At 47.0% G+C, this 115,343-nt stretch carries 74 protein-coding genes (1 of these 74 only partly in view); 53 read left to right on the top strand and 21 right to left on the bottom strand.

What is annotated here, in order from left to right:
• The 31 genes from ONB37_03065 to ONB37_02915 all read left to right on the top strand — a co-directional run.
• Positions 1-2,014, top strand: partial view of a penicillin-binding transpeptidase domain-containing protein gene (locus ONB37_03065; protein MDZ7399127.1) — the 3' portion only. The gene continues 137 nt to the left of window position 1, outside the view; the window shows 2,014 of its 2,151 coding nt (coding positions 138-2,151); its start codon lies beyond the left edge, outside the window; it ends in the stop codon at positions 2,012-2,014.
• 85 nt (positions 2,015-2,099) lie between these two features.
• Positions 2,100-3,521 (top strand): UDP-N-acetylmuramoyl-tripeptide--D-alanyl-D-alanine ligase, encoded by a 1,422-nt coding sequence (locus ONB37_03060; GenBank protein ID MDZ7399126.1) that lies wholly within the window; start codon positions 2,100-2,102, stop codon positions 3,519-3,521.
• Between the two features lie 122 nt (positions 3,522-3,643).
• On the top strand, positions 3,644-4,732 hold the full coding sequence (gene mraY, locus ONB37_03055) for a phospho-N-acetylmuramoyl-pentapeptide-transferase (protein ID MDZ7399125.1): 1,089 nt from the start codon (positions 3,644-3,646) through the stop codon (positions 4,730-4,732).
• A gap of 123 nt (positions 4,733-4,855) precedes the next feature.
• On the top strand, positions 4,856-6,052 hold the full coding sequence (gene ftsW, locus ONB37_03050; GenBank protein ID MDZ7399124.1) for a putative lipid II flippase FtsW: 1,197 nt from the start codon (positions 4,856-4,858) through the stop codon (positions 6,050-6,052).
• 129 nt (positions 6,053-6,181) lie between these two features.
• On the top strand, positions 6,182-6,919 hold the full coding sequence (locus ONB37_03045) for an FtsQ-type POTRA domain-containing protein (GenBank protein ID MDZ7399123.1): 738 nt from the start codon (positions 6,182-6,184) through the stop codon (positions 6,917-6,919).
• Between the two features lie 203 nt (positions 6,920-7,122).
• Positions 7,123-8,358 (top strand): cell division protein FtsA, encoded by a 1,236-nt coding sequence (ftsA, locus tag ONB37_03040; protein MDZ7399122.1) that lies wholly within the window; start codon positions 7,123-7,125, stop codon positions 8,356-8,358.
• A gap of 477 nt (positions 8,359-8,835) precedes the next feature.
• Positions 8,836-10,023, top strand: a complete 1,188-nt coding sequence (gene ftsZ, locus ONB37_03035) for a cell division protein FtsZ (protein MDZ7399121.1) — start codon at positions 8,836-8,838, stop codon at positions 10,021-10,023.
• Positions 10,024-10,423: 400 nt separating this feature from the next.
• Positions 10,424-11,605, top strand: coding sequence for a glycoside hydrolase family 88 protein (locus tag ONB37_03030; GenBank protein MDZ7399120.1), 1,182 nt, complete (start codon positions 10,424-10,426; stop codon positions 11,603-11,605).
• 40 nt (positions 11,606-11,645) lie between these two features.
• Entirely contained in the window at positions 11,646-14,117 is a 2,472-nt protein-coding gene (locus ONB37_03025) for a PA14 domain-containing protein (GenBank protein MDZ7399119.1), read from the top strand.
• Between the two features lie 151 nt (positions 14,118-14,268).
• Positions 14,269-15,321, top strand: a complete 1,053-nt coding sequence (locus ONB37_03020; GenBank protein MDZ7399118.1) for a methyltransferase — start codon at positions 14,269-14,271, stop codon at positions 15,319-15,321.
• A gap of 430 nt (positions 15,322-15,751) precedes the next feature.
• Positions 15,752-18,601 (top strand): PA14 domain-containing protein, encoded by a 2,850-nt coding sequence (locus tag ONB37_03015; GenBank protein ID MDZ7399117.1) that lies wholly within the window; start codon positions 15,752-15,754, stop codon positions 18,599-18,601.
• 91 nt (positions 18,602-18,692) lie between these two features.
• Positions 18,693-19,685, top strand: a complete 993-nt coding sequence (gene mgrA / locus ONB37_03010; GenBank protein MDZ7399116.1) for an L-glyceraldehyde 3-phosphate reductase — start codon at positions 18,693-18,695, stop codon at positions 19,683-19,685.
• Between the two features lie 58 nt (positions 19,686-19,743).
• The gene (locus ONB37_03005; protein ID MDZ7399115.1) at positions 19,744-22,341 is read left to right on the top strand and encodes a glycoside hydrolase family 2 protein; all 2,598 of its coding nucleotides are present in this window, start codon (positions 19,744-19,746) and stop codon (positions 22,339-22,341) included.
• A gap of 224 nt (positions 22,342-22,565) precedes the next feature.
• Positions 22,566-24,746, top strand: coding sequence for a DUF5060 domain-containing protein (locus tag ONB37_03000; GenBank protein ID MDZ7399114.1), 2,181 nt, complete (start codon positions 22,566-22,568; stop codon positions 24,744-24,746).
• A complete protein-coding gene (locus tag ONB37_02995) occupies positions 24,743-25,747 on the top strand; it encodes a LacI family transcriptional regulator (protein ID MDZ7399113.1) in 1,005 nt (334 codons plus the stop codon). Before ONB37_03000 ends, ONB37_02995 begins: the two co-directional genes overlap by 4 nt.
• Before the next feature lie 72 nt (positions 25,748-25,819).
• A complete protein-coding gene (locus ONB37_02990; protein ID MDZ7399112.1) occupies positions 25,820-28,765 on the top strand; it encodes a TonB-dependent receptor in 2,946 nt (981 codons plus the stop codon).
• A 186-nt stretch (positions 28,766-28,951) separates the two neighbouring features.
• Entirely contained in the window at positions 28,952-31,486 is a 2,535-nt protein-coding gene (locus tag ONB37_02985; GenBank protein ID MDZ7399111.1) for a T9SS type A sorting domain-containing protein, read from the top strand.
• A 769-nt stretch (positions 31,487-32,255) separates the two neighbouring features.
• Positions 32,256-35,303 carry a DUF5060 domain-containing protein gene (locus ONB37_02980; protein MDZ7399110.1) on the top strand — a complete coding sequence of 1,016 codons (3,048 nt, stop codon included), beginning with the start codon at positions 32,256-32,258 and terminating at the stop codon, positions 35,301-35,303.
• Between the two features lie 39 nt (positions 35,304-35,342).
• The gene (locus ONB37_02975; GenBank protein ID MDZ7399109.1) at positions 35,343-36,176 is read left to right on the top strand and encodes an RraA family protein; all 834 of its coding nucleotides are present in this window, start codon (positions 35,343-35,345) and stop codon (positions 36,174-36,176) included.
• Positions 36,173-37,591: a sialate O-acetylesterase gene (locus ONB37_02970; GenBank protein ID MDZ7399108.1), complete on the top strand. Its 1,419-nt coding sequence runs from the start codon at positions 36,173-36,175 to the stop codon at positions 37,589-37,591. The genes ONB37_02975 and ONB37_02970 overlap by 4 nt, the downstream gene beginning before the upstream one ends.
• A 207-nt stretch (positions 37,592-37,798) precedes the next feature.
• Positions 37,799-38,452 carry a hypothetical protein gene (locus ONB37_02965; GenBank protein ID MDZ7399107.1) on the top strand — a complete coding sequence of 218 codons (654 nt, stop codon included), beginning with the start codon at positions 37,799-37,801 and terminating at the stop codon, positions 38,450-38,452.
• Between the two features lie 119 nt (positions 38,453-38,571).
• Positions 38,572-40,413 carry a Na+:solute symporter gene (locus ONB37_02960; GenBank protein MDZ7399106.1) on the top strand — a complete coding sequence of 614 codons (1,842 nt, stop codon included), beginning with the start codon at positions 38,572-38,574 and terminating at the stop codon, positions 40,411-40,413.
• Between the two features lie 355 nt (positions 40,414-40,768).
• A complete protein-coding gene (locus ONB37_02955; GenBank protein MDZ7399105.1) occupies positions 40,769-42,202 on the top strand; it encodes an MFS transporter in 1,434 nt (477 codons plus the stop codon).
• 78 nt (positions 42,203-42,280) lie between these two features.
• Positions 42,281-43,420, top strand: a complete 1,140-nt coding sequence (locus ONB37_02950; protein ID MDZ7399104.1) for a DUF5009 domain-containing protein — start codon at positions 42,281-42,283, stop codon at positions 43,418-43,420.
• Between the two features lie 186 nt (positions 43,421-43,606).
• Positions 43,607-44,608 carry a glycoside hydrolase family 130 protein gene (locus ONB37_02945; GenBank protein MDZ7399103.1) on the top strand — a complete coding sequence of 334 codons (1,002 nt, stop codon included), beginning with the start codon at positions 43,607-43,609 and terminating at the stop codon, positions 44,606-44,608.
• Between the two features lie 331 nt (positions 44,609-44,939).
• Entirely contained in the window at positions 44,940-47,795 is a 2,856-nt protein-coding gene (locus tag ONB37_02940) for a DUF5110 domain-containing protein (protein ID MDZ7399102.1), read from the top strand.
• Positions 47,796-48,372: 577 nt separating this feature from the next.
• Entirely contained in the window at positions 48,373-49,260 is an 888-nt protein-coding gene (locus tag ONB37_02935) for a dihydropteroate synthase (protein MDZ7399101.1), read from the top strand.
• Between the two features lie 205 nt (positions 49,261-49,465).
• A complete protein-coding gene (locus ONB37_02930) occupies positions 49,466-49,921 on the top strand; it encodes a methylenetetrahydrofolate reductase C-terminal domain-containing protein (protein ID MDZ7399100.1) in 456 nt (151 codons plus the stop codon).
• Complete coding sequence (locus ONB37_02925; GenBank protein MDZ7399099.1) at positions 49,899-50,780, top strand: methylenetetrahydrofolate reductase; 882 nt, start codon at positions 49,899-49,901, stop codon at positions 50,778-50,780. The genes ONB37_02930 and ONB37_02925 overlap by 23 nt, the downstream gene beginning before the upstream one ends.
• Positions 50,781-50,983: 203 nt before the next feature.
• The gene (locus ONB37_02920) at positions 50,984-51,649 is read left to right on the top strand and encodes a corrinoid protein (protein ID MDZ7399098.1); all 666 of its coding nucleotides are present in this window, start codon (positions 50,984-50,986) and stop codon (positions 51,647-51,649) included.
• Positions 51,650-51,768: 119 nt separating this feature from the next.
• Positions 51,769-52,884, top strand: coding sequence for a GDSL-type esterase/lipase family protein (locus tag ONB37_02915; GenBank protein ID MDZ7399097.1), 1,116 nt, complete (start codon positions 51,769-51,771; stop codon positions 52,882-52,884).
• A 539-nt stretch (positions 52,885-53,423) separates the two neighbouring features.
• Here ONB37_02915 and ONB37_02910 read toward each other — a convergent pair.
• Together ONB37_02910 and ONB37_02905 are read right to left on the bottom strand one after the other, a co-directional pair.
• Entirely contained in the window at positions 53,424-53,783 is a 360-nt protein-coding gene (locus ONB37_02910) for a thermonuclease family protein (protein MDZ7399096.1), read from the bottom strand.
• 144 nt (positions 53,784-53,927) lie between these two features.
• Positions 53,928-55,745, bottom strand: a complete 1,818-nt coding sequence (locus tag ONB37_02905; protein ID MDZ7399095.1) for a hypothetical protein — start codon at positions 55,743-55,745, stop codon at positions 53,928-53,930.
• 435 nt (positions 55,746-56,180) lie between these two features.
• Between ONB37_02905 and ONB37_02900 the strand changes: the two genes are divergently transcribed.
• From ONB37_02900 to ONB37_02890, 3 genes are all read left to right on the top strand, one after another.
• Positions 56,181-56,387 carry a DUF6132 family protein gene (locus ONB37_02900; GenBank protein ID MDZ7399094.1) on the top strand — a complete coding sequence of 69 codons (207 nt, stop codon included), beginning with the start codon at positions 56,181-56,183 and terminating at the stop codon, positions 56,385-56,387.
• A gap of 180 nt (positions 56,388-56,567) precedes the next feature.
• A complete protein-coding gene (locus ONB37_02895; GenBank protein MDZ7399093.1) occupies positions 56,568-56,774 on the top strand; it encodes a zinc ribbon domain-containing protein in 207 nt (68 codons plus the stop codon).
• 183 nt (positions 56,775-56,957) lie between these two features.
• On the top strand, positions 56,958-57,551 hold the full coding sequence (locus ONB37_02890) for a thioredoxin family protein (protein ID MDZ7399092.1): 594 nt from the start codon (positions 56,958-56,960) through the stop codon (positions 57,549-57,551).
• A 245-nt stretch (positions 57,552-57,796) separates the two neighbouring features.
• On the opposite strand, the gene mce is transcribed toward ONB37_02890, so the two are convergent.
• The 18 genes from mce to ONB37_02800 form a co-directional block, all read right to left on the bottom strand.
• On the bottom strand, positions 57,797-58,195 hold the full coding sequence (gene mce / locus ONB37_02885; protein ID MDZ7399091.1) for a methylmalonyl-CoA epimerase: 399 nt from the start codon (positions 58,193-58,195) through the stop codon (positions 57,797-57,799).
• Positions 58,196-58,440: 245 nt separating this feature from the next.
• Positions 58,441-60,018, bottom strand: a complete 1,578-nt coding sequence (locus ONB37_02880; GenBank protein MDZ7399090.1) for a capsule assembly Wzi family protein — start codon at positions 60,016-60,018, stop codon at positions 58,441-58,443.
• Between the two features lie 132 nt (positions 60,019-60,150).
• Entirely contained in the window at positions 60,151-61,830 is a 1,680-nt protein-coding gene (locus ONB37_02875; GenBank protein ID MDZ7399089.1) for a methylmalonyl-CoA mutase family protein, read from the bottom strand.
• Between the two features lie 253 nt (positions 61,831-62,083).
• A complete protein-coding gene (locus ONB37_02870; protein ID MDZ7399088.1) occupies positions 62,084-63,637 on the bottom strand; it encodes a DASS family sodium-coupled anion symporter in 1,554 nt (517 codons plus the stop codon).
• Positions 63,638-63,788: 151 nt separating this feature from the next.
• A complete protein-coding gene (locus ONB37_02865; protein MDZ7399087.1) occupies positions 63,789-64,505 on the bottom strand; it encodes a polyprenol monophosphomannose synthase in 717 nt (238 codons plus the stop codon).
• A 194-nt stretch (positions 64,506-64,699) separates the two neighbouring features.
• A complete protein-coding gene (rfbD, locus tag ONB37_02860; GenBank protein ID MDZ7399086.1) occupies positions 64,700-65,605 on the bottom strand; it encodes a dTDP-4-dehydrorhamnose reductase in 906 nt (301 codons plus the stop codon).
• Positions 65,606-65,642: 37 nt separating this feature from the next.
• Positions 65,643-66,581: a PfkB family carbohydrate kinase gene (locus tag ONB37_02855; protein ID MDZ7399085.1), complete on the bottom strand. Its 939-nt coding sequence runs from the start codon at positions 66,579-66,581 to the stop codon at positions 65,643-65,645.
• Between the two features lie 81 nt (positions 66,582-66,662).
• Entirely contained in the window at positions 66,663-67,964 is a 1,302-nt protein-coding gene (locus tag ONB37_02850; GenBank protein MDZ7399084.1) for an NCS2 family permease, read from the bottom strand.
• Between the two features lie 319 nt (positions 67,965-68,283).
• A complete protein-coding gene (locus ONB37_02845) occupies positions 68,284-69,102 on the bottom strand; it encodes an ATP-binding cassette domain-containing protein (protein MDZ7399083.1) in 819 nt (272 codons plus the stop codon).
• A 6-nt stretch (positions 69,103-69,108) separates the two neighbouring features.
• Positions 69,109-69,528, bottom strand: coding sequence for a secondary thiamine-phosphate synthase enzyme YjbQ (locus ONB37_02840; protein MDZ7399082.1), 420 nt, complete (start codon positions 69,526-69,528; stop codon positions 69,109-69,111).
• A 225-nt stretch (positions 69,529-69,753) separates the two neighbouring features.
• On the bottom strand, positions 69,754-70,656 hold the full coding sequence (locus ONB37_02835) for a PfkB family carbohydrate kinase (protein ID MDZ7399081.1): 903 nt from the start codon (positions 70,654-70,656) through the stop codon (positions 69,754-69,756).
• Between the two features lie 127 nt (positions 70,657-70,783).
• Positions 70,784-72,436, bottom strand: a complete 1,653-nt coding sequence (gene argS / locus ONB37_02830) for an arginine--tRNA ligase (protein ID MDZ7399080.1) — start codon at positions 72,434-72,436, stop codon at positions 70,784-70,786.
• Entirely contained in the window at positions 72,433-72,780 is a 348-nt protein-coding gene (gene rsfS / locus ONB37_02825; protein MDZ7399079.1) for a ribosome silencing factor, read from the bottom strand. Before rsfS ends, argS begins: the two co-directional genes overlap by 4 nt.
• 127 nt (positions 72,781-72,907) lie before the next feature.
• Positions 72,908-74,032, bottom strand: a complete 1,125-nt coding sequence (gene waaF / locus ONB37_02820) for a lipopolysaccharide heptosyltransferase II (GenBank protein MDZ7399078.1) — start codon at positions 74,030-74,032, stop codon at positions 72,908-72,910.
• On the bottom strand, positions 74,008-74,940 hold the full coding sequence (locus ONB37_02815; GenBank protein MDZ7399077.1) for an SDR family oxidoreductase: 933 nt from the start codon (positions 74,938-74,940) through the stop codon (positions 74,008-74,010). The genes waaF and ONB37_02815 overlap by 25 nt, the downstream gene beginning before the upstream one ends.
• Positions 74,941-75,104: 164 nt before the next feature.
• Positions 75,105-76,112, bottom strand: coding sequence for an FAD:protein FMN transferase (locus ONB37_02810; protein MDZ7399076.1), 1,008 nt, complete (start codon positions 76,110-76,112; stop codon positions 75,105-75,107).
• 6 nt (positions 76,113-76,118) lie between these two features.
• The gene (locus ONB37_02805) at positions 76,119-77,087 is read right to left on the bottom strand and encodes a polyprenyl synthetase family protein (protein MDZ7399075.1); all 969 of its coding nucleotides are present in this window, start codon (positions 77,085-77,087) and stop codon (positions 76,119-76,121) included.
• Positions 77,088-77,607: 520 nt separating this feature from the next.
• The gene (locus ONB37_02800) at positions 77,608-77,949 is read right to left on the bottom strand and encodes a hypothetical protein (protein MDZ7399074.1); all 342 of its coding nucleotides are present in this window, start codon (positions 77,947-77,949) and stop codon (positions 77,608-77,610) included.
• Between the two features lie 638 nt (positions 77,950-78,587).
• Between ONB37_02800 and ONB37_02795 the strand changes: the two genes are divergently transcribed.
• Positions 78,588-78,776, top strand: a complete 189-nt coding sequence (locus tag ONB37_02795; protein ID MDZ7399073.1) for a hypothetical protein — start codon at positions 78,588-78,590, stop codon at positions 78,774-78,776.
• Positions 78,777-78,959: 183 nt separating this feature from the next.
• Here ONB37_02795 and ONB37_02790 read toward each other — a convergent pair whose 3' ends face one another.
• Positions 78,960-81,317, bottom strand: coding sequence for a glucosamine-6-phosphate deaminase (locus ONB37_02790; GenBank protein ID MDZ7399072.1), 2,358 nt, complete (start codon positions 81,315-81,317; stop codon positions 78,960-78,962).
• 603 nt (positions 81,318-81,920) lie between these two features.
• On the opposite strand from ONB37_02790, the gene ONB37_02785 reads away from it, so the two are divergent.
• The 18 genes from ONB37_02785 to ONB37_02700 all read left to right on the top strand — a co-directional run bounded on the left by ONB37_02785 (position 81,921) and on the right by ONB37_02700 (position 115,174).
• Complete coding sequence (locus tag ONB37_02785; protein MDZ7399071.1) at positions 81,921-82,511, top strand: DUF4397 domain-containing protein; 591 nt, start codon at positions 81,921-81,923, stop codon at positions 82,509-82,511.
• 37 nt (positions 82,512-82,548) lie between these two features.
• Entirely contained in the window at positions 82,549-85,539 is a 2,991-nt protein-coding gene (locus tag ONB37_02780) for a TonB-dependent receptor (protein ID MDZ7399070.1), read from the top strand.
• A 73-nt stretch (positions 85,540-85,612) separates the two neighbouring features.
• A complete protein-coding gene (locus tag ONB37_02775; GenBank protein ID MDZ7399069.1) occupies positions 85,613-88,963 on the top strand; it encodes a hypothetical protein in 3,351 nt (1,116 codons plus the stop codon).
• A 98-nt stretch (positions 88,964-89,061) separates the two neighbouring features.
• Positions 89,062-90,111: a PorV/PorQ family protein gene (locus ONB37_02770; protein ID MDZ7399068.1), complete on the top strand. Its 1,050-nt coding sequence runs from the start codon at positions 89,062-89,064 to the stop codon at positions 90,109-90,111.
• 251 nt (positions 90,112-90,362) lie between these two features.
• Complete coding sequence (locus tag ONB37_02765) at positions 90,363-91,787, top strand: GWxTD domain-containing protein (GenBank protein ID MDZ7399067.1); 1,425 nt, start codon at positions 90,363-90,365, stop codon at positions 91,785-91,787.
• A 122-nt stretch (positions 91,788-91,909) separates the two neighbouring features.
• Positions 91,910-92,680 carry a hypothetical protein gene (locus tag ONB37_02760; protein ID MDZ7399066.1) on the top strand — a complete coding sequence of 257 codons (771 nt, stop codon included), beginning with the start codon at positions 91,910-91,912 and terminating at the stop codon, positions 92,678-92,680.
• 628 nt (positions 92,681-93,308) lie between these two features.
• Entirely contained in the window at positions 93,309-96,263 is a 2,955-nt protein-coding gene (locus ONB37_02755) for a carboxypeptidase-like regulatory domain-containing protein (protein MDZ7399065.1), read from the top strand.
• A gap of 57 nt (positions 96,264-96,320) precedes the next feature.
• Entirely contained in the window at positions 96,321-98,849 is a 2,529-nt protein-coding gene (locus tag ONB37_02750; protein MDZ7399064.1) for a hypothetical protein, read from the top strand.
• A 47-nt stretch (positions 98,850-98,896) separates the two neighbouring features.
• Entirely contained in the window at positions 98,897-99,949 is a 1,053-nt protein-coding gene (locus tag ONB37_02745) for a PorV/PorQ family protein (GenBank protein ID MDZ7399063.1), read from the top strand.
• Positions 99,950-100,178: 229 nt separating this feature from the next.
• Entirely contained in the window at positions 100,179-101,198 is a 1,020-nt protein-coding gene (locus ONB37_02740) for a hypothetical protein (GenBank protein ID MDZ7399062.1), read from the top strand.
• Between the two features lie 20 nt (positions 101,199-101,218).
• Positions 101,219-102,775, top strand: a complete 1,557-nt coding sequence (locus ONB37_02735; GenBank protein ID MDZ7399061.1) for an SGNH/GDSL hydrolase family protein — start codon at positions 101,219-101,221, stop codon at positions 102,773-102,775.
• Positions 102,776-102,777: 2 nt separating this feature from the next.
• Positions 102,778-105,882 carry a fused MFS/spermidine synthase gene (locus ONB37_02730; GenBank protein ID MDZ7399060.1) on the top strand — a complete coding sequence of 1,035 codons (3,105 nt, stop codon included), beginning with the start codon at positions 102,778-102,780 and terminating at the stop codon, positions 105,880-105,882.
• An 87-nt stretch (positions 105,883-105,969) separates the two neighbouring features.
• Entirely contained in the window at positions 105,970-106,158 is a 189-nt protein-coding gene (locus ONB37_02725) for a hypothetical protein (protein MDZ7399059.1), read from the top strand.
• Positions 106,103-107,473: a GWxTD domain-containing protein gene (locus tag ONB37_02720; GenBank protein MDZ7399058.1), complete on the top strand. Its 1,371-nt coding sequence runs from the start codon at positions 106,103-106,105 to the stop codon at positions 107,471-107,473. Before ONB37_02725 ends, ONB37_02720 begins: the two co-directional genes overlap by 56 nt.
• A 776-nt stretch (positions 107,474-108,249) precedes the next feature.
• Positions 108,250-110,340, top strand: a complete 2,091-nt coding sequence (locus ONB37_02715) for a hypothetical protein (protein MDZ7399057.1) — start codon at positions 108,250-108,252, stop codon at positions 110,338-110,340.
• 424 nt (positions 110,341-110,764) lie between these two features.
• Positions 110,765-113,044 carry a hypothetical protein gene (locus tag ONB37_02710; GenBank protein MDZ7399056.1) on the top strand — a complete coding sequence of 760 codons (2,280 nt, stop codon included), beginning with the start codon at positions 110,765-110,767 and terminating at the stop codon, positions 113,042-113,044.
• 834 nt (positions 113,045-113,878) lie between these two features.
• Complete coding sequence (locus ONB37_02705) at positions 113,879-114,850, top strand: SMP-30/gluconolactonase/LRE family protein (GenBank protein ID MDZ7399055.1); 972 nt, start codon at positions 113,879-113,881, stop codon at positions 114,848-114,850.
• A 3-nt stretch (positions 114,851-114,853) separates the two neighbouring features.
• Positions 114,854-115,174, top strand: coding sequence for a hypothetical protein (locus ONB37_02700; GenBank protein MDZ7399054.1), 321 nt, complete (start codon positions 114,854-114,856; stop codon positions 115,172-115,174).
• Positions 115,175-115,343 lie beyond the last annotated feature (169 nt).

Raw genomic sequence — 115,343 nt, 5'->3', positions numbered from 1 at the left:
AAGAGCGCGCAACCAATATTTGTATGCAGCCGAATTAAAACCAGCCCGGGGCATCATCTTTGATCGCAAAATGCGCTATCTTGCTATCAATCGCAATAGCTGGTCGATTGGAGTAGATGTAACCAAAGTTGTCGATCGAGGGTTGATGGCCGATCATTTCGCTCGGATTTTCAATCGAAGCCGGCAATTCTATTTATCGCAATTGGATGGCAAGCGCAGCTTTTTTTGGTTAGCCCGAGGGATCAATGAGGACATGATGCGACAGATCGAGGCGTTGAAATTGCCTGGTATCAGGATCATCAAGGAACCGCGGCGCTACTATCCCCAGAGCCACCTGGCTGCGCAATTGGTAGGTTTCACCGATATCGACCTAAAAGGCCTGAGCGGGGTGGAGCTTGCCATGAATCATGAATTGCAGGGCAGCCATGGCTTGGCCGTCTATCAACGGGATGCGCTGGGAAACACCATATCGGACCCCAACTATCCCACTAAAAAGCCGCGCAAGGGAAAAAACGTGTTCCTTACCATCGACAATACCTACCAGTGGATTGCAGAGGAGGAAGGGCAGCATGTGGTCGACACCTTCGAGGCCGATGCAGCAACGATTATCATCACCAACCCTGGTACCGGCGAGATATTGGCCATGGCGATGAAGCCAGATTTCGATCCCAATAATGCTGGCGGCGCCTCACCCGAGAGTTGGAGAAATCGCGCCATTACCGATAATTATGAACCAGGCTCCACGTTCAAACCGATCGTCATGAGCGCCATTCTGGAGGAAGGCTTAAAATCGCCCGAGGACATGGTTTATTGCGAGAACGGCAAATATAAGATCTATGACCGCGTGATCGAAGATGTGAAGCCCTACGGATGGCTGAGCGTTGCCAATATTATCAAGAAATCAAGCAATATTGGGATGGCAAAGTTAGCCAAAGACTTGGATAAGAGTTTGATCTATCGGTATGTTCGTGATTTCGGATTTGGAGTGACGACTGGCATTGAATTGCCCGGGGAGAGCAGCGGTGAATTGAAAAAGACGATCGAGTGGTCCAAATTTACCCCAATCGCCATGTCATATGGTTACGAGATATCGGTGACGCCGATTCAAATGGCAATGGCGTTTGGAGCGTTGGCCAATGGCGGCTTTTTGTTGAAGCCGAAAATCTATTTGGGAGTTTCTGAAGATACTCGGTTGAACTCGGAATATGTTCAGCCTGAAGTCATTCGTAGGGTGATTTCGGATTCAACCTCGCGGACCATCGTGCGGATGCTCGAAGATGTGGTCTTGGAAGGGACTGGTCGCCAGGCGTTTGTGGAGGGATTGCGAATTGCAGGCAAGACTGGAACAACTCGAAAATATGATCCGCAGCTTCGGCGCTATACAGAGAATCATTTCATCAGTTCATTTATCGGTTTTTTCCCAGCAGAATCACCCCAAGTATTGGTTTATGTCATGGTTGATAATCCGCGCAAGGCATATTTCGGAGGCGAGGTGGCTGCGCCAACGTTCAAACGGATTTTGCAACGCATTTTTCGAGTCATCGAATTAGAAAAGCAATTCGTGGCACGACCTCAATTGGTGCAACAGGATAGCAATGGCAAATCGATTTTTGTGCCGAATTTGCTCAATAAGCTTGTCCCAGTGGCCGATGAAATCGTTGATAAGTTGAAATTGAAACTCGTGCTGGAAAACCCAGGGGACATCATCATCGCTCAGGATCCGCCAGCAGGAACTAGGGTGGAACCCGGGGCGCAGATCATGGTCCGAACGCAGGATTTTAATGAAAACCCTTCAGAGCACAAAACTGAATACACTATTGTACCATCGGTGATCGGGCTGTCAATGCGGGAGGCACTTTCAAGATTATCGCAACGTGGGCTTCGGGTGGAGATTAAAGGCACCGGTAGAGTTTCTGCACAAATTCCAGAAGCTGGCAGAAGGATCCGGGTCGGGGCTCGGTGCATCATTCAATGTTCGCCTATTGTGGACCTTGCAGAATATAGTTCTTGGTGAAACTTAGTTGGGGCAAATTGTAAGCTTAGGTTCGTGCGATGTTGGATTTGCTCCGAGTTCAAGAAGCAGAATCGATCTGGCAACGATGAAAGGTTCAAAGATGGAATTAAAATTTCGGGAATTGCTCAACATTGAGAAAGTTCGATTCGATTTTATTGGGGAAGCTTCGTTGCTTGAGCAAGCAATTGATAGTTTTTGCATTGATTCCCGAGTTATTGAATCTGACCAAACTTTCATCGCTATTAAAGGGGATCGACATGATGGTCACGATTTCATCGCGGAAGTGGTAGCGAAGGGGGCTCGGGCGATCCTGGCGTCCCGATCTTGGTACCATCAGCGAGGTGATCAAATCCCTCAAGGCAATTATTTTTTGGTGAACGATACGCTGGAGGCGTTGCAGGCGATTGCCCATTATTATCGCCAAAAATTCCCTATACCCATTGTGGCAGTAACTGGCAGCAATGGAAAAACTACCACCAGGGAGATGATTGCGACGGTATTGGAACAGAAGTATCATGTGCTGAAAAACTTAGGAAATCTGAACAACCATATCGGCGTGCCGCTGACGCTATTGAATTTGGCGCCAGTTCACCAACTCGGTGTGATTGAAATGGGGACCAACCATCCCGGTGAGATTGCCCGATTGGCAGAGATCGCTTGTCCGACCGCGGGTTTGATCACCAATATCGGCCCAGCCCATTTAGAGTTCTTCGGATCGCTGGAAGGTGTGTTCGAGGCGAAAACTGAGCTGTGGAGATATTTAGAGCAAGCGGGCGAACTTGCCTTTGTTAACGTGGATGATCCATTATTAGCCAAAAGGCTGCCAGCAACCAAAAGGATGGTCACCTATGGTTTTGAGAACCCGGCGCAGATTTCAGGGCGATTTCTGGGACTCGATAACGAAGGACGAGCGGCATTCGCGGTGAATCGGGTGGCGATTCAGTTGAAAATCGCGGGGATGCATAATATCTATAACGGGCTGGCGGCTGTGGCAGTGGGCTTGGAATTTGGTCTGGCTTTGGAACCGATCAAGTCAGCGCTTGAAGCATTTTCCCCAGCATCGAAACGGATGGAGGTTATTCGCAAGGACGGCGTGGTTATTATCAACGATTGCTATAATTCCAATCCAGAATCCGCTCGCAAGGCGCTGTTGACGCTCTCTCAAATGAAGGCCTTGGGAAAACGGATCGCTGTGCTTGGAGATATGTTGGAACTGGGCCACTGGGCACGATCTGAACACGAGTCTGTTGGCCGATATGTCGCAACGCTGGGCAATATTCAATCCCTACTTACCTTTGGCGAGCTATCTCTGCTCACTGCCAAAGAGGCACAGCGCCAGGGAATGAAAAATGTCTTCTACTTCAATGATAAGTCGAAGCTGATTGAGCAACTAAAGAGGATGGTATCAGACGGAGATGTGATCCTGATTAAAGGATCGCGCGGGATGGCGATGGAGCAGGTGACCGCAGCACTGATAGCTGAAGCGGGACGATCTTTGTCCAAATAAAAATCAAAAAACGGAAGCTGATAGGTAACTGGAGGCTTAGCCTCCCGTGCAAAAAAGGTCATGGCCTGATTACCTGATTCAGCGGCCTTCCGAAAACTAAAATATTGAATAGGGCAGGAAATATGTTCTATCACTTACTTTATCCGCTCAAAACCTACATCTCTGGATTGAACCTGTTCGGTTACATCACTTTTCGTTCGGCATCGGCAGCTATTTTGGCGTTACTGATTAGTTTTTTCATCGGGCCAAGGATCATTCGTGAGCTGAGACGACGGCAAATCGGTGAGAAGATCCGAGCAGATGGCCCTGAGACACACCAGAAGAAAGCTGGAACTCCAACGATGGGCGGCATTATTGTGCTGTTCGCTGTACTGATCCCAACGCTCTGTTTCGCCCGATTGGATAATCTCTATGTCTGGTTGATTCTATTGGCTACTATTTGGATGGGGTTGGTCGGATTTCTGGATGATTATTTGAAAGTGGTCAAGAAGAAGCCGAAAGGATTGATCGGCCGGTATAAGTTGGTCGGACAAGTGACCCTGGGGTTGATTATTGGGTCGATGCTCTACTTTCATCCAGCGTTTGCCATCGAACGCGCTGCTTCAACCGTTCCGTTTTTCAAGAACGTCATGGTCTATTGGGGTATCTTTTATATCCCATTGGTCATTTTTATCTTGACGGGGACTTCAAATGCGGTGAATCTCACGGATGGTTTGGACGGTTTGGCCATTGGGCTGGTGGGGATCTCGGCCATGGCCTGGGCAGCGATCAGCTATATCACCGGGCGAGTGGATTTTAGCAATTATCTCAATATCGTCTATTTGCCAGGTGCTGGGGAGCTTACCGTGTATTGCTCAGCTTTGCTTGGTGCTTGTCTGGGATTCCTCTGGTACAATAGCCATCCTGCCGAGGTGTTCATGGGCGATACTGGTGCGCTAGCGTTAGGCAGCGCCTTGGGCACTTTGGCTGTGCTATTGAAAAAAGAATTGTTGCTGCCGATTATCGGCGGTGTTTTTGTCATTGAGGCGCTCTCGGTGATCTTGCAAGTCGGATACTTCAAACGCACTGGCGGAAAACGAATTTTCAAAATGGCGCCATTGCATCATCACTTCGAATTAAAGGGCTGGCATGAATCGAAGGTGGTGGTTCGATTTTGGATCATCGGCATCCTTCTGGTACTGGTGACCCTCAGCACGTTCAAGGTCAGATAGCGCCACTGAACCGCTACCCGATTATCCAATTGCCTGTTCGAATAGATCGGGTCGGCTAACTTGCATTTTCAGACATGATGTTTGCTCAAGATCGATCAAACTGCCTTGGGAGATGATTCAACATTGAAAAATGGATTAAAATATGATGTGCTGCTGGTGATTATCGTGTTGTTGCTCGCGGTCATTGGGACGGCTGCCGTCTACAGCGCCAGCTACTTCAAAGCCCGCGAGGAATATGGAAACAGTCATTATTTTTTGGGCAAGCAGCTCATGCGCTTAGCGCTGGGCATCGGTCTGATGATTCTTTTCATGCGCACCGATTATCATCGACTTCAGAAGCACGCACCGATCATTTTATTGATCACATTTGTCGCTTTAATTTACGTGTTGATCGATGGGAATTTCTATAAGGGAAGTCGTCGCTCGTTCAGTATTTTTGGATTCGTTTTCCAGCCTTCAGAGCTGGCAAAATATGCACTGGTGATTTTTTTATCAACTTTCTTGGTGAAAAAGGGCGAGCGCATCAGAAATTTTTCGGATGGGCTTCTCCCAGCTCTGATCATTGTGTTCGCGATCGTTTTCCCAATTCTGGTAGAGCCAGACTTAGGCAGTGGAGTGATCATATTTATCATTTGTGGGGTCGTTATCTTTACTGCTGGCGCAAGTCTTTACCATTTGGCAGCATTGTCATTCGCTGCATTGAGCGGGGTAGCATTCTTGATCACGCTTTTTCCATATCAAAAAATTCGATTATTCAAGTTCATCAACTCAGTTTTAGGTCGGATTGAACCGCCCTGGCAAGTGAGCCAGTCTTTAATCTCGTTTGCCAATGGGGGGATTTTGGGAGTGGGCTTGGGCAACAGTCGACAGAAGCTCCACTTCTTGCCGCAACCGTTTACCGATTTCATTTTCTCGATCATCGGTGAGGAGGTCGGTCTGATCGGATGCATGTTGCTATTAACGCTGTTCTTGATGCTCATGTGGCGGGGATTGTGGATTGCGATTCACGCTCCCGATAAAGAGGGGCAATTATTGGCGGTCGGTGTAACTGCTAGTATCGTCATTTTTGCTTTTTTTAATGCTGGGATTGCCCTAAATCTTTTACCGGTCACTGGGGTTACCATGCCATTTATCAGCTATGGCGGCAGCTCTTTAATCATGCATTTTATGGGTGTGGGAATTTTATTAAACGTCTCATGGCAAGCGCGCAGCGCCAAAGTGGCAGTGAAGGATTTTTCGCGTAAGAATCAAACTATTAGCTCCTTGTCGATGATCAAATTCAAAAGAAAGCCCATCCGACGGCGACGGTGGGCTAAATGAGACGGCTTTTTCGCTGGGACAAAGTCTCGTCATGGTTCGTCTGTCGTGCAGGGTCCCGATTAATAATCTGGCGCGCTTCATAAGGCTGGATCTGACGTTTGAATCGGCAAAGTAAATTGGGGTTCGGCTATGCTGAAAATCTTCAAAATATCATTCAGCATCATCTTTTTAGCCGTGGTGTTGATGGTCACTTTAATCTGGTTCTATCATAACCAAGTGTTCGTGCTTCAGGCAGTAAAGATCCAAGGTAATCGGTTTGTTAGCAAGGAGGAGATCTTCGAGCTGGCTGGGGTAGAGTTCCATCAGGACTTGGTGAAGATCAAGACTAAAGCGATCGAGGATAGGATTCGTACCCATGGATTGATCGAAGATGTATCGGTCAGCCGCTTTTATCCATCTACGCTTAGAATCAAAGTGAAAGAACGATCGCTGGTGGCCGTAATTGCTGGTTCAGCTATTTCCGCTGTTGATGCGAATGGAACAATCCTGTCGCAGTTTCCTCCAGAGGCTGTGTATGATTTGCCAGCGATCACTGGTTTTCGCTTTATTACCGATTCATTGGGGAGCCGCGTCCCAGAACATCCCGAGCGCGTCTATCTGGCTATTTCACTGTTAAAGCAATTACGGTCGCTAGACCTGGTTATCTACCATGAATTATCGGAATTGCACTATAGTGATGACAACGGGTTTGTGCTTTATTTGAGACATACCAATTCCCCTGTGATTTTAGGTACGGGAAATTTTAGCGAAAAGCTCTATTACTTATCAAAGATATATTATCACTTGATGGAAAAAAACGAACTTGCAACAGCTAAAGTGATTGATATCCGGTTCAAGGATCAAGTGGTGGTGAGAAATCAGATCTAAAGCCGAAGGAATGATAATTAATGATGAGCGCAATCGATGAGCAGCAGATGGAAATGAGCTAGGAATTGTGATGAAACTGATTCAGAAATGGTGATGGGAGTTTGCCGCATTAATCAGAAAAGAAACCCAAGGATGCTCTCTGAGGATTTTAAGATCATGAGAGCCATTGATGATCGAACATTCAATTTAGAAGGAGACACCTGATGTCAAGTCCTGAACTTATTACTGGTCTGGACATTGGGACGACGAAGATCGGGGTGATTATAGCCGAGGTGGAGGACGATAGTCAACCCAAGGTGATTGGTGTTGGCACTGCTCCCTCAGAAGGGCTTCGGAAGGGGGTAGTAGTCAATGTGGAGAAAACCGTTCGTTCCATTGAAAACGCTGTCATCCAGGCTGAGCAAATGGCTGGCGTGAAGATCGATCAGGTTTATGTGGGCATTGCGGGAGATCATATCCGCAGCTATAATGGTCGCGGTGTGGTGGCAGTCGCAGGTCCAGATAATGAAATTACTGAAGATGATGTGCGCCGAGTGATCGATGCCGCCAAGGCGGTGGTGATGCCAATCGATCGAGAGATCATTCACATTATTCCTCAGGAATTCATTGTGGATGATCAGCGGGGCATAAAAGATCCGCTGGGCATGTCGGGCATAAGGTTGGAGACCGAAGTGCATATCGTAACTGGGGCGATTACTTCGGCCCAAAATATCTGCCGCAGTGTTGAGCGCGCTGGGCTGAACGTCAGCGACCTAGTTCTGGAGCCACTGGCCTCAAGCTATTCGGTGCTCAGCGAGGATGAAAAGGAATTGGGCGTGGTGGTGATGGACATGGGGGGTGGTACGACCGATATCGCCATGTTTTTTGAGGGCTGCATTCGACATACTGCAGTTGTAGCGCTCGGTGGCGGCAATGTGACCAATGATATCGCATTGTGCCTCAGGACTCCCGTGGATCAAGCTGAGATGATCAAAATTAAATATGGGTGCGCTTTGCATTCGCTGCTTGAGGATCAGGAACGGACCATCGAGATCCCTGGCGTTGGGGGGCGGCCAGCTCGCAAAGTCGCTCAAGAACTGCTGGTGGACATTATTCATCCCCGCATGGAAGAGATCTTTCGGTTGGCGGCTGGCGAAATTCGAAAATCTGAATTCGCCAATCTGATGACCGCTGGGGTGGTGATCACTGGAGGGGCTGCGCTCATCAAAGGCGCGGTGGAATTGGCCGAAGAGGTGTTCGATATGCCAGTGAAGCTGGGGATCCCCAAAGGATTTAGTGGATTGATCGATCTTGCGAAGAGTCCGATTCATGCAACTGGTGTGGGGCTCATCTTATATGCATTGGCGAATCGATATGAACTGGAAACCTTGCTTACTGAAGGCGGGGAAATTGGGCTGTTTGAAAAAATCTGGGATCGAATGAAAAGCTGGTTCAATTGATCGATTTATTCCCTGGCTTATTATCATGCCTCTAATCAATGACCCGCACCAAGAAGGAAAGCCCAGGGCAGATGGCATGGATCGCACCTATTCAAGGATCTCGGGTGGTGCTTCCTGCCTTAGGCTTAATTTGTCTGATTCGGATGATTTCTACTCCGAAAATGGCATCGTGTGGGAGAGCCAGATTTATTCGCCTATTATATAAATTGACCTTTGCACAAAAAAGCATCAATGGGCGCGACAAAGAGGCCATTTGAGCTGCCATAGATGTATTTAGATTTTCGAATGAAAGGAAAATGATGAGTGCCATTGAGTGGAATCAATTCTGTCTCGGAAGGATGGAGAGCAAATTGGCCTTGGACAGAAATTAAAAATTGAAGATAAATGAATTGAACCAATGTAGTCACGGGCAAAGCCCAAAATGTGCAAATCATCTCGCATCACATACAATCCCATCCAAGTGAAGGAGGGCGAACTATGAGTTTGACATTTGACTTTGATGAAACGGTGAACCCTACGGCGACGATGAAAGTGGTCGGCGTTGGTGGCGCTGGCGGCAATGCGGTCAATCGGATGATTTCGGCTGGGTTGACCGGCGTGGAATTTATTGCGATCAATACGGATCTCCAAGCATTGAATACGTGCAAGGCGCCGATCCGGCTGCAGATTGGCAAGAATTTAACCAAAGGGTTGGGTGCTGGAGCGAATCCTGAGATCGGCCGTCGGGCGATTGAGGAGGACAAGGATGCCATCTTCAATGCGCTCAAAGATACTGACATGGTATTTATCACTGCAGGTATGGGCGGTGGCACTGGCACTGGTGCTGCACCAGTGGTGGCCGAAATCGCGAAGGACCTGGGAGCGCTGACCGTGGCGATCGTTACCAAGCCGTTCCACTTTGAAGGTCCGAAACGCATGAAACGGGCAGAGGAAGGTTTGGCGCAGCTCAAAGAACGCGTTGATACTTTAATCGTGATCCCCAATCAGCGGCTGCTCTCAATCGTATCTAAGGACACCCGATTGAACAAGGCGTTCCAGATCGCCGATGAGGTGCTATACAATGCTACCAAAGGCATATCGGACCTGATCTCGGTTCCTGGGTTGATCAACCTGGATTTCGCCGACGTAAAGACGGTGATGTCGGAAATGGGCGATGCGCTGATGGGTTCAGCCGTTGCCTCGGGAGAGGACCGTGCCATTCAGGCAGCGCAAAATGCTATCAAAAGCCCACTGTTAGAAGATGTATCCATTTCTGGAGCGCTGGGGTTGTTGGTGAATTTTACTGGGGGTGAGGACATGACACTCCCGGAAGTGGATGCCGCTGCCAGCATCATCCAACAGGCTGCGGGAGAAGATGCAAATATCATTGTCGGCGCAGTGATCGATGATCAATTTAAAGATCAAATTCGGGTGACCGTGATCGCTACTGGTTTTAATCGGAACGGTCGAAGCCAAAAGCCAGCCGTGCCGCGTCGCAAGATGGATTTCATCCATGCCTCGATCGATTATTTGGACATCCCAACCTATCAACGCCAGGCTGCAGAACAGGATAAAGGCAATGGCAACGGTCGGAATCGGGAATTGGAATTTCAAGAGGAAACAACGGATGCCAGGCCGGAAAATTATGAGCTTCCAACTTTTTTGCGACGCCGAATTGAGATGTAGGCTTGGTTGGCAGTGATTAGTAATCAGTGATCAGTAGTCAGTAATCAGTGATCAGTAGTCAGTAATCAGTGATCAGTAGTCAGTAATCAGTGATCAGTAATCAGGAATCAGGAAGCGGTGGGGTACTATGAAGGAGAATTGCTGAGCGGTATGCTGTGCCGTAGTAGTCATCCTGCTGATTGAAAATTAAGCCTAAGCGAGTTCAATCAATGCCAGGCCAAAAGTTCGCACTGTTTCATGGCGAAGCTGTTCCAGCTCAATTCGGACCGATCTGTTTTAAATGAAGGCATCTTGCGCCAGGGAATTGGGTTCGAGCTGAAGAATCGATAACGCCCAATTCAGATCTATGCCAGCTTTCAAGTTTCGCTGATTCCTGAGACGAAGAGGAGATTGTTATTTCATGAAAGCAACTGGTGCGATCATTATTATCTTGATCCTTTGTCTTTCGGGATGTCACCATAATGCTCCGATGCGTTTCGAGCTGCCACGAGATGCGGATCTGGTGCTTCAATTTGCGCTCTCTCAATATGTTCGTGCGGTCGAAAGCCTTACAGATACCACGCGAATGCCAGTGCAAGCAAGAGCCGATGGTTCCTGGGTTCAAAAACCGACCAGCGATTGGGTGAGCGGATTTTTCGCTGGTATTTTATGGTATCTTTACGATTATAGCAAAGACCCGTTCTGGGAGAAACAAGCGCGGCGCTGGAATGCAGCCCTGGAGCAAGAGAAATTCAATACCAGCACGCATGATCTTGGCTTTATGCTTTATAATAGCTTTGGTAATGGCTTTCGGCTCACCGAGGATCCAAATTATCGCGAGATTCTCATCCAGGGAGCGGAAAGCTTGATCAGTCGGTTCAATCCTATAGTGGGCACCATCAAATCCTGGGATGCCCCGCCAGAGGATCATCTGACCATAATCGACAACATGATGAATCTGGAATATTTGATGTGGACGTCGAAGGTGACGGGTGATCCCAAATACCGCAATATTGCGATTCGCCACGCAGATGTCACTTTGAATTACTTTTTTCGCTCCGATGGCAGTTCCTGGCACGTGGTGAATTTTGACCCTCACACTGGTGCAGTAAAGGAGAAAAAGACTGCTCAGGGATATGGCAATGAGTCTTCTTGGGCGCGCGGTCAGGCTTGGGGCGGCTACGGTTTTACCATGATGTATCGTGAAACCGGGGAACAGCGCTACCTCGATGCGGCTCAGAAAACGATGGATCGCTTTATCGAACGTTTGCCAGCTGATCGAATTCCATATTGGGACTTCGATGCGCCAAAGATACCGAACGAACCAAAAGAGTCCTCAGCAGCCGCCATTGCAGCTTCGGCGTTGCTGGAATTGAGCACTTTGGTGAAGGATACCAACCAAAAAGAGCACTACTATCGCGCCGCTGTGGAAATACTCAATCGTCTTGCAAATGAGCCCTATCTGGCTCATTCGGGACAATATCAGTGCCTGCTGCTTCATAGCAATGCCAGCGTTCCCGCTAAAGTCGATGTGGACGCAAACTTCACTTATGCCGATTATTATTTCATCGAAGCGCTGCTTCGATTATTGCGCTATCACTGATGGGAGATGATCGAGTTTGCCTGAAATAATGGAGGGAGTGATGCAAAGACAGACCTTACTTATGCTGCCGATCTTGATGTTGCTTGCAATGCGATGTTCTCAACCTGAGCAATGGCAGCCCGTTTCGGGCGATATCATGACGCGCTGGGCAAACAACGTAAATCCGAACAATCCTTTGCCAGAATACCCGCGACCCCAATTCGTTCGATCTGAATGGCTCAGTTTAAATGGCCTTTGGGAATTCGCCATACGACCACAGGAACAATCCGCACCCGATTCGTTCGATGGCAAAATTTTAGTTCCTTACCCAGTTGAATCTGCTTTGTCTGGGGTCAAAAAAATGGTGGGTGAGCAAAACCAATTATGGTATCGTCGCCGGTTTGAGGTGCCCGGTCGCTGGAAGAATCAAAAAATAATGCTCCATTTCGGTGCAGTGGATTGGCAAACCAGGGTTTGGGTCAATGATAAAGAGATCGGTTCTCATCGCGGCGGGTATGACGCGTTCAGTTTCGATATCACCTCAGCTTTAAACTCACAGGGGCCACAGGAAATCCTCATCTCGGTCTGGGACCCGATCGACAGCAGCTTTCAGCCTCGGGGTAAGCAGGTGAGACAGCCCGGCGGAATTTGGTACACATCAGTGACTGGTATCTGGCAGACAGTATGGTTAGAGCCAGTCCCTGACATCTTCATTCAATGGCTGAAGATTACCCCAGATATCGACTCCAATGAAGTGCATGTCCAGGTGTTCTGCTCCAGCACCCGTCCCAATTATCGCATCCAACTAAAAGTGAAAGACCGCGGCAAAACGATTGCCAAAGCTGAGGGCTTACCATTCGATGAGCTAATTTCAAAAATTGACCACCCGAAGCTTTGGTCTCCTGAATCGCCATCTCTTTACGATATTGAGATAGCGCTGCTGGACGATCAGGGCCGGGTGATTGACAAAGTGTTAAGCTATTTTGGAATGCGAAAGATAGGCTTGGGCAAGGATGAGCAAGGGATCACCCGAATTTTCCTGAATAATCAACCGATTTTTATGCATGGGCTGTTAGACCAGGGCTGGTGGCCTGATGGTCTTTATACCGCTCCAACAGATGATGCACTAAGATACGATATCGAAATTACCAAGCAACTGGGCTTTAATACTATCAGAAAACATGTTAAGGTCGAGCCAGAACGCTGGTACTATTGGTGCGATAAATTAGGGGTTCTGGTATGGCAAGATATGCCCTCTGGTGATGAATTTATCGACCCCGGCGATCTGGATTTGAAACGCAGCGAGACTTCGGCGTTGCAATTTAAGGCCGAGCTCAAGGCGATGATCAATGGCCGCTACAATCATCCCTGTATCGTGATGTGGGTGCCCTTTAATGAAGGATGGGGACAATTTGAGACCGATGGCATTACTCGCTGGATCAAAAATTTTGATCCCGGCCGATTGGTGAATAGTGCCAGCGGCTGGACCGATCGGGGATGCGGCGATATTATTGATATTCATCGCTATCCTGGCCCTAGTAAACCAGCCAACGAGCCATCTCGCGCAGCTGTCCTGGGCGAATTTGGAGGTTTAGGACTAACGGTGGCCAGTCACACCTGGCGTGGTGAGAATAATTGGGGATATCGGGGCTATCAGACCGCGCAAGAATTGACCATGGCTTATCAGGAGTTGACCCGCAATCTGCTTCCCCTAATTTCACAAGGTTTGTGCGCTGCTATTTATACTCAAACCACGGATGTAGAGGTCGAGGTCAATGGCATGATGACCTATGACCGAGAAGTGATCAAGATGAACCCAGAGCTGGTTCGGATGATCAACCAGGGCTATATCTCTCCACAAATCGTTTCGGATGACGAAATCTTTCTGGATCAGGCTCGCATCGAGATGATCACTGCCAAAGGAGGACAGACTCGCTATACGCTCGATGGCAACGAGCCCATGCGCAATTCACCGCTTTACGAGAAGCCGATCGTGCTTAACACGACTACTACCATCAAGGCCCGTACTTTCTGGAATGATGGCACCAAAAGCCTCATTTCCTCGTTTCGATGTGAAAAAGTTACGCTCACCGAGCCAGTAAGCGTGGAAAATCCAAGGCCAGGTCTATTAGGTCGCTATTATCAGGGTGAATGGGATCGACTGCCCGATTTTAGTGCTTTAACACCAATCTTTTCACGGACGGTCAATGCGATCGATCTAAAAACAGCCCAGCACCAGGAGAATTTTGCGCTCGTATTTGATGGGTTCATCATGATCAATCAGGATGGGGTTTACACTTTCTTTGTGACATCGGACGACGGCTCGAGGTTATGGATCGATGACAAACAAATTGTCGATAACGACGGTTTGCATGGGATGATCGAGGCCTCAGGGAAAATCGCTCTGAAAAACGGCATGCATCGCTTCATTCTTCATTTCTTCCAGAAAAGGGGCGGTTCAGGGCTGGAGGTCCAATTCAAAGGCCCTGGGATCGAAAAACAGCCGCTGCCCAGTTCAATTTTATTTCATTGAAATCGAAAATAAGGCAAAACTTTAGCGCATTACCGTCTTTGGAGGGTTTTCATCTTATTATCATCATGCAGCATTCGTGAACATATTCAATTGGCACTCTGAGAATGATTATGATCTTCTCTGCCACAATCATTTTGATTTTGGAATGACCATGACACAAACTTCCCGTGAGTTGGTGACTCGATGTTTGAAATTTGACTACCCAGAGCGCATGCCCCGCGATTTATGGCTGCTGCCCTGGGCCTCAGAACGCTATCCCGATACTGTCTTTCAAATCAACCAGCGATTTCCTTCGGACTTTGTGACCGTTGAATATTTTTATCCTCCCTCATCCCGGGTTATAGGTGATCCGTATCAGGTGGGAAGTTACACGGATGAATGGGGTTGCGTTTTTGTTAACTATCAAGACGGTATAATCGGCGAAGTGAAAGATCCAATTATCCCAGATATATCGGAATGGCGCCGGGTTCAGCCGCCTTATGAACTGCTTCCGAAATCGCTCGAACCGGCGCGAAGCCAGATTGCTGCGTTCTACGAGAAGACCGATAAATTTGTTTTTGCCAATTGTTGCCCCCGCCCTTGGGAGCGGTATCAGTTTCTACGCGGCTCTGAAAATGCATTCATCGATGTCATGATGCCAGAGCTGGGCGGTGCAGATCTGCTCCGCTCCATTCATGAGTTCTATTTGAAAGAGCTGGAATTCTGGGTGAAAACCGATGTCGATGCCATCCGATTCATGGATGATTGGGGCGCGCAGCATCAGTTGCTCATACCGCCGCGCATCTGGCGCGAGCTGTTCAAGCCGCTCTACCGAGATTATTGCGATCTCGCCCATGCTCATGGCAAATTCGCCTTCATGCATTCCGATGGGCACATCTTAGAGATCTACGCTGATCTGATCGAGATCGGTGTCGACGCTATCAACTCACAGCTTTTTTGCATGGATTTTGAGGCGCTGGTCAAAATTGCTAAGGGAAAAATCACATTTTGGGGGGAGATCGATCGGCAGCATGTATTGCCTTCAAAAGATCCTGATGTTGCCAGAGCAGCGGTAAGGCAGGTGGCCAAATATCTCTACGATCCAAGCGGTGGCATTATTGCTCAATTCGAATTCGGAGCCGGTGCAAATCCAGCTTGCGCGTTAGTCATCTTCGATGAATGGGATAAAATCGCTGCTCGTTCGTCAATCAACGTTCAACCTTGACTCGCGATTTGATTGAATACGAGTGAATAATTTCACCGAGATCTTTATCAAGTTTCTTCCAAATTTCTCGATCCCCCAACCTGTAATTAACTCAGAAGCTTTCACTGCTTTTAATTTATGATTGGATCTTAGAAATTGCCATCCTGCGGATGGTTCATTGAAAAAGAAAATTTCTAATATGAGTTCAGCAATACGATTTAAAAGGAGCGATTTGTCGCCGAATGATTCAAAGCAGGTGAATTTGTAGCAGGCGAATTTGCGGCAGGCCCGTTTTCGCAAGATGATTACGAGGGCGATGATGATTGGAGAATGGAATTTTGGGTTATGCTGCAATTGAGTTTTCTTTCGGATTGAGCCCAAAAATCGCTTGATTTTAACTTCCGCAATTGGGTATTCGCTCAACGAACAAATACCATTTGAAAGGAGTCCTATGTTTGAATTCGATCTTGTTTTTGGGATTATTCTCTTACTCGTTTTCGCACCTGTCGTCACAGCGGGGGTTTTATGGAATGCCCGTCAAGAACAAAACATCATGAATGGCGCTGTCTTGGAGCTGCCAACTGGCAAATTGCGCGTCCAATATTACAATGATCAAATCGTAAGAGTAACCTTTGCGCCAACGGACCAATTGCTAAATAAAAAAAGTTTGGTCGTACTTCGTTCCCCTCAGCCACTCGATCTTCAGATCCGTGAAGCTCCAGAGACCATATCGATATGGGGCAAAAAACTTCGGCTCACAGTAAGTCTTCAATCTGGGTCAATTCAATTCAGTGATGCCAATGGCCAATTGATTTTGCGCGAGAAGGCAGAGGAACCGCATCGCTTGGTCCAAGCCGAAGTGATGGGGGAACAAATTTACCATGCTACCCAACGATTTGAGCTTCATCCTGAGGAAGCCATTTATGGGCTTGGTCAGCATCAAACTGGGGATATGAATTATCGCGGAAAAAAGGTGATTCTGGTCCAAACCAATACCGCAGCGGTGAATCCGTTCCTGATCTCGACTAAGGGCTACGGGATCCTGTGGGATAATTACTCCAAGACCATTGTTCACGACGATGAGAACGGGCTTTCATTCTGGTCTGAAGTGGCAGATCAGATCGATTATTATTTCATTGCGGGTCAGATCATGGACGAGGTGATTTCGGGCTATCGCTGGTTGACTGGCGAGGCCCCGTTGTTCGGGAAATGGGCCTATGGCTACTGGCAGAGCAAGGAACGCTACGTTGATGCGAAGGAATTGGTGGCAACCGTTGCAGAATTTCGGCGTCAAGGCATTCCGCTCGATAATATTGTCCAAGATTGGCGCTATTGGGGTGAGAACGAATATTGGAGCTCAATGAAATTTGACGAAACCATTTTCCCAGAGCCTGAAAAAATGATTGAACGATTGCATAATGAATTTCACGTTCATTTAATGACTTCGATCTGGCCGTCGTTGGGCGAAAAGACTGAGATCTACCAGGAGCTCAAGCAAAAGGGATTCATCTATCCGCCGAAACACTGGATTGCTGGGTATGTTTATGATGCTTATAGTGAAGAGGCTCGAGAGATCTATTGGCGCTATATCAAAGAGGGATTGATCGCCAGAGGGGTGGACGCGCTATGGATGGATGCTACGGAGCCTGAGTTAGGCGATCAGCATTCTTACGACGTATCGGAGCAATATTTGAAGCGATTTGGAAGGACAGCGCTGGGCAGTTTCGCCCGCTATTTGAACCCGTATTCGCTCATGACTACCGAGGGAGTTTACCAGGGATTTCGTCGTGATTTTCCTAACAAGCGCGTTTTCATCCTGACCCGATCAGCCTTTGCTGGACAGCAACGGAACGCGGCGGCCACTTGGTCTGGAGACATCTCGGCAACTTGGGAGGTGTTTCGCAAACAAATCTCGGCGGGTATTAACTTCTGCATGTCTGGAATCCCATATTGGACGCATGACATCGGCGCCTTTTTCACCTCAAGCCGTGGCGGACTTTATCCAGCGGGTTGCAAAGACCCAGCCTATCAGGAGCTATATGTCCGATGGTTCCAGTTCGGGGCTTTCACGCCGATCTTTCGGAGCCATGGCACGGGAACTCCCCGCGAACCATGGCAGTTCGGCAAACCCAGATATTGGGCCTATGATGCGCTGCTAAAATTCCTGCATCTCCGCTATCGGTTACTTCCTTACATTTACTCCATCGCGTGGCGGGTAACGTCAGAGGGCTATACGATGATGCGCGGCTTAGCGATGGATTTCGCCAGCGATACATTTGCTCGCGGAATCGACAATCAGTATCTTTTCGGACCGAGCTTCTTGGTTGCGCCAGTGACCGAGGCCATGTATTATGAACCTGCCATTCCTTCTCCAATCCCAAATCAATGTCTTTTTGCACATCGTGAAGGGCCAAATGGACTGCAAGCCGAGTATTTTGCAGGCGCCGATTTCGATCATCGCGTAAATACTCGTATCGACTCCGTCGTGAATTTTAATTGGAGTGGCTCCAGACCCGAAAATTGTCCAATCGAAAATTACAGCATCCGTTGGACTGGCGAAATCCTCCCGACGGAGACCGGTAATTATGAGATCGGCGTCCTCACGGATGATGGCGCTCGATTGTGGCTGGATGATCAGCTCATCATCGATGCTTGGCAAAAGCAGGCCATGACCTATTATTCGAAGCAAGTGCAATTAACACAAAATCGACGATACAAAATAAAGCTAGAATATTTTCAAGCTGGGGGAGATGCGGTGATCAAATTGGTCTGGCGAACGCCAGTTCAGCAACAACAGCTTGACCAATTGAAAGTGAAATCGCTCAAAGTCTATCTCCCAAAGTGTGCTGGCTGGTACGATTTCTGGACCGGGGAGCTCATTCGCTCTGGAGGATATGTGGAACGCGCAGCGCCCGTAGATATCATGCCGCTATATGTCAAATCTGGCTCGATTATTCCGATGGGGCCGCTCAAGCAGTACGCAACCGAAAAACCAGAGGACCCTATCGAGCTGCGCATTTATCCTGGGGCGGACGCGCGATTTGTCTTATATGAAGACGAAAACGAAAATTATAATTATGAGCAAGGTGTCTATTCGATCATTCCATTTGAATGGGATGAGGCAAAGGAGACTCTCACTATTGGAGCAAGACAAGGGGAATTTCCAGGGATGCTGAAGCAGCGTGAGATTCGAATTGTCTGGGTCCAAGCTGGTCATGGTGTTGGCGTGGAGGTTACAGCCAAGCCGGATGTCGTGGTTCAGTATACTGGGCAAAAAAGATCTATAAAAAAGCCTCATTAACATCGGCTGAGAAATCGATATTATCACGAGAATGACGCTAAAAATGCAAAAGAGGTACTGAATTTTAACTGAGGAATTCGAGGCGAAGAGGATGAATTATATCGCTCCAAGCGATCGTTATGATCGCATGATCTATCGGCGCTGTGGCCGAAGCGGCCTGAAGCTTCCAGCTATATCCTTGGGACTATGGCATAATTTTGGGGGAGTAGATGTTTTCGAGCATGGTCGAACCATCATCAGACAGGCATTCGATGCCGGGATCACGCATTTTGATCTGGCCAATAATTATGGTCCGCCGCCAGGTTCGGCTGAGGAAAATTTTGGTCGCATCCTGAAAATGGACTTCCAGAGCTATCGCGATGAGATGATCATATCGACAAAGGCCGGGTATTACATGTGGCCAGGACCTTATGGGGAGTGGGGATCGAAAAAATATCTGATTGCCAGTTTAGAGCAAAGCTTGAGACGGCTGGGTTTGGAATATGTGGACATCTTTTATTCCCATCGCTTGGATCCAGAAACTCCTTTGGAAGAAACTATGGAAGCCCTATATCATGTGGTGCGGCAGGGCAAGGCGCTCTATGTAGGAATTTCCAATTATCCTCCAGCCGAGACGGAAGAAGCTGCGCAAATTTTAGAACAGAGCGGCGTCCACTGTTTAATTCATCAGCCCAAATACTCTATGTTTGAGCGATGGATCGAGCATGGACTGTTGGGTGTATTGGAGCGACGAGGCATTGGCTGCATTGCCTTTTCGCCGCTGGCTCAAGGGCTATTGACCGATCGGTATTTGGATGGGATCCCGAAAGACTCTCGTGCTGCAAAACCGACTGGTTTTTTACAGCTGGAGGAAATTACAGAGGCAAAATTATCCCAAATTAGGGCGCTGAATGAACTGGCCAGACGCCGCGGCCAAAGTTTAGCCCAAATGGCGATAGCGTGGGTGTTGCGTGATCCGCGCGTGACCTCCGCCTTGATTGGAGTCAGCCGGCTAGAACAATTGCAACAGAATCTCGCAGCTCTGAATAACCTGAGCTTCTCATCAGAGGAACTTGAACAGATCGAGAAAATCTTGCAAACTTAGCTGAATTTCGCTCATCTTCAAGATGAGCTCCATTTTTGGTCTCGTTATGGAGCCTCATATGAAAAAAACGATCGCTTTTATTTTGCTGATAACTGCTGTTAAGGTGGCGAGCTTCAGTGAATGCTTCTGCAGTAATCGCTCTCACATGAAAATTGAACTCAATGACAATTGGCACTTTCGTCAGGTTGGCTGGGAAGAGTGGCTTCCAGCCCAAGTCCCTGGGACGATTCATACCGATCTTTTGCTGAATGGAAGGATCGGCGATCCATTTTATCGAACCAATGAGCGCGACCAGCAATGGATCGATAAAGTTGATTGGGAATATCGAACTATTTTCGACCTCGAGAAGGAGATGCTGCAACAAGAAAACATCCAGCTAATCTTTGATGGGTTGGACACGTATGTCGACGTGTATTTGAATGGTTCAAAAATTCATATCGCGGATAACATGTTTCGGCAATGGCGTGTCGATTGCAAGTCGCTCCTCAAGCGAGCTGGAAACGAATTGAAACTCTATTTCCATTCACCGGTCAAAGTCGATCTGCCGAAGTTGGCAGCGCTGGGCTATCAACTTCCAGCGGTTAATGATCAATCAGAAAATGGTGGGTTAGGGGATAAAAAGATCAGCGTATTTGCCCGAAAGGCAGGTTATCACTATGGCTGGGATTGGGGGCCTCGATTTGTCACCTCCGGCATCTGGCGTCCGATTCATTTACTGGGATGGAACAAGGCTCAGATCGATAACATCCAGATCGTCCAGAAAGGTGTTACGAGCGAACTGGCTGAGATCTCTGCAGTATTTGAGATTGAATCTACCTCCGATCAAGAGATGTTGCTATCGATACAACTGAAAGATCATCCTCAGATTTGCGTCCAGCGTTTGGTCAAACTGAATCAAGGTATGAATCGCTTATCGTTAGATTTTCGGATTGATCACCCAAAGCTGTGGTGGTGCAATGGCCTGGGCGAACCGCATTTGTATTATTTGGAAGCGCAACTCCGCAGAGGTCACTCGGTACTCGATGCGCAAGTGGTGCGCTTTGGGGTGCGTACACTTAAGCTGATTCAGCAACCGGATCAGTGGGGAAAGAGCTTCTATTTTGAACTGAACGGAGTACCAGTATTCGCCAAAGGTGCCAATTATATCCCCAATGATAACTTTTTGCCGCGAGTCACGCGCGAACGTTACGAGCAGGTGGTCAAAGCTGCTGCCCAAGCCAATATGAATATGCTTCGCGTATGGGGCGGCGGTATCTATGAAAATGATATTTTTTATGATCTCTGTGATCAATATGGTATTATGGTATGGCAGGATTTCATGTTTGCGTGCGCCATATATCCTGGCGATGAGGAATTTTTGGAGAGCGTGAAAGCCGAGGCAATCGACAATGTCAAACGGCTGCGGAACCACCCCTGTTTGGCACTGTGGTGTGGCAACAATGAAATCGATGTGGCCTGGTCCCACGACACCCCAGGCGGCTGGGGCTGGAAGGAGCGCTTTTCTGAGCCGCTGAGAAGAAAGCTCTGGAATGACTATGAAACGATCTTTCATCGTCTCTTGCCGCAAGTAGTGGCAGAATATGATCCGAAGACGTTTTATTGGCCGTCTTCCCCGCTTGCTGATTGGAACCAGCGGGCATCCTATGAGAGCACCTCGGGCGATGTCCATTACTGGGGGGTCTGGCATGGTCGAGAACCATTCGAAAATTTCAAAATCAGAATCGGTCGGTTCATGAGCGAATATGGGTTTCAATCCTTCCCAGAATTCAAAACCATCCAAAGCTACGCTCAACCAGCAGATTGGGATCTCAGTTCCGAAGTGATGATGGCGCATCAGCGCAGCGGCATCGGCAATCAGCGGATCAAGGAGTATATGGATCTGTATTATCGCAATCCCAAAGATTTCCAATCGCTGCTTTATGTCAGTCAGGTACTGCAGGCCGAGGCCATCAAGTCAGCCATCGAAGCCCACCGCAGCAAGGCGCCATTTTGCATGGGCTCGCTCTATTGGCAACTGAATGATTGCTGGCCGGTGGCGTCGTGGTCCAGCATTGATTATTTCGGTCGCTGGAAGGCGTTGCACTATTTTGCCAGAAAGGCGTATCAGGAGATCCTTGTCGTCCCAACTACTGAGAATGGAAAACTCCAGGTTAAAGTTGTGAGCGATCGGCTTCAGCCCCTCCAAGCAAATTTGCGAATGGAAATCATTCGCTTCGATGGCGAAAAGCTCTGGGAAACGTCCCAGCCAATGATCGTGCAATATAACTCAGCCCAGATATGCTTTGAGGCGAACCTCGATGAGCTACTGAAAGGCATGGATCGCCGAAGGATCGTGCTGCGCGCTCATGTCCATACGGAGGATCGCCTAATAGCTGAAAACCTCCTTTACTTTCTTCCACCAAAGGAATTGGAATTGCCCAAGGCCAGTATCTCCATCGATGTTTCTGAGACATCCGATGGATATCGGATTGACCTTTCAACTGATGCACTCGCGAAAAGCATTTATCTTTCTATTGATGAGATCGATGGGCTTTTTTCAGATAATTATTTCGACCTTTTGCCGAAACAGAAAGCCACGGTCTTTTTTTATTGTGGGCAAAAAACAGCCGACTTTGGACGCAAATTAAAGATTATGACGCTTTGCGATAGCTATTGAGCTCCGCAAAAAAAATTCTTCAGCTTCCATAAAAGGATTTGATGTAACAGAATTGGCCCTTTCGCTGAGAACGGATTGGCTCTTTTGCCCATTGATTGCCCCATACTTTGATGACGATTGAAATTTTTTATAATTTTTAAAAAAAGTGCTTGACATTCTGGGTGAAAAACATTATATTGGGCCAAATAACGAAAACGTTTTCTGAAATTCAAGAGATCAGAAAAATGAAAAGCGTTATTCTTATCTTCTTTTGGCTATGTGGCATTAGCCTTTCCTGTTTACTTGCTCAACCCCAGTTTATTGATTTTATCCCGTTCCCACCAACAGTCCATCAATACCAACCGCAATTCAGCAGTGTGAAAATCAAAGCGCAGCTTGCTAATCCCTTTGACGTCAATGAGTTTCAAGTTAATTTAATTTTGAAGAGCCCCTCAGGAAAGAAGATCGTCCAGCCGGGATTCTTTGATGGGTACGATAATGGGCTGGCAATCTGGCGCATCCGGTTCACGCCAAGTGAGTTGGGGCGATATTCATACCAACTGAAATTGCAGGCGAATTATCACGCGAAATCCACTAAATCGTTTTCGTTTAAATCGATCGCTTCTGGCCGCAATGGCTTCATCAGAACAAATCCCAATTCCGATTACACTTTTCAATTCGATTCGGGTCGCTTATTCCGAGGTTTTGGGGAGAACCTCTGTTGGGCGGATGATTACGAATACTATTTCAAGAAGCTGAATGCCATCGGCTGCAATTTCGTCCGCATCTGGATGTGCCCATGGAACTTGTATCTGGAATGGTCAGATCCTGGATTGGGCCGATATCATCTGCCAAATGCAGTGCGATTGGATTCGGTTTTGACATTGGCGGAGCGATATCACATTTACATCATGCTCTGTTTCGATTATCATGGCGTAGTGCAGCGGGAGGAGGGATATTTCAAAGAGAAGAAATGGGACGAGAATCCCTATAATCAAAAAAATGGCGGACCATGTGCGAATGAAGCAGATTTTTTTAATCATCCGATTGCCAAGCGATATTACAAGAATCGATTGCGTTACATCGTTGCTCGATATGCGTTTAGTCCGCAAATCCTTGCTTGGGAGTTCTGGAACGAGGTGGATCTTACGGCTGGCCGACCTGAAGATGTCGTGGCCTGGCACAAGGAAATGGCTGCTTATTTACGTCAGATCGATCCGTATGACCATTTGATCACCACCAGTTTTGCGCATGGCGAATATGACGGCATCTGGGAAATTCCCGAAATCGATTTCACCCAGACGCATCTCTACAATCGCCCGAATTTCGCGGAGCTCATCCCTGCCATTATCGACCGGTATCGTCAAACCTACGGTAAGCCCCATGTGGTGGGTGAGTTCGGCAGCGATTATCGCGGTGCCCAGGCGACCCGTGAGAACGATCCCGATAATGTGGCTTTACATAACGGATTATGGGCCGGATTGTTTGCCCGGACTCCAATTTCACCTCTGAGCTGGTGGTGGGATGAATTGATTGATGCCGATGATCTATATTTCCATTTTCAGGCCATTACTCGTTTCGCTCTGAATGTGGCTACTGGGGCTGCGCCGATCGAGCGATTGGAGCTTGCCGACATCGTCATTCCCAAAGCAGCTCCTGCCAATGATAGTCTGCTGGTTTTTCCTGCAAAGGGCTGGCAGAAAATTCAATCCTCACATTTTGAAATTCGAGAAGATGGTGGCATTTCTGACCGCGATCAAATTCCAGCCTATCTATTTGGCAGTTCAAAACCAGACATGAAGCAGCCTATCGATTTCAAAATTACCTACAAAGCCAATGGGAAATTCACGGTCCATGTGGATGAGGTATCCGATTTTGGGCTGCTGAAAATCTATCTCGATGGCAAATTGGCCTTGGAACAGCCGCTACCATTGGGCCCAGGTGAAGGCCAATGGGAGCGCAGCGAGTGGAAGCCTGAAATCAATATGTTCCAGGGCGTGTACGATAAGCCGTATGGGATCGAGGTTCCAGCCGGGCTGCATACTATTCGGGTCGACAACGATGGTCGGGATTGGATCAAGATCAAGCATTTCCTATTTGAAAATACTGGATTGAAAGCAGGTGAAAGAATTAAAGTTGTTGGAGTTCAACAGGACTCAACTTTTTATCTCTGGCTGCGGCATGAACGGTATCAATGGCAATTTTCGAAAGAGAAGATATTGGATCGCGTGCCAGAAACGAGCATGATTTTGACCCATCCTATGCTCACTTCGAGCGGCTATCGGGTTGAATGGTGGGATCCTTATAGGGGCAAAATTTTGGCAGAGCAGCGAATTGACGCTGACCACTCAAATGTTCTGAAGCTAAATATTCCTTCATTCAAGAACGACATCGCAGGAAAAATTTACGTGGAACATTCAAAATGATGACCATCAAGGAATTTGCAAAACTTGCTCAAGTTTCGCAATCAACCGTCTCGAAAGCGCTGAACGATCGCCCCGATGTCAGCCCAGAAACGAAAAGCAAAATTATCGAACTGGCGAAAAAGTATAATTTCGTGCCTAATGCATTTGGCAAAGGTTTAAAGAAGCAGGTGACTGAGAATATCGGGGTGATATTTTGTCGTGAGCACCAGCCGCTGTCTGGCAACCCATTTTATTCAAGGGTATTGGAGGGGATTGAAGCGGAACTGGCGCTTAAAAAGTTCAACCTGATTTTGCAATTGATCCCAGAAGCTGAGCAAAATGGGCTGCCCAAAATGGTTCGGCAGCAACAGGTGGATGGGCTGATATTGGTTGGAATTTTCAAAGATCAATTCGTGAACAATATCTTGCGCAATGATATCCCTGTCGTTATGGTCGATCCGAAGTTCAGCGTGGATGATTGCTGTCAAATTTTAATTGATAATGAACAAGGGGCCTATATTGCCACCAAATATCTCATCGAGCGGGGTCATCGCCGGATCGGATTTATTTCGGGAGATCTGGAGCGCATGAGTTTTCGGCAACGGCTCGAAGGCTATAAGCGCGCGCTTCAGGATAGTGGATTGGAAATCGATCCTGCATTGATTCAAACCGGTGGTCTGGAACGAGGATATGAACATGTGAAGCGGCTGTTGATATTGAACGATCGACCGACTGCAATTTTTGCAGCAAATGACATTAATGCCATTCACGGATACAAAGCGATCCAGGAATTCAAATTGAAGATCCCCGAGGATATCAGCGTGATCGGATTTGATGATATTGATCTGGCAAAATATGCCATGCCGTCGTTGACTACGATCCGAGTATATAAAGAGGAGCTTGGTTCAATTGGCGTCAGGACGCTATTGGATCTAATCCGAGGGGAGATTAAAACGCCGATCAAGACGATATTGCCGACCAAATTGATCGAACGGGATTCGGTGAAAAAATTGGCTGTTTGATCGAGCGATCCGAAAAAGTCGGAGAGTATCATTGGCGAGCCCATGAGAAAATTTTCAGGGAGGAAAACTGAGATGAACAAGCCTATCATTTGCATGGTGATTTTGGCCATTTTGCTAACGGGCAAACTCTATGCTGCTCACGGGGTGATCAAAGGGAGGGTGGTGGACTCAGCGACTGGCGATCCGCTACCGGGAACCAATGTTTGGATCAAGGGGACGAACGTCGGCGCGGCAAGCGATCTGAAGGGCTATTATACGATCGCCAACGTCCCGCCTGGAGAATATACGTTGCGAGTGTCCTACATTGGTTATGAGACCCAGGAACTACCCGTGATGGTGAAAGCTGGCGAGACCGTCGTGAAAGATATCAGTTTGGTATACGGCCAAGTATTGCGCGGCGAGACGGTCGTTGTGACGGCTCAGGCTTCGGGGCAATACACTGCGATCAACCAACAATTGGCCTCCAATACTATCGCTAACATTGTGTCGAAGGCCCGAATTCAGGAACTTCCCGATGTCAACGCTGCCGAGTCGATCGGTCGTCTGCCGGGAGTTTCGATTCAACGCTCTGGAGGCGAGGCGACCAAAATTGAAATTCGGGGCTTATCGCCCAAATATAACACGGTCACGATCAACGGTGTCACGGTCCCAGCGACCGGCGGGGATGACCGCAGCGTTGACCTATCGCTGATCTCTTCCTCGATGCTCGATGGGATCGAGGTGAGAAAAGCCAACACGCCAGATATGGATGCGGATGTGATCGGTGGAACAGTGGATTTGAAACTGAAAGAGGCCGGGGAAGAATTGGCGATCAACGCGACGGCGCAAGGCGGCTACAATCGGCTCCAAAATTATTATGGCAATTACAACTTCATGGGAAGTGTCAGCAACCGATTTTTAGATGGCAAGCTCGGGATCATTGCCACGGTCAACGCGGATGATTACGATCGCAGCGCCGATAAGTTCTCTGGCAATTATCGAGAGATCCAGGTCGCCGGGGTAACCGGTATCGCCGTCCATGATATCTCGTTGCGAGAAGATAATGTCAAACGTGGCCGAACCGGGGCCAGTTTGTTATTGGATTATCGGATTCCGTTCGGCAAGGTAACGGCGAATTCGTTCTACAATCGGCTCAAATGGAACGGCCTGTTTCGGTTCAATCGGATGAATGTCAACGATAATCGGCATTATTACGATCTCGAGGATCGAGGGGGTACTACGTCGATTTTCACTGGAGCCGTGGGCGCCCGCCAGGATTTTAATTGGATCCGCTATGATTTCAGCGTCGCCAGAACCGCATCTCGAGCGGAAAGTCCAGAGGACCGCACCTGGACGTTCGTTCAAGAGAACGCTGCCTTCAAAGATGTGACCAATGAGACCCGAGCTAAAGATGTTCCTGCCCATGCCACTGTCGATTCCAATATGACCGGCCTGTCTGATATCTACATTTATGATACAAAGCGCGATGAGAATCAGACTATGGTGCAATTGAATATCGAAGTTCCATTTCGGCTGACCAAATGGTTAAGCGGCTATCTGAAAACCGGCGGCAAATTGCGCTGGCTGGATCGAACGAATGATGAAAATCAATATGGCCGCAATGGGCTTCAATATGGCAGCGCCACAGGTGTCAGCCAACCGCTTGCAACCATCATTCGAGAAATGGCCAAAAATTATCCAGAGGAATGGGATTGGATCAAAGACTCCACTTTGGTTCGAAAATATGGGCTGTTGCCCATTGCTCGAGTGCTCAGCAATTACACGAGATCTGATTTTTTGAATGGCGAATATCCCTTGGGATTCGTGGCCGATATTCACACCATGAATAAAATAACGGATGTATTCAGCCGTACCAATGAATGGAAGCGTTATGCCATCGGTTCTCGTGGCCGAGATTATGATGGGGTGGAGCGCTACCAGGCGGCATTTATTATGGCCGAATTCAATTTCGGCAAGCGCATCACCTTATTGCCTGGGGTACGTTGGGAGAAGGATTATTCGAAGTATCATGGTCAGCGCTATCGGGAGGTGGTAATCAACAACATCCAACAAGATCCAACAGATCTGGATTCTCTGGAAAACGTGCGAAAAAACCAATTTTGGCTGCCCATGGTTCATCTTCGGCTTCAGCCAGCGGAATGGTTGCGCATTCGCTTAGCCCGTACGGAGACGCTGACGCGGCCAGATTATATTCATTATGCGCCGATCACTTCGATCAACTCCTATCAAAGCTACATCCGTGCAGCCAATGCGCTCTTGAAACCTGCCAAATCTACCAATTATGATGCTTCCATTTCCGTTTATCAGAACTATGTGGGATTGTTTACCGTTTCTGGGTTCTACAAATCGATCGATGATCTGATCTTTCAGGTGAGATTAAAATTGGCAGAAGGCGTACCCGTTCCAGTCGGTTTGAATATTCCGACAAAATGGCTGGAGAAAGCCTCCCCTGAGGTAGATACGTACTTGAATAATCCCAATCCCGCTCATTACAAAGGTGTCGAGCTGGATTGGCAGACCCACTTTTGGTATTTGCCCTCGGTTTTCAAAGGCTTGGTGCTCAATGTGAACTACACGCGCATCTTTTCTGATATGAAGAAGCAGCTCTATTTTTTGCGCCGTGGGCCGATCATTCCGGGCACGCGACCGCCGCGCTATTCCAATATTTTAGTCGATAGCACCCGCACGGCGCGAATGCCCGACCAGCCCGCCCATATCGCCAATATCACCATTGGTTATGACTATAAAGGTTTCTCTACGCGGCTTTCATTTTTATATCAGACGGACAAGGTCACTTTCATCAGTACCGAGCCGATTCTTGATAACTTCTCTGGTGCTTATGCGCGCTGGGACCTCACAATTCAACAAAATCTGACTCGCAGTCTTCAGTTGTTCGCCAATTTCATCAATCTCAATAACCGGCGCGACCAGCATTTCCGTGGCTACACTTTGACCGATCCGACCTATATAGAATATTATGGTTTTACCATGGATATTGGAATTCGATATCGGCTATAAGAGTCGAGATGAATTATGGATCAGCATGACACCAGTTCATGAATTTCGCATGAGGTACCTGAATAGGCAACTCTGACATCATGGTTGGTTTCTATCGATCATTTTAACTGAGAAAGCTTTTCAATAAAAAAATAATTTAATTTGTCCTAATTCATCAACCTTTAACCATTATCGAGGAGGATGCATATGAAACTGATCTACCGAATGATGTTGGTGACCGCCATGCTATTGGTGGTGACTTTGCCGCCGCGGGTAGCCAAAGCGCAGGTAGGGGACACGTTGTTGGTCGAATGGGCTAACCCTGATGGAACGGTGAAAGTGAATGCCCTGTATGATGCAATTAAGGGCGATACGCTCCCTGGAGGTGCCAGGAAGAACGAGAACCGGGTCTACAAGCTGCAAAAAGGGGGGTTCTACTGGATCACTGAACGTATTGAGAACAAGGGATTTCATCTGCGCATCGTGGGCGAAACCCCAGGGCCGACCGAATTGGAGAACCCTGCCGTTATTCAGATGCATCCCAGACCCGATGGCTCGGTGGACGGTAGAATCATCACTGGGCAGAGCAGCGTGACGTTGAAGAACTTGTGGCTCACCGGTCGCGATTACAATGGCGTTCAGACCTACTATCAACCAATTCAAATGGACGCGAGCAATTCGCGGTTCATTTTTGACAACTGCGTGTTAGAGCAGACCAATTTCGCGTTGATCGCGTTTACTGGCAAGAACAACGATATTTTCTACACCAACTGCAAATTCCGTAACCTGATCGGCCAGCCGAGCACCCAGCAATGGGAAGGCCGGGGCATCTCGATCTGGGCGGACCAGGATACGGTGATAGTAGAGAACTGCACCTTTTTTAATGTTGGAATGACCGCGTTCCAGCTCGAAGGAGGGGCAGCTTCTTATATTCGTTTCAATCACAATACCATTGTGAACTTAGGACGCAACGTTCACTCAGGGAACTGGTTCCGCGAGGCCTATTTCACCAATTGCCTGATCGTGAACGGGTTCTGGCACGGTGAAGGACGGGTGGATCTCTCCAACCCCAATCGCGATCCGCGGGCAACTTGTGCTGGACTGTTTAGCGTTGGGGCGCTGCCCTCGCAATATGGTCCAGAGCAGGGCCGTCGCATCGTGATCGCAAAAATGGCCACTTGGCGAGATCCTAAATTCTACACGTTCTACGGTGATTCCATCGCAAAACAGTACTACATCAATCCTGCAACGGCTCAGGATTTCTTTGACAAATACACCGACCACATGAAGATCCTCGATACGCTGTGGTTGGCGAATGAGCCGGGATTACCCACCTATCCCTCCGACATTATCGATGACATGATCCAGAATATCAGCGATCTACGGGCGGGCAGGACGCCAGCTCACCCCTATTTTTGGAAGCCGACCCAATATCCAACCGATGTCTCCTGGCCGCTTCCCGAAAATTTCGCCTACACGGATGCTGCATTAAAAACGGCTGGCACGGATGGTCTGCCGTTGGGTGATCTGAACTGGTTCCCAGCCGCCAAGGCGAATTTTGAGGCGAATAAAGAGACATATATCAAACAGATCGAGGATTTGGCTGGCCCGCGGGTGAAACTCGAAGTGGTTGGCACTTATGAAGCGGAGGCTGGAGCATTGGCTGGTACTGCAGCGATCGAAAAATTCCAGGGTTTCTCCTATTTCCAGATGGACGGCGGCGGCTTCATCGAGTGGAAGTTCAACCTCCCGGCTGCCGGGCAATATGACCTCAATTGCTGGACTCACATGCGCGGCAACAGCATGAGAGGACAACGGATCATCGTCAACGGCGTGAGCATTCATGATCCCAAAGGCTGGGGCGAGTACATCTGGGATACCAGTGCCGGTGTTCATGCGGGGATGCCCATCAACGAATGGACCTGGACTTTGATAACCCAAGCCAATATTCTTGAGCCAGGAGCATTGACGCTTCCGGCAGGCGAGAACACAATCCGCATTGAATCATCCTGGGGTTGGCAGAATTTCGCTGGCTGGGATATTATCGACTTCAATACCCGGGCTGTGGTCGTGCAATTGCGCGCCCCAGATGTGACTTCATATGAGCTGGTTATCCCGCGGGGCGAAGGCGCCAAATTCACACCCCAAGGATTTAAATCCGTACAACTGGGTGCCAATGGCAGTATAAGCTGGACCATGAGCCCAGCAGTCGATGGCAATTATCGCATCCAAGTGTTCTATCAGAATCCCGGCAGTGCTCAGGCAGTTCAAATTAAGATCGATGGTGCCGCCGTGTTGTCCAATTTTGTGCTTGACGGCAAGCCCGACTCCTCCGGCGCCAATATTCTGTCCGATGCATTTTCAATGACCGCTGGTTCGCACATCGTCGAGCTGGTCGGCAGCAATGTGAATGTGGATTTTGTCCAGTTGATCAAGGAGACGATCGCATCGGTTCGGAACGATCAGAACAAACTGCCGCTTGGTTTCGCGCTCGAGCAGAATTATCCCAATCCGTTCAATCCCAGCACGACCATCAATTTCACTGTGGGAAAATTATCTCATGTGGAATTGACAATTTATAATGTGCTGGGCCAGAGAGTCGCGACGCTGGTCAACGAGCGGATGCAACCTGGCGTCTATCGCGTGACGTGGGACGCTGCCACTGTGCCTTCAGGACTGTATTTCTACACGATGAAGGCTGATGGTCATCAATTCACTCGAAAGATGATGGTGATCAAGTAGCCAGCAGAGCTGAATTGGTCTATATCGTTTCTTATCGCAGAATATCGATGCGAGCAATCGCACCATGCCTCTTCATGCAGGTATTTTCGGTCTATTCGAGCTGACGAGCCTTTGATCGCAATTCCGACTTTCGGAGCAATTGATGGATTTTGCAATTGATGATATGGCGATAATCACCTGCATCTGGCAAGGAGCAAACCTGCGCTGAAATCTGGGGAGGGTATGAAAGGTGAAATCCCTCCCCAGAAATCATTTGCCAAGTTTGAAATTTTGCATCAGCATAGCAGAGGGCTTTATTCGCCCTCTTTTTTTAAATTCCAATGGCCTTTCAGCAGATGACTCAGGTAATTAGTCTTTATGATCTTGGGAATTGGTAAGCTTGAATAGGAATGGATAACATCTTAGGCAAGCGGGGTTGGGATAAATTAGTTTTGCAATAGGATAATTCCTGCAATTAAAATTTTTGGCAGGAGGATCTGTATTTGGCGCTCTCTCTGATGAGTAAATACTGTGGTTGGATTATCTGCTGTTCAGAGGGCTGGCTGGCAGATGGATGGGGAGAGAGAAATTGATTTAATAAGCCCTGTTAAAGGGATTCCTGCCTTCGCAGGTAATACATGCTCTGAAAGGGGTCCCTGCATTCGCAGGGATGACATGCTCTGAAAGGGGTCCCTGCCTTCGCAGGGATGACATTTTCTATGAATTCTATTTTTTTGTGACAAGATTTCCAATCAACTGAACTATTTCATTTCTCGGGTGAGTTATTGAAATGAGCAATCGATTCTATCGGAACGGAATAATCATGATCAGCTTGCTCCTTGTTCAGGTGGCAATGAGCCAAGCGGGTATTTGGGATTGGGAGGATGGCACGTTGCAAGGGTGGCGAGCGAAGCGGGAATTCAATGAGATCGGCGACACCCTGATGCTCAGCAACACAATGGAGCGAGCATTTCACGGCAGCCATTCAATGAAATGGCATATACAAGGTACCAAAATCGATATGTATTGGTATGCTGCGGTCGAAAATCCGCGTGTGAATCCTGGCGAAACGGTTTATTATCGGGTCTGGGTTCCGGCTGGGATGCCCATTAATGGTCTCAAGACATTTTTAAAGGATAATAACCGAAATTGGGTGGACGGCATCTGGTATGGCTATACTGGCCTGCAAAAGAACGCCTGGAACGAACTGACTATCCGAGTGCCCCAAACTGGAGCGTTTCCCATATTAGAGGTGGGATTGCAGGTGGTGGCTTCTGTCCAAACTGTGGACATCACCGTCTATTTGGATTATGTTGTCTGCGGCTTGCCCAATCCTCCGAGCGGGCTCACCGCGGTCGCTCGCAACCTTTCGGAGATCGCTCTGGATTGGAACGACAATACCGAGCCCAACTTCGCCTATTATAAAATTTATCGTGATACCGTATCAGACTTTGAAATCGGCCCCAAGACCTTTATCGATCGCACGACCAGTAGCGAATACCTCGACACTGGTCTGAAAGTTTACACGAAATACTATTACAAGTTGACAGCGGTAGATCTGGACGAAGATGAATCTTTGCCTTCTGCTCAGGTGAGCGCTACGACTTTCGATCCCAACGCGCCTCCAATCGTCAGCGTCAAGCAAGTGAATGCGACGACCGTTGGTTTGTATGAAAAGTTCGAAGCCATCCTCGATTTGAAAAACGCCGATTACCTCAATCCGTACAATCCCGAAGAAATCGATGTTCAAGCCAGTTTTATTGCTCCCTCGGGCAGACAATGGAAAATTTTCGGCTTTTATGATAATTATCAAAATCGCGACCAATGGAAGGTTCGTTTTGCGCCCAATGAAATTGGACTTTGGAATTACAAGATTCGAGCCACAGATAGAGATGGCACTGGACAAAGCCACAGCTATCAATTTATCGCTACAACTTCCCCTCATCATGGGTGGCTCCATGTTTCCCGAGAAAATCCCCACTATCTGGAGCATGATGACGGCACTTCGTTCTATGGTGTCGGCATTTATGTGGCATGGAATCTCACAGTAGATCGACTGGATCTTTTGCAGGTGAATGGGGCGAATAGCTATGGAATGTGGAATATCAATTATGGGGGCTATATTTCAAGCTATGGATTGATCGAGAACGAACTGGGCAAATACAATCAACCTAAATGTGGCCGAATCGATGAAATGCTAGAGATGTCTGAGCAGCGAGGGCTGTATGTGATGTTCTGCTTCTGGCCTCATGATCTGTTTTCGAACACGGTTTGGGCTCATCTTTGGGATCAAAACCCCTATCGGTTGATCTGCGATGTTAAGGATGTTTATCGGGATTCGTTGTGCTGGGAGTATCAAAAAAAGCAGTACCGATATCTGATTGCGCGATGGGGACATAGTCGGGCGCTGGGCATCTGGGAAATTATCAATGAAATCAACGGCACTGATGGCTGGGTGCACAGCCGTCCCAGTGATGCGCTGGCTTGGGTCAAAAAGGTCCACGATTATTTTCAAGAGCACGACCCTTATGGTCATCCCACGACCGCTTCGAAGAGCGGAGGCTATACCGATTATGAGCCGCTTTTGGCTGCTTATACCGATTTGCCCAACTTGCATTTCTATGAATACCAGGGATGGCCAGTGAGATCACTAGACAATTTGCTCTGGAGCAGCATCCAGAATTTCGCTTTTGCTGCCCAGCGCTTTTGGAACAGCTTTCCCAAACCTGCCATCATCGGCGAGGCTGGAGTGCTCTATGAGCTCCAGAAGCTTCCCAAAGCGCCGATTGCTTACCACAATGCCCTCTGGACCTGCCTCACCAATGGCCTAGCCATGACACCATTCTGGTGGAAACTGGATCAGGTCGATGCTTCGTTGTTGGCTCGAATGCGACCGTTTTCAAAATTTGTTGCAATGATCGATTTCAAGCGCGAGAGCAAAAAGCATTTCGAGTCATCAACCGAACAATATGATCTGTTCGGCATGCATGGGGATTCCACGGCATTCGGTTGGATCCGGGATCGCAAAGGGGGAAGGATCAACCGAAGCATCTATTCGTTTCCAGATGTGCTGAACTTCCAAAAGCCTATTTATAGAATCGATTATTATGATCCCTGGCTGGGGCAATGGTTCGCATCGCGTATTGCCACGGTCGCAAATGCTCAGATAATCGATAAGGTTCCGAAGGCCAGTGCCGACGTCCCAGACGTCGCTTTTCGTATCAGCTCTGGGGCTGGCGGGATCAATCCAGTCAGATTGCAATTGATGAGTTATGTCGATCAACTCGATAATTCACCCTCTAACCAGACAGATGTGATCTGTTACATCATTGACTCCAATGGAAAATTGTGCGAGAATGTAAACAGTGCTGTGTCTTTCGCATTGCAAGGCCCAGGGCAAATTAGCCATTCCCAAATCATGGCCATAAATGGAATCGCCACAATCCAATATCAGGCTGGAATCGATATCGGTGAGGCGCTGATCATCGCCTCGGCTCCGAGACTCCATTCCGATACATTAAAAATTGAAATAAAAAATTTGAGCAACATTAAAACTGAAACTCATAGCTTCCCTAATAGCTATTGGTTTGAGCAGAACTATCCCAATCCGTTCAATTCGGCGACGACGATCCGATATTTCGTCCCGACCTCTGGACTGGTGACGATTACCGTGTTTAATACCAGCGGCCAGGTGATTGCGAATTTGGTCGATCGGTTCCATACCGCTGGTGATTATGCGATCCAGTGGGACGCTAATGGAATTGCCTCAGGAATTTACTTCATTCGATTCAAGGCAGGTGCGTTCGAGCAAACACGAAAATGTTTGCTGTTGAGGTAAGATTAGCCGCTACATTTAATTTTTCAGGAGCAAAAGAGAATGAAAAAAGTGTTGCAATTTTTACAAGTTATTATTATGTTATCGCCCATGGCAGCGATGTCCCAGCAGAAGGAAAAAGGGGACCTGATCCGCGGGGCAAATTTTATTGAGACAAAAGTCTACTCTACTGAAGAAGATGCTCGAATTTTGAAGTTGTTCGAAGGGCTGCGCGTGGCGGATATCTCGGACGGGATGGATATGGTCGGCCTTCCAGGCGTGGGGCTGGTCGATTTTGCCATCCATGCAGCTTGGCTGGATCATGAAAATCTGTCACATCAAATTCGGGGCATCGCTGTGACGGCGCGCTATGTGCCGACGCAACGCCCAGATCGGCCCGCTGCGGGGGAAGATTTCTCGAAGTGGGAGAGCAATTTTTACAATCGCTATTCCAGCGAGGCATTTACCCAGTTGATCAGGCCAGGTACGGTAGTGGTGATCGATGACGTGGAGGAGAAAGATATCGGCTCGATCGGGTCGTTCAATATTTTAGCTTGGCATAAGCTGGGTGCCGTTGGCGTGGTAACGGATGCCGGTGCCCGAGATACCGATGAGATCGCCATTGAAAAAGTGCCATTGTATTTGCGCAAAAAAGGTCGCGGCATCCGACCAGGGAGGAATGAACTGGAATCAGTTAACCGGCCGATAGTGATCGGTGGCGTGCTGGTCTGTCCTGGAGATGTGATTGTGGCTGATAGCGACGGCGTGATTGTGGTGCCCCGTGCAGTAGCCGAGCAAGTTGCAAAATACGCCAGAGAAATTTTGGATAAAGATAAGGCGGGACGAAAAAATCTATATGAGAGCATCGGAAAACCTTTGGACAGGACGGTGAAATGAGACAATTCATGAAGAATTGCGGTGTTTTTTTCTTGGGGCTGGCAATCCGTCTATTGCTGCCGGTAACGGCGAGCGGGAATGTTTTTCTGCCTGCTATTTTTGGGGATCACATGGTCTTGCAACAGCAATCGGAAATAACGATTTGGGGCTGGGCCAGAGCTTTGGAGCCCATCACGATTATCGCCAGTTGGGATCGACAACCGATTCAAACCAAGGCAGATAATCACGCCAATTGGCAAGTGAAACTGAAAACCCCGAAGGCAGGAGGACCTTATAACCTGATCGTTATCGGGAACAACACGATTGTATTGCAGGATATTATGATTGGTGAGGTTTGGCTGTGTTCTGGGCAATCCAATATGGAGTGGTCGGCGAATGCTGGGATTGACGATGGATCGAAGGAAATTCAGCAAGCCAATTATCCAAACATTCGGTTTTTTCAGGTTGGACATCGAACGGCGACGAGCCGACAATTGGATGTCTTTGGTCAGTGGGAGCTTTGCACGCCCCAGACCATGGCTAACTTCAGCGCCATAGCTTATTTCTTCGGTCGCGAATTGCATCAGCAGCTTGATGTACCGATTGGTTTGATCAATAGCAGTTGGGGCGGTACCCCGGCTGAAACATGGATGAATCCAGAGCTGATCAATAAAGATGCCCAATTTGCCCAAGCGGCATCCCGATTTAAGCCAGTAGCTTGGTGTCCGATGGAACCAGGTGCTGCATACCATGCCATGATCGCTCCGTTGATACCCATCGTGATCGCTGGAGTGATCTGGTATCAGGGCGAGACGAATACTTTGAATCCCATCGAATATCGCCGGCTGTTTCCAGCTCTAATCGATAGTTGGAGAAAGGAATGGCAGCGGGATTTTCCATTTTATTATGTTCAGATTGCCCCTTACAATTACGGTCCCCAGCCGAAAGGCGTGCTGCTGCGCGAGGCGCAATTGCTGAGTCTTTCCGTTCCCAATACTGGTATGGTGGTGGTCAGTGATATCGGGAACATTAATGACATCCATCCCAGAAATAAGCGAGATGTAGGACGCCGACTGGCGAATTGGGCGTTAGCGAAAAGCTATGGTTACAAGGACATTGCATATTCTGGGCCGATCTATCGGAGTATGGTTGTTGAGGGCGATAAAATTCGTATCTTTTTTGATCATGCGGAAAAGGGACTGGTGTGTAAGGGCGAAAAATTGACCCATTTTCAAATCGCAGGCAAGGATAGCGTTTTCGTCGAGGCTGAGGCAAAAATCGATGGCAGCACCGTTGTGGTTAGATCGCCCAAAGTGAAGAAGCCTGTTGCTGTTCGATTTGGATGGAGCAACACTGCTGAACCGAATTTATTCAATGCGGACGGACTCCCAGCCTCGTGCTTTCGGACCGATGATTGGCCGATTCAATTGGAATAGCTGGTTTGCTTTTGCATTCTAATTATCGTCCCGGTTGTTGCAGGCATCTCTTCAAACCAATTCAAAGGGATTCATCGAGCAAAATCACCTTTCAAATTTTTTTTTCCGTGTTATGCCTGGGAATTGGTATCTTTCCAAGTCCCTGCAAACACATCTCATTTATCGCAGGTTTGATAGAAGCGTTGAAGTATCTTAAGAGGCAAAATCATGAAGCACAGAAACAGCGAGATGAGTTCGAACGCGATACGTTCGATTGCCTGGGGCGCAATCGCAGCAATAATCGCTATGCTGATGACTTGCGCGCATCAAAAGCCGCAAGTTACCGTCTCTCAGTATCGTTTTATTCTGAACGATGAAAGTTATCGGATTCGCTCGATTCAATCCACCGAGAAGTCGAACTCGTACAATGAGGTCATTGGAGATCGATTTTTAGCGGTTGATTATGACCAGGATGGGGTACTCGAGTCGGTTGTGCTTGGCGACGTGAGTTTGAATGAAGCCCAGAAGGTGTATGATTATGGTTTAAACAGCCTATTTCAAGCTAATAAATTGAGGGTCCGAGAGCCGGATTACAGTCGCTATGTGCAGGAGAAGGATCATTTGCAATTTGAGATCAGAAGTTTTCGACCGAGCCATGAAGCCCCGTTCAATCAATTCAGGATCACCAATGTTCGAACCCTCGTACCAGCGGAGGTGCTGGTGTTTATCGATTACAATGCGGATGGGGTGCTGGATGAAGTGCTAAAAGGCGAAGCATCTTTAGAGCAATATCAATCCCGCTACCAAGAGATGATCCAAATTGGATTGGAGCATGGCGAGTTGGTTAAGCTCAATGGCCTGATTTTGGTGAAAGAGAAATAAAAACGCAATTGAAATAGAATGGGCCTTGCACAAAAAAACTGGATTTCTCACGCAAATTGAGATGGTCCCAAGCTACTGGTTTGACGGAAAAAAGCAAGCGGATTTGAAAGGAATCGATCATGAAGTTAAGCTGGCTGGATGTGGCAATCATCTTTGGTTATCTGGTCTTGACAGTATTTATTGGTGCGCTATTAACCCGCCGCGCTTCAAAAGGGCTAGCTTCTTATTTCTTAGCGGATAAAGGGCTGCCATTTTGGGTGCTCGGTGTTTCAAACGCCTCTGGCATGTTCGATATCACAGGTACCATGTGGCTGGTGTATGTGACGTTTGTTTATGGGCTGAAAGGCGCTTTTATCCCCTGGCTCTGGCCGGTGTTCAATCAGATCTTCTTGATGGTTTATATCTCTAAATGGATGCGACGTTCCAACGTCATGACTGGGGCGGAGTGGATTAGCACGCGCTTTGGTTACGGGAAAGGCGCCTCTTTAGCGCATATTATTGTGGTGATCTTTGCCCTGGTGAGTGTCATCGGTTTCATCGCTTATGATTTCGCCGGGGTGGGCAAATTTGCTACCACGTTCCTGCCGTGGAAATTTTCCGAGGATCCCGTCGCCAATGCCAACTGGTACGCGACCAGCTTAATGTTGATCACTGCCATTTATGTCGTGGCTGGTGGAATGTACAGTGTGGTAGTGACCGAGTTGCTGCAGTTTATGGTGATGACTATTTCGTGCATCGGTGTTGCCCTGATCGCAATATCGCAAACTACGCCAGCACAGATTTCTGCCGCTGTCCCAACGGGCTGGAAGGACCTGTTTTTTGGCTGGCATCTGAACCTCGATTGGTCTGGCCTTATTGAGGCGGTCAATACAAAAATTGCCGATGATGGCTACTCGCTTTTCACAATCTTCTTGATGATGGTGATCTTCAAAGGGATATTAGTGAGCATGGCGGGCCCAGCCCCCAATTATGATATGCAACGGGTATTGGCCACGCGAAGCCCTAAAGAAGCTTCCAAGATGAGCTGGTTTGTTTCAATCTGCTTATTTCCCACCCGATACCTTATGATCACAGGCATTGCAGTTTTGGCACTGGTGTTTTTCAGCGCCGAACTCAGGAAAATGGGACCTGGCATCGATTTCGAGCAAATTCTGCCTTATACGCTTTCGAATTTCATCCCGATGGGGCTTCTGGGATTGATCCTGGCTGGATTGTTAGCGGCGTTTATGTCCACCTTTGCTGCCACAGTGAACGCTGCGCCGGCGTACGTGGTAAATGATATTTACAAGCGCTACATCAATCCCAATGCCAGCCGACGGACGTTGATTACCATGAGTTATTTCGTCTCCTTTGCATTTGTTGTGGTCGGAATCTTTTTCGGGTTTCATGCCAAAGACATCAACCAGGTTACGCAATGGATTGTTTCTGCGCTGTGGGGTGGTTACACTGCTGCCAATGTGCTGAAGTGGTATTGGTGGCGCTTCAACGGCTATGGCTATTTCTGGGGTATGGCGACCGGCATCGCGGCGGCCCTCATCTTATCCAAGTTCCCTGGCCTATATCTTTGGATCTATCCAGAAATTGTGCCCAATCTCTATGCGCTGTACTCATTCCCAGTTATCCTGGTATTATCTCTTGTTGGATGCTTGCTCGGCACATTCTTCTCTAAGCCAGAGGACGAAGAGGTTCTGATCAATTTTTATCGCCAGGTACGGCCCTGGGGCTTCTGGAAACCGATTCATCAGAAGGTTCTGGCCCAAGATCCTAATTTCAAGTCCGATGCGAATTTCAAATTGGACCTATTTAATGTCATCATCGGCACGATCTGGCAGACCTCGTTGGTGGTCATCCCGATTTATATCGTGCTCAGGGAAAAACTTCCGTTCTTCGAGGCTGCGGTCGTATTGGTGATCACTTCGCTGATCCTCAAAAAGACTTGGTGGAATAAATTGACGGATTAGGGCAAATTGGCGATTTCAGCTGCCTTACAAGTTGTGAGACATCCCCTAATTCACGACGAAAAAGCGATCACTTAACCAATGGGGCGCGACCAGAGGAAGGTTCGGAGTTTATGGATAATAGCCAGCTTACTCTTTTAATCGAATTGCCACGCTACCAATTTCACGGATAAAGCTGGAAGGATCAAATTCAGCAACATCCGAATTGTTCTCTCCTTGCCTTCCATAGCAGGAAAGGTGTGAATAATAGCATTCGATTTAATTGAATGTCCGAAAGCAAAAAATAACTTGGAATCGTTTTGCGGATCAAACGGTTCGGTGGTTCAGTTTGGGACTGTTCGAAAATGAAGGAGTGGATATGCGCTTACCAACTCAAAAGCTTACATTCTGGGAAAAAATATGCTACGGCTTTGGCGATCTGGCTTCGGTGTTGTATTGGCAGACGTTTATGTTGTACTTTACTTTTTTTTACACGGATGTTTTTCTGATCCCGGCTAGCGTGGCAGCCACCATGTTTCTGATTAGCCGCATATGGGACGGTATCAATGATCCGATCATGGGTATGATTGCCGATCGGACCAAGACGCGCTGGGGTAAATTTCGTCCATATTTGCTCTGGCTCTGCGTTCCGTTCGCTGTCGTGGGCGTGCTCACCTTCACTGTGCCAAGCTTGGGTCCGACTGGAAAAATCATCTGGGCGTATGTGACATTTAATTTGATCATGATGTTATACACCGCCATTAATATCCCCTACACCGCGCTATTAGGCGTGATTTCAGCCGACTCGCTCGAACGTACCACTGTCTCATCAGTAAAATTTCTGTTTGCATTTTCGGCAGGGATTATCGTCTCAGCGACGCTGTTGCCCATGGTAAAAGCGCTTGGGCATAATCCTTCTTTGAATCAGATTTTCGGCCCCCCCAGCGACGCCAGAGGCTGGCAGGCCTCGTTCATCATATACGGCATGATGGCTGTTATTTTCTTTTTGATTACTTTTTTGGGAACGCGCGAGCGGGTCCAGCCGCCGAAAAATCAGCGCTCATCGGTCAAACAAGATTTGTATGAATTGATCACCAATCAGCCCTGGCTTATTTTGCTCGCTATTACGATTACATTCATCCTGTTCGTTGCCGTTCGCAGCAGCGTGACTGTGCACTATTTTAAATATGTCATTGGGACGCAAGAGCTTCGTCTACCGTTTTTGGAATCTCGCAATTACGGGTTTGAGGAAATCACCTCTGCCTTTAATACTGTGGGTCAGATTTCAGCTTTCATCGGCGTTTTAGGGGTCAGTTGGGTGGCGAAGTTGCTCGGCAAGAAGCGCGCGTTCCTGTTATTGTTCGCTATTGCCATTGTCAGCACGGCAGCGTTCTACTTTTTGACCGCGAAACAGTTGGGATTGATCTTCTTGTTTCAGATCTTGGGTTCCATGACCGGCGGGCCGCTCAGCGTCTTATTATGGGCCATGTATGCAGATACGGCGGATTATGGCGAATGGAAGCGCGGCCGCCGCACCACCGGCCTTGTGTTCTCCGCTTCCACCATGACCCAGAAGATCGGATGGGCGTTCGGCGCTTTCGTGGCGCTCAGTCTCATGTCCCGGGTGGGATTCGAGCCGAATCAAGCCCAATCGCCAGAGAGTATCAGAGGCTTGCGCCTCCTGTTCAGCTTGATCCCAGCAGGCCTCGGTCTGCTTGCATTTGGCCTGATGTGGTTGTATCAACTGGATGAGGACAAAATGAAAGCCATCGGTGCCGAGTTGATTGAGCGGCGACAGGCCAGAGGGGAATAGGCAACTGAAAAATTCAAACTGATGGGAGAGAGTATCATTTCATCCGATAATAAACCATGAGATTGGTGGGAGGAAAAAATGATCAAATCTGAACAGCCGATGCTTGTGGAAACTGATTCGAATCCGATTTCTCAACGCCACATCTCTGTGGATGTGTTACGTGGATTCACCATGTTTTGGATCGTTGGCGGGGATAGCTTTTTCCGTGCCTTGTTTCAATGGATCGGCGGCTGGCCTGAAAAACATTTGATCCCCCAGTTGGATCACGCTGTTTGGGAAGGTTTCCATTTTTTTGACCTCATCTTTCCGCTATTTGAATTCGTGGTGGGCATGTCCATCGTCTTTTCACTGCAAAAAATATTGGAGCAACAGGGCAAAAATGCGGCCTATCGGCGAGTGATAAAACGAGCCGTGCTGTTGTATCTATTGGGCATCATCTATTACGGCGGCATCAGCAATGGGGTGGAAGGGATCCGTCTGTTGGGCGTGTTGCAGCGACTGGCAATCACCTATCTATTCGCCTCTATTCTGTTCATCCATTTCCGCTGGCGGGGAATGGTCATCGCCTTTGCAGCGCTGCTCATCAGTTATTGGGCCTGGTTATCATTTATCCCCGTCCCTGAATTTGGAGAGGTCTCATTTGCTGAGGGAAAGAACTGGGCGAACTGGGTGGATATGAAATATCTGCCATTTTTCAAATGGGATGGCAAATGGGATCCCGAGGGATTGTTGAGCACGCTGCCTGCCATTGGGAGCTGTCTGTTGGGCGTCTTTGCCTCGTTGTTGTTGTTGAACAAAAATCTTACCCAATTGAAAAAAGCCTATTATTTCATCGGCGGCGGAATCGCCATGCTGGTGCTTGGTTATCTCTGGGGACTGCAATTTCCAATTATCAAGAAAATCTGGACCTCGAGCTATGTGCTGGTCGGCGGTGGCTACTGTTTTGTTCTACTCGGGTTGTTCTATTGGATTTTGGACATGCGGGGCTGGAAAAAATGGGCAACGCCGTTCGTCTGGTTGGGCATGAACCCGATCACCATCTACATGGTCTGGAACATCATGAATTTTTACCAGTTGGCAGAGCGGATCGTCAGTGTTCCTTCCCGCTGCTTCTGGGGCGAGAAAGTCGGCTTTTTCCTGGTAGCGTCCATGACGCTGATTTTGGTGTTGGCCTTCGTACGGTTTTTATATAATCGAAAAATTTTCTTGAGACTTTAGTCATAACAAATGCCTTTCTTGAAAGGGCTGAATATTGGGAGAAAGCTCTTAACCAAACAGATGTCAAGCTATGATTAAGCAGTTGACTGATGTGGATTGAGCGAGCCAAATGTTCAAAGTCAATGCATTATTCTTGGCAATCGTTCAAACGGTGGATGTAAGAATTTAATTCTAAAGGGAGACAACATGAAAACCAACACGATCATTGGTAAACCATTACCCAACATACCCTGGCAGGATCGGCCGAAGGGAAGCTCAGATATCATGTGGCGCTACGATAAAAATCCAGTGGTTGGGAGGCGACCAATCAAGGTGGCGGATCGGATTTTTAACAGTGCCATCATTCCCTACCAAGGCGAATTCATCGGTGTGTTTCGCGCGGATCACAAGAACGGCTATCCCAATCTACATCTGGGTTTCAGCAATGACGGAATTCACTGGCAAATTGAAGAGGACATCATCCATTTTCAGAACGAGGACGGCACGCCGGCCAAACCGATCCTATATGGCTATGACCCGCGATTGGTGGAAATTGAGGGCACTTACTACATCACCTGGTGCAATTATTTTCATGGACCAACGATCGGCATCGCCAGAACCAAAGATTTTAAGACATTTGTCCAGCTTGAGAATGCTTTTTTGCCCTATAATCGGAATGGGGTCCTTTTTCCGAGAAAGATCAATGGCAATTATGTGATGCTCAATCGGCCCAGCGACAATGGGCATACCCCGTTCGGCGATATTTATTTGAGCCAAAGCCCAGACATGACTTATTGGGGCAAACATCGTCTTGTCATGAAGGCTGGTCATTATTGGTGGCGCAGCCTCAAAATCGGCGCTGGTCCGATCCCGATTGAGACTACTGAAGGCTGGTTATTGATCTATCACGGTGTCTGCCTCACTTGTACTGGCTATATTTATAGCATCGGGGCTGCGTTGCTGGACATCGATGATCCCTCGCGCGTCATTGTCGATTGCGAAAATTATCTACTGACCCCTGAGGAACCCTACGAGACGGTAGGATTCGTGCCTAGCGTGACCTTCCCCTGCGCCACCTTGCAGGATGCTGATACAGGCCGAATTGCGATTTTCTACGGAGCGGCCGACACCTATTGCGCACTGGCGTTTGCCCAGGTAGATGAGTTGATCGATTATATTAAATCGCATCCAGCCAGACCATTGCCATAGTTGGGGTGCGAACAAAGTCCTGCAAAATGGAATCTATTCACCCTATGAATAGAAACCAATTCCCTTGCCGGAAGACAAGCAACTCAAGACGGGTTGTTGATTAAAACAAAAGAGACTATCGCATTTGTAAGGTTAGTACTGGTCTATGTGGGATGAGGGTAGGGAGGCGATGAATGGGTGAAATGGAGTCGCCTCCTAAACCATTATTTGCTGGACTTCTGCGAAAGACTTTCATCATCATTGCAAAACAATAGAGGATCAGATATCTGCCGAGATAATTAGAGTGTCTTTCTGGCATGATGTTAGGACGAATCCATTTGAACAAAAGCTTATGAGCTCTCCATTACAAAACCTAAAGAGATCTCTTTCGCTAATAACGATGATGGGGATCATTTTTCAAAATAGCCTCTCCGCTTACCAGAAACAAACTGACGGAGTGCTTTTTGAATTTCTTAAGAAGAAGCCAACCGATGCGCAATGGCTAAAAATTCAAGTTTGTGATGCGAATATCATTCGGGTATTGGCATCCCCAAATCGTTCATTTTCTGCCCGCCCCAGTCTAATGGTCACGAAGACAACTTGGGATCCTGTGATCTGGTCTATCAAAGATAAAGGGGTTTGGACGGAAATTTCAACCACGGACCTGATCGTTCAGGTGCATCGACGGACTGGGGCAGTTGCATTTTATGATAGGAACGGCCGCTTGTTGCTCAAAGAAACGTCTCAGGGTGGCAAAATTATTACCCCAGCAGAGGTGCTTGGCGAACAGACGTTTCACATTCAGCAACTCTTCGATTCGCATAATGATGAAGCATTCTACGGCCTTGGTCAGCACCAGAATGGCGTCATGAATTACAAGGGCCACGACGTTGATTTATGGCAATGCAACATCGTGGCTGTGGTTCCATTCCTAGTATCCAGTCGAGGGTATGGTGTTCTGTGGGATAATAACTCTCGGACCAAATTTGGAGATATTCGGGAGTTTCAATCGCTTGCGACGCTGAAATTATATGGCAGCGATGGCAGTTTTGGAGTTTTGACTGCCGAGTATTTTCACGATCGAAATTTCGAATCGCGATACACTTCGCGGCCAGAATCGAGGATTGAGCATGAATTTATCGATGTTAATGATCCCTTTCCAGATGGATTTCATGAGAACGTGAAAAGCGTACGTTGGAGCGGCTCGATTGAATGTCATGAAACAGGGGTTCATAAGTTTCGGCTTTATTGTTCTGGTTATACAAAAATGTGGCTCAATGGCGAGCTGGTGGTGGATTCGTGGCGTCAGAACTGGCTGCCGTGGACCCATCTGCTCAAATTGGATATGAAACCTGGGGAGCGCTATGCGATCAAGATCGAATGGATTCCCGATGGAGGGTTCATCGGTTTGAAATGCCTCGGCCCAGAAGAAAAAATATACCAGCAGCGCCTGTCGCTTTACTCTGAGGTGGCGGATCAAATTGACTATTATTTTATCCATGGCGATAATTTGGATGAGGTGATTGCTGGTTATAGAGAAATTACAGGTCAGGCGCCAATGATGCCCAAATGGGCGATGGGCCTCTGGCAATGCCGCGAGCGGTATCGGACCCAGGACGAGTTGCTCTCGGTTGTCCGCGAGTTTCGCCAGCGCGGGATCCCGCTGGACAATATCGTGCAGGATTGGTTTTATTGGCCTGAGGACCAATGGGGCAGCCACGAGTTTGATCCTTCCCGCTACCCAGATCCAGTGGGGATGATCGATGAATTGCATCATCGCCTGAACGCTCATATCATGATCTCGGTCTGGCCTAAATTCTACGTTGGGACGGAGCATTACAATCAATTCAAAAACGCTGGCTGGCTTTATATGAGAAACGTCGAGCAGGGTCAACGGGATTGGGTGGGTCCTGGGTATCTTTCGACATTTTATGATCCCTATTCAGAAGGGGCGCGGGAGTTATATTGGCGCCAGATCAATGACAAGTTGTTCTCCAAGGGGATCGATGCCTGGTGGCTGGATTGTACGGAACCAGATATCCAATCCAATTTGTCGCGGGAGGAGACCATTTTGCGCCAAGGCCCGACGGCTCTGGGCAGCGCGGCTCGCTATCTGAATACTTATTCGCTGATGAACGCGAAAGGCATCTACGAGCATCAGCGCCAGACGAAACCAGATCAGCGAGCGTTTATCCTTACCCGTTCAGCGTTCGCTGGTCAACAGCGCTATGCTGCCGCAACCTGGAGCGGCGATGTGGCAGCCCGTTGGTACGACCTGAAAGTCCAGATCCCGGCTGGATTAAATTTCTGCCTTTCTGGTATTCCTTATTGGACCACGGATATTGGCGGCTTTGCAGTGGAGCCGCGGTTTGAACGCCCCAACGAGGCGGATCTCGAAGAGTGGCGCGAACTGATGACTCGTTGGTTTCAGTTTGGCGCATTTTGCCCGATTTTTCGCGTGCACGGCCAATTTCCTTATCGCGAAATATTCCATGTCGCACCGGAGGATCACCTTGCCTATCAATCCATGCTGGCTTATGATAAGCTACGCTATCGGCTCATGCCTTATGTTTACTCGCTGGCAGGCATGGTTACCCATCAGCATTACACCATAATGCGCGCCTTGATCATGGATTTCCAAAATGATCCAAATGTGCTAAATATTGGCGATCAATTTATGTTCGGGCCTGCTTTGTTAGTTAATCCAATTACTGAATATCATGCCAGGTCGCGTCGCGTATATCTCCCTGCTGGAACAGGTTGGTACGAGCTGAAGTCTGGTCGCTATTTCAAAGGAGGTCAGACCATAACGGCGGACGCTCCGTATACAGATATCCCTATTTTTGTCAGGGCTGGCTCGATTTTGCCGTGCGGTCCAGAAATTCAATACGCCATGGAAAAGCCGGCAGAGCCAATTCGGCTGTTTGTTTATGCAGGAGCAGATGGTTCGTTTACGCTTTATGAGGACGAGGGCATTAACTACAAATATGAGCTCGGCCAATTCGCCATCATCCCATTTCGTTATCATGAACAAAAACGAGCTTTGTACGTCGGCCAGCGGCAAGGGGATTTCCCTGGGATGCTGCAAAAACGGACTTTCGAGATCGTTTTTATCCAGCCGCAAAAACCGGTTGGCTTGAATTTTCAGATCATACCGGATGTAACAGTTTTATATGACGGCAACGAAAAGGCGATTGTTCTTCAGTAATCTTTGAAAGCAAATATCGGATCAGAGAGCGGCTGTCCCTTATGGTCAGCAGCCATATTGAAGTCCCATTTGCATAGAACATAACATCATCCAAAATCCTATCCCAGGTCGATTTTGACCGACTTGTAAATTATCAGCTATCAAATGTGCGGCAATCTTGGTGATTGGATAACGAAGAAAATTTGCAGGTGATGTCAATTGTCCAATCAGGTAAAGGGCTAACACGCCAAAATTATGATATGATAAAATTCGATCTCTCTTAGCATTGGCTATGCAATGAAAATCGAATTTTCGCTTGCATTGGCGCGAAATTTATATTATATTACTCCCCCAAAAAAGTCAGCCGTCCTATTCATCACAGCACCCCTGTGAAATCGTTACTTCATACCAGCGTATTAATGAATGGCATGAGAAGGATCGCCATCCAGCCGATGATTTCTTCTGACACGGCGAAAACGAACATCAAAGGGCAATCCTGAAACAGACGCTCATGGGGTCGTGCCAAGAGTGGATGATTTTTTATATTATTGAGCTTGTTGGACTGGATGAACTGTAGGAGCAGGATGAATTGAAATAAATGGAGGTAAATTCAATGGGCATCTCGGGACTAACAATTATTGGTGAGTCTATTAATGACTCCGTGCCATCCACTCATGAGTTATTTGAGGCGAACAATATTGACGGGATTGTAGAGCTGGCGAAGTTTCAAGCGGAACGAGGCGCTGCCTACATCGATGTCAATGTTGGACCACGCACACCAGAGTTTATGGCAAATGTTGTTAAAAAAATCCAGGAGCAGGTCACAGTCCCTCTATCAATTGACACCCCAGATCCAGATATCGCCGCAGCAGGTTTAAAAGCTTATAATCCCGATCGCGCTGGCAATCGGATGCCCATCCTCAATTCGATCTCCGAAGCGCGACTGGAAATGTTCGATCTTTTCGCCATCCAACCGTTTATCCCGATTTTGTTATTGACGGAAGGAAGGGACGAGTCTGGCGAAGTGGTGATGAATCAAACTGCCGAACAAATCTATGCGACAGCAAAATCCATCGTGAAAATCGCTCGGGAACGGATCAAAAACGTAACCAATAATCAGCTTATTCTTGATCCTGGGATTATGCCCATTGGTAGCGATTCTAAAGGGTATTTCAAACGGCTGATGAAAGTGCTCGAATTGATCCATCAGGATCCAGATTTCGCTGAGATCAACATTTCAGTGGGATTGAGCAATTTCACGGCCATGTTACCATCGAAGAAACCGGATGGATCGCCAGTGAAAGGTCCTCTGGAGAGCGCATTTCTGACCATGGCGATGCCGTTAGGGTTGAATTTCATCGTTGGCTCAGTGAAACGCAAATATGCGCTGCTCCCGGATGATGATCCTGCCATGCAATGTCTAAAGGATGTGCTTCGTATGGATGGGGTGGAGGTGATCATGAGAGTCATGATGTATTTTTCATGATCCGATCAAAAAGGCATAATCGGAGAGCATCGAGATCACAAATGGAGTGCGTGTCTCATAGCCTGGGAAATATCGCGGAGGAGAATCTGATAGTTTTTTGAAATTCATTTGAGGTGATCAGAAAATTGGAATAGGTTTAACAGGCCTTGATTCAGATCCAAAATGATGCATGTGATCAAAATTTTAGTTAAAGGGAACGAAATTGTTGAGCGATTTGGTGACATTCAACAAGCCGGCGATTTCGGCACGGGAGCGGAGATTTTCCCGCCTGATGTTGTTGTTTGAAAGTACGATCAAAGTGCCACTCTTCCATTGCCAACACTGCGGCGAGTGCATTCTCTCCTCGACCGCGTTTATTTGTTGTCAAAATTGTCCCAAGCGGCTTCGGAATGGCCCTTGCGGTGGAACTGGGGAGGATGGCTCGTGCGAAGTTTATCCAGAGCGAAAGTGCGTCTGGTATCGTATCTATCATCGATCTCGGCGATTTCGGCGTCTCAGCTTATTGTACAAAGTCAACAAAATTCATAATTGGAATTTAGAGGGGACCTCGGCATGGCTGAACGTTTTCAGGAAGCGGATCGCGGGTCCCATTTGGTTGGTTCGAAACGATCGGCAGAAAGTGAGGGAGATTATTGGGCATGACGTTGAGGCAGAAGATTGAGTCGGGTCAATTTGTCTGGTGCGGTGAGATTGGTCCGCCACAGAGCTGCGATGGGGACGTGATTCGGAACAAGGCCCAATACTTCAAAGGCTATGTCGATGCCGTGAATATCACGGATAATCAGACGGCGATTGTCCGGTTATCGAGCATCGCCTCAGCCAAGATTCTTCTCGATGAGGGTGTGGAGCCGATCATTCAGATGACTTGCCGAGATCGCAACCGATTAGCCATCCAAAGCGATCTTTTGGGTGCGGCTGCCTTGGGCATCTCCAACGTGCTCTGCCTGACTGGCGATCATCAGACCTTTGGCGATCAACCAGAAGCCCGGGGCGTATTCGATCTCGATTCCATCCAACTGGTCGCCACGGTAGCCAAGCTGAATCGCGGTTTTCTCCTATCTGGCCTTGAGATGAAGAAGACGACCGATTTTCTCATCGGCGCTGCCGCTAATCCCTTTGCGCAGCCGTTCGAAATGAGGCTTATCCGTCTGTTCAAAAAAATCGAAGCTGGCGCTCGTTTCATCCAGACTCAACCAGTTTTTGATTTAGAACTGTTTTCTAAATGGATGGATCGGGTAGTAGAGATGGGGCTCCATAAACGAGCTGCAATTTTGGCTGGAGTCATGCCAGTGAAATCGGCCAAAGCTTTGCTTTATATGAAGCAGGAGGTCCCTGGAGTCAAGATCAGTGATGAATATGTCGAGCGAATGAATCAAGCGAGCGACCCCAAAGAAGAAGGGATACAGATCGCTGTGGAAATTATCCAGACGTTGAGAACGATCGAAGGAGTTCGGGGCATCCATTTGATGCCTGTGATGTGGGAGAGCATTACGCCGACTATCATTCAGCAGGTCAAATAGAAGGCCTTTGGATATTGAACATGACGGAAATTTCTGACTTTGAATTTCGCTGATTTATTAGCCGATAAATTCACCTATTGGACGAATAGAGCGAATCATTTTGAGGAGAATTATTGCGCTACTAACTTTGTCTTTGATTTAAAATTTTAATTATTGATTTGCTCCAAGCAGTCCAGTTGTGTTAAAAGGTAGGGAGAACGAATATGGAAGACATCGTCGAAAAGATTGCATTATGTGTAGCTAAGGGAAAAGTTTCTCGATCCGCCTGGTTCCCGCCGGATATGAAAGATCAGGATGGCGCGGACGAGTTAGCTGCCCAAGCCATTAAAGAAGGGATTGAGCCGTTCGTCCTATTAGAGGCCTGTATGAGGGGCATGGATCGCGTTGGCAAGGAGTTCAGCGAAGGAAAAGCGTTTGTCACCAATCTCATCATTTCTGGCGAGGCCATGAATGCGGTACTCAAACATATCCGTCCTTTTATCGAGTCCTCTCAGGTGAAACATAAGGGCACATTCGTCATAGGAACTGTCGCTGGAGATCTCCACGATATTGGCAAAAATCTCGTCTCAATGATGATCCGTGGCGGTGGATTTGAGGTGATCGATCTCGGAGTGGATGTGCCGACCCATAAATTTTTGGAAGCGATTTCACAGCACCCAGGGTGTTCTGTTGGCCTCTCGGCTTTGTTAACCACCACGATGCCCAATATGGCGAATAGCGTCAAGGCCATCAAAGAAAGATATCCTGAAATAAAAGTGCTGGTAGGCGGGGCTCCGATCACGCAGGAATTCTGCGATCGCATCGGCGCAGACTTTTATTCCCCCAATCCCCATGAGGCGGTTGAATTTTTGAATCGGTGGGTAAAATGATTATGTGAGGTAAATGGTCCGATATCAATTTAAAAAAGTTCCTTCCGCCTCTATAATTGAAAGAAATGGCGCAGTAGAGGTGTTCTGAATCAATGAGAGACCAATTTGGAGAAAAAGTCTTGAAAAGAAGACCGAGCTTGATAATCGTTGTCTCATCCATGGCTTTGCTTGTTGTTTGTTATCAAAATATTTTATCAGCATCTCAAAATTTTTATGCTGCTAATCATCCAAATATCCGTTATGTTGGCCGCATCGATTTTACCGAGCCCCAAAAGCCTAAACTCAGCGGTGCCGGAGCGTACTTTCAGGTGAAATTTAAGGGCCGATCTTGCGCGCTTCTGCTGGAGGATCAAGGCTTGTGGGGCAATCACGGATATCTTGCAGTCGAACTGGATGGCCAGTATCTGGGGAGAATTAAGGTTACGAACACTCAAACAGAATACACTGTGGTTCAGGATATTAGCGCTGGGGAGCACTCGCTCCTGGTTTGCAAGGCCACCGAGTCGCAGACCGGCTACATTGCTTTGGCAGGCATCCGTTGTGAGGCGCTGTTGCCCATAACGGATAAGCTGCAACATAAAATCGAGTTCATCGGCAATTCCATCACTTGCGGCATGGGGCTGGATACGGAAACAGTGTCTTGTGACTCTGGAACTTGGTATGATCAACACAACGCTTATTTGGCATATGGACCGCAGGTCGCGCGAGCTTTAAATGCCGATTGGTTGCTTAGCTCGGTTTCGGGCATTGGCATCTGCCGCAATTGGAATTCTCCAGGGCCAACCATGCCCGATGTTTATCAAAATTTGTATCTCAACAAGGATTCATCTTTTGCTTGGAACGATAGTACGTTCATTCCTGATTTGATCTCGATCTGCCTGGGTACCAATGATTTTTCCGATGGGGATGGTTCGTATCAACGAGCCGAGCTTGATTCAGCGACGTTTGTCAATAGCTACATTCAGTTCATTCAAATGATCCGAAAACGCTATCCCAAAGCACGGATTTGCTGCCTGAGCAGCCCGGCCATTGCACCAGAGAAAGGGCGCAAATTGTGCAGCTATTTGACTGCCATTGCTCAACATTTCCATGACAGCATGAACAATGATAAAATCCATCTATTCTTTTTCTCGCGTCCGTATGGCAAAGGCTGTACAGGGCATCCGGACCGAAAAGAACATCAGATGATGGCCGAGGAATTGCTGCCGTTCTATCGTCAAGTGGTGGGATGGTAATAGGCATTTATGCGTTCAGCTAAAATTTGCTTTGTCCTGGTTCGTTTTGTGTCGGAAACAGGTTCGCTAAAAACGGCAAGATAACTTTGCTTAGCGGGCAAATGTTGCCGCGCTGGAGAACTTGAAATGCATTTTTACCTCTGGCAACTCTTCAATATATTCCTGCAAATTCTCTAAACCAGTCATTCCGAGCGAAGCGAGGAATCTGTTCAGTTAATTGATCTCGTGAGAAATAAAGATTCCTCACTTCGCTGCGCCGCGCTCGGAGTGACTCAAAGATTTTGATCCTTCAGAAATCTAAGCACTTTACAGTTAAGAATTCAATCATAAGAAAGCAACAGATTCGATCAACCAGTCATTCCGAGCGAAGCGAGGAATCTGTTCAGTTAATTGATCTCGTGAGAAATAAAGATTCCACACTTCGCTGCGCTGCGTTCGGAATGACTCAAACATTTTGATCCTTCAGAAATCTAAGCGCTTCAGACCTAAGAATTCAGCATAAGAAAGCGATCAGCCAAAGGGCGCATTACGGGCAGGTATTAATTGTCCTCAGAATATACCGCATGCCCATCCTGAACCATCCGATCGTTGACATTGAAATATTGGCCGTTTTCATCCTGGATCCAAATTTCGCCAAGATAGCGACCGTATTTTTCTTTCACGTCTTTAATCGTTTCTAAAATGATTTGGCGATCAAGAATGAGCTGTCTCAAATGATCTCTTGAGGCCAGTCCTTGGGGCCGCTCTGGGCCGCGGATTTCGGGAGCATTGATGCGGGCCAAACGAATTTTCTCTCCATGAATCCACGTGTGCAATCCTAAATCGATATCAACAGTGCAGGTATCGCCATCGTAAACCTCTACGACCCGCGCTTTATAGACGTACAGTTTTAATTCCATTCGTCATCTCCTGAATAGGGTGATAGTTGTTGAAAACGTGATTTAAACGGGAATAGATTGCATATTGCTGATGATCCACTACCGCATATTGATAGTCTAACGCGCTCTACTGATCTGGATCCAAGCAAAAATCTCAAGCAACTGTTATCGAAGCAACAACATTTTTTTTGCCTGCCTTTGAGTGGGCAAAATTAGCTGATAAAAATAGATGCCGCTGGCCAACAGAGTTCCGTGGAGATCTCTCCCATCCCAGGTGACGTCATAGTTGCCGGGTGCGAGCATTTGGTCCAGCAGAATCGTCGCCAACTTGCCCAAACGGTCGTAAACAACCAGCCGCACCTTCATCGGTCCGTCAGACGAATCATTAGCTGGAACGGAGAAGCTGATAGTTGTCGTTTGATGAAAGGGATTGGGATAATTCTGAAGAAACATGGGTATGTTGGGATCGATCTGTGATTGTATTTTCGATGCCATGGTTGCCTGGTTGGAAGAGGCAACAATTTGTCCGACATCAAGCTTGAACCACCATTCCGTAGGCCAGGTCTCAAGAATCCATCGGTAATAGTCCTCATCCCGATCGAAGGTGGTATAAAGAATTCGATGATGTGGCGAATAGAATCGGGGTTCTCCCAGTGCTTCATAACGATTGTCCAAATAGTGCAAAAATTCATGGATGAGGATCGTTTCGTCCAGAGGGTGTCCAGGAACGATTGGCTGGGCGATAATAGCTGGTTTCTGTTTTAAGGAACGCGTATCGCGGAATATGTAGCCCGAATACCCTGACCACGTCGATTGCGAGTTCCACCAGCAATAGATAACGACCAGAATATCATAATCCTGTTGGCGAATAGAGCGATTGCTTAGATCGGTTTGGACTGGCCGGGGAGATAAATAGTAACCCCACGCATCATCTTTTTTAGTAAAGTCATGGATCGTGAGAGGACGGGCCATCCAGAGCGTATCCGATTTTATCTGAAGCGCGTAGGTGGAGTTCCAAATATATTGTTGGAAATTGTTGATGGCTTGGAGGATCTCTTGTTGTTCCCTGCTGCTGAGGATTTTTAGACCCTCATTGGGAGTTAGATACTGAGAATAGACAATGAAAAGTGATTTGAATACCAATCGCCTGGGATCAGTTTGGATGGCGATACCAGTGGTGAAATTATTTGGAATTATGACGTCCCGAAATCCTGGAGCAGGCTCGACCCGCACGAACAGCCGATTTAATCCAGCGGGCAAATTTGCGGAGAGCGTTAGCTCTCTTGAGGTACCTACTGGAAGAGGTGCGATAAATATCGTGTCCAGCAACACGGTCCTGCGAAACGCAGCATAGTGGAAATAGTTGCTGTTCGGATTGCCGCTATATAAAAGCACATAAGCTCCCTTGGCAGCCACTGGCCCAGAGTTATGGATGGTGGCGCGCACGACAATTTCATCTCCAGGACGATATTGTGATCTGGGAGAAATCAAATTCAAATGAGAAATATTCAAATCGGTTACTTTATTCTGATCGACCCAAAACGACCACACCGAGCTTTGAATTTGACGATCCTCAATGACGGCATAGATTAACCAATTATAAAGTTTCAGGTCTTCAATCAAGTTGGGTTCGGTAATTGTGAAACTAGTATCATTTCCAACCCAGCGGTCTAAAACGACCTTACCGTCGGTTTTGGCGATCAATAGGCGATAATTCACTTGACGATTTTTTGAAATCGCTCGCCAGCGGAAGGTGGGGAAGGAGCTGTTGACTTGGCTGGCAGAATCGGGCTCGATCAATTTTACGCGATCGATGGCATGGGTTCTACCTTCATCAATAGCGCCGCTGAATTGGACGTTGACTCCAGCCGTTATTGGATCTGATAATATGGCTTGCGATCTAATCAACAAGAGAAATAGCAGAAGCACGATCAAATAATAAGATCTATTTCGATGGTCAGGAATCAACACATTCACTTTCATACGAAATTTTTATTGGTGACCATATTTCTTGATTGCTAATTTGAATATGAACGGAAATAAAACTAAAAAGATTCTCGCTCATTTGCAAGAGAATTTTTTAAAATTAATAAATCATTGAATCCTTGGTTTGGAAATTACATCTAAAATAGCGAAACGCTTTCAAATAGGTTAGGGGCAACGACTTGAAATAGGTGAGGTTCTTTTACCGAGAATTTTATAATTCGATCGATTGATTGGTTAGGAAATAGCAATCGGAAGAGATTGGATAGCTAAAATAGAAACGAAAATCGATAGTGCGAATTCGGTCCATCCTGACAAATCAGTTGATTATTATGGGTTCCACGATCATGATCTTGCTAAGCTCTCTGGTCTTGTTTTATCAAGTCAAAAGAATTAAGCGTAATTGATCGGTGGTTAATCGAGAGGAAAACAATCATGAAATCTTACATTTTTAAAGCGCTCATTGTAGTGGTGGGAGGTGTTCTGGGATATGCGTATTATTACTATGTTGGTTGCCGAACTGGAACCTGCCCTATCACAAGCAATCCCTGGATCAGCACTGGTTATGGTGCCTTATTCGCATTAGTGTTGGTTTGGGGCACCGCTAAAAAGAAAAGGGATAACTCAGAAAAGGAGAGTTGAATGGATATTATTACTCCGCTTCTATTTATTGCTGCATACTTTTTGTTGATGCGATTTGTTCTGCCGCGGCTTGGCATTCCGACCTGAATGTCCAATGCCTGTGACTTTCAGTCTGATCGTCATGACAAGGAATTGAAGCATAATAAAGGAAATGAAATGGAAAATTAGAGGGAAGTTGAGATGCCAATTTATGAGTACAAGTGCAAAAAGTGCGAAAAGATTTTTGATGTTTTTCAATCCATTGGAGGGAGTTCAGAAGGGCTTATTTGTCCTGTCTGCGGGGAGCCAAATCCGCAGCGCATTTTCTCAGCCTTTGGTACCAGCGGAACAATAGGTGGTCATTCATCAGGCGCGACAGGATGTAGTTCATCTGGACCGTTTTCCTGAGCATCATAATTGCAATAGCCGGAGGCTTTGCGAGCACTTCTTTGTCATTTTATTTCAGAATGGTATTTTTAGTCAATGCAATAGCAAAAAAATGAAGCTGATTTATTTTTTTAGCGGATCGTTTAATAATAGCATTTTGAAATTTGCTCCCATTTAATCTTATTGAACATGTGGAGGATCACTATGAATAGAAAATTGAGCTTATTATTTGCAATCTTTGCGCTGCTCATTTTGAGTTGCTCCGATGCCACCAATGAATCCATAGCACAAAACAAGAAGTCGACGCCACCTTCGCAAGGTAAGCAAGTGGAACATCGGAATTTCACCATTAGCTTTAATCAGGGATTGGAGAAAGCAGCCAAAGAAAATAAGAATATGATCGTTGATTTTTACACTGACTGGTGTCATTGGTGCAAAGTGATGGACGAAAAGACGTTCAATCATCCTGACGTTGCTCGAAAATTGAGCGATCGATTTGTGACAGTGAGGATCAATGCGGAAGATCCAAATCAGAAAGTAACTTTCAAGGGACATACATTCAATCACATTGAGCTCACCCGCGCGTTTCAAGTAACGGGTTTCCCATCTCTGGCGTTCATTTCTCCGCAACATGAGGTGATCACGGTGTTGCCGGGATATATTCCCGCCGAGCAATTTGGCTATATTCTGGATTATATCGACCAGAAATGTTGGGAGAAAAAAATGACATTAGAGGAATTCATGAAACGAAAAGGGAACTGCAACGATAGCGATGCTTCGAAAGCTTCGCCAAAGTGAGCGACCAAACGTTAGCCTAATTGGTTATAGATTGCGCCAATTGATAATATGCCATTGCGAATTTGGTTGATGATCAATATCATTGGCCTAAAAAATCATCGGTGACAATTTTGAAATCGAGCGGTTGGCGTCTGCGAGTTATTGTGAATCACTGCTTGGTTAAGAAACTGCCCAACACAAGGAACCTGAGAGAAAATGCGGGAAATCCTCGATAATGAATTTTTCTCGATTTGCGCTTTTTGATTTCAGATCTGACATAGTTCGGTGAGAATGCCAAACGTCGAACGGGGATGGAGGAATGCGATTTGATGACCGACAGCTCCAATTTTAGGCGTTTGATCGATAAGCTGAATCCCACGTTCCGAGAGACGTTTCAAATCTTCAGCTAAGTTATCGACTTGATAAGCGATATGGTGGAATCCTTCGCCCCGTTGAGACAAAAATTTCGCAATGGGGCTATCTTCTGAAGTCGGCTCCAACAATTCAATCCGTAGCTCACCCAATCTGAAAATTCCCACCCGGACTTTTTGATCTGGGACTTCTTCGATGCCCAAAAATTTCATGCCAAATATATCCGAATAAAATTTAATTTGTCGATCCAAATCTTTCACAGCAATTCCGAGATGATCGATCTGTTTAATCATATTGGTAATCTCCTAATCTAAAATTGCTCAGTTCCGAAAAAAGCAAATTAGTAAATCGCTTTGGCTTTAAAAAGCGCAAAGGGACTCATGGTTTGTGATTTTTCCAAGAGGATAGGAGCTGCGGGCTGACCCTCGAAAAAAAGTTTGGTACGGTGATTATTCGATCAATCTGAAAGATTAGTTACCTCAGCTATATCGATTTTAACTACCCCTTTGTCCGCTCAAAGCAACGCTCGTGAACGGTATCAATAGTTTATTAACAAAGTGAAGTTAATTTGGCGATCGAGCGCATTTTTTCCTTTGATCTGCTGGAGATTTTGTGAATTGATCCAATAGGCATTAAGTGAGAGAAAGGCATCGCGAAAGATCTGGTCGGTCACCTTTAAACCAAAGATCTGTCGTTTCTCTACCACTCCAGATAAGAAACGTTTTCGCGTGCCATCTGGAATATCCCAGGGTCGCGTCAATTGACCAGCACCTTTGCGAATCAGGTCGATCGAGCCGCTGAATCGCAGATCGCGATTGGGGCTATAATTTGTCTCAAAAAACCAGTCGTCCGCATTCGGTCCGAGCCAATGGCCCATGCATTGGTTGTAATTTTGATAGATATTGATCGGACGCTCATGGGTGTAGACGAACGGCTCCACGCGCGCGTATTCGATGCGAAGGTCGCTATTGGTAAGCCCCAGAGGATCGAGCCATAGGCCACCAGCCAGAAAGGCGAACTTGTTCCCGTAATATAGGAAAACGCTTCGCGACAGGGTATAATCATCGATGAACAGCTCAAAATAAGTTTTCAGCGTGCGGACTGGAAACATCGTGACATCGAAGCCAATGGTGTTGTTATCGCGATCGCCGAGATGATGTTCGGCCACATGATAGGGCATGAGCGGATTCAAATATTGGAACTCGATGCCCCGATTGCCATAGACAACCGCCTCGCTGCCAGCCAGCAGGAGCCAGGGGGTGACTTGGATCTCGAGTCGATGGGCAGCCAGGTATTTTTTCCCCAGGCTGCTATTTAGATGGGCATGAAGACTGGTGAAATTGAATCTGCGATATTGGGCAGTCAACTTGATAATATCGAACAGCGGATTCTGAGCCGAGAGCATCAGGCTGCCATGATAACCCGGTCCCCATTTGGCGCGATCACGGCCGATCTGCAATTGGAACCAGGGAAGTTTCCAGACCAAATATGCGATGGCTTCATCGGTGTATGCATTCTTGCCCGCATAATTGATCGGTGTGCCTCGGGAGGGATCGAAGTTCCGTTCAACAGACTCCAATCCGCGATGGATCGTATTGCGCACGAAGACATGAAAGCCCAGGCTGTTCTTCAATTGTCCCCTGAGAACGCCTCCCAATGTGGTATGAGAGGTCCGCTCGGCTTTCGGATATTGATCCCCGCGGTTGACATCTAATCGAAAACCAAAATCAAAATCCGCATGGATGGTGTAATCATGCTCTGACCAGGATACCAGATGCCGCTCCTTTAGGCCAGGATTGAATTTGACATCCAGGGCTGTTAGTTCTTCATGGAATTCTCCTTTGAGTTGCTCCAGTTGATCTCGCTCTGTAGTCGTTAAGCTGTATCGTGAGTGTTGCGCTCTTCCTTCAATTTGGGCCAAAATTTTCGCCAATTCCATCCGTGATAGCGGCAGCGCCCGAATGCTTGTCGACTCGAACAATCCCTTGGCTTCCATTCGTTCTAAGAATTGATAACACCAGTGTTCCAGCGGCACATTAACCGATTGTCCCATTGCTAAGTGGCCGGCAATCAAGAGTAGAAAGATGATAACTCCAATTTGTTTTGGACGAATCACTTTTGTTTGTTCCTTCTCTTAATCTTCGACTTCTAAAAATTGTTAGCGGTCCAAGATACCCAGCATTCTCATCGCTTGTTCGAACCTGTACAAGCGATTTAAGACTGGTTACTCATGGCCGATAATTCATCTTTACATGACAACCGTTTCTTTATATTCTCCAAACACGCTTCGCAAGACATCACAGATCTCGCCGATGGTTGCGTAGACCCTCACTGCCTCGATAATTGCTGGCATAAGATTGCCATTACTATGAGCCACCGCTTTGAGATGCTGTAACGATTGTGCGACGGCTGCGGCATTGCGCTGGCGTTTCACCTGGATGAGGCGATCAACCTGTTGTTGTTGAATCGCCATATCAACTTTCAGCAGCTCAGGCCGGTATTGCTTTTCAGTTTTGAACTTGTTAACCCCTACAACGATCCGTTCGGATTGTTCCAGCTCTTTTAAATACCGATAGGCGGAACGCTGGATCTCTTGCTGGATGTATCCCTTTTCGATGGCTGGAATTACGCCGCCCATGGCATCGATCGCATCGATATATTTTTGGGCCGCTGATTCGAGCGCATTGGTTTTGGCTTCGATGTAATAGGAGCCAGCCAAGGGATCAATGGTCTCGGCGACGCCGGATTCGTAAGCGACGATCTGTTGCGTGCGGAGCGCTATTTCCACAGATTGTTCTGAGGGCAAAGCCAGTGCCTCATCATAGCTATTGGTATGGAGGCTTTGTGTTCCGCCAAGGACAGCGGCCAAGGTCTGAATAGTAACGCGAATGATGTTGTTCATCGGTTGCTGTGCCGTCAATGTTGAACCAGCAGTCTGGGTATGAAAGCGCAGCATCATGGATTTCTCTTCTTTGGCGCCAAATCGATGCTTCATGATTTTCGCCCAAAGACGTCGAGCCGCTCGAAATTTGGCGATCTCTTCCAATAGATCATTGTGGGCATTGAAAAAAAACGATAATCTCCCTGCAAAGTCATCCACTGATAATCCTGCATCAATCGCAGCCTGGACATAGGCGATGGCATTGGCTAATGTGAACCCGATCTCCTGGGCGGCGGTGGCTCCGGCTTCCCGAATATGATAGCCTGAGATGCTGATCATGTTCCACTTTGGAAGGTGTTTCGAACAATAAGAAAAGATATCGGTAATGAGTCGCATCGAAGGCCGAGGGGGAAAAATATAGGTTCCGCGGGCTACGTATTCTTTCAAAATATCGTTCTGGATCGTTCCTGATAGCTGGCTGGCGGCCACCCCCTGTCGCTCAGCCACAACGATATACATTGCCAATAGTACTGCGGCTGGGGCATTGATCGTCATCGAAGTGGAAACTTTGTCCAGCGGGATGCCTGCGAATAGCGTTTCCATGTCCTCCAAGGTGTCAATCGCCACACCGACCTTACCCACTTCGCCAGCGCAAATCGGATTGTCCGAGTCATAGCCGATTTGGGTCGGCAGATCAAATGCAACAGATAAGCCAGTTTGCCCCTGGGAAAGCAGATATTTGTATCGGCGGTTCGATTCCTCTGCTGTGCCGAAGCCAGCATATTGGCGCATCGTCCACAATTTGCCGCGATACATGGTGGGCTGAACCCCTCGTGTGAATGGATATTGGCCCGGAAAACCCAGATCGCGCAAATAATCGAAATTTCCGATATCGACTGGAGTGTACAATCGATCGATCGGATCCGATGATCCAGTAACAAACTGGGTTTTTCGTTCTGCAAATTTATTCAGCGTGGGTTGGACCACAGTATTTTCCCAGTTCAGTTTTTGATTTCGAATCTCTTCCAGAGGATTTTTATCACCCATAGCTTGCCCCTTCCCGATTTGCACAGCCTATTATCGCATCCCGCTGCCAAGCTGGATCGACCGCTTGCTGTGAGGATCAAAAATAGCGAATTGCATTTCGAAAATCAATCATATTTTTGTGGAGAATATTAGCGACAACAGGTTCAGATTGAAGAAAATCTATCACTCAATTGATCGAATTGGGGCTGTGAATGATAGTTTCACCAGATCTAAAAAAATTTTTCCCGCACATCGTCTGAAGATGAGAATTATTTCAAATCAGATCCAGTAAAGGGCACAAAATTCTCAGCCCTAAGAAGATCACGAGCGTGCTGAGGATATCAAGGATTACCCCAGCAGTGAGCATGGCCGTGATCGGAACTTTGCCTGAACCATAGACAATGGCGTTGGACGGGGTGGAAACCGGTAACATGAAAGCCATACTGGCTCCGAGGCATACCCCGAGCGTTGGAGGGATGGCGCTCACTCCTGCGCTTTGGGCTACGGCAATCATGATGGGCACTAACATATTTGCCGTGGCCGTGTTGGAGGTCATCTCGGTAATAATATGGGCTAAAATGATTGCAATGAGGGTGATAGACCACAGCGATGTGGCACCTCCAAAGGCGATGAGCTGTTTTCCTAATACATCAGCCAGATTGGTGGTGAACATCAGTCCGCCCAACGATAATCCGCCACCGAAGAGCAGGATCGTTCCCCAATCGATTTTCACGGCTTGGCTCCAGGTGAGGGTGAAGCGCCGCTCGCGCCAATTGACGGGGAGGATGAACAGCAAGATCGCTGCGGCCATGGAAGCGATTCCCTCTGGCAGATGTTGTTCGCAAAATTTGAACGCTGCGCAATCCGTGCCCCATCCCGAGGCGATGATGCCAGGAGCAATCCAGAGCACCACTGCGACCAGAAACGCGATGAGCGCGTTTCGCTGTCCTCGAGTCCATGGGCCTTGTTGCTTTTGTTGCTGTCGCAAAAAATCCTCTAGGCCGGGAAATCGCTTCATGGCTGGGGGGTGTCGCCACATCATAAACAGAACCATGATAAGCCACATGACGATCAGGATGGGGATGGCCAGCATCATCCATTGAAAGAAATAAATTCGAACGTGCAAAATTTTATCGAGCATGCCAATACCGATCAAATTTGGCGGCGTGCCTATGGGGGTACCGATCCCGCCGATCAATGCCCCATAGGCAATGGTCAAAAGCAGCCCCGTGTTGAAACGCTCCGAGGTCAAATTTTGCCCGCTGTGCTGCGAAAGCGCACCAAACGCACCGATAATACCCAGCAGGATGGGGTAGATCATGGCCGTCGTGGCACTGTCGCTGATCCACATGGAGATCAGCGAAGGAATCAGTGCGATGGCGATCACCAATCGATAAGGGCGATTGCCAATCCACCGCAACGATAGAATGCTCAGGGCGATGCGCTGATCCAACTGCTGCTCGATCATCCCCCGAGCCAAGAGAAAGCTCCCTAAAAACAGAAATATGATGGGGGAAGAGAATGGGGCAAATACCGTGGTTGGAGAGGCAATCCCCAAGATGATGCATAAGACAGGACCCAAAAGGGCGGTAATTGGAATTGGCAGGGCTTCGCCGACCCAATAAATGAGAACCAGCGCGATGATCGCTGCGAGGCGATGGGCCTGCACCGTTAAAGCTGGCATCGGAATGATCAAAAAAAGAATAAATACCGCAGGGCCAAGAAACAAGCTAATGGTTCGACGCCAGCGGTCGAACCGCTGTTCGGTTTCAGAGATCGCCTCGGTAATAACGGCGGAAGTTTCTTCGTATGGAGGGCCCTGAGTCACTCTGCCACCTCCGTAAGTTTGGTTTCAGGTCTGGACAAAAATGATCGGGATTTGGCGATTCGTACGATTATTCAGTGTTCAGTAGTCAGTAATCAGTAGTCAGTGATTAGTGATCGTTTGAGCAATAAAATTAGGCCAGGATCGAGTTTGATCAAATTTTGCCAAGCAGGCTCAGAATCTTCAATTTCCACACCATCCAGATCGCCTCACGAATGATTTTTTTGGACATCTTGGAGCTGCCCGCCTCGCGATCCGTGAATACGATGGGGATCTCAGTGATGCGGAAACCCTTTTTCCATGCTTTGAAATTCATTTCGATTTGAAACGAATAACCATCTGAAGCAATCTGATCAAGATCGATGGCTTCGAGGACCTCCCGACGGAAGCACTTATAACCCCCGGTGCAATCTTTGATGGGAAGTCCTGTGATCCATTGCGTGTACTTATTGGCACCGACACTGAGCACCAAGCGGGTGATCGGCCAATTGATGACATTGACGCCAGTCTTGTAGCGCGAGCCGATCACCAGATCATAGTTTTTAATAGCTTCTAAAAAATTGGGGATTTCATCGGGATCGTGAGAGAAATCGGCATCCATTTCGAAGATGTAATCATAACCATGTTCCAATGCGTATTTGAATCCAGCCACATAGGCGGTTCCCAAGCCAGCCTTGGTAGGCCGTTTCAATAAAAATACGTTGGACTCGCAGCGGGCAATATTTTCGACAATCTCGGCTGTGCCATCGGGCGAGTTATCATCAACTACCAAAATATCCAAGCCTCGGATCCCTTGAAAGAGAATTCGATCGATGAGATTTTCAATATTTTGAGCTTCGTTATAGGTGGGAATAACAACAATGGCTTTCATTCAGTATTCGGCCTCTTGGTTTTGGTTCGATAGATTCATCAATCTAAAATTGCCTATCGGCAGCACGACGGGGCTCTTTCCTGTCAATCCGAGCTGATCCCACTGATTGGCTTTACTTGATCCACCTTCTGCTGATCCGAGGCTACCGACTTTTTTATGCAGGTGCGTTCAATTTCTGTTTTGATCACCTGGATTTAAAAGAACAAGAACCTTTTCAATTGTTTCTTCAGCTTCTTTAATCCAGTTGTAACATCGGACATCTGAATCCCCAGTTCGGTCTGGGCCTTGGTGATGATAAAACCGGACTTCAAGGGTCGTGTCGCTGCCTGACCGAGTTTGGCGGTGGTGGTCGGCTCGATGAGCTCTTGATTGAGATCAAAGACCTCAGCGATTTTCAGGGCGAAGTGATAACGGTCGATCAATTCACTGCCACAAATGTGAAACAGATCCCATTTGCGGCGCTCAATGATCCGTAAGATCGCTTCTGCGAGATCATCTGCCAGAGTGGGATTGCTGATCTGATCGGTAACGACCTGAACGGTCTCTCCCTTGTTCAATTTTTCAATTACCCATGTGACAAAATTAGGACGGGTCTGAATGCCATGACCATACAACACCATGGTGCGGACGATGGCGTGTTCCAAACCCGAAGCGATCAGCAAGTTTTCACTGGCCAATTTGGATTTGCCATAATATCCTAACGGCTCGGGCGTATCGGTTTCCACGTATGGGCCGCTTTTGCCATCGAATACATAATCAGTCGAGAGATGGACGATTTTGGTCCCAAGCCTGCGGACTGCCTGAATGATATGATCCATGGCCTCAACGTTGATCTTCCAACATTGTTCCTTTTGGGTTTCGCACCCATCGACATCCGTCATTGCAGCGGTGTTGATCAGATAATGCGGCTGAAATTCGGCTAATGCTTGTTTCACCAGCCGACGCTTGGTCAGATCAAGCTGGCGATATGTGAATTTGACCTTGGTCTGAAACGGTGCCTCATGAAGATCTATCCCCATGACTTCATAATGAGAAACCGATCGTTCCAGGAGCTTCTGCCCCAATAAACCATTTACTCCAGTGATGACAAGTTTTTCCATTTCGAACCCCTAAACAATGCGATTGGTGCTCCTCTTTTTAAAAAGCCGATGATTCAACCCCAGCATCTTTTAGCATGGTTTTCAGTTCTGGTAATTGTTCTGTGCCGCTGAAAGTGCAGTTCAATCCAGCAACTCGATTGGCATAGCGCGTTGCTTCGAGCGCGTCGCCTCGGTTCAAATAATGAACCAAAAAACCAGCAGCAAATGCATCCCCACAGCCAGTTACGTCTACTACGGTTTTCAGCGGCATGGCTGGAATCTGATAAAATTCCTGTTTTGATCCCTTTTTTACAAATAGGAACGAACCATTAGAGCCACGAGTGATATGACAGACTTTAACCCCAAGTTCCAAAATTTGGCAGCCGAGATTAGATAATTGAGAATCCGAAGGTGCTGATAGATTCAGTACCGAGGCGGCTTCTGCTTCATTCATTTGAACTACATCGATACCGCTTAGCCACTCTCTCCAGTCTGGCCGATAGCGCAGCACGCGCAATCCGTCAGGTTGAATGTCCAGCGAGAGACTATGATAATCCACATATACCAATCCCGGAACTTGGCTTCGGAATTGCTGAAAGCAGGGCAATGACATCTCGAAGCCAGTGATGAAGTTCACGAGCCATGCATCCATCACGCCGATCGACCGAATATGATCCAGTTCGATTGGCGGGAGACGATGGGAGAGGTATTCAAACCGTTGCTCGGTGGTGTGATAGATCAATGTCACCGCGGTATTAGGCTGATCAATCTTCCGAATGCCGTATTCTTTAACACCGGGCAACTCCGCCAACCGCTGGGTGATAGAATTATAAATATCAGTTCCCAAATAGCAGACCGGATAAATTTCATCCCCGGCAGAAATCAAATTGCTCAGGATCGAAACAGTGTAAAAAATCCCACCAAAGCTATCCACTTCATCCCCGGTGCTGAGCTTGATATGATCTTTGATGAAGGTCCCAATAACTCCGATTTTCATTGCCACCTGCTATTGCTATAAGAAAAGCTTCTTATAAAAAAATATCGCGCAGTTGCCTTTGTCTAATTTCGGTTCGTGTTTTTAGTGATACGGATAGAAAATATAAAACAAAAGCGATAATACAAATAGGACCCACATTCCCGGATGGATGTGTTGCGGTCTTCCAGCCAGCAATTTGAACAATGGATAAAGAACAAACCCGGCCGTCATCCCGATTCCGATGTTGAATGTGAAACTCATCAGCACAATGGTGCAGAACGCTGGGATCAGCTCGCTGTAATCGGAAAAATCAATTTTTTTGATTGGCTCTAACATTAATAATCCGACGATCATCAATGCTGGGCCATAAGCGAACGCTGGGATAGCGGTTAAAAATGGGGCGAAGAATAGAGCCAAGAGGAATAGCACCCCGGTGACCACCGAAGTGAATCCGCTTCTCCCGCCTTCTTCAATGCCAGCAGCCGATTCAATATAGACGCCGCTTGTGGTGGTTCCCAATAGGGCACCGAGCACCGTGGAAAGCGCATCGATCAGCATCGGTTTTTCAATCTGAGGCAAATTGCCCCGCTCATCTAATAGGTTTGCACGGGCAGAGAGCCCGATCAACGTCCCCATAGTATCAACGAAATCCATGACAAAAACCGTCAGAATGACTGCGAAAAATCCCCAGGTGAGTGCGCCTGCGATATCTAATTGAAGGAGAATTGGCTTTAAGCTTGGGGGCATACTCATGAATTTTTCAGGGGTTTCCGAAAGTCCAAGAATATAAGAGAGCACCGTGACGCTTAAAATGCCGATCAGGATTGCGCCCCGGATTCGAATCAGCATCAGGAAACCGATCAGCACGAATCCCAGGATGGCCAGAAGCGCTTTCGGATCGGCGATGTTGCCCAGCTTGAGCGGGGCCGAAGCCACCCCTACAGAGACGATTCCGGTCTCATTCAAGCCGATCAAGGTGAGGAACAAGCCGATACCGACGGCGAAGCTATATTTCAGGCTCTGAGGAATGACCTCCACCAGCCAGGTCCGCACGCGTAGCAATGTCAGGACCGTGAACAACACGCCCCCGACAAAGATCGCACCCAAGGCGGTTTGCCAGGTGTAGCCCAACACATTGACCACGGTATAGGCAATGAAGGCGTTCTCACCCATATAAGGCGCGATAGCAAAAGGACGGTTGGAATAGATGCCCAGACAGACAGTCCCAAAGAAGGCAGTCAAAATCGTGGCGACCATCACCGCGTCTTTCGGCATGTGTGCCGCCTCCAGGATCGCTGGATTGACGATGATGATGTAAGACATGGTGATGAACGTCGTAATGCCAGCAAGAATTTCCCGGCGATAGTTGGTGCCGAGTTGATCGAATTTAAAAAAACGCCGCATTGCAATGCTCCTTTTTCTGTAAAATCGCTTCGTCGGGTCGATTGGTTATTGATGACCACACTAAATCAGAAAGACGAATTGCTGCAACCGAGCAAGGCGTTCCATTTGAATAAATGAAATCCTTTCCTTAGAAACATGCCTTTTCAAATTTTCTCACAAAACTTAGTTTTGAATCCTTTTCAGCCCAAATCGGAACCAAACAGCTTATTCTCGACATTATTCCGATTGAAAGTCGGGTTTTAATGATGAGCCAGCCAGAATAACAGTTCAATATCATGAACAAAGAGCTAGTTTCGGCCAGGATTTCCATTTTGAATGATTAGAGAAATTCATTCAAAACTTCTAAATCAAGTCCCTGCGCCTTAAGCCATGGGAGGATTTCAAATTCTACCGGAACTTCTAATCCCAACGACTTGATTTGCTCGACATTTTGGAACACTTTTTTGGGCGGTCCATCGCAGACAATTTGGCCCTGATCCAGGAGAATCAAACGATCCGCCGGCAAAGCTTCTTCCGGAAATTGAGTGATGAATAGGATGGCCGTGCGATCTTCGACCGGCTTGCTCGCATTTTCCGCTTTGATTTCATTTAAAATTGCCATTAGTTCCCGTCGACCAGTGGCATCGAGCATGGAACTGGGTTCATCGAGCACCAGATATTTAGGATTCATGGCTAATATTGAAGCGATCGCCAGCCGTTGTTTCTCTCCACCTGAGAGAAGATGAGGCGGATAGTTACGGTACCGTGTCAAACCAAATCGCTCCAGATTAGCGGTCACGATCTCGCGCATCCTATCAGTTGGGATGCCGAGGTTCTCTAGACCAAATGCGATCTCTGTTTCGACCGTGGTTGCGACGATCTGGTTGTCCGGGTTCTGAAACACCATGCCCACTTTTTTCCGGATTGGAATGATGTTTTGAGGTTCTTGGCTGTTGAGACCGTCGACCCACACTGTACCTTGTTGCGGAATCAAGAGCGCATTGAGACAACGGGCTAAGGTGGTCTTGCCACTATTATTGCGCCCCATCATTGCAACGTATTCGCCTTCACGAAACTGCCAGGTGATGTGACGGAGAGCTGGGATCGATCCTTGCTCTGCTGACTCATAAAAATAGCTTACATCTACCAATTCGATCATGAGCCGCTAAGCTCCCATGAGTTGGACCACCACTTCGCGCCGGCGCGGCCGATTATCGAAATCGACTACCACAATTTGTTGCCAAGTGCCCAGCAACAAGCGTTTGTCTTTAAAAGGAACGCTGAGCGAAGCACCCAAAAGCGCGGCGCGGACATGAGCAAAACCGTTGCCATCGTGCCAAGTGGCGTCGTGATGATAGCGCTGGCTCATTGGAGCCACTTTCTCAAATGCCTCAGGCAAGTCCCGAATCAAACCTGGCTCATATTCAATGGTCGTCACCCCTGCCGTCGATCCTGAAATAAAAACAGTCGCCAGCCCAGACTGAAGTTCTGATCGATCAATCAGAGAGGCAACTTTATCAGTAATATCGACAATGTCAGTGAAGCCTCGAGTAGAAATTGGAATATAATCTGTCAATACTTTCATTGATGAGCATTTCGATCCGTCTTTTGTCCGCTATTTTTTTTGCCCAAATTTTAATTAAAAAGCATAAAGTCATCATCCAGTCAGCGAGGATGAATTTCGAGACATTTTTCGATCCATCTCATCGATTAGCTTCTCTGGATATTTGATGATGTTGAGAAGCACGAATAACAATTTGAAAAAGGAGCTTGATTTTTTGCTCAGTTAAGACCAAAGTCAATAGATATGTTAATCGCATTTGACCATATCGATAAACTGCCGATAGCGGTGCTCGATCTGCTGGGGAGAAAGGTTCTTGAGCCCCCTGAGGCTGAACTGTTCCACGCAGAAGGAAGCGAGCGTGCTGCCGTAGATGACCGCTTTTCTCAGATGAGCCGGAGACGGATCATCAACTTTGGCCAAATAACCGACAAATCCACCAGCAAAAGTATCTCCCGCGCCAGTTGGGTCCTGGAGTTGTTCCAAGGGAAATGCTGGGGCCCAGAAGTATTGGCCATCATGCACCAATAGCGCTCCATGTTCCCCCTTCTTCATCACAATAATTTTTGGGCCCATCTTTTGGATTCGCTTCGCTCCAATAAACAAATTGGGCGTTTGAGCCAATTGACGGACTTCAGAATCATTTACAATCAAGATATCGACACGTTTCAAAACCTCTGCGAGTGGCGCAGGCGTCCGTTCGATCCAGAAGTTCATGGTGTCCATCACGACCAATTTCGGCTGGGACATTTGATGGAGCACTTTGAGCTGGAGTTCTGGATGTATGTTTGCCAAAAATAGATAAGGGGTGTTTCGATAGTGTTCGGGCAATTTCGGGTCGAAATTTTCGAACACGTTCAAATGGGTGAAAAGCGTTTCCCGCTGATTGAGATCGAAATCATATTTTCCACCCCACCGGAATGTTTTTCCAGGTTTGACCACAAGTCCATCGAGATTCACACCGCGGGCTTGGAGAAATTTGATTTGGTCGATCGGAAAATCTTCGCCGACCACGGCAACGATATTGACATCTGTAAAATAACTCGCGGCTGCGCTGAAATAAGTTGCCGAGCCGCCAATGGCGTCGTCGACCTTGCCAAATGGCGTTTCCACTGTATCAAGGGCGACAGAGCCGACCACCAGAACGCTCATAATTTGCTCCCAAGATGATGATTCAAAGGATGATCGAAGCTACAAATTTAGTGAACGATAACTTTTTCGATCCATTCAACCGAGATCGAAACGTTGCCTCAAAATTGGCCTTGTTAGATTTGAGATGCTACATACGCTCTGGAGCAGTGATGCCCAAGATCCTTAACCCATTGGCGAACACGATCTGTGTTGCCTGACATAACAAGAGCCGCGCCCGAGTGAGCGGTGCATCTTCGGTGACCACCCGATGTTTCTGATAAAAGTGATGAAAAACCGCTGCCAGCTCCTGCAAATAATTCGTCAACAAATGGGGCTCCCAGAACTGGGCCGCCCTGGAGATGATTTCAGGGTACTGAAGCAACCTTTTGATCAATAGCCGTTCCTCCTCCTGCTGCAGCCGGGTGAGATCGGCGTCCAGTTCAATGCGATAGCCCTGTTGCTCAGCAAATTTGATGATATTAAAAATTCGAGCATGGGCATATTGGACGTAATAGACTGGGTTTTCATCCGACTGCTTTTTAGCCAAATCGATATCGAAATCGAGATGGCTGGAGCATTTGCGATTGACGAAGAAGAACCTGGCGGCATCGACGCCGACTTCTTGGATTAGCTCTTCCATGGTAATGATTTGACCCGCCCGCTTGGACATTTTTACGACCTCTCCAGCGCGCAGCAAATTGACCTGCTGTACGATCTCCACATGAAAGCTGTCCTTTGGATAGCCGAGGGCTTGAATCGCTGCTGCCATTCTGGGAATATAGCCATGATGATCTGGCCCCCAAATGTCATACAGTTTTTCATACCCTCGCTGATATTTATTTCGATGATAGGCAATGTCCACCAAGAAGTAGGTTGGCTCTCCCTCGCTGGTGATCAATACCCGATCTTTCTCATCGCCGAACAGGGTGGAACGAAACCAAATTGCACCTTGCTCCTGATATGTATACCCAGCTTGCTCCAATTCCCTCAGAACGGCAAGGTGCGCTTCGGCCGCGCGCAACTGGCTCTCGGGAAACCAGGTATCGAATTTCACCCCATACTGCTGCATCATCTGTTGATGAAGCGCGATCATTTTCTCTAAAGCGATTTTTGACAATTGCTCCTGTCGCTCATCGATAGTAAGCTGACAAAACCGATCACCATATTCATCGGCGATCTCTTTGGCTAAATCTTTCACATATTCGCCATGATAACCTTCCTCTGGAAAGGGTTCACGATGGCCGAATAGCTCCATGTATCGGGAACTCACCGAAGCACCCAATAGCCTCACCTGTCGCCCAGCATCATTGATATAATATTCTCGATCGGCAGCGAATCCCACAGCTCGATAAAGGTTGACCATCACATCGCCGACGGCGGCAGCGCGCGCGCTGACGACATTCAATGGCCCAGTAGGATTAGCACTGACGAACTCGATCTGCATTTTAACGCCATTCCCCCAAGTGGCCTGACCAAATTCAGTTCCCTGGTGAAGAATGTTCAGCAATGCTTGTCGATAATACCCCCATCCGAGATGGAAATTGATGAAGCCAGGCCCAGCAATCTCCACTTTTTCGACCATGCCTGGGTCGAGCTCCAGCCCCGACATGATCGCCTCAGCAATCGCTCGCGGAGCGCGCTTCTGTTGCGATGCCAATTGCAGCGCGATATTGCAGGCAAGATCGCCAAACTGATTTTGCTTCGGCGGCTCCAATTTGATCATGATCTGGCTTGGATCGAAGGATAAACGACGTAAAGCTGTTGCGATACTATTTTGAAGATATTGCTCAATATCGATCATCTGTCCACCACCTCAATGATTTTTGCATCACCCCACAGCCGTTCTAAAGCATAAAAATCGCGCACCTCGGGACGAAAAATATGAACCACTACATCCACCAGATCCAACAACACCCAGTTTAAATGTTGATATCCCTCGACATGCCAAATTTTGATATTCTGTTGTTCCAAGCGTTCGGTAATATGATCGCAGATCGCCTTGACCTGAAGATCCGATTCTCCAGAACAGATAATGAAATAGTCGGTGATGGTGGTGAGTTCTCTGAGGTCCATGATCACCACATGCTCTGCCTTTTTCTCCAAGCTGAGCTGGGCAATATAATGACTCAACTCCTCTGAGTTCAAAATGGAATTAACCTCCGAAAGTTATATGTGTAACTGCTTCTCTCGTCCCATGGATTTTGCCAAATTTGGGGACAAACCTTTCTCCCTAAAATGCCATCTGTAAAGAGGCCGAGATTGAATCTTGCGATTATCCCTTTTCCTGTGAAAGGCATTGGGATATTTTTACAGTTCTCACAGGTTCATTTAATAACTTCAACATGGCCGCGATCACCTGGTCAGCGGAAATGTCCTTCATACATTTAAAATGACCCTTCGGGCACCGTTTCCTTCCGATATGCGAACACGGACGACAGGAAAGCATATCATTTTGGACGACGAGATATTCTGTCAAATAAGGGAAAAATCCCAATTGTTCGGTGGTACTGCCAAAGATCGCCACGACTTTTTTTCTCAATGCAGTTGCCAGGTGCATCAAGCCACTATCGTTGGTCAACATTAGATCACAATGGGCCATCAGTGCCGCAGTTTCTAGTAACGATAATTGACCAGCTACGTTGAGAACATGATCACCTCTGGAAAATTGAAGCTGGTTGATAAAATCAACATCGGTAGCGCCACCGAACAGGATGACTCGTGCATTCTGTTGTTCAATAAAGAAGCGGATAACTGCATTGAATCCTTCTGCCGTCCATCTTTTGGTCTCGTGTTTTGCCCCTGAGGCGATTCCTATAATTGGTCCCAATGAACCTCGGATAAAATTGCCGTATTGTTTTTCAACCCGCGTTACAATTTGTTCTGGGACGAATATTTCTAATTGCAACAATTCATTGGACAACTGGTACGGCAATAGCGTGTTCAAATAGCGCTGAAAGATCGGTATGACTGGTCGATCTCGAAATAGTTTGAATTGGACCAACAACCAGCGTCGAAGAACCCCTTTGCGATAGCGCACTATTCGTTGTGCTCGGCTTCCAAAACTGAGATAATAACTTCGGAAATTCTTATGCAGATCCACGATGAGATCGTACCGGTGTGCTCGGATCTGCTGCTTTATTTCCTTCAGCGAACGATTAGAATTGGTTTTGCTATAACGATAGAGCTGAGCGATATTGGGATTTTTGACCAATAGTTCGGCAAACTCCTCTTTCACCACGAAATCGATCTGGCAATCTGGAAACTGTGTCTTCAGCAGTCGCACAACCGGAGTGGTCAATAAAATATCTCCGATGGAGCTGAACCTGATCACCAAAATCGACTTTGGCGCATAGATATGCCGGTGAGGAATTGCTATTTCAACTGAGTTTTGAACCATTCGATGGTCTTCTTTAATCCCTGTTCCAGGTCGATCTTTGGCTCCCATCCCAGCAAAGTTCGAGCGCGTGTAATATTTGGCTGCCGCACTTTTGGATCGTCGATAGGCAGCGGTTTGTAGATCAGTTTGCTTTTGCTCCCGGTGACTTTTAAAATCACTTCGGCCATCTGCTTGATCGTCATTTCCTGTGGGTTCCCAATATTGACTGGTTCATGGATATCCGAAATCAATAGCCGATAAATACCTTCAACCAGGTCGTCCACATAACAAAAGCTTCTGGTTTGAGAACCATCTCCGAAAATGGTGATGGGTTCGTTTTTTAGAGCCTGAGGAATGAAAGTCGGGATCGCTCGACCGTCGTTGGGCCGCATTCGGGGGCCATAGGTGTTGAAAATTCGCACGATCTTTGTATCGACCCCATGGTAGCGATGGTAGGCCATTGTCAATGCTTCAGCAAACCGTTTTGCTTCATCATACACACCACGAGGCCCAACTGGATTCACATTGCCCCAATAATCTTCACTCTGGGGATGGATCAATGGATCGCCATAGACTTCAGATGTGGAGGCCAATAAAAACGTAGCCCGCTTTGCTAACGCCAATCCCAATGCCTTGTGGGTGCCCAAAGCGCCAACCTTAAGCGTCTGGATGGGAAGTTGCATATAATCCAATGGACTGGCTGGAGAAGCGAAATGAAGCACATAATCAATATCGCCAGCGATATACAAGTACTCCGTAACATCATGTTTAATGAATTTGAAATTCTCACATTGAAGATGCTCAATATTCGCAATGCTGCCAGTCAACAAATTGTCCATGGCAATGACGTGATGCCCTTTTTTAAGCAAATACTCACATAAATGCGATCCCAGAAATCCGGCTCCGCCGGTAACCAATGTTCTTGGCATATTGTTTCTCCTTGTTGTTTTATCACAGGTGCAGTACCAGATTTAAAACAGCCAGAACGATTTTGATACACGATTCACTCCAAATGAAACGATATCTCACGGCGCATGGAGAACTTTCAGACGCCGTGATAAATCTGCCTCTGGTCTGATGATATAATTTCGAATTACTGTGACTTAAACTGGTGGTTTAGGCCAGTAGAAATGAGCGATTTTAGTTTGCCATCCCGTTCATAAATGATAACGCCTTCCACCTCTCGCAATCGTTCGATAAGTGCCATGCCTTGCTCCGGTCCCAGAACAAAAACGGCTGTGGCTAAACCGTCTGCAAATGTCGTGGTCGGCGCCTTGATCGTCACGCTGACACAACCTCGTGCAGGGTAACCTGTTTTTGGATCGAGAATATGGTGGTAGCGCACACAGTCATATTCAAAAAATCGCTCATAATCTCCTGAGGTCGCCACACATCCCTGGTCCATGGGAAAATAACCGATCAATCGATCCGCTTCCCGAGGATGTTTGATCCAGACGCGGCGTTTGCCTTTGGTTAAATTGCTGGCAATGGTCTGTAGATCGCCCCCAGCGTTGACCATTGCATCTGTTATACCGTGTTGTTGAAGCACTTGGATCGCGCGGTCAACTGCATAACCCTTGGCAATTCCGCCGAGATCTATTTTGACCTCAGGGGAATCGAATTGCAACCGACCGTCTTGTAATATGAGGTGATTCATTCCAACATAACGGAGATGCGATTGCAGCAGCGAATCACCCGGGATCCGCGGATTTTCCTGCGAGAAGTTCCAAAGCTGTTTCACGCTCTGAATGGTGATGTCGAAAGCTCCATTCGATAAATCGTAAATCTGGCGACTCTGCTCTAACAACGTCTGCAATGAACTATCTAAATCGATCGCTCGGGAGGCCGCCTCTCGGTTGATAAGCGACACTGCGCTCGAATCATCGTAGATGTTAGTCAATCGCTCAATGGCTGCAATTTCTTGAAAGGCTAAATCAACGATATGCTCCAGCTCCGTTTCCGAGCGATTTCGATCGAAGATTGAAATCTGCACGAAGGTGTCCATGAGGACCCTGACGCGTTCGAATGGCATGAAATTCTGCTGCTTTGAGCAGTCCAATACCAGCAAAAATGATAAAATGAGGCTGATTTTTTTCGTCATAAGCCCTCAAACTTCCCGAGAAGTAATAAATTTTGTCAGCAATATGAGCGACTGTTTATAGGGCGAATCTTGATAGCGTTGCAATCGGCGTTCCGCCTGTTGGACATGATATAATGCTTGTTGAGTCGCGTATTCGTATCCGCCGTGATCCCGCACAAAATCATAGATTTTGTCCCTCTGATCCAAGCGGCCATTTCGGAGAATGGATAGAATTTCTTGCCGAGTCGTTTCATTTGCCTGCTTTAAACTATAAAGCAACGGCAATGTGATAATATTTTCTAACAGGTCTTTGCCGATAGGCTTACCCAATTTATCTATCGTCCCATCATAATCTAACAGATCGTCCTTGATTTGAAATGCGATCCCAAGATGATGTCCGAATTCACCTAAATTTTCGATGTGATCTGGATCGGGCTGAGTACAGCAGAGGCCGCCTAACTGACAGGTGGCTGCTGTTAGTGATGCGGTTTTATTATGAATCAGTTGAAAATAGGTGTTTTCGTCCATCTGAAAATCTTGAGCCCGCTCCATTTGAAGCAATTCACCTTGGCTCATTTGGGTGGTAATTTGAGCGATGATCTCGAGCATCCTCGGATCATTCAGCCGAGTTAGATGGTATAGCACTTCAGCGAAGAGAAAGTCACCAATTAGGACAGATATTTTATTTTCCCAGATCGAATTGATGGACGGGAGCCCGCGGCGCATATCGGAGTTATCCACTACATCATCGTGAATTAAGGTAGCAGTATGCAACAGTTCGACAATCGTTGCTGCCTCTATCGCTTTCTCTGTCGGTTGTCCTTGCAAGTTGCTGCAAAGCAAAAGCAACATCGGTCGCAGCCGTTTCCCTTTGGTGGCGATGATATGGTTGAAAATATCGTTGATCAACTTTACATCTGTTTTGATGATTGACCGAAAGCGGGACTCCAGTTCATTAAGTTCTTGTTCAATTGGTTTTCGAATGATATTGAGCACTCGCTAATTTCCCTCTCCTTCACCGGATTCAATTAATGAATTTTTAAGCGGATAAAATAGCAATAAAATTGTTTAATGTCAATCAAAAAATGAATTCAGAAAACTTTATAGCCCCGGAACTCCCGGGGTTTGTAATTCGCATCAAATCACATTCCGTCTCCGAACAAAAATGACAGATTAAAAGGATCCGCACTTATGAAAAGGTTCCCCAGCAATTTCCATTGAAAAATCGAGGAGATCCTCCAGTATGGGTCACGCTTCAACCGTCTGCCAATAGCAAATGGCGATATTTTTGCTCGAGCCTGAAATATATTAGATCACTATCTGTATTGCCTTTGTGTTAAACGGATCGACCAGACTGGAATGAATTTCCAACAAGATTGATGTTCCGGCACGTTCCCATAGCTGGCTGGAGCATAAAAATACGTATTACACACTCGGGCGCGCTATTTTATGAAAAAAGGGCGAATGCGCCCTTCAACATTTGGGAGCGTTGGTATCTCAATGACCCATCCAAATTTTAGTACGGCTCTTCTTTCGACTCGATGAGGATCAGACCAAAGCTGCGTCCCGAAATTGTAATGCCAACTTTTATAGTGCCAGTGACCATTACCTGATCACCTTTTGTAACGGTCATCTCTTTGGGCTTCACCCAAATTGTTCCAGTGCCATCATTGAGCTGATAGACACCAACTCCCAAGATCGGTAGGGTTATGGTCTCATCAACAGTTCCACTGAGGGTGACTCTTTTGTTGTGGTACTGATTCGGTGAATTCCGAATATCGCTGATTTGGACAGTTGAAGCACAATTCCACAATGTTGAAACAACAAGCAATGCAAAAATTAAAAGTGATCTTTTCATGGTTCCTCCAGACTATGTCATTTTTTGGCAATAGTAGTATAAAAAATTTTAATTAAATAGTCAAGCAAGTTTTTTTAAATGATAAAATCTTATTAATTGACATAATTGATGAAAATTTACCAATCACTCATTGGATCTGATGCTTCATTTGAATAATAATGACAATGTGACCCATATCACAAAATAATAGTTGAAAAAAGATATTTTGATGCGGAACATAAAGATAGAAATGGGAGTATTAAAAGCGGCAGCAAAAAGAGCTGCTGCTTGGCCACGCCAAATTTTCCATCTAAACGCCGAATTGCAAAATTTTCTGCTTTCAAAATGAATGAGCTATTTGTGCTTGGCGAAAAAATCATGTTTGTGTTTTAGGCTTTGCGGAGCATGATGGAGCGAGCAAATGAGATGTGTGGAATAAGAGACGCTCCATAATTTTCTTCAGATTCGTCATTTGACATAGTCTTTTTTTGGCAATAACAATTCGTGACATCAAAGGATGAGCTGACATCATTGTTTAAAGATATGGAGACGAAGCAGTACATCTTAGCGAAGAATATCCTATCTCGTATGATTGCATAATATATCAATTCGGGTCAATTGTTTACTCATGGTTGAATTTTTAAAGAGGAGTTTTAGGTATGGAAGGAAAGAATGGGAACAGCCACCTGCTGGTCAGTTCCAATAAGACCAGCAATTATTTGGGGGAGAAATCTGGAAAGGATTCGCTCAATATACCTGCAAGCATCAGGTTTCGTCAGCTAAAAAGACAGTACATTAAAAAGTCAACTCGGCCGATGGGGATTGACAGTTCCTATTATTTGGGCTGATGGGACGAATGTTGTTGAGGATGACGACGTGCTGAACTGAACACGATATCGGATTCCGCCTTTTCATCTACGTATAAAGTGACGCCACCCTTGCACCATTCGCCCGATTTTTCATTCGCCCATCGCAAAATCATTTACGGACAATCAGCCCATGAATCGGCAGGATCGAGTGATCCTAAAGTGTCATTTATTTTCCGTTGATTTCCGTAATTCAATGGAATGCTGATAGAATTCTGCCAGAGTCATTTTTCTCAGGAAATTAAATCCATGCGCCGCTCGTAAGCGTGGATGACTGTGTTTCAAGAAGAAGTCTGAGCCGAGGCAGACCTTAATTTTCTCATATTGCTCGACCATGATGCGCTGGGCCAATTGCGAAAAAGGTCCATCGTATTCATAGCTGGGAAATGATGCGTCTCGCTGAGAACCGAAGCAGTTCATGAAGGCGAAATCCAGGCTTGCAAATGAGTTGAGCGATACAGGGACATAAGTGGTTGCCTCAGCAGGATGGAATCTAAACCAAACATTGCGATATCCCCAAATTTGGATCTGCCGATCGGGATGTCGTTCTTCGTACATTTTGAGCGCTGCACTCAAGGTTTGCAGCACTTTGTAGTGCGTATCTGGTCCGCTGCCTTCAGGATCCAACGCTGTTGTGATGACCGAGGGCTGGATGCGTTCGAGCAGTCGGAGCACGGGCGGCACATCTCGCTGCAAATCCGGTTCTTCGGTAAAAATTTCCCCTTTATAGAAACCCAATCTCAAATGAGTCACTGCGTTGCTATGAAATCCCAAATAGGCCCATACTAAATCAGATTCCCATTCCCGAATCATCCCCTTTAATTGTTGAATGTAATGAATATCTTTTTTGCCTGGATATTGCGTCTTGAAATAATTGATCATTTCATCAATGCGATTTTTTAGATGGGTCAGGTCATATTCGTCGAATAGAAAAATCAAATTGCGCAACAGTCGGCGACTTTCCGCTTCAGCTCTCATTTGCTGGTTATTAGCAGCAATGCCATCCAGATAATGAGCGACATCTTTATCGCGAGCAATCTCATTCTCTGGATCGAAATAGCCCTGACTCATCAGTCGTGAAAACGATGGCGAGTCGATATAATACTTCAGAGTCTCCAAAAGTCCCAGCACATACTTGTTCGTGACAGCAGTGAATCCACTTGTAAAATAGCTGAAATGGTGTCGATTCAGGGGACTTCGCACTAAATGAACCATGTAGGGCCAGAAACCCAGTTCGATGTCATCGTGATGAGGACCAGTATGCAAGAACGTTTCGCCCTCTATTTGGCGGAGTCCCTCTTCGATTTTGGAAATCATGCGCTCCCGAACTTTAGCGGTTAAATCTGATGCTTTTTGCTGGGTCTTTTTCAACAATTCTTGACCAAATTTGTTGCGTTTGAAATCTTCCGTTGTTAATTGATCCAATGTTTTCTCATTAAAAAGCGCCAGGTTGATAACGATCCGATCAATCTCCTCATCGGTCAAGGATTCCTTGCGCGAGAATTCGACAAATCGATGTTCTTGCAGATGTCTGGCTGCCCCACGAGTGATATAGAAGCGGGCATTTGGCAGAGAATGCAAAACAGCAGCTGGATAAAGGTTCTTCGCGTCGTTCTCAATCGCTGCTGCGACGATTTTAGATTTGGCCTCCCCAGCCGCGATGATGATCGCCACGGTATCAGGATTATAAGTGATTGTGCTGAGTCCTATCGTAATCACTAATCGATGTCGAGCGACTTCGATTCCCCCCATGTCCGTCGCTGCAGCGGCTTGAGTTTCATAATTGGTGGTAGTCAAACGAGTGGTCGAATAGTAATCGGAGCCGCGAACGTTAAAAGCGATGTGGCCATCTGGGCCAATACCCCCTAAAAAAAAGCCGATTCCTCCCATCTCTCTAATCCGCGTCTCGTAATCGGTGCAGTACTGATCGACTGCGGCGATGACGTTTTTTTGTATCTCCTCCAATTTGTTCACAGGCTGCCGAGTGCGCAATGTCAGGTCAACTTTTTCATCGGGAAATACCTCTTCCAGAGACATATCCGCGGGCACTCCGATTCGATAAGTGTCGATCAGCATTGCCTTGGATGGGTCTAAACCAAATCCTTTGATGTAGAAATTTTTGATGTAGTGATAAAAACTATTGTACTGCAGCGGATTGATGGGATAAAACTCATCGATCTGAACGAACCGCAAACCTGTCATTTCTGGTTTTTTCAGCGGATTTACGCCCCATTGCTCCAACTCCTGTTGGGTGTCTTTCTCATCCCAATGGTGCAGATAATATTGGACCCATTTGATAAAATGCTCGGGTGTCTTGCCAGTTGGCAAAGAAATTACACCCTCAGGATGCTGTTGAACCCACTCTAAAAAGCGCATTGCGGTCAATTTTCCTAACGCGGGAAAATTGTCTACTATAATAACCGGGATTTTCTCAACAGGTTCATAGATCGCTTCAAAGCCACTCTTATTCAGCGCAATTTGTTCGACATTCGATTCGATCATAAATTTGCCCTTAGGTTTCATAGCCGCTTCATCCATTTCCTAAATTGATGTTTGAATTTCACCATCTTGTTTTTTGACGAACGTGCCATATCTTAATCGAAAATTCTGTTAGTCGGGCACAATATAAGCATTATCGGCACAGTTTGCAAGAAAATTTTTAAAGAGCAATAGAACGATTTGATTGCACTCTTTTTAATAGGTCGAAAACAAAAGCGAGGCGCCTATGCAAATTCTTTCTCACATTATGATGCAAAAGTCTGCATATTTTGAAGAATTGATGATTCAAAATAGCATTGATAACTAATTAAAACTAAAATGAGTTAAAATTGATTTAGAAATCTGGTATAAAAGTTGCAAAAATAAAACCAATGTGTCATTTAGGTTAATCGGTAGAATTGATTTTTGTGAACAAACCGATTTATGCGTACTTGAAGCCAATTTGAATCCTCTTGAGAGGAGGTGATGTCCCAAAATTATCTTTCGGTTATCTAGGTAATTTAATTAATTCCTTAACTGGTTAAGTAACTAATTAAAGGAGAGTGCATGAAAATGAGACTCAGACTAATGAGTGTATCTTTGCTGCTCGGGGTATTGTCGATATTTATACTATCGAGCTGCGTAGATATGCCAACCAAAGCAGTTACCCCCCCGACTCCTTATTGCTATTACCGTTTCCTTCATGTCGCAGAGGGTGTGGGAAGCGTATCAGTGATTCTTGATAAACAGCCATTTGGCACACTCGATTATAAAGGAGTCACCCCTTACGCTGAATATCTCGCTGGCAAGAAACAACTGATATTCTCAACTGGTGATACGCTGATTATGTCGATGTCCACGGATTACCGGGGGACCATGTGCATCATCAAAGAAGGCGGCAAGCTGAGTTTTGTGCGCGCCAATGAATTGAGAGTATTTGATCCCCTGACTGGCGAGAAAGGCAAATTGCGTTTCGTTCACCTATCTCCAGATGCTCCCGAGGTTGATATTAAAGCCACAGGTCCCGAAGAACTTCAGTGGACCGGTTTAAAATATAAAGGAATTGGGAGGTATCTTGCAGCAACACCTGGTCAATATGCTGTGACGGTCACTCCAAAAGGTGGAACCACTCCAGCCCTAACCTTTGATGTGACCGTTGGGAACGAGCCATCGACGGTTTACATTATAGGGAGCGTTGCTGGCGGTACATTGAGCGCATTAACCCTCAAGGATAAATAATTCCCTTTAGAAAAGACTCAAACTCGGAGGTTTATTTATGAAGAGCAAAATTTTACTGTTCCTGGCGTGCTCCGTATTTGTTCCAGTGATCCTGTTTGCTGCCACTACTGGTAAGATCGTAGGAACAGTAGTGGACAAAGAGACCGGGGATCTGCTGCCTGGTGCAAACGTCTTGATCGTTGGAACCTCCATGGGAGCGGCGACAGATATCTACGGTAAGTTTATCATCTTAAACGTTCCGGTAGGGACCTATACATTGCAGGCTTCATTCATGGGTTATAATGTGGTCACTATCGAGAACATCCGTGTCAACGCGGACCTGACCACGACGGTAGATTTCAAGTTGACGCCGACTGCGATCATGGGGGAGGCAGTAACCATTGTGGCGGAACGCCCCTTAGTGCAAACCAGCGCCACCAATGTGACCCGTATTCTGAGCTTTGAGGAAGCTAAGCATATCCCAGCTCGAAGTATTACTGCGATTATCCAGATCCAGCCCGGTGTAGTGACCCGAGATGATCAAATTTACATCCGTGGTGGTCGTCGTGAAGAGATCGGTTATTATTTGGAGGGTGCAGCCACCCGTGACGTGATGGATGGTTCCAACCGCGCTCGTGTGATCCCCGATGCGATTGAAGAAGTACAATTGCAGGCTGGTGGATATGATGCCGAGTTCGGTGGGGCTAATGCGGGTATTATTCGACAGACGTTGCGTTCTGGTGGTCCGACATTAAAGCTATCTCTCCAGGCCGAGACCGATAACTTCGCTGAAAACGGCAAGAAATTCCTCGATACCTACTCTTACGGATATAGCGATTACACATTCACGGCATCCGGCCCACTGCCGATCTTGAATAAAAAACTAAAATTCTTTGTGGCTGGGCAGAATACTTTCTGGCGAGATCGAGCCGTCCGTTTCTGGAAAGGATTCGATTTTAATCATGCCGACACATATATTGATGATCGCAACTTCCCGCTGATCACCACTAACTATGCTGACACCATTAAGCAGGGATTGCACATGGTGGACGGCAATATGCCAGGCATGAGCCAAAACACTTATGTTGGAACTGGGACCTTGGTTTATGATGCCTTCCCGTTCCGGGTACGTTTAGCCGCCAACCTGTCTTACTCCCGATGGCTGAGCGGATCCAATAACTATATCAACATCCTCAATTTGGATCGAAAGCAGGTTAATATGAATAGCGATGGGCTCTATACCTTGAGGGCCACGCACATTTTGAATCCCAAAACTTATTATGAAATCAATTTAAATTACTTCGATTATCGTTACAAGAATTATGATCCATTGTTGAAAGATAATTACTGGGCTTACTATGATAGTGTTGCCAATGCCGAAAAAGGTGTGACCTTTAAGAACTGGGCAGGTGGAAACGTTGGTAACGCGATTGATATTTACGGTTTTGATTTCACAGTCCCAGGAACACCTGGAAGCTACGATTTGCAAAGACGGAACTATTGGGGTGGTTCGTTCACGTTCACCTCGCAAATTAAACAACATGAAGTGCGATTTGGTGGCGATTTCAAGCGCTGGACAGTTCGCGCTTGGGGAGTGAACGAATTCAACGCTTTCATCACTCGTTTGAATAACCCAGATATCCTGGTTGGTGCCCTCAACGGTGATCAAACTGCTTTGGGTCAGTGGCTGGCTAACACTGCCGCGGATGGTTATGGATATGACACTTGGGGCAATGAGATCGATGAGAACACCTTTGGCCTCAATGGACCCAAGCATCCCACCTATTTCTCGACTTTTATCCAGGATAAATTTGAAGCAAAGCAATTAGTGATCCGCGCGGGTGTCCGTTTGGATGGCTTCAATAATGATGATTTCACCTATGATGATCCGCGGAACCCGGCATGGGATCGCGAGCTGCATATCATTAAAGTCGATGAGATCAATAAATCGAAATTCAAATATTACGTGAGTCCACGAATTGGATTGGCGTTCCCAGCCACATCCCGCACCGTGTTCCATGTCCAATACGGCAAATTCATCCAAGAGCCGCGTTTGGATCAGATTTATCGTGGACAGCGGACCTACGACCAGATGTATCTCGGTGGTTTTGCGTTCCTGAACCCGCCTGGATATGGATTGGATCCGCAACGCACCACCCAGTATGAAATTGGCTTCAACCATCAATTCACCGATAATGCTTCGTTTGATATCACAGCTTTCTATAAAGACATTCAAGGCTGGATCACTACAGGCCGTGTGATCGGCGGCCCGACCGATGCGATCGCTTATTATAATATCTTAGAGAACGGCGACTTCGCAACGACCAAGGGTCTGGAGTTTTCTCTGGTATTGCGTCGCACGAACCGACTGGCTGGCCAAGTGAATTACACCTATTCCAGCTCGTTGGGCACTGGTTCGGTTTCCACGTCATCGATCGCTGGGACTGAACAAGGAACCCAGGTACCGACCATTATCAGCCCATTGGATTTCCATCGTCCGCATACCGGTGCTGTTAACATCGACTATCGATTCGGCGAGGATGATGGCGGCGTGATCTTCGAGAAGTCGGGACTGAACCTGCTGTTCAAATTCGCCAGTGGACATCCATACACCCTGCGTACCGGCGCGTTCGGTCAGCAAGATGCCAGCTTGGGCGGAGAGATCTCTGACCCACGGAACCGCAACCCGTTGGAAGCGGTCAACTCCTCCATGACCCCATGGATCTTCACGCTGGATGCTCGATTGGATAAGACCGTGAATTTCGGTCCTGTAGCTGCCAATTTCTACGTATATGTCCAGAATCTGACCAATCGTCGCAACGTTGCCAACGTGTACTCACGAACAGGCAACCCATGGGATGATGGTTTCAGGGCTGATACGCAGACCAGCGGACCGATCGCCCAGGCCAATGGTGGCGAGAAGATCTTCTGGGCATTGTATGAGGCGTTGAATCTCTCAGGAAATGGCACCAACTACCAGAGAATTTACGGACAATATCTGTTCGAGCGACCGCGACAGATTCGCTTTGGTGTTCGCTTAGAATATTAATCGGGATTCTGATCTTATTTGTCACCGAATAAGATATTTAAAAAACGTTGAACCGTATATACGGAGGTAACGAATGAAGAAGATAAATTTGATGCTTCTCTTCCTCACCATCAGCCTATTTGCAGGCTATGCAATTAGCCTAGCGGCTGTGGAGGGAGGAAAGAAATCTGGTTCCAGCCTGGCGAAAGCCTCTGCCCCAACCAAGGATATGGTGAACCGTACCTTGGTCAATATCGGGCAGGTGGCGATGTGGATTTACGCCGATGGAACCTCCGCCAACGAGCCAAGTGGGAACTCTGGTGTCTATTTCCCGCGTGGCAGCACGCCCAAAACCCCTTTCATCTTCCAGGATGGTCTTATTTGGGGCGGTATCATGAACGATGGTCTTGATCCCAGAATCCGAGTTGGGGGTCAGGCTTATTCCACTGGTACTGTTCCAGGACGAATTATCAGTAAGGGCGTTGGCGAAAATATCAACGATGCAGAAAATGTTTACCGAATCTGGCGCATCCGACGGGACTTTGCCACCGTCTCGGATGAGGCATTAGTGCTGGATGCTGCTGAGGTATTTGATATGCCCGCCGCGTCAGTCACTGCTGCTGAGATCGAAAAAATCCGCAATATTTATCGGAACGACTGGATCGATTGGCCAGCTTACAAAGGCGCGCCATTCTATGATGCAGATGGCGATGGAAAATATACTCCCAAATTCAATCCCGATGGCACTCCCATCTTGTATCCTCAAGGCGATGAGCCTGGCTATGCCAATGGCGATCAGGTCGTATGGTTGGTTTGTAATGACCTGAACCAGGCCGCGACAATCGGCCTATACGGTTCGCCACCAATGGGAATCGAAATGCAGCTGACCCTGTGGGCTTATAAGCGAACCGACCCATTGGGCAATATCATTTTCAAAGAATTCCGGCTGATTTACAAAGGCCGGGCTGAAACCCCAGATAATGCTGTTATCGATAGCATGTATGTCTGCCAGTGGTCCGACCCGGATAACGGCGAAGCTGGAGACGACTATGCTGGCTGCGATACCACGTTGAGCCTAGGTTACGTTTACAACGCCACTTCTCAGGATCCTGTCTACTCGCAAGCTGGTTTCCCACCGCCAGCAGGTGGTTACGATTTCTTCGCTGGTCCGCGAGTTCCGCATCCTGGTGGCAGCGCCGTCTGGCACCTGAAAAGGATCAATGACTATGTTAACCTGCCAATGACCTCGTTCGCGTTCTTTGCCGCCGGCCAAATTGACAGTGATCCGGATCGCGGCGGTCCTTATACAGGAACTCAACAGTGGTGGAACCTGTTACGTGGCTATCGGCCTCGTCCCATTGCTCCGCCAGAACGATGGACCAACCCAATTACTGGTGAGAAAACCATGTACCGTGTCCCTGGCGACCCAGTGACCGGCACTGGTTGGATCGACTCCAATGCGGGTGACCGTCGAATTCTGTTGGTATCGGGACCATTCGAGATGGCGTTCGGCGATACTGCCGAGACCGTGATCGCACTATTGGGTGCCATGGGTTCGGATCGACTGTCGAGCATCTCCGTGTTGAAGTTCTACGACCGGTTTGCTCAAGAAGCGTTCGACGTGTTGTTCGAATTGCCTAAGGCGCCGCCAGCCCCGAAATTGCAAGCCACGGAATTCGATGGCAAGATCTTCCTGAACTGGGGCTATGACGCTGCCGGCGTCGCCGAAGTTGAGAACTTCACCGACAAAGGATTCGTGTTTGAAGGCTACAATCTGTATCAATTGCCGACCGCTGGAGCAGCCGTGAGCCAGGGCATCAAACTGGCCACCTATGATGTGGTCAACGAAGTCACTACCATCACCCAGGAGACCTTCGATGTGGCTTCGGGTTTGGTATTGAATCTGCCGGTCCAAATTGGCAAGAACAGCGGTATCAAGCGGACGGCGACGATCGACTATGATCGTTTCCGCGAAAAACCGTTAGCCAATGGTCGCACCTACTATTTTGCAGTCACCTCGTACAGCTATAACCCAGATCCTACGGCGACAATAAAGTCTCTTGAAAGCACGTTATCTGTGGTTCAAGTTGTACCACAAACGCTGAAGCCCGGCGTACGGCTCCAAGCTGAAATCGATCAGCAATTGGAAGTCACACATGTCGGACCCAGCGATGGTACCGTGGCTGCGATCGTGAAGGACCCGACCAAGTTAACTGGCGACGAATATAAAGTTACATTTTCAGAGTTAGAAGGTGAGACCGTTTGGCATCTGGTCAATGTGACCAAGAATAAGACGGTGCTAGCCAATCAAACCAACCAGAGCGGGGATGAAAATTATCTGATCGCAGATGGCGTTCAGGTGATCGTCCAAGGCCCGCCTCCAGGAGTGAAAGATGAAGGATACCTATATTATCCTCCACAAAATCGCTGGGTAACGGCATGGAGTGATCCAAGTGGTGCTGCTCCGTTATGGCATCTTGAGGGATGGAATGGATTGATTGGATGGGGCGCTAATTTCTTTGGGTCAAGCGTCCCTGCATCTCAATTGAAGAATATTCAAATTCGATTCGCAGCAACCGATGAGAATGGTAATATTTTAGATCCGAATGATCCTAATGTCTCTATGGCATATCGTTATTTGCGGGCTGCAGCTAACCCGCCTGCAAAACCAGAATTCGCTGAATTTATAATCAATGCGAAACCTGGATATCCATATCAGGATTTCCGACCCATTCCATTGGCTGCCTATGACATGGAGAGCAATCCACCACGGCGCTTAGCAGTCGGTTTCCAGGAAAATAACACTGCAACCGGAAAACTTGATGGCAAGTGGTTCCCTGGGCGGTATGATACCGAAGGCGGAATTAATGCAACTCGAGAATTCCTCTATATCTTCGCATCAGATTATTCAGATACGCCGAAAGAACCTTATATCAGTGCTGATATGCTTTACGGTGCCAGCCAGATCGATCTTATGTACGTTTGCCTTTTCAGCCGCCGTGGTGCTCGAGTGCCGCAAGCTGGTGACTATATCGTGGTCAATGCTAACCACGTGAACAGTTCGGCTGATGAATTCACATTCAAAACCTTAGCGCCAACTTATAGCATTGAAGACGCCAAAGCGGATATCGAGAAAATCAATGTGTTCCCGAACCCGTATTACGGATTCAATATCGTGGAGCGCGATCGGTTCAATCGTTTTGTGACCTTTAGCCATCTGCCGCAGAAGGCGGTGATCCGCATCTTCACTTTGGCAGGGACCTTGGTCCAGACGATTGAGAAAGATAGTCCGAGCCAGTTCGCCACCTGGAATCTGCAGAACCAGGATGGCCTACCAGTGGCAAGTGGCGTCTACATCATCTATATCGATTTGCCAGAATTGGGCAAGTCGAAGACCTTGAAGTTGGCGCTAGTGCGCGAGCAGCAGTTCTTACCGATCTATTAAAAGATCCGTTCGCGCAGTGATTTATCGATAATCGCTGCGCTCGATCCAATGATTGTAAGAGTGATCAAAATCAGGAATCATTCATAAGGAGAATAATTATGAAGCGCAGTTTTAACCTCATCACATACATGGTTATTCTTACGCTGGTGCTGAGCGCACAGGTTTTCGCGGCCGGCTCCAACCGAGCTGGTACCAACGCGGCCTCGGAACTGCTGATCCCAGTGGGCGCCAGGTATATCGCCATGGGCGGTGCCTCAGCAGCAAACGTAATCGGCTTAGATGCCTTATATTGGAACCCAGCCGGTCTGGACAAAATGCCCTATACCGGTGCAGGTTTGTTTTCTCACATGACCTATATTGCTGATATTGGCGTGAGCTATGCCGCAGCCGCGGTGAAATTCGGAGGCGTTGGCTCGCTTGGCTTAAGCTTTAAAACCTTGAGCTTTGGCGATATCGCCATCACCACCGAAGATGCCCCCGATGGGACTGGCGCGCTGTTCTCACCCCAATTCATGACGGTCGGGCTATCGTATTCCCGTGCATTGACCGATCGCGTGGCCGTGGGTGCCACCGCCAAGATCATCTCGGAATCGATGGATCGCGTCAGTGCCACCGGTTTTGCCTTTGATATCGGTGTACAATACCAAAATCTGGGAGATATCAATGGCTTGAATATCGGCGTGGTGATCAAAAACCTCGGGCCGGCCATGACCTTTGATGGCAATGGCCTTCTGCGTCAGGCTAGCCCCCAGGATGTCAGCCGTCCCGCTTCGTTCTATAAAGTGGTGGCCGGTTCGGACGAACTGCCCTCCACCATGGAGATCGGCCTCGGCTATTCTCTGGGACTCGGCGAAGCCAACAAAATTAGCGTGCAATCCCATTTCGTCAACAACAATTTCGACGATGATTTCACGCGATTCGGTCTGGAATACAATTTCAATAACATGGTATTCCTCCGAGGCGGCTATAGCTTGTCCATGAACAACACCCAGGACATCACTGGCGAAAGCGCCAACATCTTTGGCCTCACCCTGGGAGCTGGGCTCAAGTATAGCTTCAGCGGGCTTACCTTAGGCATCGACTATGCCTATCGCGCGGTGAACTATTTCAATGCCAATAATGTGTTCTCCGTGGAGCTTGGCTTCTAAAGTGAGGAATTAGCACGAGCAATTCTGAAGAAAGGGTTGAGGAATTAGGTATCCTCAACCCTTTCTCATATAGAACTGGTGAATCCAGTTATTCATAGATAGGAAATCTTGATATGAGATTGTCGTTTAACAAATGTGCAACATAAGCTTGATGTCGCGTTGTTGATCCCAATAGCCATGAATTATACTGAAGGCAATGATCAAAAATTGCACTATTTATCGAACAGATGAGGAAGCAAGGAATAGAGGAAGTGAAAAAGCAGCAAAAAATGTATCGAGTATGGTTTATCGCCATGCTGACAATGCTTTGCATCAATGCAGCCATTGCTGGAGGTCGGTTTCGGGTGTGGCTTGATCATGCCCAGTTTCTTGGCGCAGACGGCCAAAGCTACCTGGAGCTTTATTACGCCTGCCCGGTGAACGGCATCGGGTATCAGCAGGATGAACAAAAAAATTTTCAGGGAGTTGTCTATTTCAGTCTGAATATTTTCCAAGACGATACTCTATGGGCCACAAAGCAATGGAAAAGCCCGAGCCAATTGGCCGATACCATCGGTCTCAGGCAAAATAAACAGCATTTAGTCGATCTGATCCGCTATCCGATTCAGCCAGGACGTCGCTACGAGGTTTATATCTGGGCCAAGGACTATTACGGCGGCGCCATCGATAGTGCCAGAGCCAGTTTTATTGCAAGGAATTTCTCGGCCAGTCAGCCAACAATTAGCGATTTGCTCATAGCCTCTAGCATCAAACCATTCGATCAAACCAGCGATCCCAGGTTCCGCAAGAGAGCGTATGATATCATCCCTAAGCCGGATCTGACCTTCGGCGTGGATGTCCACGATTTATATTATTATTTTGAGCTCTATAATATGGCAGCAGAATTTGCTGATAGCCAATATGCCGTGTTATGGCAAGTCGCGGACTCAACTGGAAGAGTGGTAGGTCATAATGCCGATGTTTTGGACTGGCGCCCGATCACCCATAAATCGACACGCGAGATTGGACAAATTGGCGTTTGGGAATTAGCCGACGGCAACTATACACTCTCTTGCTTTCTCCAACTGCGGTCTAATAAGCCTTATAAGCTGATCACAAGCAAGAAATTTGCCGTGCAGAAACCTCCGCAAGTTATATCATCCTTACAAGCAATTAGCCGGGTGGAGCAACCTACGTTTTTGGATGGTTTTAGCGAGGCACAATTGGATCAGGAGTACGATCAAATGTTCGCGCTGACGAACAAAGAACTGAGAAAAATTTATGAGAGCAGTTCTAATATCGAGCAGAAGCGGACGCAAATTTACAACCTCTGGTCGATGAATGCGGCCCAGTTGGGACTATCCACGACGGAATTTCGAAATAGATTTCTTGCCAGAATTCATGAAGCTGATCAAAAGTACAAGACATCATTCAAGCGGGGCTGGAAAACCGACCAAGGAATCGTATTTTTGAAATATGGCACGCCGACCGATATTGAGCGTCACCCGAGCGAAGCTGGCACCAAGCCGTACGAGATCTGGCGCTACGAAAATTTGGAGGGAGGGGTCATTTTCGTTTTCATCGATCGAACTGGATTCAATCAATATGAGCTGGTGCATTCGACCAAACGGGGTGAATTGTCCGATCCGAATTGGCAGCGGTTTATTTCACCGAATCCACTATATCGCTATGAATAAGTTAGCGCTCTTAAGTTATAGCGCCTAACCATCGAGAATGATGCGGAGACTGGTTCGCTTTATCATAAATTACTAATCCTGGCTGACAAACAAAAGGCGTTTTAAAGATAAAAAGAGCTGAAATGAAAAAACAATTATGGTTTCTAATCGCAATAATCTTGATCATCAGCTTTAATTGCGGCAAAAAAAAAGAGCCGTGCGCTGTGTTCTATCCTGTTAGAGAAGGAGCAAAACTCAATTTCATCAGTTACGTCACCGATCGAAACAACCAAATTCTTTACCCATTTGATTATTCGGAGCGTCGCTACATCTACAGTGATACTGTTGCAGGCAAGGTCATTCATTACTATATTGAGAAAGGTGCCTTGTGCAGCTTTTACACTGATGACTCCTGTACAATTTGGAACAAAATTCCCACAGATTTGGCGGCGCTGGCGGTCAGTTGTGGGTTCGCCTATCGAGACTCGGTCATCCTGGCATTTTGGAAACCTGTTATTAAAGTCACTGATGGAGTGAATACCTCATGGGAGCTCAGGAAGGACACAACATTTACTGCTCCAGGTCCAGATGGTCGCGATCACGAGCTGCGCTATGAATTTTCGGGTTCAGCTCAATATAAAGGATGGACCGAGGTGATAGTTCCAGAAGACAGAACCAAAAAATTGAAGGTTCGACAGGTCACTTGGCAACCCATCAGCTTTCTATTGTATGATGAGACCAGCAATGATACGCTGTTCCACAAAATTGGGACAGCGAGCGATTATTTTGAGCCAGAATTGGGTTTGGTACGAGCGATTTCCGACTACGATCTGCTGCTGAAGGGGAATCCTAAGACGTTTCAAAAGAGCACCTATGAGCTTTATCACATCTTCCTCCCGATGCCGAAAAAATAAAAATTAGAATCGCAATTTAAAAAATTTTTCATAGAGCAGATAAAGCCGATACATATCGAAGATGAATATCGATCTGTGATATTAAGATGTTGGTGTTGCTTTCGAGACCGTTACAAAAAATAAAAAAAAACGCTTGACAAAACACATTTTATTTTGTATATTTGGCGTCATTTTATGATGTGAATAAGGCAGGCTTTTGATACTATCCCGATAGGGTGAGCCTTTTGTTCTAAATCAAATGATAAATCTGCACCAGATGGTTTGATCAAGTTGTTCAGATGAATTTTCCAACCCAACGATAGTAGAGGAATGATAAACTCAGCAACTTTGATAGACCAAGCTGATCTTCTGTTCAAAATTCAAACGGCGAAAAAGTCCCTTTTGTTCGAAGGCTAAAAGGGTTGCTTTTTCGCCGTTTTTTTTTCAAGGGTAGCTTCGATAACGAGTTTTTGAAGGAGGTGATGATTGATATCAGAATGATAAGGAGATTCATTAAGGCTGAAGTTAAAATTGGGCGTTGATTTTTAACTTAGAACATTGAAGGAGGCGAGCGAAAAAAGAAGCGATCGATAAGCTGCAAATGGTTTTGGTAATGAATCAATCAATCCAAATAATGTGGAGGAATGTTATGTCGATGAAGAATCTCAAAGTTTTGTCTATAGTTTGTGCTATAGGCGTCATTTTGGTTTTCTCGATGCCGTCCTATGCTGCTTTGGGAAAAATTGCAGGGACGGTGACAAATCAGGAGACTGGTGAGCCATTGCCAGGCGCTCAAATTCAGGTGGTTGGGACGACCATGGGAGCTGCCGCCAATGCGCAAGGCCAGTACTTCATCTTGAATGTCCCCCCAGGAAATTATACCCTGAGAGTCACCTTTATGGGCTTTGCCACTGAAGAGGTGAAGGATGTTCGGGTTCAGTTGGACGCTACCACTAAAGTCGATTTTAAAATGAAGGAGACCGTGATCGAGGGTGAAACTATTTCAATCGTGGCCGAGCGTCCTCCAGTGGACAAGACCATGACGGCGACCAAAGTCATTTTCGCTGAGGAAGTTGTCAATAACGTGCTCCCCGTTAATACGTTGAACGAAATCTTGCAGACCTCAGTCACCACCCAGTCTATGCGTGGCGCCAATAAAGTCGGCGTGGCCTATATGATCGATGGGGTCAATATTACGGACATCATGTTTGCCGCTGGCGGTGGAACAGATGGCTACACCAATGTGAAGCGCAATCCCAATCCGTTGGGATCCACGACCACTGGTGAATTCAATTCTGAATCGAATCTCGATGTGAGAGGTCGTTCCGCTGAAATGGTGCAAACCGCTGTCGGAATTGACCAGAGCACGGTGGCTGAAGCCAATGTCATTGCTGGGACATTCAATGCCGAATATAGCGCCTCGGCTGGTGTGATCAATATTGCCTCCAAAAGCGGTGGAAAGACCTATTCTGGCAAACTGTTTGTGCGTTCCAGCTTAGGTGGTTTGGATCATGCAGGCCCAGATTGCTACAACGCTGTGGTGGCCGAAGGCAAAACTGCAGCAGATCTTTATATGGCCCATAAACAAGCGTTAATCAACGGCGGCAACACTGCCCTCGCTGCATTGATGACTTGGGAGCCTGGCAAATACGAATATGGCGAAAAGCCTCGCATCACCTCTGAATTCAGCTTTGGTGGGCCTATGACATCAAAAGGAAATTTCTTCTTCGCTGGGAATTTCCTAAATGACCATGGCCGGTTCCCGGGTGAATTCCAGCGACAGCTCGGGCTTTCGTTGAAGTTGAATTACGATGTTACAGGTTCGGATCGGCTGACCCTGTTTGGCAAAGTGGATGATTGGGGTCAATTGCTCGGCTGGACCAACCGATCGTACTCATACGTCTATCAATTCTGGTTGGAAGGACAACCAGTTTGGGATCGCATGGGATTGGCCTCTTATTTGAAGCACACGCATGTGTTCAACCCAGCAAGTTTCTTGGAGACCACCATCAGCTACGTGGGCAACGAACGGACCTGGGGCTACAAACCAGTCGATGACAAACTGCAATATGATAAATACGGCGACTGGCTAATTCTGGACACCAAAGAGAAAGCCGACAAATATCTAAACGACCCCAATACCCGTATCTTCAATACGGCTCCGGGCAATGATCCGAATTATCAAGTAACTGGATTCCAGAACCAGATTCGTTTCGGCTTAGCTGGCTATCATTATGAGAATCTCAAGACCAGCACACTCACGCTGGCTTCCAATTACACCAATCAAGTGAGTTTCCATCATCAGTTGAAAGCTGGTTTGGAATATAAGCTCCACAATATCGATCGCTTCTCCCACAAATCCAGCGTTGGCTTCCCAGATCCGTCATTCAAATTTGAGACCGTGATTTACGATATCAATCCCTGGTCGTTCGGAAGCTTTGTGCAAGATAAAATCGAATTTGAAGGGATTATCGTCAATCTGGGCGCAAGATTTGATGCCTACAATTTGGATACCAAATTCTGGGATAACTTCTTTGCTCCTGTGAAATGGGATACTTTTGCCAATGGTCAGGCTGTCAATGTTTGGAATGCTACCAAAAAGTCTAAGACCCATTATTATGTCAGTCCGCGCATTGGTATTTCCCATCCGATTACTGAAAATGCAGCTATGCATTATAGCTGGGGCATTTATACCACCCAGCCTAATTTGGGCTATTGGTTGCAGAACTACGGCTCGTTCGCGAATGTCTCATTGCCCGCCGTTTGGAACTCCGATCCTGATCCCGAGAAAGCGACTGCTTATGAGATCGGCGTCAATATGGCGATCACGAACGATTTTGGTGTCGATCTGACAGCCTACTACCGAGACGTTCGCAATGGAACCGCCATTGGATATAGCATTAACCAGGACAAATCCCTGACAAAGACAGATTTCTCGCTATACACTTATTACACCAATTGGGGCTACCGAGATAGCCGAGGTCTAGAACTCAATTTCTGGAAGCGTCCCACGCCGCAACGGTATTTCGGTGTCTTCGGGTTGTCTGGAAACTTGAGCATTTCCTATGCCTACGACAAATCTTCGATCAGTGGAGCGGGGATCAACCAGGATGCGGCCTTTACCACCAGCTTGAGCTATAACAATGCCACCAAGGATTATGACTGGGACGTGGTTTATATTTGGCCGACCTATTCTCGCGGCTACAATGATTGGAAGGGAAAATTGTCATTATTGTGGGATTTCCCATTTGATGTGAAGCTGTCGACCATTGCCACCTATAAGAGCCCATGGCGCTACCAGAAGAAGCTGAACGTCACCAATCTCCGTTACGAAGAGATGCTGATGGGCGAGTATTTCTTCCAAGTGGATATGCGGCTGACGAAATATGTGAAGGTGGCTGGCATTCGCGGTGGTTTGTTCTTCGAAATGTTGAACGTATTCAACCGTGAGAACATCCTGACCTTCGATAATTACGGCGATAGCAATCTCTATGAGCTCAACAAGAATCCATGGGGCATCTTGAATCGTCCAGTGGATCAATACGGCAGCCCATTAGCTGGTATCGCTCGCGAGATGTACGTCGGATTTGAAGTGTCATTCTGATCTTTCAATCACTAGTGAATAAGCTTTCTCAATCTGGTTAAATTTAGGAGAAACGTAATGCTGAAAAAGAAATTATCGATCCTCATGATCATCTTTCTCATGGGTTTGAGTGCCTCTGCGCTGGCAATAGATTACCCCGGCATCGGCGTGATCTGTTGCGGCGACCTGTGGGAGAGTTTTATGCCCAGCGGCATCAATAAATATTACAGCGAATCTAAGACTGACGTATTGAAAAACTTTTTGATTGTCCGAATGGGCAATTTCGAGCGGCAATGGAATACCCCTACTTTCCATTACCCATCTGGTGATATCTTCACTTTAACCTGGAACACCAACCTGATCATGACCGAATATCATCCCACCGAACCGATCGGTGAATACCGAAAGTCCGTTGCCAGTGATACCGCCAATTATCGGAATTACTGCAACGCTTTCTGGATGGCTTCGATGGGCAATACCGATAAGAAACCGACTTCGACTGGCAATGCCAAAGGTGCAGCGCTGTGGACCGATGCCAGTCGGACCCAGCAATTATATGAGTTCTTCATGCCCACCAATATCGGTGTGGACGTGAAGGGTCGGATTCGCGCTTTCAGTTTCAACGAAGCGAATATGAACGACTTTATTGCGATGGAGTTCGAGCTCACCAATACCGGCGTTCAGGACAACAACTGCGATGGTGTGATCGATCGACAGAATCACAAGATCGAAGCACTGGCCATGCATTTCAGCGAAGAGACCTTCGGTAGCATGCGGATTTCGATTAGTGGTGGCCGCTGGAGTTGGGGTTCCTGGCCTGCATCGCGGCTCTCCGGATATGATGCCAGCCCAGATCCCGATGGTAACCCTTGGGATGTTCCGATGTGCTGGGCGACCGGTATCGCTGAGAGTGATCTTGACGCCAATCGCTGGGCGGCTGATGGCAAACGAAAGGTCGCCTATCGCAGCGCCCTGGGCATTTTCTCTGACATCTGGAACGGTCAGCACTTTATCGCCGTAAAGCAAGGTGGAATGGATGCAGGTCCTTCTGCTCCTGATAAGCTGACCATTTACGGCAGCCATCCCATTGGCGAAGGTGCCCAACGAGGTTGGTATGTCACCCGGAATAGGACCAAGATCGGCGAGCCATATGGACACTTCGTCATGGCAACCGGTGTGTTCTACGAAGAGGGTGGCAAGAGTGAAGATCCAGCAAAACTGAAAGGCAAAGTGCTGAAGCCAGATCCGAACTATTTCGATACCTCAAACCCATCGCTTTACACCGTCGGCGATCCAGTATCATTCAAAAATCTACCGATCAAGGGTGGACAACCGATGGGCGATATGAAATATACCAATTTCTGGTTCGAGAACTGGGAGAAGAACTTCCCTGGAACGCCCGAGCCGAAGATCCCGGCTGAAGATTTATGGACCAAGGGCGGAACGCCTAAGACCATCTATAACTTCGATTCTGGGGCTTCGGTGGGAGTTGGGCCCTTCTCGCTTGAGGTCGGCGAGACTATTACAGTTGTGGCGGTCGAATACGCTGGTTATCGTTTGAAAGGCGTGCGCAATGCTCTGAAAGCCGCACGCTGGGCGTACCAAAACAACTGGAAAGTCCCATTGCCGCCGCCAATGCCTGATATGAAAGTGAGCGCCGTGGAATACCAGGAACCCTCGGGTCTTACTGTGAAACCATTGATTGTTTGGGACAATCGGGCAGAATCCGCTCCAGATTTCGCTGGTTATAAGATCTATCGGGTCACTGCTTACCCGAAATACAATTCCGCCAAATTTGGCACTCGATTCCTCGATCGCTATCATCATCAAGGACCCAACGACATCGGTCTGAGCGACGATGAATTAGAAGCCAAATTCTGCGAACCCATTAACCCGAACAACAGCGTACCGCCCGGCTTCGATCTCGATTGGGATCCCGGATTCCATGGACCGTGGAAACTAATGGCCTACATCCCGAAGGCCGAATTGAGCAAGTACGCCAATACTGGAGCCGATAAGGCTACTTATCAATACGCCTGGATCGACGAATCGAAAGAGGCGCGGTTCGGCTATACCTATTGGTACTATGTCGCTGCTTTCGACAACGAAACTGGTACGATCGCTGGACGTCCCTTCACCAGTCTGGAGAGTGGCAAGGACAATTTCAATGGACGTTGGGGCGAATGGATGGGGACCTATCCGTTTGCGACCTCAGCTACCGATTATCCGACCGATGCGGTTGGTCGCAAAAATATGGGTGCCCCATTCGTGCTGAATTTGCCGCGAGCCGATGTCAAAGAGCTAACCAGTGGCAAAAAGCAGATCGCGGTAAAACCCAATCCCTATAAAGTTCAGGCCCCGCATGATGTCGGCCTGGAGCATAAAGTGGTGTTCTACAACTTGCCGCTAAACACCAAGATCACAATTTTTGATCTCTCTGGCCAAATCATGGACGTCATTGAATACTATGGCCTTGATCCACAAAACGGAACAGTTTTCTGGGATATGTTCACCAAAGATGGTCCCGAAGTCCAGAGCGGATTGTATATCTGGGTGGCCGAATATCCCGGAGGCAAGCAGACTGGCTATTTAGCAATAATGCGCTAATGGTAAATGATAAATTTTGAAACCAATGAAATAGGAGAATGTGCTCTATGAGACATAAAATAATCTCCACGCTGCTTATTCTGACATTATTCATTTTCGTAGGCAGCGGGTTTGGACAGGAAATGAAAAAGACTGGGACATCCGGTGCCGCGATACTAAAAGTTGCCGTTGGCGCAAAAGCGGCGGCCTTAGCTGGCGCCATGACCACCACCCAGGGCGATGTGAACCAGTTGTTCTGGAACCCCGCCGGCGTGGTGCTAAAATCTGGCGAAACCCAACTCACTTTCTCTTATAACAACTGGATTGCCGATCTTAACCACAATGCTTTCGCAGTGGCTCACTCGTTCGGCAATCTGGGAACGATCGCGATCGGTGGCATGATCGCTGGGGTGGGTGACATCATTGCCAACCGCGACATCCAGCCTGGGCTGAAGGGTGTGGAATACGTCACCAGCGAAACGTTCGATTATAATTCCAATTTCATCGCGCTGAGCTACGCGCGGCAATTCACCGACAAATTGTCCTTGGGTTTGACTGCCAAGTACTATAGCGAAACCATCGACGGGGTCGGAATTCACTCGTTCATGATGGACTTCGGCGCGATCTATCAAATCGGATTCCGCGATCTGACTATTGGTGCCAGAATTCAGAATCTGGGCCAGGACATGTCGTACTATTATGTGCCGATCTATTTGCCATTGGTATTTAGCTTCGGCGCTTCCTATAGCATGATCAATTCCGACCTGTTTGGCCTGAAGGGCTATGTGGATGCGGCCAAACCGCTCGATGCTGACCAAATGGTTCTCGGCGGTTTAGAGGCGCATCTGTTCAAAACCTTCTTCGTGCGAACCGGGTACAAATTCAATTTCATGGGCACACAGGATCAGTTCCTGTCCCGCAGTGTCTATTATCCGAACGAAAAGGTTTATCGGGACTCTTGGCTGAGCAAGCAAACCTATAACCGCACGGATGAAGGCATTTCGTTGGGCGCTGGCCTCGATGTTCCTTATAGCAATTACCGTCTGACCATCGATTACACATGGACCAAATTCGACGTCCTCGATGATGTCAATCGTTTTTCATTGACATTCAAATTCTAACCTGGTCCAGTATATTCGATTGACTGAATGGTTCTGATCGGGGGACTCGGAAGTGTTTCATCCGAGTCCCCCATCTTTTCATCTGCAATTGGGCAAATTTGATATCTTGCTTTTGGTGATAGCAAACTGTTATGATGCCGACCGATCGATAATTGTTTTATGCATCATGACCTCAGTGACAAAGTATTAGCTTGTTGCTATATTTGAACCTGGACATGCGATTTTTTTTATGACTGGATTGCGAATTTTGAATGAAAAATATCTTCTGAGAGTTGCTGGATTTTTTGCCGCACTGTGGCTTCTGAGCCTTTTCTGCTGCGGCGAAAAAATTCCCACTTATCGAATGGTGCTCACCGATTTTCGTCTAAATATTCCTGCTGAACAAATGGATAGTTATTTTGGCAAGGTCACCGATCTCGATGTGACTGCTCAGGGTGATATCATTGTGGTGGATGTTATTGGCCCCGGGGTTGTGAGATTTGATCCACAGGGAAATTTTGTGAATAATATTGCCGGCTATGGCAGCGGAAATTATGAAACTTTATGCTCGGCAAACCCAGTCGATACCTTGCTGGCAGTCCATACCTTAGGGTTACTCGAATTCTTCCGGCCGAAGGGCACGCCTGTCACTCGCCATTTCCTCCGCGGACGAGGTGATATTTCTGTCGCTTCTGATGGCAGCTTCGTGATCAATCGAATGTACGACAGCCGACTGATTGGCTACTGCCTGGAAACGTATGATTCGATTGGGAAGCAAATAGCCACATTTCGCACGCCGCGAGCTACGGAACAAGGCAAAGAATATTTGGATTTTGCGTTCTCTCGGGTTACCCCCGATCATCGGATCGTCTATGTGCCGACCACGGTCGATAGTGGTTTCATTTATGATTTTCAAGGGAATTTATTATTAGCCAGAAAAATCCCATCGGATCTTAAACCATATCGCTTGAAGGATAAGAAGCCAGGCCCTTTGGTTGAAGATCTGTATGTAGATGAAACTGGAATTTTTATTGTTCGAGTAAATAAAAAATTGAGCACCGAGCAAGTGGTATATTTTGATTTGGTCGAGCAATACGATTTTGAGTTCAATAAAATAGCTGCCTATCGCTTTGCTGTTCCATTGACCATGACGATTGTACCAGAGGTCTATTCACCTTGGTATCATAAATTTGTGCATTACAACGGCCAATTTTTCATTATGATGTCTCAGCCTTTTGAGCAATTAGTCGTCTTTAAACCTGTGTCGTGATAATAGTTGGGATGTGGAACGTGAAATTCACTGTGATTTTTAAGCGCGGCATTTTTTATATTATTGCCATCATCACGCCATTTTTAGTCTGGCTAAGCCTCGAATATTTGGCTAATTCTATTACCCACCGTTTTGATCCGCTCAAAGTCGATAAGAAAAAGAAGACCCTTTACCTGAATCAGGATTATTTCAACGATTATTTTATTGCTGAACAGGATCGGTTTTTTAATACCTCGGCGTCGAATCGGGCCATCCACTTGGAAAAGCGAAACCGCTTCCGTATTTTTTGCCTTGGCGGATCGACCACGGCTGGTTATCCATACAATACGCTCCCCGAATACAACTGCCACGCCTCTTTTCCGAATTACCTGCGCGCCATTTTGCAATATAATCGCAATCTCCCAGAAATTGAAATGCTCAACTTGGGCAGCAATGCGTTCAATAGTCTGTCTTTGCTGAAACTGTTCGATGATGTGAAGAAATACGAACCTGATTTGCTAATCATCTACACTGGGCACAATGAATATTTTGGACCCAATGAGTTTTCACTATCTACGCGCGCGAGTCAATTCTTTCATAAAAAATGGATCCATCATACTTTTCTCAATCTTCGGCAGACTTATCTCTACCAGGGTTTGCGTTGGATCATCAAAAAGATCACAGGTCGAGGGATTGTCGAATATCAAAATTACGCCAAATGGAGCCTGAAAAATACAATTGCTCCAGACGATCCGATTCATGACGACGTGAGAAAAAATTTTCGAGATAATTTAAGCGAATTGGTGCGAAAGGCTTCTGAGCGGGGGATCAAAGTTGTGGTTTGTACGCCGATCTCGAATCTGACCTTCCCGCCATTTGTCAGCCATTTCTCACACCAGCACGATTTCGCAGCAAAGGCCCAATGGGACACCCTGCGGAATCAGGCGAGCCGATTATTTGAAGAGCGACGCTATGATGATGCGCTTGGAGTGTGGAAGAAAATATACGAAATTGATTCCTCCTATGCTGATGTGCATTATTATATTGGGATGAATTTTGCTCGCTTGGAGGAATATGAGACCGCCAGTCAAGCATTGACCCGAGCGTTGGAATTAGATGCGCTGCCGTTTCGCGCCAGGCCGAGCATTCAACAGATCTGTCGCGAGGTTGCGAACAGCGAACACGCGATCCTGGCTGATACTGATCAGTTCTTTCGGCAGCTCTCGGGCAAGCATTATCCTGAGCCTTCATTGATGCTGGATCACGTTCATCCCAATGAACCAGGCTATTATTATCTCGCTTTGTTTTTGGCGAAGACGTTGGTGGAAAATGGCGTGTTCTATGGTGTGAAACAAATTCAATATCCATCGCTCGAACAAACCCGTGAGGCACTCGATATTTTTGATTTTGTGGCCTATAAAGTGGAGTACGATTTTTCAAAACAGAGCTATTTAGCCCAGCTTGCTGAACTGAATCCAGCGATCAAAACCGTTGTGCTTGAGATCGGCGCAGAGGCAATTCGAAGGGCCCGAGAAATTGGCGAGCAACTTTCGAAACAGCAACAGGCTGAGATTGATCAACAAAAGGACAAGAAATAACCATGATTCATCAGTTCGTCTACATTCTATTTTTTTGTTCTGGGGTTTCCGGGCTCATTTATCAATTGATTTGGATGAGAAAGCTGGTGCTCGTTTTTGGGAATACTACCTATGCGACCAGCGGCATCCTCACCGCTTTTATGGCAGGCCTGGCGATCGGAAGTTATTTGTTCGGCAAATATTCAGATCGGATCAAATCCCCACTAAAGCTCTACGGATACTTAGAACTGGGCATTGGCATAGCTGGGATATTGATCCTGGTGTTCTTCTTGCCCGTTTCCGATGCGCTATACAAATGGCTATTCGGCCTGATAGGCAACCGTCCGTTCATTTTTAATATTGTCCGATTGCTGCTTTCGCTACTCGTGCTAATCGTTCCTACCACGCTGATGGGTGGAACGCTTCCAGTCATCAGCAAGTTTGCGATCACCCAGTCCAGTCATTTTGGGCAGCGACTGGGACGGCTTTATGGCCTCAACACTGCTGGGGCTGTTATCGGTGCTTTTTGCACCGGCTTCTTTTTTATCTACTTGTTTGGGGTGAACCTCACGCTATGGATCGCCATTGCAATCAATCTCGTGATCGGAATCACAGCTCTACTCTTGGATCGAAAAGAAAAATCAAAGGCCATTGGAAAACTGCCGCAATCCAAACTGCGCCCCAAATCAGCAGCGCTAAGCTCCGATGCAATCCGTCGCTATCCAGCCCCTCTGGCAGCGCTCGTGCTTTGGCTGTTCGGATTGTCTGGCTTTGTCTCCTTGGCCTACGAAGTCGTCTGGACCCGAGCATTGATCTTTTTTGTCAGCTCCACAACCTATTCGTTTACGATCATTTTGACGACCTTTTTGGTCGGAATCGCTTTGGGCAGCCTGATAGTCGCTCGGTACGTGGATCGGTTCAATCGGCTCATGGTTTGGTTCAGCTCTTTTGAGTTGATTATTGCAATTGCCGCATTGGCTACGATCCCGTTGCTGCTTCATCTCCATTCAATCCAGCTCTGGTTGACGAAATTTCTGCCATCTACCAGTTGGACAGGCATTTCATTGCAATTATTCTTTACAGCTTTTGCAATTCTCATCGTTCCAACTCTCTGCATGGGTGCTGCCTTCCCGATTGTGAACCGCATTTATGTCGAGAGCGTGGCAACCGTTGGACAAGGAGTCGGGACCGCGTATATGGCCAATACTATCGGGGCCATTTTCGGGTCTTTTATGGCTGGATTCATCATTATCCCAATCCTGGGACTCAATCCGAGCATTCTGTTGTTGGCATGTATCAATCTGATCATCGCCCTCATCGTGCTTTTTTTCGAAAAGGATTTTTCTGTCAGTCCGATCAGGTATTATAGCCTCGCTGGTGCAGGGCTGGTTATTTTTTTGGTATTGGCTTCGACAACTTTCACGACAAGACCGGTTTTTCTCAAGACTGCTGGATTCTTCGATACGCGATTGCTCCATCATAAAGAAACAGCGGCTGCTACTGTCTGCGTCCTGGAGAAGAAGGATCAGATCAACATCTGGGGGAGAAATGTTCGCTATCTGAACGTCAATGGCCATAATACGGCACATACCACATTTTCCGACATGATTATCCACAAGATGCTGGCCCATTTGCCGATGCTGTTGACGCCCAATCCGAAACATGTGCTGGTGGTTGGCTTCGGGTTCGGTAACACCTGTCGCTCGTTTCTGGATTACGATGTGGTCAAAACGGTGGATTGTGTGGAACTAGTGGATTATGAGAAACAGACAGCAGATTATTTTCGCACCGAAAACGCAGGAATATTCGATGACCCGCGGTTCAACTATATCGTAAATGATGGGAGAAATTACATCCTCGCTGCCAGAAAATTATATAATGTCATCTCGATCAATTCGGTCGATCCCAAATTCAGCCCAAACTTATACACCGAAGAATTCTATCGATTATGTCGGGCTCGATTGAACGAAAACGGGCTGCTGGTTGCCTGGCTGCCCATCTACGGCATGAATCTGGAAGAAGTTCAGGCACTAGTGAAAAGCTTCATTAAAGTGTTTCCCAATGCCAGTCTATGGTACAATAATCCAGAGCATCTATTGCTCATTGGGATCAAAGGGTACTACCCTATTGATCTGAAAATGCTTAAAGCGCGCATTGAGTCGCCCAAAGTTGCAGCGAGCCTGGCCGCCATTCATCTGAGTGATCCGATGGCATTTTTGTCGACATTCTACTGTGGTAGTCAGATGCTGGATCAATTTGCTGGAGAAGTGATCAGCCACAGCGATGATCACCCAATCGTTGAATTTAGCAAGGTCGCGACCAAAGAGATGGTCCCAGAAGTGTATCAGGAATTGCTGAAATATCGGGAGTCGATATTGCCGTATTGCATCCATTTCGAAGCCCTGGGCGATTCCGAAACCGTTCGGCAGCAGATTTTCAAGCATGAGACCGAGATGAAAAACATGATGGCTGCACTTTTTACTTATCGGATGTATGGGAATGATCCGCAGCAAAAGGAATTGGTGGCCGAAGCGATCCGTTCAATCCGTTCCATTCTGGATGCAGCGCCGCGGAACGATTTCGCGCTGATGCAGTATGTAGATTTGGTGAGCCATCAGGATCTGACTACCGATCGGAAGTATTTCGAGCAAGCTATCGCTATTGCCCCAAATTTTAGCAAAGCCCATGTGTTAGTTGGGTTGGAGCATGCGAATCGCGGGGAATGGGAGCTAGCGCGAGAGTCTTTCCATCGTGCGATTGACATAACAGACCAGTATGTGACAGCTTATTTAAATTTGGGATACACAGAAATTCAGCTTCAGCGCTGGGAGGCTGCCAAGCGAGCTTTCGAGCGATTGATCGCATTGGATCCAGATAATCCCTTTGCCTATTCAACCGTAGCGCAAGTCTATTACATGTTAGAAGACTATCCTAACGCAATTCGGGCGATTCAGCGCGCCATCAAAGATCAGCCAGCGCAGCCCAATTTGTATTTCAATTTAGGCCGAATGTATCAAAAGAACAATCAAATTCAGGAGGCGATTGCGGCATTCGAGCGGGGGTTGAAGCTGTCACCTTACGATCAGCGTGCTCGTCTGATGTTAGAAGAATTGAAAAAATATAAATGAGAGTCAAGTTATGAGCACCAGAATCATGATACCAATCAACGATTTTAGACCAAAAGCGGAGAATAGGATACTCGAATTCGCTTCGATATGCAAGTCAAACGAAAAATCGAGCAAAATGTCATCACCAAGGTTTTTTCGGATAACGATCGAGAGTTGCTTGAACAGTTACAGGGCTCGATGGAGTACGATCCGCTCAAGGCTCCAGTGCCTGATTTTATTTATGGTGATGCCGTTGCTGGCTTTTTCGCAGCACAAACAAGCCAATTTTACGATTGATTATTCCCGCTATCGCGCACAAGGCGGCGATGTTTATGTCGAAATCTATTACACGATCGATCGAGCTGGGCTTAACTACCAAAAGACCACTACTGGATTTCAAGCTGGCGCACTGATTCAAACCTACCTGAAGCAGGGCAACAAAGGGATGCGCCTCGATAGTCTCGTCATTAGCGATGTTGTCAATTCACTCGATGACATAGCTCCTACCCAAAAATTTGTCGAGCAGTCTAATATTTTGATCGGCCCTGGCGATTATGAATTGCTTTGTCGTTTTACCGATTTGGTCTCCAAACAATCAGTTATAAAATCGGAGGGTTTAAAAATAACGTCTTTTCCCGCCGAATCTCTGGCAATCAGTGACATTCAACTTGCCAGTTCTATTCTGCCACTTACAAGCATCACGCTGGGGCAACAGGAAAAAAGCAAATTTGATAAGAATAATCTGCGAGTCGTCCCAAATGCCTCGAGAATGTACGGGACTGGGCTGGAACAATTGAGTTTCTATGCAGAAGCTTATAACCTCAAATTCGACGGGAAGGCCGCCAATTCGCATTACCATGCCAGCTATTTCATCATCGATCAAGATGATCAGGTGATCAAAGAGATAACTGGGCGATCGCGCCCTAAGCCTGGGACCTCTTGCATCATTAACGGTAAATTTGATGTGGCTGATATTCCCAGCGGTTTCTATCGTCTTAAAATCAGAGTCACTGACGAATTTACTGATCGATTCATTGAGGCAGAAAAAGATTTCACGATATTTCGGGCCAAGGATTTCGTCGCTCGGCCGACCAATATCGAGTCTGACAAGCTGCTGAGCTCGACCGAAGATGAATTCGGCACGATGAACGAGGCGGCACTGAACGATTATTTCGAAAAGATCAAATATATTTCGTTGAAAGAAGAACAGACGATATTCAAAAAGCTGGATCTGGCAGGCAAAAGGGAGTTTCTGAAAAATTTTTGGAAGAGCCGTGATCCGATCCCTGCGACGCCCATCAACGAACGCAAAGAGGAATATTTCAGACTATTGGAATATGCCAATGCCAATTTTTCGGTCGGCAACAAACCTGGTTGGAAAACCGATCAAGGCCGGGTCCTTTTGGTATATGGTCAGCCCGATGAAGTCGAGCGATTTCCCTCGGATTCCGACACCAAAGCCTATCAAATCTGGCATTACTATTCCATTGAAGGAGGCGTTATTTTCGTCTTTGTCGATATCATGTCTATCCGGGATTTTCGATTGGTGCACTCCACGCATCGCAATGAGGTTCAGGAATTAGAATGGAAAGACCGGTATCTTAGATATTAGTTGCCAGATCGAGTGACTGGATGATGTCTGATTTGAGATGGCAAAATGAACTTTGTTTTTTGGCCTCGGTTTCATGGAAAATCAGTTGAGCGAAGATGTGAAAACTTTATGTGTCGAAATCATTCGTCTTGCATGATTGGCCATCTCAAACATCAGAACAAAAGAGCAAAATAAGTCTTTCGGCCTTGTTTGTAAGAGCAGAGCTTGTTAATCCTGATAACCCTTAATGATTGAGAGATAGCGCATTGCTTCTCAGATGCATCCTTCATGCTCATCCTATCTTTTTATGCTCATCACTCCATCAGAGAGGAAATTCAATTGCACCAGCGCCCACCGAAATTGATAGCGGAGGGTGATTGATAAGCTCCGCAAGGCAAGTGAATAAAAGATGGAGATAAAAGATCTTTGATTGTTTACTGATGACAAATAAGTCATTTCGATCGAAAGGAGAGAACCTCTACTTTGCTGAGCAAAAAAAATTGTTAGGTGATCAGCGCAAAACAAAGAACAAGCTTTTTTGTAGAATCAAACTGGTTGTGCTCCTAGGCCAAAGCGTTTTTTAAATTTCCAGATGGGACTAATCCTTAAAAAATCTCATGCATAAACCTTCTATTGATCGAAAAACTTCTGCTTATGAAGCTACAAAAAAATTCTCTGAGATCTCAAGGTTAGCGAATGAACCTCCTGCAGTCGTTGAAATTCGGAACGAACGGGGGGGACCTCGTCTGTTCATTAATGATGAAGAAATCTATCCATTACTAGCATGGAGCTGGCGGTTGATCGAGACGGCTCCGCTGTTTCGGCAAGCTGGTGTAAAATTGCTCCATCCCATCATTGGCTTGAATTGGGTTTGGTTAGCCCCTGATGAATATGATTGGGAGAGACTGGATGAATTTTTCGACCGATTATTGGCGCAGCATCGGGAAGCGATGTTCTTGCCCCGCGTCTTGCTGGATGTTCCCGAATGGTGGAAAAATTTGCATCCGGAAGAACTGATCGTACCGGCCCTTTTGCCAGGGGTCGATGGAAAGCAGCGATATCATAAATCCGAATTGAATCCAGAAAGCGGTTGGCTTTGGGGAATTCAGATGAGTGAGCCATCGCTGGCTTCAGATGTGTGGACGTCAGAGGTTGAAACGACGTTTCGGGCCTTGCTGCAGCATATTGAGAATTCGCCGCTACGGAGTCGCATCATTGGCTATCAGATTGGCTGTGGTATTTATGGTGAATGGCATTATTTTTTGGCGGAATTTATGCCCGATCTGAACAAGGCCGTGCTGGAAAAACTGGAACATGTGCCTGATGTAGCAGCCCGGGTGAAGAGCAGCTTTGGCTTATTTCGTGATCCAGCCAAAGAAAAACTCGTGATTGATTTTTATTGCCGCTTTCACGAGGAGATCTGTGCGGCGACTCTGATCTATTTTGCAAAGATTGTCAAACAAGAGACGGCTGGTCGGGTGCTCTGCGGTGCTTTCTATGGTTATCAGTTGGAAAATGTTTGGATCCAAGAAGGAGGTCATCTTGCGCCTGAGATGATCTTAAATTGCTCGCATATCGATTTTCTTGCCAGCCCTTATACCTATCAATCCACCAACAGCAATGATCCCAAAGTTGCCCCTCATGATGTATTCGATGACGCAGGAAATTGGCTCGGCCGGGCAAGGGGAATCGCTGGCGACGGAGGCTATCGGGTATTGTTAGAATCTCTGCGCCGTCATGGCAAACTGTATTTCGCGGAGATCGATCCAGCCACTTACATCCAATTTGTTACTCATCCGAAGAAGAAACTCGAAAACTATGAAACGATCCTTTCGGTGGTCGGAGGAAAGGGCAGCGATTCGCTCTATGGCTCGAAAAAAATTTTAAAACGGGACCTGGGGCAGATGCTAGTGAGTGGCCATGGAGGCTGGTTATTTGACTTCGGCACGTTATTGGCTATTCAGCGCAGTTGGTACGATGATCCTGAAATCCTTCAATTGGTCTACCAGTTTTCACAATGGGGAGATCGAAGAAAAGCGCTCAATACGAACTCAGTATCGGAGATTGCGGCGGTTTATGATGCCAAAAGCCTATTCATTACCAGGCATTGGAAGGCTGAGGAGCCATATCCAAAAGGCGGCGACTGCATGGATTATTTCTCTTACTGGTTTTTTGACTCTCAAGCTCGATCACTGCATCGCATCGGTGCGCCTGTTGATTTTCTCTATCGATTTGATTTGAAACCAGAAGATGCTACAAAATATCGATTGTTTTTCATGGTTAACCTCTTTTTTCTAAATGAAAAAGAAGTGGATCATTTGAGGGCGCTTTTTAGAGGCAGCGGGGCTACTATCATTTGGTTTTATGCTCCTGGTTTCGTCAATCCAGAAAAGCTCGATTTGAATCAAATGGAAAGGCTGACAGGGTTCAAATTCAAAAGCATCGAAGCACCTGGGCCGATGATGATTCGCTTTAAATCAGAAGATATCGAATTGTCATTCGGGACCAAGAAAGAACGTTTCCCGCGATTCGCTGTTGTTGATGATAATGGCACGCCACTTGGAATCTGGATTGATAGTAACGAAATCGCACTTGCTTGGAAAAAAATGGATGGTTGGAATTCCGTTTATGTTGGAACAGCCCCGCTTCCAGTAAAAATTTTGCGATGGCTGGCTCAACAATCGAAAGTGAGATTATGGAGCTCAAAGGATGATATTGTGCGTGCTACTGAGGATGCTGCCATGATCGTCGCTACTGAAGAGGGCGAACGGATGTTTAGATTGCCAAAATCCATGGAGGATATCGAGACTGGAAAGATCGGACAAGAGCATCATCTAAATTTGGAAGAGGGCGATGTGAAAATTTTTATGAGTCGAAGAGAAGAATAAGGTTTGGAATTAAAATCAGCTAATAATTCTGCGCCAAAAAGGCAGCTTTTTGTTTATTCGATCTGTTTTGGATTATGTTTTAGGAGGGTCATATAATTGAGATTTCAGCTCATTACCGAAATAATTATCTCAATGCGCTCGATTGCACGAGTCAGGAGGGAGTAGCTGGATGCTTGGCTCAGGAGACTATTGAAGTTTAGGCAAATTTTTTGAAATGGGAAGATGCCTGAATTTAATGGCATAATATCCTATCCGTCTATTTCATGTCTCATCTTCTGTGAAGCGATAGGAGGGTTGAGATTTACGAAAGGACTCTATTGAAGAAAACCGTTTTTTATCGTTATAAGAAAGAAGCGCGTTCAGGGAGAAGCTAAAAGAATACCCAAGCTGGCGATTTTTGATGAACAATCAGGAGGTCTATATCATGCTAAAATTTTCCAATTTGCTTTCCGTTCTCTTTGTTGGGATTGTTGCTTCAACTGCCATTGCCCAACCTACGAAAAGCGACTACTGGAAAATTCTTCAAGATGCGGTGGAGTACAATTATCAGGAATATGACCAGATCATGAACAACTGGAAGGCAAATATTCAAAAAAGCAATCTTTTTGGCTATTCGCCAACCAGTTATCCAGCCAATTTCGCCGAGTTGCTGGGATTCATGTACCAGGAAACTGGAAATGAACAGTATGTGACCAAAGCTGTCGAGCTTTTGGTGAGCTATGAGGAAATAAAAAAATTATTCCCAAAAGAATTCTACGAAGATCGGATTGAATATTCCAAAGGACTGCCGCCGATCTCGGATTTCTTCAGCATGTATTCTTATCCCAAAGCATATCTCTATATCAAGAAGAGCAATTCGATCTCCAAAAAAGATCGAGCGATAATCGAGCGTGGTGTGGCTGACTGCGCCAATTTTCTGATGCATTATCCGGAATGGGGACCAATGAATCGGGCGATCCTGCGGGCAGAGACGTTTTATTATTCATCCCTCGCTTTGCCAGATTATCCCGACGCGCCGAAATGGAAGCGCATGGCGAAGATCCTTAGCCGCGATAGCTATCAGAACTGGGAGGAAGAAGATGCAGCAGGCTATCATTCAGTGTGGATGCTCTCATTGTTGCGCTTGGCCGATATTACCAACGATCCCGATTTTTATCGTTCTGCCATCCCTCGATATTATTTCGATTATTTCGCGCATCTGATCACACCAGGGGGATTGATCGCTGATTTTGGGGATGCCCGCTGGCCCTCGGATTGGTATCGCTGGATCCCGATCTTTGAGAAAGGCGCGGCGGTTTACAAAGAACCAATTTATAAATGGGCTGTCGCACAGTATTGGCAATACATTCAGGACAACAAGCTCGACCCCCGGGGCGCCTACACCGCGCTGGCGTTCCTCGATGCCTATAGGTGGGCCGATGAATCGATCCAGCCTGAGCCACCGAAGTCAGAGAGCCGATTGGTTATGGAAGAAATCGTAGGCAAGAAGGTTTTGTTCCGAAATGGAACTGATCGCAACAGCACGTTTTTTCTCCTCAACTACCGGGATGAGGGCGATGGCGCTTTTGCTGCACGAGAGTTTTTGCGGACGACCATCCCAGTCGAGGAAGAAAAAATGCACCACGGCAATTCCGATGAAAACTCCATTGCCGCGTTCTGGTACAACGGCTCGATTTTGCTGCACGATGGCGGCTATCGAGATGCTCTTCCCAGTGGCGAATACGGTCGTTTTAGGGCAGACTATTATCACAATCGAATTGTCGTCCGAAAGAACAAACGCTGGATTCAAATCGAAGGGGAGCGAAAAGAGCAGTCGCTGTGGGAATTCATCCGCAATTCTGGCGCTTACCGACCTGTGGAAACGAAGCTGATCAATTTTTTGTCGTTCGATAAGATCGATTATTCCCGCACGCGACTGACCGACCGGGAAATGGGCTATGACTGGAATCGGATCATTCTTTATCACAAAATTGATCAGTTCTTTGTTGTGGTCGATGCCATCAAAGCGTTGCGGGAAGATTATTTGACCTATTCCAATTTGTGGCACACCAGAAAAATTTTGGATCGAGGGGAGCGATGGTTTGATACCGCCTACGATTCAATCGGCTCATATCTAAACAAATCGGGAAACTATCTGTTTATCTATTTTCCTGTCAATGAATACGTCCGCTCGATTGGATCGTTCGAGTTACGCCGGCACTGGCAAGATGAGATTTGCCTGTACGAGACGCTTTCTGACCACTATTATCCTGGCAACATGGAAATTTTCGTGACGATCTTAGTGCCACATGATCAATCGGTTTCGCCAGCCGAGTTGGTTAAGAAATTTGAATTGATCGAAACCGAGAAATTTCCCTCGGCTATTGGCCTGAAATATACGAATAAAGGGAGAACCGAATATTTTGGCGTCAAAGGCGACCTGATGCTGGACTATAAACCGCAGAACATTCGCCCCCGCTATGATTTTGAGCTGGGCAAAGTGACGTATGGGCCATTACTAACGGATGGAGAAATTCTATTTGCTGCTATCGAAGGCAAAAAGCTCTATTGGGCAGCGGCTAATATGACAAAAGTGCTGTATAACGATCGTATCCTCCACGAAAGCCTGAACACATCGTTTAATCTACAACTGGATGGCGGCCCCACTCGATGGGGACGGGCGAAGTGGCGATGCTGGGAGGAAACAGTTGATTTGGGCAAGTAATTATTGCTGATGAGGTAAATAGAGAAACACTTGGGATTTTGATAAAGCACACGAAAGAGAAGTGAAACCAAGCCAGGGAAGATAGGTGCCTATACGCCAAGCTGCTGTTGCTCTTAAAGATTTGAAGCGCTTAACGCGCTTTTTTCGAAAGATTGATGATAACTCATTTTCCTATGAAATTTAATTTAATGCGGATGATTGTGACAGGATAATTAATTCACTCCTGGCTGAGTGGTTAAAAACCAGAGTGAATATCATCGTTTGGGTGAAAACCGGCGCTTTGCACGCAACGTCTGCTGCGTTCAAAAAAATTTAGAAAGCTACATCTAATCATCGTCAGAATAAATGAGCTAGCTATTCCGATAAAGAATAATGCCAATGATACAAAGAATGAGCGAAGGCTGCTATGGATCAAGGAAAGTCGCTGCTCCGCTCTGCCAAATCAGATAATCTGACAGGAAATGCCATTTTTTGCTGTAGATTATCTCGAAAGATCCCGAGCGTGGAAACTCTGAACTCTTTGGTTTTTCATTAGTATTTAGCGATTCAATCGAATCTAATACTTTGCGCTTTAACATCAAACGCACCAAAAGCTTGGCCCATAAAAATAATTTTAAGAAAATAATTTTTTCGCTTGACTTTTTGGAAATCATGGTATATATTAAAACCTAAATTTTTGAAGGTGGACATCGAATCTCATGTTTTGCCATAGATCATATGATGAAAATTTTTCCGAATTCAAAATTCTGAAGGCTATAGATCGTTCCTGAATGAAGATAATTTATAGTCTTTTTTATTTTCCTGCCAAAAAATAAACTCGCATGACATGATTTTATGAAGCGAAACGATTCGATTCTTTCGAAAAGTATCTCACGACGCTCATTTTTGAAAAATAGCCTTGCTTTAGGAGCTGCGTCAGCTATTCATTTTAGTTTTCCTCGGTTGCTTCATGGCCAATCATCGAATTCTCTTCAGACGAGTCATCGAATAGATGGATTTATTGATCCCTACGGCCTTGCAATTGATTCGAGTGGCCTTATTTATGTCACGGATGCTGGCAGCTATTGCATCAAAGTGTTCGATGCGGTAGGAAAATTGGTCCAGACTATCGGCAGGCCAGGTAGCAGCGGAGATCGACTGAATTATCCCCAGGGAATTGCCGTGGATGCCAATGGCGATATCTACGTGGTCGATTCCAACAACGGCCGCATTGTTATCTTTTCGCCAGAGGGAAAATTCATCGGCTCAATTGGTGAAGTCGGTGGCTATCCCGATGCATTCTACACGCCAAAGGGTATTTTTGTCGGCGACAAAATCTATGCCTGCAACACCCGCAATCATCGGCTCTCCGTGTTCGATAAAAATTCCCATCAATTGATCGGCAGCTTTGGCGATCTGGGCGATGACCCGAAAGATCTGCCCCAGGGGACGCTGGCCTATCATTTCCGTCTGCCGACGGGAGTGGCCGTATCCGCCGATGGCAGGATTTATGTGGTAGATAGCAAGCATGGCGAAATTAAAGTACTTGACCCTAACGGTCAATTCCTATTTCGCTTCGGCGAAAACGGCAGTGGCCCAGGCCAATTGAATTTGCCCGAAGGGATTGCGCTGGATCGTACTGGCAATGTTTATGTATGCGACTCGATCAATGGCCGCATTCAAAAATTCGATCCTCAGGGCCAATTTCTCGGCATGATCAAGGAAGGGCTGAAGCGACCTACTTCGATTGCGATCACCAGCGACAATAAATGCTATGTTGTGGATGCAGAACTGAAGCAGGTAATTCAATTCGAATGGACGGCTTGATCCATGACTGACTCGTTAACATTTTACACCTTTATCAGCCTGCTGGCGTTTTTCGCTTTCGCTGAAATTTATCGGGCCAAATATTTCATCAAAGGCGTCATCGTGGAGTTGTGTCCTTCAGAGCTGGGGATCGAAGAATTGATCCTATCCCGACTGAAGGTTCAATTGAAAAATGGGCAGATTGTGGAAGCAGAGGCGCCGCAATGTACGATGTGTATGGGTAATTTGGCGGTGGGAGATGAAGTATTGCTGTCAAAAAAAGATGAGCGGTTCATTGTGAATTTGCCGTTCAGAGTGAAGAAGAACAGTAATTGTCATAGGTAAAATTTGGGGAAAAAGATAAATTGACATCCCCCTAAATCCCCCTTCAAAGGGGGACTTCGCCATTCCCCCCTTTGAAGCGACCGAAGGAAGTACCCGCCACAAGTTGCGGGTAGAGGGTAAGGGGGGATGGAGAATCTATTTCCTTATCAAAAAGTCCAAAAGAGGCAAA

Source organism: candidate division KSB1 bacterium (genome assembly GCA_034506395.1).
Classification (GTDB): Bacteria; Zhuqueibacterota; Zhuqueibacteria; order Thermofontimicrobiales; family Thermofontimicrobiaceae; genus Thermofontimicrobium.
Note: the sequence above shows the minus strand (reverse complement) of the source record. Positions and strands in the feature narration are given on the sequence as shown.

Coding starts and splice junctions, on each gene's coding strand:
- ONB37_02755 (MDZ7399065.1), top strand. CDS start 93,309: ATGTCGATGAAGAATCTCAAAGTTTTGTCTATAGTTTGTGCTATAGGC.
- rfbD (MDZ7399086.1), bottom strand. CDS start 65,605: ATGGAAAAACTTGTCATCACTGGAGTAAATGGTTTATTGGGGCAGAAG.
- ONB37_02895 (MDZ7399093.1), top strand. CDS start 56,568: ATGCCAATTTATGAGTACAAGTGCAAAAAGTGCGAAAAGATTTTTGAT.
- ONB37_02970 (MDZ7399108.1), top strand. CDS start 36,173: ATGAGACAATTCATGAAGAATTGCGGTGTTTTTTTCTTGGGGCTGGCA.
- ONB37_02975 (MDZ7399109.1), top strand. CDS start 35,343: ATGAAAAAAGTGTTGCAATTTTTACAAGTTATTATTATGTTATCGCCC.
- ONB37_02770 (MDZ7399068.1), top strand. CDS start 89,062: ATGAAGCGCAGTTTTAACCTCATCACATACATGGTTATTCTTACGCTG.
- ftsA (MDZ7399122.1), top strand. CDS start 7,123: ATGTCAAGTCCTGAACTTATTACTGGTCTGGACATTGGGACGACGAAG.
- ONB37_02775 (MDZ7399069.1), top strand. CDS start 85,613: ATGAAGAAGATAAATTTGATGCTTCTCTTCCTCACCATCAGCCTATTT.
- ONB37_03000 (MDZ7399114.1), top strand. CDS start 22,566: ATGAAAAGCGTTATTCTTATCTTCTTTTGGCTATGTGGCATTAGCCTT.
- ONB37_03030 (MDZ7399120.1), top strand. CDS start 10,424: ATGAAAGCAACTGGTGCGATCATTATTATCTTGATCCTTTGTCTTTCG.
- ONB37_02760 (MDZ7399066.1), top strand. CDS start 91,910: ATGAAAAAACAATTATGGTTTCTAATCGCAATAATCTTGATCATCAGC.
- ONB37_02935 (MDZ7399101.1), top strand. CDS start 48,373: ATGGAGGTAAATTCAATGGGCATCTCGGGACTAACAATTATTGGTGAG.
- mraY (MDZ7399125.1), top strand. CDS start 3,644: ATGTTCTATCACTTACTTTATCCGCTCAAAACCTACATCTCTGGATTG.
- ONB37_02780 (MDZ7399070.1), top strand. CDS start 82,549: ATGAAGAGCAAAATTTTACTGTTCCTGGCGTGCTCCGTATTTGTTCCA.
- ONB37_02730 (MDZ7399060.1), top strand. CDS start 102,778: ATGATTCATCAGTTCGTCTACATTCTATTTTTTTGTTCTGGGGTTTCC.
- ONB37_02790 (MDZ7399072.1), bottom strand. CDS start 81,317: ATGAAACCTAAGGGCAAATTTATGATCGAATCGAATGTCGAACAAATT.
- ONB37_03015 (MDZ7399117.1), top strand. CDS start 15,752: ATGTTTGAATTCGATCTTGTTTTTGGGATTATTCTCTTACTCGTTTTC.
- ONB37_02700 (MDZ7399054.1), top strand. CDS start 114,854: ATGACTGACTCGTTAACATTTTACACCTTTATCAGCCTGCTGGCGTTT.
- ONB37_03020 (MDZ7399118.1), top strand. CDS start 14,269: ATGACACAAACTTCCCGTGAGTTGGTGACTCGATGTTTGAAATTTGAC.
- ONB37_02725 (MDZ7399059.1), top strand. CDS start 105,970: ATGCAAGTCAAACGAAAAATCGAGCAAAATGTCATCACCAAGGTTTTT.
- ONB37_02990 (MDZ7399112.1), top strand. CDS start 25,820: ATGAACAAGCCTATCATTTGCATGGTGATTTTGGCCATTTTGCTAACG.
- ONB37_02815 (MDZ7399077.1), bottom strand. CDS start 74,940: ATGCCAAGAACATTGGTTACCGGCGGAGCCGGATTTCTGGGATCGCAT.
- ONB37_02855 (MDZ7399085.1), bottom strand. CDS start 66,581: ATGAAAATCGGAGTTATTGGGACCTTCATCAAAGATCATATCAAGCTC.
- ONB37_02905 (MDZ7399095.1), bottom strand. CDS start 55,745: ATGAAAGTGAATGTGTTGATTCCTGACCATCGAAATAGATCTTATTAT.
- ONB37_03005 (MDZ7399115.1), top strand. CDS start 19,744: ATGAAAAAAACGATCGCTTTTATTTTGCTGATAACTGCTGTTAAGGTG.
- ONB37_02945 (MDZ7399103.1), top strand. CDS start 43,607: ATGAAAACCAACACGATCATTGGTAAACCATTACCCAACATACCCTGG.
- ONB37_02955 (MDZ7399105.1), top strand. CDS start 40,769: ATGCGCTTACCAACTCAAAAGCTTACATTCTGGGAAAAAATATGCTAC.
- ONB37_02810 (MDZ7399076.1), bottom strand. CDS start 76,112: ATGACGAAAAAAATCAGCCTCATTTTATCATTTTTGCTGGTATTGGAC.
- ONB37_02800 (MDZ7399074.1), bottom strand. CDS start 77,949: ATGAAAAGATCACTTTTAATTTTTGCATTGCTTGTTGTTTCAACATTG.
- ONB37_03045 (MDZ7399123.1), top strand. CDS start 6,182: ATGCTGAAAATCTTCAAAATATCATTCAGCATCATCTTTTTAGCCGTG.
- ONB37_02985 (MDZ7399111.1), top strand. CDS start 28,952: ATGAAACTGATCTACCGAATGATGTTGGTGACCGCCATGCTATTGGTG.
- ONB37_02835 (MDZ7399081.1), bottom strand. CDS start 70,656: ATGAGCGTTCTGGTGGTCGGCTCTGTCGCCCTTGATACAGTGGAAACG.
- ONB37_02950 (MDZ7399104.1), top strand. CDS start 42,281: ATGATCAAATCTGAACAGCCGATGCTTGTGGAAACTGATTCGAATCCG.
- ONB37_02995 (MDZ7399113.1), top strand. CDS start 24,743: ATGATGACCATCAAGGAATTTGCAAAACTTGCTCAAGTTTCGCAATCA.
- ONB37_02875 (MDZ7399089.1), bottom strand. CDS start 61,830: ATGGGTGATAAAAATCCTCTGGAAGAGATTCGAAATCAAAAACTGAAC.
- ONB37_02910 (MDZ7399096.1), bottom strand. CDS start 53,783: ATGGAATTAAAACTGTACGTCTATAAAGCGCGGGTCGTAGAGGTTTAC.
- ONB37_02785 (MDZ7399071.1), top strand. CDS start 81,921: ATGCCAACCAAAGCAGTTACCCCCCCGACTCCTTATTGCTATTACCGT.
- ONB37_03025 (MDZ7399119.1), top strand. CDS start 11,646: ATGCAAAGACAGACCTTACTTATGCTGCCGATCTTGATGTTGCTTGCA.
- ONB37_02740 (MDZ7399062.1), top strand. CDS start 100,179: ATGACTGGATTGCGAATTTTGAATGAAAAATATCTTCTGAGAGTTGCT.
- ONB37_02795 (MDZ7399073.1), top strand. CDS start 78,588: ATGGAAGGAAAGAATGGGAACAGCCACCTGCTGGTCAGTTCCAATAAG.
- ONB37_02900 (MDZ7399094.1), top strand. CDS start 56,181: ATGAAATCTTACATTTTTAAAGCGCTCATTGTAGTGGTGGGAGGTGTT.
- ftsZ (MDZ7399121.1), top strand. CDS start 8,836: ATGAGTTTGACATTTGACTTTGATGAAACGGTGAACCCTACGGCGACG.
- ONB37_02965 (MDZ7399107.1), top strand. CDS start 37,799: ATGAAGCACAGAAACAGCGAGATGAGTTCGAACGCGATACGTTCGATT.
- mce (MDZ7399091.1), bottom strand. CDS start 58,195: ATGATTAAACAGATCGATCATCTCGGAATTGCTGTGAAAGATTTGGAT.
- ONB37_02920 (MDZ7399098.1), top strand. CDS start 50,984: ATGGAAGACATCGTCGAAAAGATTGCATTATGTGTAGCTAAGGGAAAA.
- argS (MDZ7399080.1), bottom strand. CDS start 72,436: ATGATCGATATTGAGCAATATCTTCAAAATAGTATCGCAACAGCTTTA.
- ONB37_02865 (MDZ7399087.1), bottom strand. CDS start 64,505: ATGAAAGCCATTGTTGTTATTCCCACCTATAACGAAGCTCAAAATATT.
- ONB37_02850 (MDZ7399084.1), bottom strand. CDS start 67,964: ATGCGGCGTTTTTTTAAATTCGATCAACTCGGCACCAACTATCGCCGG.
- ONB37_02845 (MDZ7399083.1), bottom strand. CDS start 69,102: ATGATCGAATTGGTAGATGTAAGCTATTTTTATGAGTCAGCAGAGCAA.
- ONB37_02710 (MDZ7399056.1), top strand. CDS start 110,765: ATGCTAAAATTTTCCAATTTGCTTTCCGTTCTCTTTGTTGGGATTGTT.
- ONB37_02840 (MDZ7399082.1), bottom strand. CDS start 69,528: ATGAAAGTATTGACAGATTATATTCCAATTTCTACTCGAGGCTTCACT.
- mgrA (MDZ7399116.1), top strand. CDS start 18,693: ATGAATTATATCGCTCCAAGCGATCGTTATGATCGCATGATCTATCGG.
- ONB37_02745 (MDZ7399063.1), top strand. CDS start 98,897: ATGAGACATAAAATAATCTCCACGCTGCTTATTCTGACATTATTCATT.
- ONB37_02980 (MDZ7399110.1), top strand. CDS start 32,256: ATGAGCAATCGATTCTATCGGAACGGAATAATCATGATCAGCTTGCTC.
- ONB37_02940 (MDZ7399102.1), top strand. CDS start 44,940: ATGAGCTCTCCATTACAAAACCTAAAGAGATCTCTTTCGCTAATAACG.
- ONB37_02960 (MDZ7399106.1), top strand. CDS start 38,572: ATGAAGTTAAGCTGGCTGGATGTGGCAATCATCTTTGGTTATCTGGTC.
- ONB37_02720 (MDZ7399058.1), top strand. CDS start 106,103: ATGGTGATGCCGTTGCTGGCTTTTTCGCAGCACAAACAAGCCAATTTT.
- ONB37_02890 (MDZ7399092.1), top strand. CDS start 56,958: ATGAATAGAAAATTGAGCTTATTATTTGCAATCTTTGCGCTGCTCATT.
- ONB37_03060 (MDZ7399126.1), top strand. CDS start 2,100: ATGAAAGGTTCAAAGATGGAATTAAAATTTCGGGAATTGCTCAACATT.
- waaF (MDZ7399078.1), bottom strand. CDS start 74,032: ATGGTTCAAAACTCAGTTGAAATAGCAATTCCTCACCGGCATATCTAT.
- ONB37_02750 (MDZ7399064.1), top strand. CDS start 96,321: ATGCTGAAAAAGAAATTATCGATCCTCATGATCATCTTTCTCATGGGT.
- ONB37_02925 (MDZ7399099.1), top strand. CDS start 49,899: ATGACGTTGAGGCAGAAGATTGAGTCGGGTCAATTTGTCTGGTGCGGT.
- ONB37_02705 (MDZ7399055.1), top strand. CDS start 113,879: ATGAAGCGAAACGATTCGATTCTTTCGAAAAGTATCTCACGACGCTCA.